This is a genomic window from Actinoplanes campanulatus, from assembly GCF_014647795.1.
Classification (GTDB): Bacteria; Actinomycetota; Actinomycetes; order Mycobacteriales; family Micromonosporaceae; genus Actinoplanes; species Actinoplanes campanulatus.
This window is the reverse complement of sequence record NZ_BMPW01000010.1, coordinates 169,016-282,489: the sequence shown is the minus strand read 5'-3', so window position 1 is coordinate 282,489 and position 113,474 is coordinate 169,016. Positions and strand designations below refer to the sequence as shown.

The 113,474-nt window shown below is 70.3% G+C and carries 102 protein-coding genes and 2 tRNA genes (2 of these 104 running past the window's edge); 45 read left to right on the top strand and 59 right to left on the bottom strand.

Going from position 1 to position 113,474, the window contains the following annotated elements; translation table 11 throughout:
* Nucleotides 1–85: the 5' end (the start) of an ArsR/SmtB family transcription factor gene (locus IEZ13_RS21205; RefSeq protein WP_183225728.1), read on the bottom strand. Its footprint begins 437 nt before the window's first position; 85 of the gene's 522 nt are visible here — the first part of the coding sequence; it begins with the start codon at nucleotides 83–85; its stop codon lies beyond the left edge, outside the window.
* 131 nt (nucleotides 86–216) lie between these two features.
* On the opposite strand from IEZ13_RS21205, the gene IEZ13_RS21200 reads away from it, so the two are divergent.
* Nucleotides 217–666 (top strand): SCP2 sterol-binding domain-containing protein, encoded by a 450-nt coding sequence (locus IEZ13_RS21200; protein WP_183225729.1) that lies wholly within the window; start codon nucleotides 217–219, stop codon nucleotides 664–666.
* A gap of 3 nt (nucleotides 667–669) precedes the next feature.
* Here IEZ13_RS21200 and IEZ13_RS21195 read toward each other — a convergent pair whose 3' ends face one another.
* Nucleotides 670–1,317, bottom strand: a complete 648-nt coding sequence (locus tag IEZ13_RS21195; RefSeq protein WP_183225730.1) for a response regulator — start codon at nucleotides 1,315–1,317, stop codon at nucleotides 670–672.
* A complete protein-coding gene (locus IEZ13_RS21190) occupies nucleotides 1,314–2,465 on the bottom strand; it encodes a sensor histidine kinase (RefSeq protein ID WP_183225731.1) in 1,152 nt (383 codons plus the stop codon). Before IEZ13_RS21190 ends, IEZ13_RS21195 begins: the two co-directional genes overlap by 4 nt.
* 172 nt (nucleotides 2,466–2,637) lie before the next feature.
* Between IEZ13_RS21190 and IEZ13_RS21185 the strand changes: the two genes are divergently transcribed.
* Complete coding sequence (locus IEZ13_RS21185) at nucleotides 2,638–3,219, top strand: hypothetical protein (RefSeq protein WP_183225732.1); 582 nt, start codon at nucleotides 2,638–2,640, stop codon at nucleotides 3,217–3,219.
* Here IEZ13_RS21185 and purD read toward each other — a convergent pair.
* The gene (gene purD / locus IEZ13_RS21180) at nucleotides 3,209–4,450 is read right to left on the bottom strand and encodes a phosphoribosylamine--glycine ligase (protein ID WP_183225733.1); all 1,242 of its coding nucleotides are present in this window, start codon (nucleotides 4,448–4,450) and stop codon (nucleotides 3,209–3,211) included. The genes IEZ13_RS21185 and purD overlap by 11 nt on opposite strands.
* Nucleotides 4,451–4,541: 91 nt before the next feature.
* Between purD and IEZ13_RS21175 the strand changes: the two genes are divergently transcribed.
* The 6 genes from IEZ13_RS21175 (at nucleotide 4,542) to IEZ13_RS21150 (ending at nucleotide 11,834) form a co-directional block, all read left to right on the top strand.
* Nucleotides 4,542–5,834, top strand: coding sequence for an adenylosuccinate synthase (locus IEZ13_RS21175; RefSeq protein ID WP_183225734.1), 1,293 nt, complete (start codon nucleotides 4,542–4,544; stop codon nucleotides 5,832–5,834).
* A gap of 2 nt (nucleotides 5,835–5,836) precedes the next feature.
* On the top strand, nucleotides 5,837–6,784 hold the full coding sequence (locus tag IEZ13_RS21170; protein WP_183225735.1) for a diacylglycerol kinase family protein: 948 nt from the start codon (nucleotides 5,837–5,839) through the stop codon (nucleotides 6,782–6,784).
* A gap of 193 nt (nucleotides 6,785–6,977) precedes the next feature.
* Nucleotides 6,978–8,294 (top strand): ABC transporter substrate-binding protein, encoded by a 1,317-nt coding sequence (locus IEZ13_RS21165; protein ID WP_229794830.1) that lies wholly within the window; start codon nucleotides 6,978–6,980, stop codon nucleotides 8,292–8,294.
* A gap of 14 nt (nucleotides 8,295–8,308) precedes the next feature.
* Complete coding sequence (locus IEZ13_RS21160; protein WP_183225736.1) at nucleotides 8,309–9,187, top strand: carbohydrate ABC transporter permease; 879 nt, start codon at nucleotides 8,309–8,311, stop codon at nucleotides 9,185–9,187.
* Entirely contained in the window at nucleotides 9,184–10,017 is an 834-nt protein-coding gene (locus IEZ13_RS21155) for a carbohydrate ABC transporter permease (protein WP_229794828.1), read from the top strand. The genes IEZ13_RS21160 and IEZ13_RS21155 overlap by 4 nt, the downstream gene beginning before the upstream one ends.
* Entirely contained in the window at nucleotides 10,014–11,834 is a 1,821-nt protein-coding gene (locus tag IEZ13_RS21150) for a glycoside hydrolase family 127 protein (RefSeq protein ID WP_183225737.1), read from the top strand. The genes IEZ13_RS21155 and IEZ13_RS21150 overlap by 4 nt, the downstream gene beginning before the upstream one ends.
* On the opposite strand, the gene IEZ13_RS21145 is transcribed toward IEZ13_RS21150, so the two are convergent.
* The gene (locus IEZ13_RS21145) at nucleotides 11,835–12,878 is read right to left on the bottom strand and encodes a LacI family DNA-binding transcriptional regulator (RefSeq protein WP_183225738.1); all 1,044 of its coding nucleotides are present in this window, start codon (nucleotides 12,876–12,878) and stop codon (nucleotides 11,835–11,837) included.
* 152 nt (nucleotides 12,879–13,030) lie between these two features.
* Between IEZ13_RS21145 and IEZ13_RS21140 the strand changes: the two genes are divergently transcribed.
* Entirely contained in the window at nucleotides 13,031–14,713 is a 1,683-nt protein-coding gene (locus IEZ13_RS21140; protein ID WP_183225739.1) for a ParA family protein, read from the top strand.
* 46 nt (nucleotides 14,714–14,759) lie between these two features.
* On the opposite strand, the gene IEZ13_RS21135 is transcribed toward IEZ13_RS21140, so the two are convergent.
* Together IEZ13_RS21135 and IEZ13_RS21130 are read right to left on the bottom strand one after the other, a co-directional pair.
* Complete coding sequence (locus IEZ13_RS21135; protein WP_183225740.1) at nucleotides 14,760–15,182, bottom strand: DUF3151 domain-containing protein; 423 nt, start codon at nucleotides 15,180–15,182, stop codon at nucleotides 14,760–14,762.
* 72 nt (nucleotides 15,183–15,254) lie between these two features.
* Nucleotides 15,255–16,247, bottom strand: coding sequence for an ADP-ribosylglycohydrolase family protein (locus IEZ13_RS21130; protein ID WP_183225741.1), 993 nt, complete (start codon nucleotides 16,245–16,247; stop codon nucleotides 15,255–15,257).
* 57 nt (nucleotides 16,248–16,304) lie between these two features.
* Here IEZ13_RS21130 and IEZ13_RS21125 point away from each other — a divergent pair, with 57 nt between their 5' ends.
* Both IEZ13_RS21125 and IEZ13_RS21120 read left to right on the top strand, forming a co-directional pair.
* Nucleotides 16,305–17,507: a hypothetical protein gene (locus IEZ13_RS21125; protein ID WP_183225742.1), complete on the top strand. Its 1,203-nt coding sequence runs from the start codon at nucleotides 16,305–16,307 to the stop codon at nucleotides 17,505–17,507.
* 23 nt (nucleotides 17,508–17,530) lie between these two features.
* Complete coding sequence (locus IEZ13_RS21120; RefSeq protein ID WP_183225743.1) at nucleotides 17,531–17,845, top strand: hypothetical protein; 315 nt, start codon at nucleotides 17,531–17,533, stop codon at nucleotides 17,843–17,845.
* Between the two features lie 4 nt (nucleotides 17,846–17,849).
* Here the strand turns inward: IEZ13_RS21120 and IEZ13_RS21115 are convergent, their stop codons facing one another.
* Together IEZ13_RS21115 and fbaA are read right to left on the bottom strand one after the other, a co-directional pair.
* Nucleotides 17,850–18,239, bottom strand: a complete 390-nt coding sequence (locus tag IEZ13_RS21115) for a hypothetical protein (protein ID WP_229794826.1) — start codon at nucleotides 18,237–18,239, stop codon at nucleotides 17,850–17,852.
* Between the two features lie 235 nt (nucleotides 18,240–18,474).
* Nucleotides 18,475–19,500 carry a class II fructose-bisphosphate aldolase gene (fbaA, locus tag IEZ13_RS21110; protein ID WP_183225745.1) on the bottom strand — a complete coding sequence of 342 codons (1,026 nt, stop codon included), beginning with the start codon at nucleotides 19,498–19,500 and terminating at the stop codon, nucleotides 18,475–18,477.
* 360 nt (nucleotides 19,501–19,860) lie between these two features.
* Here fbaA and IEZ13_RS21105 point away from each other — a divergent pair, with 360 nt between their 5' ends.
* The 4 genes from IEZ13_RS21105 (at nucleotide 19,861) to IEZ13_RS21090 (ending at nucleotide 24,982) form a co-directional block, all read left to right on the top strand.
* Nucleotides 19,861–20,046, top strand: coding sequence for a hypothetical protein (locus tag IEZ13_RS21105; RefSeq protein ID WP_183225746.1), 186 nt, complete (start codon nucleotides 19,861–19,863; stop codon nucleotides 20,044–20,046).
* A 53-nt stretch (nucleotides 20,047–20,099) separates the two neighbouring features.
* The gene (locus IEZ13_RS21100; protein ID WP_183225747.1) at nucleotides 20,100–21,461 is read left to right on the top strand and encodes a 3' terminal RNA ribose 2'-O-methyltransferase Hen1; all 1,362 of its coding nucleotides are present in this window, start codon (nucleotides 20,100–20,102) and stop codon (nucleotides 21,459–21,461) included.
* Complete coding sequence (locus tag IEZ13_RS21095; RefSeq protein WP_183225748.1) at nucleotides 21,458–23,953, top strand: polynucleotide kinase-phosphatase; 2,496 nt, start codon at nucleotides 21,458–21,460, stop codon at nucleotides 23,951–23,953. Before IEZ13_RS21100 ends, IEZ13_RS21095 begins: the two co-directional genes overlap by 4 nt.
* 75 nt (nucleotides 23,954–24,028) lie before the next feature.
* Nucleotides 24,029–24,982, top strand: a complete 954-nt coding sequence (locus IEZ13_RS21090) for a DedA family protein (protein WP_229794825.1) — start codon at nucleotides 24,029–24,031, stop codon at nucleotides 24,980–24,982.
* Nucleotides 24,983–25,039: 57 nt separating this feature from the next.
* Here the strand turns inward: IEZ13_RS21090 and IEZ13_RS21085 are convergent, their stop codons facing one another.
* The 6 genes from IEZ13_RS21085 to clpB all read right to left on the bottom strand — a co-directional run bounded on the left by IEZ13_RS21085 (nucleotide 25,040) and on the right by clpB (nucleotide 31,993).
* A complete protein-coding gene (locus IEZ13_RS21085; protein ID WP_183225749.1) occupies nucleotides 25,040–25,714 on the bottom strand; it encodes a class II aldolase/adducin family protein in 675 nt (224 codons plus the stop codon).
* A 101-nt stretch (nucleotides 25,715–25,815) separates the two neighbouring features.
* Nucleotides 25,816–26,193, bottom strand: a complete 378-nt coding sequence (locus IEZ13_RS21080; protein WP_014440216.1) for an ArsR/SmtB family transcription factor — start codon at nucleotides 26,191–26,193, stop codon at nucleotides 25,816–25,818.
* 50 nt (nucleotides 26,194–26,243) lie between these two features.
* Nucleotides 26,244–26,618: a hypothetical protein gene (locus IEZ13_RS21075; protein WP_183225750.1), complete on the bottom strand. Its 375-nt coding sequence runs from the start codon at nucleotides 26,616–26,618 to the stop codon at nucleotides 26,244–26,246.
* Nucleotides 26,619–26,995: 377 nt separating this feature from the next.
* Nucleotides 26,996–27,730, bottom strand: coding sequence for a hypothetical protein (locus IEZ13_RS21070; protein ID WP_183225751.1), 735 nt, complete (start codon nucleotides 27,728–27,730; stop codon nucleotides 26,996–26,998).
* Nucleotides 27,731–27,831: 101 nt separating this feature from the next.
* Nucleotides 27,832–28,791 (bottom strand): hypothetical protein, encoded by a 960-nt coding sequence (locus tag IEZ13_RS21065; RefSeq protein ID WP_183225752.1) that lies wholly within the window; start codon nucleotides 28,789–28,791, stop codon nucleotides 27,832–27,834.
* Nucleotides 28,792–29,404: 613 nt separating this feature from the next.
* Nucleotides 29,405–31,993: an ATP-dependent chaperone ClpB gene (gene clpB / locus IEZ13_RS21060; protein ID WP_183225753.1), complete on the bottom strand. Its 2,589-nt coding sequence runs from the start codon at nucleotides 31,991–31,993 to the stop codon at nucleotides 29,405–29,407.
* A gap of 81 nt (nucleotides 31,994–32,074) precedes the next feature.
* Here clpB and IEZ13_RS21055 point away from each other — a divergent pair, with 81 nt between their 5' ends.
* The 4 genes from IEZ13_RS21055 (at nucleotide 32,075) to IEZ13_RS21040 (ending at nucleotide 35,655) form a co-directional block, all read left to right on the top strand.
* Entirely contained in the window at nucleotides 32,075–33,298 is a 1,224-nt protein-coding gene (locus IEZ13_RS21055) for a sugar efflux transporter (RefSeq protein WP_229794824.1), read from the top strand.
* Between the two features lie 10 nt (nucleotides 33,299–33,308).
* Nucleotides 33,309–33,806, top strand: a complete 498-nt coding sequence (locus IEZ13_RS21050; RefSeq protein ID WP_183225754.1) for a cation:proton antiporter regulatory subunit — start codon at nucleotides 33,309–33,311, stop codon at nucleotides 33,804–33,806.
* Nucleotides 33,807–33,872: 66 nt separating this feature from the next.
* Nucleotides 33,873–35,024: a cation:proton antiporter gene (locus tag IEZ13_RS21045; RefSeq protein WP_221246107.1), complete on the top strand. Its 1,152-nt coding sequence runs from the start codon at nucleotides 33,873–33,875 to the stop codon at nucleotides 35,022–35,024.
* A 184-nt stretch (nucleotides 35,025–35,208) separates the two neighbouring features.
* Entirely contained in the window at nucleotides 35,209–35,655 is a 447-nt protein-coding gene (locus IEZ13_RS21040) for a hypothetical protein (RefSeq protein WP_183225756.1), read from the top strand.
* A gap of 65 nt (nucleotides 35,656–35,720) precedes the next feature.
* Here IEZ13_RS21040 and IEZ13_RS21035 read toward each other — a convergent pair whose 3' ends face one another.
* The 4 genes from IEZ13_RS21035 to dnaK all read right to left on the bottom strand — a co-directional run bounded on the left by IEZ13_RS21035 (nucleotide 35,721) and on the right by dnaK (nucleotide 39,911).
* Nucleotides 35,721–36,164 carry a heat shock protein transcriptional repressor HspR gene (locus IEZ13_RS21035; RefSeq protein ID WP_183225757.1) on the bottom strand — a complete coding sequence of 148 codons (444 nt, stop codon included), beginning with the start codon at nucleotides 36,162–36,164 and terminating at the stop codon, nucleotides 35,721–35,723.
* A 37-nt stretch (nucleotides 36,165–36,201) separates the two neighbouring features.
* Nucleotides 36,202–37,386, bottom strand: coding sequence for a molecular chaperone DnaJ (gene dnaJ / locus IEZ13_RS21030; RefSeq protein ID WP_183225758.1), 1,185 nt, complete (start codon nucleotides 37,384–37,386; stop codon nucleotides 36,202–36,204).
* 72 nt (nucleotides 37,387–37,458) lie between these two features.
* Nucleotides 37,459–38,073, bottom strand: coding sequence for a nucleotide exchange factor GrpE (gene grpE / locus IEZ13_RS21025; protein WP_183225759.1), 615 nt, complete (start codon nucleotides 38,071–38,073; stop codon nucleotides 37,459–37,461).
* Nucleotides 38,070–39,911 (bottom strand): molecular chaperone DnaK, encoded by a 1,842-nt coding sequence (dnaK, locus tag IEZ13_RS21020; protein WP_183225760.1) that lies wholly within the window; start codon nucleotides 39,909–39,911, stop codon nucleotides 38,070–38,072. Before dnaK ends, grpE begins: the two co-directional genes overlap by 4 nt.
* 200 nt (nucleotides 39,912–40,111) lie before the next feature.
* Here dnaK and IEZ13_RS21015 point away from each other — a divergent pair, with 200 nt between their 5' ends.
* From IEZ13_RS21015 to IEZ13_RS21005, 3 genes are read left to right on the top strand one after another with little or no spacing between them, the layout of a single operon-like run.
* Complete coding sequence (locus tag IEZ13_RS21015) at nucleotides 40,112–41,974, top strand: ABC transporter (protein WP_372441940.1); 1,863 nt, start codon at nucleotides 40,112–40,114, stop codon at nucleotides 41,972–41,974.
* Nucleotides 41,971–43,632, top strand: coding sequence for a GTPase (locus tag IEZ13_RS21010; protein WP_183225761.1), 1,662 nt, complete (start codon nucleotides 41,971–41,973; stop codon nucleotides 43,630–43,632). Before IEZ13_RS21015 ends, IEZ13_RS21010 begins: the two co-directional genes overlap by 4 nt.
* A gap of 32 nt (nucleotides 43,633–43,664) precedes the next feature.
* Complete coding sequence (locus tag IEZ13_RS21005) at nucleotides 43,665–44,867, top strand: hypothetical protein (RefSeq protein ID WP_183225762.1); 1,203 nt, start codon at nucleotides 43,665–43,667, stop codon at nucleotides 44,865–44,867.
* 10 nt (nucleotides 44,868–44,877) lie between these two features.
* On the opposite strand, the gene IEZ13_RS21000 is transcribed toward IEZ13_RS21005, so the two are convergent.
* The gene (locus IEZ13_RS21000; RefSeq protein WP_183225763.1) at nucleotides 44,878–45,132 is read right to left on the bottom strand and encodes a hypothetical protein; all 255 of its coding nucleotides are present in this window, start codon (nucleotides 45,130–45,132) and stop codon (nucleotides 44,878–44,880) included.
* 1,376 nt (nucleotides 45,133–46,508) lie between these two features.
* Here IEZ13_RS21000 and pdhA point away from each other — a divergent pair.
* The 6 genes from pdhA (at nucleotide 46,509) to IEZ13_RS20970 (ending at nucleotide 56,968) form a co-directional block, all read left to right on the top strand.
* Nucleotides 46,509–47,648 (top strand): pyruvate dehydrogenase (acetyl-transferring) E1 component subunit alpha, encoded by a 1,140-nt coding sequence (pdhA, locus tag IEZ13_RS20995; RefSeq protein ID WP_183225764.1) that lies wholly within the window; start codon nucleotides 46,509–46,511, stop codon nucleotides 47,646–47,648.
* Nucleotides 47,648–48,625 (top strand): alpha-ketoacid dehydrogenase subunit beta, encoded by a 978-nt coding sequence (locus tag IEZ13_RS20990; protein WP_183225765.1) that lies wholly within the window; start codon nucleotides 47,648–47,650, stop codon nucleotides 48,623–48,625. The genes pdhA and IEZ13_RS20990 overlap by 1 nt, the downstream gene beginning before the upstream one ends.
* 5 nt (nucleotides 48,626–48,630) lie before the next feature.
* The gene (locus IEZ13_RS20985) at nucleotides 48,631–50,094 is read left to right on the top strand and encodes a dihydrolipoamide acetyltransferase family protein (protein ID WP_183225766.1); all 1,464 of its coding nucleotides are present in this window, start codon (nucleotides 48,631–48,633) and stop codon (nucleotides 50,092–50,094) included.
* Between the two features lie 199 nt (nucleotides 50,095–50,293).
* The gene (locus IEZ13_RS20980) at nucleotides 50,294–50,434 is read left to right on the top strand and encodes a hypothetical protein (RefSeq protein ID WP_183225767.1); all 141 of its coding nucleotides are present in this window, start codon (nucleotides 50,294–50,296) and stop codon (nucleotides 50,432–50,434) included.
* A 332-nt stretch (nucleotides 50,435–50,766) separates the two neighbouring features.
* Nucleotides 50,767–54,519 carry an LppU/SCO3897 family protein gene (locus IEZ13_RS20975; RefSeq protein WP_183225768.1) on the top strand — a complete coding sequence of 1,251 codons (3,753 nt, stop codon included), beginning with the start codon at nucleotides 50,767–50,769 and terminating at the stop codon, nucleotides 54,517–54,519.
* 655 nt (nucleotides 54,520–55,174) lie between these two features.
* Nucleotides 55,175–56,968, top strand: coding sequence for an NHL domain-containing thioredoxin family protein (locus tag IEZ13_RS20970; protein WP_183225769.1), 1,794 nt, complete (start codon nucleotides 55,175–55,177; stop codon nucleotides 56,966–56,968).
* 3 nt (nucleotides 56,969–56,971) lie between these two features.
* On the opposite strand, the gene IEZ13_RS20965 is transcribed toward IEZ13_RS20970, so the two are convergent.
* The 3 genes from IEZ13_RS20965 to IEZ13_RS20955 are packed head-to-tail and all read right to left on the bottom strand — an operon-like array spanning nucleotide 56,972 to nucleotide 59,170.
* The gene (locus IEZ13_RS20965; protein ID WP_183225849.1) at nucleotides 56,972–57,733 is read right to left on the bottom strand and encodes a LamB/YcsF family protein; all 762 of its coding nucleotides are present in this window, start codon (nucleotides 57,731–57,733) and stop codon (nucleotides 56,972–56,974) included.
* Nucleotides 57,729–58,568 carry a 5-oxoprolinase subunit C family protein gene (locus IEZ13_RS20960; protein WP_183225770.1) on the bottom strand — a complete coding sequence of 280 codons (840 nt, stop codon included), beginning with the start codon at nucleotides 58,566–58,568 and terminating at the stop codon, nucleotides 57,729–57,731. The genes IEZ13_RS20965 and IEZ13_RS20960 overlap by 5 nt, the downstream gene beginning before the upstream one ends.
* The gene (locus tag IEZ13_RS20955) at nucleotides 58,565–59,170 is read right to left on the bottom strand and encodes a 5-oxoprolinase subunit B family protein (RefSeq protein ID WP_183225771.1); all 606 of its coding nucleotides are present in this window, start codon (nucleotides 59,168–59,170) and stop codon (nucleotides 58,565–58,567) included. The genes IEZ13_RS20960 and IEZ13_RS20955 overlap by 4 nt, the downstream gene beginning before the upstream one ends.
* A 78-nt stretch (nucleotides 59,171–59,248) precedes the next feature.
* On the opposite strand from IEZ13_RS20955, the gene trhA reads away from it, so the two are divergent.
* Nucleotides 59,249–59,926, top strand: a complete 678-nt coding sequence (gene trhA / locus IEZ13_RS20950; RefSeq protein ID WP_183225772.1) for a PAQR family membrane homeostasis protein TrhA — start codon at nucleotides 59,249–59,251, stop codon at nucleotides 59,924–59,926.
* 39 nt (nucleotides 59,927–59,965) lie between these two features.
* On the opposite strand, the gene IEZ13_RS20945 is transcribed toward trhA, so the two are convergent.
* Complete coding sequence (locus tag IEZ13_RS20945; protein ID WP_183225773.1) at nucleotides 59,966–60,241, bottom strand: DUF6458 family protein; 276 nt, start codon at nucleotides 60,239–60,241, stop codon at nucleotides 59,966–59,968.
* 114 nt (nucleotides 60,242–60,355) lie between these two features.
* On the opposite strand from IEZ13_RS20945, the gene IEZ13_RS20940 reads away from it, so the two are divergent.
* Entirely contained in the window at nucleotides 60,356–60,874 is a 519-nt protein-coding gene (locus tag IEZ13_RS20940; protein WP_183225774.1) for a SixA phosphatase family protein, read from the top strand.
* Nucleotides 60,875–60,877: 3 nt separating this feature from the next.
* Here the strand turns inward: IEZ13_RS20940 and IEZ13_RS20935 are convergent, their stop codons facing one another.
* Nucleotides 60,878–63,118, bottom strand: a complete 2,241-nt coding sequence (locus IEZ13_RS20935) for a S8 family serine peptidase (protein ID WP_183225775.1) — start codon at nucleotides 63,116–63,118, stop codon at nucleotides 60,878–60,880.
* A gap of 154 nt (nucleotides 63,119–63,272) precedes the next feature.
* Nucleotides 63,273–65,129, bottom strand: coding sequence for an acyl-CoA dehydrogenase (locus IEZ13_RS20930; RefSeq protein WP_183225776.1), 1,857 nt, complete (start codon nucleotides 65,127–65,129; stop codon nucleotides 63,273–63,275).
* 267 nt (nucleotides 65,130–65,396) lie between these two features.
* On the opposite strand from IEZ13_RS20930, the gene IEZ13_RS20925 reads away from it, so the two are divergent.
* Nucleotides 65,397–65,552, top strand: coding sequence for a hypothetical protein (locus tag IEZ13_RS20925; protein ID WP_183225777.1), 156 nt, complete (start codon nucleotides 65,397–65,399; stop codon nucleotides 65,550–65,552).
* 1 nt (nucleotide 65,553) lies between these two features.
* On the opposite strand, the gene IEZ13_RS20920 is transcribed toward IEZ13_RS20925, so the two are convergent.
* Entirely contained in the window at nucleotides 65,554–66,687 is a 1,134-nt protein-coding gene (locus IEZ13_RS20920) for a PP2C family protein-serine/threonine phosphatase (RefSeq protein ID WP_183225778.1), read from the bottom strand.
* Nucleotides 66,688–66,810: 123 nt separating this feature from the next.
* On the opposite strand from IEZ13_RS20920, the gene IEZ13_RS20915 reads away from it, so the two are divergent.
* Nucleotides 66,811–67,353, top strand: a complete 543-nt coding sequence (locus tag IEZ13_RS20915; protein WP_183225779.1) for a phosphoribosyltransferase — start codon at nucleotides 66,811–66,813, stop codon at nucleotides 67,351–67,353.
* Between the two features lie 33 nt (nucleotides 67,354–67,386).
* On the opposite strand, the gene IEZ13_RS20910 is transcribed toward IEZ13_RS20915, so the two are convergent.
* Together IEZ13_RS20910 and dcd are read right to left on the bottom strand one after the other, a co-directional pair.
* Complete coding sequence (locus IEZ13_RS20910) at nucleotides 67,387–67,671, bottom strand: YciI family protein (protein ID WP_183225850.1); 285 nt, start codon at nucleotides 67,669–67,671, stop codon at nucleotides 67,387–67,389.
* A gap of 93 nt (nucleotides 67,672–67,764) precedes the next feature.
* Complete coding sequence (dcd, locus tag IEZ13_RS20905) at nucleotides 67,765–68,343, bottom strand: dCTP deaminase (RefSeq protein ID WP_183225780.1); 579 nt, start codon at nucleotides 68,341–68,343, stop codon at nucleotides 67,765–67,767.
* Nucleotides 68,344–68,418: 75 nt separating this feature from the next.
* On the opposite strand from dcd, the gene IEZ13_RS20900 reads away from it, so the two are divergent.
* Complete coding sequence (locus tag IEZ13_RS20900; RefSeq protein WP_183225781.1) at nucleotides 68,419–68,925, top strand: pyridoxamine 5'-phosphate oxidase family protein; 507 nt, start codon at nucleotides 68,419–68,421, stop codon at nucleotides 68,923–68,925.
* 53 nt (nucleotides 68,926–68,978) lie between these two features.
* A tRNA-Gly gene (locus IEZ13_RS20895) sits at nucleotides 68,979–69,052 on the top strand.
* Between the two features lie 76 nt (nucleotides 69,053–69,128).
* On the opposite strand, the gene IEZ13_RS20890 is transcribed toward IEZ13_RS20895, so the two are convergent.
* From IEZ13_RS20890 to IEZ13_RS20870, 5 genes are all read right to left on the bottom strand, one after another.
* The gene (locus IEZ13_RS20890) at nucleotides 69,129–70,007 is read right to left on the bottom strand and encodes a LamG-like jellyroll fold domain-containing protein (RefSeq protein ID WP_183225782.1); all 879 of its coding nucleotides are present in this window, start codon (nucleotides 70,005–70,007) and stop codon (nucleotides 69,129–69,131) included.
* 123 nt (nucleotides 70,008–70,130) lie between these two features.
* Nucleotides 70,131–71,171, bottom strand: a complete 1,041-nt coding sequence (locus IEZ13_RS20885; protein ID WP_183225783.1) for a hemolysin family protein — start codon at nucleotides 71,169–71,171, stop codon at nucleotides 70,131–70,133.
* Nucleotides 71,172–71,240: 69 nt separating this feature from the next.
* Entirely contained in the window at nucleotides 71,241–72,575 is a 1,335-nt protein-coding gene (locus IEZ13_RS20880; RefSeq protein WP_183225784.1) for a hemolysin family protein, read from the bottom strand.
* Between the two features lie 129 nt (nucleotides 72,576–72,704).
* Nucleotides 72,705–74,852 (bottom strand): (Fe-S)-binding protein, encoded by a 2,148-nt coding sequence (locus IEZ13_RS20875; RefSeq protein ID WP_183225785.1) that lies wholly within the window; start codon nucleotides 74,850–74,852, stop codon nucleotides 72,705–72,707.
* A gap of 174 nt (nucleotides 74,853–75,026) precedes the next feature.
* The gene (locus tag IEZ13_RS20870) at nucleotides 75,027–75,290 is read right to left on the bottom strand and encodes a cell division protein CrgA (RefSeq protein ID WP_183225786.1); all 264 of its coding nucleotides are present in this window, start codon (nucleotides 75,288–75,290) and stop codon (nucleotides 75,027–75,029) included.
* A gap of 198 nt (nucleotides 75,291–75,488) precedes the next feature.
* On the opposite strand from IEZ13_RS20870, the gene IEZ13_RS20865 reads away from it, so the two are divergent.
* Genes IEZ13_RS20865 through IEZ13_RS20850 form a run of 4 tightly spaced genes read left to right on the top strand, consistent with a single transcriptional unit; the run spans nucleotide 75,489 to nucleotide 78,695 of the window.
* Nucleotides 75,489–76,286, top strand: coding sequence for a DUF881 domain-containing protein (locus IEZ13_RS20865; RefSeq protein ID WP_183225787.1), 798 nt, complete (start codon nucleotides 75,489–75,491; stop codon nucleotides 76,284–76,286).
* Complete coding sequence (locus IEZ13_RS46655; RefSeq protein WP_203833960.1) at nucleotides 76,286–77,779, top strand: class E sortase; 1,494 nt, start codon at nucleotides 76,286–76,288, stop codon at nucleotides 77,777–77,779. The genes IEZ13_RS20865 and IEZ13_RS46655 overlap by 1 nt, the downstream gene beginning before the upstream one ends.
* Nucleotides 77,780–77,782: 3 nt before the next feature.
* Nucleotides 77,783–78,040 (top strand): hypothetical protein, encoded by a 258-nt coding sequence (locus tag IEZ13_RS20855; protein ID WP_183225788.1) that lies wholly within the window; start codon nucleotides 77,783–77,785, stop codon nucleotides 78,038–78,040.
* A gap of 4 nt (nucleotides 78,041–78,044) precedes the next feature.
* The gene (locus IEZ13_RS20850) at nucleotides 78,045–78,695 is read left to right on the top strand and encodes an aminodeoxychorismate/anthranilate synthase component II (RefSeq protein ID WP_183225789.1); all 651 of its coding nucleotides are present in this window, start codon (nucleotides 78,045–78,047) and stop codon (nucleotides 78,693–78,695) included.
* Nucleotides 78,696–78,749: 54 nt separating this feature from the next.
* On the opposite strand, the gene pknB is transcribed toward IEZ13_RS20850, so the two are convergent.
* From pknB to IEZ13_RS20815, 7 genes are all read right to left on the bottom strand, one after another.
* Nucleotides 78,750–80,516, bottom strand: a complete 1,767-nt coding sequence (gene pknB / locus IEZ13_RS20845) for a Stk1 family PASTA domain-containing Ser/Thr kinase (RefSeq protein WP_183225790.1) — start codon at nucleotides 80,514–80,516, stop codon at nucleotides 78,750–78,752.
* A complete protein-coding gene (locus tag IEZ13_RS20840) occupies nucleotides 80,513–81,850 on the bottom strand; it encodes a serine/threonine-protein kinase (RefSeq protein WP_183225791.1) in 1,338 nt (445 codons plus the stop codon). Before IEZ13_RS20840 ends, pknB begins: the two co-directional genes overlap by 4 nt.
* Nucleotide 81,851: 1 nt before the next feature.
* Complete coding sequence (locus IEZ13_RS20835; RefSeq protein ID WP_183225792.1) at nucleotides 81,852–83,354, bottom strand: peptidoglycan D,D-transpeptidase FtsI family protein; 1,503 nt, start codon at nucleotides 83,352–83,354, stop codon at nucleotides 81,852–81,854.
* Nucleotides 83,351–84,805 carry an FtsW/RodA/SpoVE family cell cycle protein gene (locus tag IEZ13_RS20830; RefSeq protein ID WP_183225793.1) on the bottom strand — a complete coding sequence of 485 codons (1,455 nt, stop codon included), beginning with the start codon at nucleotides 84,803–84,805 and terminating at the stop codon, nucleotides 83,351–83,353. The genes IEZ13_RS20835 and IEZ13_RS20830 overlap by 4 nt, the downstream gene beginning before the upstream one ends.
* 77 nt (nucleotides 84,806–84,882) lie before the next feature.
* On the bottom strand, nucleotides 84,883–86,238 hold the full coding sequence (locus IEZ13_RS20825) for a PP2C family protein-serine/threonine phosphatase (protein ID WP_183225794.1): 1,356 nt from the start codon (nucleotides 86,236–86,238) through the stop codon (nucleotides 84,883–84,885).
* Entirely contained in the window at nucleotides 86,235–86,717 is a 483-nt protein-coding gene (locus IEZ13_RS20820) for an FHA domain-containing protein FhaB/FipA (protein ID WP_183225795.1), read from the bottom strand. Before IEZ13_RS20820 ends, IEZ13_RS20825 begins: the two co-directional genes overlap by 4 nt.
* Nucleotides 86,718–86,722: 5 nt before the next feature.
* Nucleotides 86,723–87,508: an FhaA domain-containing protein gene (locus IEZ13_RS20815; protein WP_183225796.1), complete on the bottom strand. Its 786-nt coding sequence runs from the start codon at nucleotides 87,506–87,508 to the stop codon at nucleotides 86,723–86,725.
* A gap of 232 nt (nucleotides 87,509–87,740) precedes the next feature.
* Between IEZ13_RS20815 and IEZ13_RS20810 the strand changes: the two genes are divergently transcribed.
* From IEZ13_RS20810 to IEZ13_RS20800, 3 genes are all read left to right on the top strand, one after another.
* Nucleotides 87,741–87,823 (top strand) — tRNA-Leu (locus IEZ13_RS20810).
* A gap of 210 nt (nucleotides 87,824–88,033) precedes the next feature.
* On the top strand, nucleotides 88,034–88,858 hold the full coding sequence (locus tag IEZ13_RS20805; RefSeq protein ID WP_183225797.1) for a WecB/TagA/CpsF family glycosyltransferase: 825 nt from the start codon (nucleotides 88,034–88,036) through the stop codon (nucleotides 88,856–88,858).
* A 143-nt stretch (nucleotides 88,859–89,001) separates the two neighbouring features.
* The gene (locus IEZ13_RS20800) at nucleotides 89,002–89,625 is read left to right on the top strand and encodes a hypothetical protein (protein WP_183225798.1); all 624 of its coding nucleotides are present in this window, start codon (nucleotides 89,002–89,004) and stop codon (nucleotides 89,623–89,625) included.
* 3 nt (nucleotides 89,626–89,628) lie between these two features.
* Here IEZ13_RS20800 and IEZ13_RS20795 read toward each other — a convergent pair whose 3' ends face one another.
* The 3 genes from IEZ13_RS20795 to IEZ13_RS20785 form a co-directional block, all read right to left on the bottom strand.
* The gene (locus tag IEZ13_RS20795) at nucleotides 89,629–90,072 is read right to left on the bottom strand and encodes a hypothetical protein (RefSeq protein ID WP_183225799.1); all 444 of its coding nucleotides are present in this window, start codon (nucleotides 90,070–90,072) and stop codon (nucleotides 89,629–89,631) included.
* Between the two features lie 162 nt (nucleotides 90,073–90,234).
* Nucleotides 90,235–90,453 carry a DUF397 domain-containing protein gene (locus tag IEZ13_RS20790; RefSeq protein WP_372441892.1) on the bottom strand — a complete coding sequence of 73 codons (219 nt, stop codon included), beginning with the start codon at nucleotides 90,451–90,453 and terminating at the stop codon, nucleotides 90,235–90,237.
* Nucleotides 90,423–91,304, bottom strand: a complete 882-nt coding sequence (locus tag IEZ13_RS20785; RefSeq protein ID WP_183225801.1) for a helix-turn-helix domain-containing protein — start codon at nucleotides 91,302–91,304, stop codon at nucleotides 90,423–90,425. Before IEZ13_RS20785 ends, IEZ13_RS20790 begins: the two co-directional genes overlap by 31 nt.
* Nucleotides 91,305–91,687: 383 nt before the next feature.
* Here IEZ13_RS20785 and IEZ13_RS20780 point away from each other — a divergent pair, with 383 nt between their 5' ends.
* Entirely contained in the window at nucleotides 91,688–91,990 is a 303-nt protein-coding gene (locus tag IEZ13_RS20780; protein ID WP_183225802.1) for a hypothetical protein, read from the top strand.
* Between the two features lies 1 nt (nucleotide 91,991).
* Here IEZ13_RS20780 and IEZ13_RS20775 read toward each other — a convergent pair whose 3' ends face one another.
* A complete protein-coding gene (locus tag IEZ13_RS20775; protein ID WP_183225803.1) occupies nucleotides 91,992–92,663 on the bottom strand; it encodes a PASTA domain-containing protein in 672 nt (223 codons plus the stop codon).
* Nucleotides 92,664–92,821: 158 nt separating this feature from the next.
* Between IEZ13_RS20775 and IEZ13_RS20770 the strand changes: the two genes are divergently transcribed.
* On the top strand, nucleotides 92,822–94,006 hold the full coding sequence (locus tag IEZ13_RS20770) for a Hansenula MRAKII killer toxin-resistant protein 1 (protein WP_183225804.1): 1,185 nt from the start codon (nucleotides 92,822–92,824) through the stop codon (nucleotides 94,004–94,006).
* Between the two features lie 2 nt (nucleotides 94,007–94,008).
* Here IEZ13_RS20770 and IEZ13_RS20765 read toward each other — a convergent pair whose 3' ends face one another.
* Entirely contained in the window at nucleotides 94,009–95,481 is a 1,473-nt protein-coding gene (locus tag IEZ13_RS20765; RefSeq protein ID WP_183225805.1) for a glutamate-cysteine ligase family protein, read from the bottom strand.
* Nucleotides 95,482–95,647: 166 nt separating this feature from the next.
* The gene (locus tag IEZ13_RS20760; protein ID WP_183225806.1) at nucleotides 95,648–96,220 is read right to left on the bottom strand and encodes a YceI family protein; all 573 of its coding nucleotides are present in this window, start codon (nucleotides 96,218–96,220) and stop codon (nucleotides 95,648–95,650) included.
* Nucleotides 96,221–96,320: 100 nt separating this feature from the next.
* On the opposite strand from IEZ13_RS20760, the gene IEZ13_RS20755 reads away from it, so the two are divergent.
* Nucleotides 96,321–96,806: a MarR family winged helix-turn-helix transcriptional regulator gene (locus IEZ13_RS20755; RefSeq protein WP_183225807.1), complete on the top strand. Its 486-nt coding sequence runs from the start codon at nucleotides 96,321–96,323 to the stop codon at nucleotides 96,804–96,806.
* Between the two features lie 7 nt (nucleotides 96,807–96,813).
* Here IEZ13_RS20755 and IEZ13_RS20750 read toward each other — a convergent pair whose 3' ends face one another.
* From IEZ13_RS20750 to IEZ13_RS20695, 12 genes are all read right to left on the bottom strand, one after another.
* Nucleotides 96,814–97,971: an acyl-CoA dehydrogenase family protein gene (locus IEZ13_RS20750; RefSeq protein ID WP_183225808.1), complete on the bottom strand. Its 1,158-nt coding sequence runs from the start codon at nucleotides 97,969–97,971 to the stop codon at nucleotides 96,814–96,816.
* A 213-nt stretch (nucleotides 97,972–98,184) separates the two neighbouring features.
* Nucleotides 98,185–99,693: a chaplin gene (locus tag IEZ13_RS20745; RefSeq protein WP_183225809.1), complete on the bottom strand. Its 1,509-nt coding sequence runs from the start codon at nucleotides 99,691–99,693 to the stop codon at nucleotides 98,185–98,187.
* A 272-nt stretch (nucleotides 99,694–99,965) separates the two neighbouring features.
* The gene (locus tag IEZ13_RS20740; RefSeq protein WP_183225810.1) at nucleotides 99,966–100,895 is read right to left on the bottom strand and encodes a hypothetical protein; all 930 of its coding nucleotides are present in this window, start codon (nucleotides 100,893–100,895) and stop codon (nucleotides 99,966–99,968) included.
* Nucleotides 100,896–101,054: 159 nt separating this feature from the next.
* Complete coding sequence (locus tag IEZ13_RS20735; protein ID WP_183225811.1) at nucleotides 101,055–101,660, bottom strand: TetR/AcrR family transcriptional regulator; 606 nt, start codon at nucleotides 101,658–101,660, stop codon at nucleotides 101,055–101,057.
* A gap of 43 nt (nucleotides 101,661–101,703) precedes the next feature.
* Nucleotides 101,704–104,499 carry a tetratricopeptide repeat protein gene (locus IEZ13_RS20730; protein ID WP_183225812.1) on the bottom strand — a complete coding sequence of 932 codons (2,796 nt, stop codon included), beginning with the start codon at nucleotides 104,497–104,499 and terminating at the stop codon, nucleotides 101,704–101,706.
* Entirely contained in the window at nucleotides 104,496–106,250 is a 1,755-nt protein-coding gene (locus IEZ13_RS20725; RefSeq protein ID WP_183225813.1) for an HSP90 family protein, read from the bottom strand. Before IEZ13_RS20725 ends, IEZ13_RS20730 begins: the two co-directional genes overlap by 4 nt.
* A gap of 114 nt (nucleotides 106,251–106,364) precedes the next feature.
* Nucleotides 106,365–107,015: a hypothetical protein gene (locus IEZ13_RS20720; RefSeq protein ID WP_183225814.1), complete on the bottom strand. Its 651-nt coding sequence runs from the start codon at nucleotides 107,013–107,015 to the stop codon at nucleotides 106,365–106,367.
* Nucleotides 107,012–108,478 (bottom strand): hypothetical protein, encoded by a 1,467-nt coding sequence (locus IEZ13_RS20715; protein WP_183225815.1) that lies wholly within the window; start codon nucleotides 108,476–108,478, stop codon nucleotides 107,012–107,014. The genes IEZ13_RS20720 and IEZ13_RS20715 overlap by 4 nt, the downstream gene beginning before the upstream one ends.
* Nucleotides 108,475–109,335 (bottom strand): ABC transporter ATP-binding protein, encoded by an 861-nt coding sequence (locus IEZ13_RS20710; protein ID WP_183225816.1) that lies wholly within the window; start codon nucleotides 109,333–109,335, stop codon nucleotides 108,475–108,477. Before IEZ13_RS20710 ends, IEZ13_RS20715 begins: the two co-directional genes overlap by 4 nt.
* Nucleotides 109,332–110,165 (bottom strand): cupin domain-containing protein, encoded by an 834-nt coding sequence (locus IEZ13_RS20705; RefSeq protein ID WP_183225817.1) that lies wholly within the window; start codon nucleotides 110,163–110,165, stop codon nucleotides 109,332–109,334. Before IEZ13_RS20705 ends, IEZ13_RS20710 begins: the two co-directional genes overlap by 4 nt.
* Entirely contained in the window at nucleotides 110,162–110,713 is a 552-nt protein-coding gene (locus IEZ13_RS20700) for an RNA polymerase sigma factor (RefSeq protein ID WP_203833961.1), read from the bottom strand. Before IEZ13_RS20700 ends, IEZ13_RS20705 begins: the two co-directional genes overlap by 4 nt.
* A gap of 104 nt (nucleotides 110,714–110,817) precedes the next feature.
* Nucleotides 110,818–111,717 carry a sulfurtransferase gene (locus IEZ13_RS20695; RefSeq protein ID WP_183225819.1) on the bottom strand — a complete coding sequence of 300 codons (900 nt, stop codon included), beginning with the start codon at nucleotides 111,715–111,717 and terminating at the stop codon, nucleotides 110,818–110,820.
* 171 nt (nucleotides 111,718–111,888) lie between these two features.
* Here IEZ13_RS20695 and IEZ13_RS20690 point away from each other — a divergent pair, with 171 nt between their 5' ends.
* Nucleotides 111,889–113,474: the 5' portion of a proline--tRNA ligase gene (locus tag IEZ13_RS20690; RefSeq protein WP_183225820.1), read on the top strand. 148 nt of this gene lie beyond the right edge of the window; 1,586 of the gene's 1,734 nt are visible here — the first part of the coding sequence; the start codon lies at nucleotides 111,889–111,891; its stop codon lies off the right edge, out of view.

The window sequence follows — 113,474 nt, the reverse complement described above, 5'->3', positions numbered from 1 at the left end:
GCAGGGACATGATCTGTAGGCGAACCGGATGGGCCAGCGCTCGGAGCGCGGCCGTGCCGCCGGACTCGGCATCCCCCAAAGACATGTTGGGGAGTCTATGTATCCGGCGGGGCAACTGTCCAACAGTTGTTTGAGAGTGGCACACTGCACGGGCTACCGGCATCCTCGCTAGGGTTACCGGTGGGTAGCCTGGCCGATCACCCGAAAGGACTACTGATGACGGATTTCAGCCCCGAGTCGCTCGCCGCGATCGGCCCGAAGGAGTTCACTCAGCTGGTCAAGTCCACCCCGGACTCGAAGATCGCCGAGGTGATGGCGTCCGACACCCGCACCAAGATCCTGGACGAGGTGTTCAACCGGATGCCCACGCTCTTCCGCGCGGAGCGGGCCGGGGACACCGCCGCCGTCATGCACTGGATCATCACGGGCGGGCCGAACGGCCAGGACACCTACGAGACGGTGATCGAGAACAAGACCTGCACCGTCACCAGCGAGCCGGTCCGCCAGCCCAGGCTGGCCATGACCATGGACGCGCTGACGTTCCTGAAGACCATCACCGGCGCCGGGAACCCGATGATGCTGTTCATGACCGGCAAGATCAAGGCGAAGGGCGACCTGAGCCTGGCCACCAGCATCCCGAAACTCTTCGACATCCCGAAGGGCTGACCCTCACAGCAGGCCGTGGTCCCGGGCGTAGATCGCGGCCTGCGTCCGGTCCCGCAGGCCCAGCCTCGCGAGGATGTGCGAGACGTGGTTCTTGACCGTCCCCTCGCTCACGAAGAGCTTCGCGGCGATCTCCCGGTTCGTCGCGCCCCGGGCGATCAGCCGCAGCACCGCGTGCTCGCGCTCGGTCAGGTCGGTCCGCGGGGTCGCCACCGGTTCACCCCGGTCCAGGGCCGACACCAGCCGGCGCACCACGGCGCTGTCGTGCTGGTCGACACCCGAGTGAGCCAACCGAACGGCCCGGGCCAGGTCGCGTGGCGGCAGGTCCTTGAGCAGGTAGCCGCCGGTTCCGGCCCGTAGCGCGCGGAGCACGTACTCCTCGTCGTCGAAGGTCGTCAGCATCAGCACCCGGCAGGCCGGCAGCCTCTCGCGGAGCAGTTCGGCGGCTCGAAGACCATCCAAGACCGGCATGCGTACGTCCATGAGCACCACGTCCGGAACCGTGGCCAGGGCGAGTTCCACCGCGGCACGGCCGTCCGCCGCGGTGCCGACCACCTCGATACCCGGCTCGATGCCCAGCAGTGAGGCGATGCCCTCCCGGATCAGCGCCTGGTCGTCGGCGATGAGAACCCGCACCGGGGCGTCGGCGGTCACCGGGTCCCCGCCGGGACACTCGCCACGATCCGGGTGCCGTGTCCGGGCCTCGACTCCACCCGTACGCTGCCGCCGAGAACGGCCAGGCGCTCGCGCATCCCGCTGAGCCCACCACCGACCGCGGTGTCCGGGGTGAAACCCTGGCCGTTGTCCTCCACTTCCAGGACCGCGCCGTCGTCACCGCGCCGGACCGCCACCCGGACCAGGTCGGCCCCGGCGTGCCGGCGGGCGTTGGTGAGCGCCTCCTGGGCGACCCGGTAGAGCGCCTCCGACCCGGCCCGCCCCTGGTCGAGTTCCGCGTCGCCGACGTCGAGCACCACCCGGAAATCCGCCTCGTGCAACCCTTCGACCAGCGCGAACAGGGCGGCTGCCAGGGAGAACGGCTCGGCCCGAAGAGCGCCGACCGACTCCCGCACCTCGCGGAGCGCCCGTCCCGTGGCCCGGCGCGCGTCCGCGACCGCCCGGTCCGCCACCTCCGGATCGCGCTCCCGGAACGCCTCCGCCTTGGCCAGCTGGACGCTGACCGCGGTCAGATGGTGGCCGACGCTGTCGTGGATGTCCCGGGCCAGCCGGTTGCGCTCACTCGCGGCGCTCAACTCGGCCACCCGCTGCTGCGTCGCGGTCAGCTCGGTCACCAGCCGCTCGGCCTGCAACCGGCTCCGCCGCTGCTCGGCCGCGACGGCCGCGGTGGCCACCGTCAGGACCAGGCCGATGAAGAGCATGAACAGATCGGAGACCACCTCGGGATCGGTCCAGCCGCCGGTCACGGAGCCGGCCCGGGCCAGCGCGGCGAACAGGTAGAACACCGCCAGACCGATCCCGGCGGCCCGGCCCAGCCAGAGGTACGCGAAGAACGGCACCAGGACGAAGAGGGCCCGGGAGAAGCCGGCCTGATCGGCGGAGTTGACGGTCTCCAGCAGCACGATCCGGACCACCAGCAGAGCCACCGCCCAGCGCCGGGACCGGGGCCGCCGCCAGTCGAACTGCTCGACGGCCAGCAGGGCGAGCAGGCCCCCCACGAAGACCGCCAGCTCGGCGCCGGACCAGTCCGGCGCCAGACCGGCGACGACGTAGTAGAGCCCGGTCAGCATCACCGCCCCGTAGAGCAGCGAGGCCATCCAGCGCAGCGGCGGTGCGTCGAGAGCCATACCGTCACGCTAGGTGGCCGGGGCATCCACGCCCATGCCCGGCGCTCAGGTCTGGCCATTGGTCATGTGCCGTCCGGCGGGTGCCCGCCGCCCGGTCCTGGCCTCGCGGCACTGTCCCTGTTCCGGGCCCGGCGGGCACGGTATCGACGTCCGATACCGAAGGAGTCCGACAATGTCCGAACGGGATCTGTACCGTCTCGCCGCCCTGACCGGCCTGGCCGGCGGCGTCCTCACCCTGATCGCCGTCGCCCGCCGTGCCGGGCTTCTGCCGGAGAACGGGTTCACCCACGCCCTGGCCCCGCCGGCCACCGCGCTGCTGCTGCTCACCCTCACCGCGCTCTACCTGTGTCAGCGGCGGGAGTCGGGCCGGCTGGGCCTGGCCGGTTTCGCGCTGAACCACCTCGGCCTGAGCGGGCTGTTCGCGATCGAGTTCCTCACCCACGCGGTCCTGCAATACCAGGACGCCGCGACCCGGGAGGCGGTGCTCACCGGGCCGGGGCGGCCGTACTTCCTGGTGGCGGCGCTGACCTTCCTGGCCGGGGTGCTGCTCTTCGGCGCCGCGTCATGGCGGGCCGGAGTGCTGCCCCGGGGCGCCCTCGCGCTCTACATGGTGGGCCTGAGCGCCGCGGCCCTGCGAGCCGCGGCACCCGAGTGGCTCTACCTCTCCGGGCTTATCACCGGCAGCCTGGGCGTGCTGTGGCTGTCCGTGGCCCTGCTGCGGGACGCCGGACGGCCGGCGCTCGTCACAGCGTGATCCGGCCCTCGACGGCGCGCAGGGCGATGTCCGTGCGGTACTGCGCGCCGTCCAGCTTCACGCCCTCGACCAGGGCGTAGGCGGCCGCGCGGGCGGCGGGCAGGTCGGCGCCGGCCGCGGTGACGCTCAGCACCCGGCCGCCGGCCGAGACCAGCGCGCCGTCGGTGTTGCGGGCGGTGCCGGCGTGGATGACGCCCGGGCGCTCGGCCCCCTCGATGACGTCGCCGGTCCGCGGGACGCCGGGGTAGTTGTGACTCGCCACGACGATCGTGATCGCCGAGCCGTCCTTCCAGCGCAGCGGGCCGTGTTCGGCCAGGGTGCCGGTGGCGGCGGCGTTGAGCAGCCCGGCCAGCGGGGTGTCCAGCAGCTCCAGCACCACCTGGGTCTCCGGGTCGCCGAACCGGGCGTTGAACTCGATCACCTTCGGACCGTCCGGGGTGAGCGCGAGTCCGACGTAGAGCAGGCCGGCGAACGGGGTGCCGCGCTTGCGCATCTCGGCCAGGGTCGGCTCGACGGTCTCCCGCAGCACCCGCTCGGTGAGGTCGGCCGGCGCCCAGTCCAGCGGGGCGTAGGCGCCCATGCCACCGGTGTTGGGGCCCTCGTCGCCGTCGGCCAGCCGCTTGAAGTCCTGCGCCGGCATCAGCGGGGCGGCCGCCGTGCCGTCGGTGACCACGAAGAGCGAGACCTCGGGACCGGACAGGTACTCCTCGATGACGACCGTGCCGCACGCCTCGGCGTGGATCAGGGCCTCGTCGAGGTCGTCGGTCACCACGACGCCCTTGCCGGCGGCCAGGCCGTCGTTCTTCACCACGTAGGGAGCGCCCAGCTCGGTGAGGGCGGCGCGGACCGCCTCCATGTCCGAGCAGGCGAAGGAGCGCGCGGTCGGCACCCCGGCCGCGGTCATGACCTCCTTGGCGAACGTCTTCGAGCCCTCGAGCCGCGCGGCCGCGGCCGACGGACCGAAGCAGGCGATGCCCTTGGCCCGCACCGCGTCGGCCACACCGGCCACCAGCGGGGCCTCCGGGCCGACCACGACCAGGTCGGCGCTCAGCTCGACGGCGAGCGCCGCGACCGCGGCGGGATCGGTGACTTTGACCTCATGCAGCTCGGCGACCTGGGCGATGCCCGGGTTGCCCGGCGCGGCGGCCAGGAAGTCGACGGACGGGTCGGCGGAGAGCCCGACGGCAAGCGCGTGCTCGCGCCCACCGGAGCCGATCAGAAGTACGCGCACGACGGCCCATCCTACCTGCGTCACCGTCCAGTAAACTTCGGCAGTACCCGGGCTCCTCCAGGTACGACCTTGGGGAAAGGCAACACTCAAAGTGCCGGTGATCGTGTTGGTCGGCGCCCAGTGGGGCGACGAGGGCAAGGGCAAAGCCACGGACCTGCTGGGCGACCGGCTGGACTACGTGGTCAAGTTCAACGGTGGCAACAACGCGGGCCACACCGTCGTCATCGACGGCGAGAAGTACGCGCTCCACCTCCTTCCGAGCGGGATCCTCTCCCCGAACGTCGTACCGGTGATCGGCAACGGTGTCGTCGTCGACCTCAACGTGCTGTTCCAGGAGATCGACGGCCTGGAGGCCCGCGGCATCGACACCTCCCGGCTCCGGATCAGCGCGAACGCGCACGTCATCGCGTCGTACAACCGGACCCTCGACAAGGTCACCGAGCGGTTCCTCGGCTCGCGCCGGATCGGCACGACGGGCCGTGGCATCGGCCCCACCTACGCCGACAAGATGAACCGGATCGGCATCCGGGTGCAGGACCTCTTCGACGAGTCGATCCTGCGGCAGAAGGTCACGGCCGCGCTGGGCTTCAAGAACCAGGTGCTGTCGAAGATCTACAACCGCACCGGGGCGAAGGTCGACGACGTGGTCCGGGAGCTGCTCTCCTACGTCGACCGGCTGCGGCCCTATGTGGCCGACACCGCCCTGGAGCTGTCCCAGGCCATCGACAGCGGCAAGGTCGTGCTCTGCGAGGCCGGCCAGGCCACCCTGCTCGACGTGGACCACGGCACCTACCCGTTCGTGACCAGCTCGAACGCGACGTCCGGCGGCGCCTGCACCGGCTCGGGCATCCCGCCGACCCGGATCGACCGGGTGGTGGCCGTGCTCAAGGCGTTCACCTCCCGCGTCGGTGAGGGCCCGTTCCCGACCGAGCTGCACGACAAGTGGGGCGACTACCTGCGTGAGGTCGGTCACGAGTACGGCACCACCACCGGCCGCCCGCGCCGCATCGGCTGGCTGGACCTGGTGATCGGCCGCTACGCGCAGCGCATCAACGGGGTCACCGACTTCGCGATGACCAAGCTGGACAACTACGACGGGCTCGACGAGATCCCGGTCTGCGTGGCGTACGAGGTGAACGGCGTCCGGCACGACGAGATGCCGGTCAACCAGACCGACTTCCACCACGCGAAGCCGATCTTCGAGACGCTGCCCGGCTGGAAGCAGGACATCACCGGTTGCCGCAAGTTCGAGGACCTGCCCCAGGAGGCGCAGGACTTCGTCGAGTTCGTCGAGCAGCGGATCGGCGCGCGGATCTCGATCGTCGGCGTCGGCCCCGGCCGTGAGGCGGTCATCGAGCGGCACTCGGTGCTCGGCGGTAACTGACCGTGTACGACGTGGTGCTCCTCAGCCTGGCCGAGGGGTCGGGCGACGGCTGCGGTTCCGGGTGCGGCGGCTGTGCGTCCGCCTGCGCGACTCCGCGTACCCCCGTGCTGGCCTGCGCGGACGCGCTGCGTGAGGCCGGCGCCCGGGTGGAGACCGTGCTGGCCGGATCGGATCAGGAGATCGACGCGGTGCTGGCCCGTTTCGACGGGCCGGTCCGGCCGGACGGTCTCGCCTGGCCGGACCCGGACACCAAGCTGCGGCTGGTGGTGGCGAGCGCCACCGACGGCCAGTTGCGCGCCGTCGTGCGCCGGCTGGTTCGGCGGTACGCTCCGCCGCCCAGCAAGCGCCCCTCCGACCTGGCGGCCGGCCGCACCGTGCCGGATCTCCCGCCGCTCGCGATCCTGCCGCTCGACCCGGGCAACTCCGGCGATCTGGCCGCCCAGCTCGGCCTCCCCCGGACCCCGGCCGAGGTGGCCGCGGCCGTGATGAACGGGCCGGTCCGCCGCCTCGACCTGTTGCGCAACGACGGCGGTTCGGTGACGCTGGACGGCGCTCTGCTCGGCGGTTCCGACGACGAGGGCCGGGCGGTGCCGTGGCGTGGCCGGGTCGAGGTCGACGATGCCCTGCTCACCGACGGTGAGGAGCCGGTGCTGGCCTGCGTGGTCGGCAACGCGGCCGGTTACGCCGAGTTCGACGGCCTGCGGCTGCTCGCCGAGGGCGACCCCACCGACGGGCGGGTCGAGGTCGCGGTGGCGGTCCCGGTCGTGGTCAAACAGCGTTTCAAGGGCACGAGGGTCCGGGTGGAGGTGCGCCGGGCGCGCGGCCGTGCGGTGTCCGTGCTTCCTCGCGAGGGTGACCTGCAGTTCCTCGACGACGGGGTGGCGGGTTCCACCAGCCGCAAGCGTTCGTGGTGGACCGAGGCGGGAGCCTGGGCGGTGTTCACGGGCTAGCGCGATCCTTCTGGGCGGCCCCGGTTCCGATGCGGAACCGGGGCCGCGCTGTTTCTCCGGTTTCTCGTCTATGTCGGGTTCCACGAGTCGTGGCGGACTGAGCAAACGTATGTACGCAAACGTATGCGGTGCGCGGTACGGTCCCGGCAACCCGGCACTCGGGTCGGGGCTGACTCGACAGGAGGCACGTGGGATGAGGACCCGTCAGCGGTTGTCCCTCCTGACCGTCGCGGCCATGATCGGGGTCACCGGCTGCTCCCAGGGGACTGAGCCGACCGAATCCACGGCCGAGCAGAACGTGGCCGCCACGACCAGCTGCGCCGGCAAGGGCGAACTCACCATGTGGGAGCGCTCGGGTGGCAACAAGGACATGGTGGACATGCTGGTCGCGGCGTGGAACACGAAGAATCCCGACTGCAAGATCGCACTGACCTACATTCCGCACACCGAGATGGTCGGCAAGATCGCCCAGGGCATCGCCTCCGGGCAGGTGCCCGACCTGATGGGCATGGATCTGATCTACGCGCCCCAGTTCGAGAAGGCCGGCCAGCTCGTCGACCTCACCGACCGGATCCGCGCCTGGCCCGAGCTCGCGACCGCCAGCAGCGGGCACATGACGGTCGCGACGTACGACCAGCGGCTCTACGGCGTCCCGCTCTACGCCGACGTCTCGGCGCTCTTCTACAACAAGGACCTCTTCAAGCGAGCGGGCCTCGACCCGGCCGAGCCACCGACCAGCCTGTCCGAGCTGCGGTCCTATGCCGACAAGATCACCGCGCTGGGCGGGGACGTGAAGGGCTACTACCTGCCGGGCAACTGCGCGGGCTGCAACATCTTCACGGTCGGGCCGCTGATGTGGGCCTCGGGCGCCAAGATCGAGGCGGCCGGCCCGGGTGACGAGCCGCTCGTCGGCGACGGCGTGAAGCAGGTGCTCCAGTTCGAGCGGGACATGGTCCGGGCCGGCAACGTCCACGACGGCGACCGAACCGAGAACGGCGAGACGTTCCACCTCCAGTTCGGCTCCGGCAAGGTCGGCATGATGGGCACCGGCAACTTCAACATCACGCTCGCCCGCCAGCAGAACCCCGGGATGGACTTCGGCATCGCCCTGCTGCCCGGCGTGGCGCCGAACTCCAGCGCCTCGTTCATCGGCGGCGACCTCGTCGTGGTGCCCAAGGGCAGCAAGCGGGTCAACGACGCGGTCAACTTCATGAAGTTCCTGCTCTCCGACGACGTCCAGGTCGAGGTGTACGCGAAGGCGCTGAACCTGACCACGCGCAGCGACATGGTCGACAACAAGTACTTCCAGGCCGAGCCGCTGGTCCAGGACGTGGCGAAGGCGCTGACCGTCGGGCGCACGCCGTACACGCTGACCTTCTTCGAGCAGATCAACTCGCCGCAGGGCCCCTGGCTCAAGATGCTCCAGCGCGCCTACTACTCCGACGACGACCTCGACGCGGTCATCGCCGACGCCAAGAAGGAAATGAAGGAGATCGCCGCGAAGTCCTGACGGAGGGGAAAACCATGCAGGGTACGCGGCGGAACAGATGGACCGGCCTGGCGTACGTGGCCCCGGCACTGGTGTTCGTGCTGGTGTTCACGGTCTACCCGCTGGGCCGGATGATCTGGATGTCACTGCACGAGTGGTCGCTGATCGCCGAGCCGCACTTCATCGGCCTGGACAACTTCCGGCGGGCGTTCGGCGACGAGCAGTTCTGGACGTCGTTCCGGTTCACTCTGGAGTACACGGTCCTGATCACCCCCGTCCTCATCGTGGGCGGCTACCTGCTGGCCCTCCTGACCGCGCCTTCGTCCACAGTGCGCGCTGTCACCCGTACCGTGATATTCGTCCCTGTTGTTATTGGTTTAGGGGTTTCCAGCCTGCTCTGGTATTGGCTGTTCAGCACGGATTTCGGGGTGATCAACCGAATCCTGCTGGACCTCGGCCTCATCGATCAGCCGGTGCTCTGGCTCGGGGTGGACGCCGGCACGTCGAACTTCGCGATCAGCACGTCGGTGGTCTGGAAGGTGATCGGCTTCGGGATGATCCTGTTCGTCGGCGCCATCCAGGCCATCCCGACCGACATCACCGAGGCGAGCCTGGTCGACGGCGCCGGTTATCTACAGCGGGTCACCCGCGTCGTCCTGCCGCTCACCATGCGCACGATCCTGCTGGTCACCCTGCTCAGCGTGATCGGCTCGCTGCTGGCGTTCGACCAGTTCTACATCATGACCGCCGGCCAGCCGCAGAACGAGACGGCGACCTCGGTCTTCTTCGTCTATCTGAATTCGTTCCCGTATCTGAAGCTGGGGTACGGCGCCGCGCTGTCGCTGATCCTCGCGGTGACCATCCTGGCGTTCACGATCGTGCAGCTCGTGCTCACCCGCCGGAGCGAGTCGTGACCGGGCGGACCGGCTATCTCGTGGGGGCCGTCTGCGTCGCGATCAGCACGGTCATGCTGCTGCCGCTGGTCTACTCGATGCTGGCGTCGATCAAGCCGACCGCCGAGGCGGCCGCCACCCCGCCGACCTACCTGCCGCACGGGGTGAGCCTGGACAGTTACCGGCGGCTCTGGGACTACCAGGAGGGTCTGCTCACCTACCTGGGCAACAGCTTCGGCACGGCGGTGCTGACGATCGTCTTCACGCTGCTGCTCACGGTGCCCGCGGGGTACGGGCTGTCGCGCTTCCCGATCCCCGGCCGCGAGGTGATCTTCGTGGTGCTCCTGCTCGCGCTGATCATTCCGTACCAGGCTCTGCTGACCCCGATGTTCCTGATGTTCGCCAAGATCGGCCTGACCAACTCGCTGGTCGGGCTGGCCGTCCTGCACACCAGCATCCAACTGCCGTTCAGCCTCTACATCCTGCGCAACACGTTCGCCGCGGTGCCACGGGAGATCGAGGAGGCGGCCGTCATGGACGGGGCTGGCTCGCTACAGATCCTGCTGCGGGTCTTCCTCCCGCCGACAGTGCCGGCCGTCGTCACCGTCACCCTGTTCGCCTTCATCACGTCCTGGAACGAGTTCCTCGGCGCGCTGGTGATGATGAGTTCGAGCGCGAAGTTCACGCTGCCGGTGATCCTGGCGACCGCCCGGACCGAGACCAGTCTCGGCGGCACCGACTGGGGCATGCTCCAGGCCGGCGTCACCATCTCGATCATCCCCTGCGTGCTCGTCTACCTGTTGCTCCAGCGGTACTACATGGCCGGTCTGATGAGCGGAGCCGTGAAATGAGCGTGTCAGTGGTGCAGCCGTCCCGGACCGCCTGGTCCCGGCTCCGTCCGTTCGGCGCCGGGCAGGTCGATCTGCGCACCGGCTTCTGGGCCGACCGGGTCCGGATCAACCGGGAACGCACCATCCCGCACGGTCTCGACCAGCTCCGCCGTGCCGGGACGCTGGACAATCTGCGGCTCGCGGACGGGTACCGTGCCGCCGCCGACTCGACCGGGGCCACCCTGCCGTTCCTCGACTCCGATGTGTACAAGTGGCTCGAGGCGGTCGGGTGGGAGCTCGCCCGCGGACCCGACCCGGGCCTGGCCGCGTCCGCCGACGAGGTGATCGCCCTGGTCACCGCCACCCAGCGGGCCGACGGCTATCTGAACAGCTACGTCCAGGCCGGCGACGGCGAGCCGTACCGTGACCTGTCCTGGGGCCACGAGCTCTACTGCCTCGGGCACCTGATCCAGGCCGCGGTGGCCTGGCATCGCGCGCTCGGCGACGACCGGCTGCTCGACGTCGCGATCCGGGCCGCCGATCACCTGCCCGGCCCGCTCGTCGACGGCCATCCCAACATCGAGATGGCGCTGGTGGAGCTCGCGCGGGTGACCGGGGACCGGCGCCGTCTGACGACGGCCGCCCGGATGCTCGAACTGCGTGGTCACGGCACGCTGCCCGGCGCGCGGTTCGGCGCCGGTTACTGGCAGGACCATGAGCCGGTACGCGACGCGGCCACCGTCGCCGGTCATGCCGTCCGGCAGCTCTACCTGGACTGCGGCGCCGTCGACGTGGCCGTCGAACTGGGCGACGACCGGCTGCTCGGCGCGGTCCGGCGACGCTGGGACGACATGATCCGGACCCGTACCTACCTCACCGGGGGGCTCGGCAGCCGGCACCGCGACGAGGCCTTCGGCGATCCGTACGAGCTGCCACCGGACCGGGCGTACGCCGAGACCTGCGCGGCCATCGCCAGCGTGATGCTCGCCTGGCGCCTGCTGCTGGCCACCGGCGAGGCCGGGTACGCCGACTCGATCGAGCGGACCATGTACAACGGTGTCCTGCCCGGCATCTCGCTAACCGGAACCCGGTTCTTCTACACCAACCCGCTGCAACGCCGGACCCACCGCGTGCTCGACGGCGCCGGGCCACGGCTGCCCTGGTATCCGTGCGCCTGCTGCCCGCCCAACCTGATGCGCCTGCTCAGCTCGTGGCAGCAGTACCTGGCGACCTGCGACGACAGCGGCATCCAGGTGCACCAGTACGCCGCGGCCGAGGTGCGGACCGAACTGCCGTCCGGCCCGGCCCGGCTGCGGATCGACACCGGCTACCCCTGGGACGGCCGCATCATCCTGTCCCTGCTGGAGACCCCGGCGGAGCCGTGGACCCTGTCCCTGCGGGTGCCCCGATGGTGCCGGACGGCAACCCTGACCGGACCGGACGGCACCCTCGCGGTCGGCGCCGGGATGGTCAAGCGGCACCGGCGGTGGCAGCCCGGTGACGTCGTCGAACTGAGCCTCGACCTGCCGGCCCGGATCACCGAGCCGGATCCGCGGATCGACGCGGTACGCGGGTGCGTGGCGGTGGAGCGGGGCCCGCTCGTCTACTGCATCGAGACCGCGGACGCGCCCGGGCGTACCGAGATCGAGGAGTTGATCTGGGATCCGAGCCGGGAGCCGGCCGTACGGCCGCGGCCCGACGTCGCCGAGGCGATGGTCGGCGTCACCGTCCCGGTGCTCCGCCGCCGGTCCGGTGCACCGGCGACGGCCGGAGCCATCCCCTACTTCGCGTGGGGCAACCGCGAACCGGGCGCCATGCGGGTCTGGATCCCCCGATGATCAGGGCCGCTCCGGCGGCGCGGTGGAGTCCCGCACGACCAGCGGCAACTGGAAGACGGTCACGTCCGGCTCGCGGCCACCGGACGGATCCCGGGCCAGCGACACCGCCCGGGCCACGCCGAAACCGACGATCTCCGCGATCGGCATCCGCAGCGTGGTGAGCGCGGGCACGGTGTGCGAGGCGATGAGGATGTCGTCGAAACCGACCACCGACAGCCGGCCGGGCACCGGGATGCCGAGACCGTGCGCGGCATGCAGCGCGCCCACGCCGACCAGGTCGGTGGAGGCGGCCACCGCGGTCGGCGGCTCCGGCAGGCTCATCAGGTCGGTCAGCGCCGCCTCGCCGCCGTCCAGGGTGCCGGGGCAGCGCCGCAGATAGCCGGAGGGGACACCGCCGAACCGCTCCCGCATGAAATCGACGTACGCCTCCTCGCGGATGCGGTACTCGTTGGGCAGTTCCGCGCTGAGGAACCCGATCCGCCGGTGCCCCAGCGACGCGAGATGCTCCAGCCCCGCCTGCACACCCGCCCGGTCGTCCGGGTTGACGGCCGGGAACTCGAGCGGGCTCACGCCCTGCCACAGCCCCACCACCGGCACCGACGATCCGCGCAGGTCGTCGAGGAGCTCCGGGTACGCCTGCATGTCACCGAGCAGGATGATCGCGTCCGTGTGCCGGGTCTCCAGCACGGTGGTGAGCGGGGTTCCGGCGTCCAGCCGCCCGTGGACGTGGCCGAGCACCACGTGGTAACCGTGCGCCATCGACTCGACGACGAGCGCCTCGATGACCCCGGCGTAGAAGACGTCACTGAAGTCCCGGACGACCGCACCGATCAGGTTGGTCGACGCGCCGCGCAGCCCCCGGGCCAGCGGATTGGGCCGGTAACCCAGCTCGCGTGCCGCCCGGATCACCCGCTCCCGGGTCTCCGGGGCGATCGGCACCCGGGTGGGCGCGTTGTTGAGCACCCGTGACACGGTGCTCTGCGAAACCCCGGAGGCGGCCGCGATGTCCCGCATCGTGACCACGGGACGCGGGGACGGTGGCATCGCAGCGAGCGTAACACCGGCCGCCCGGCATGCACGCATACGATTTCATGCGGCCGGGCCGCTGCCGCCCGCGACCGCAGGAGACAAGAATCCGAGGTCCGTGCAACTCTGGACGGGCACTTCAGCCGATCGTGATACCGGAGGTCTCATCCGTGGCGGACGAGAACGCCGACCGTGTCCATGCCCCGGGGGCCGAGTCCGCTCCGCCGGCCCGGGACGTGGAGCCGTTCTGGGCCGACGAGCCCGAGACGCCGGTGCACGGCCGTGCCGTGCCACTGACCGATCGGACGCCACCGGTCGGGATGACGCAGGTCGAGCCGGGCGTCTACCGGCCGTCCGGGGACGCGTCCCTGCCACCCGGGGTACACCTGCCCAGCCAGCGGCCGCCGGCCGAGTCGGCGCCGTGGCCCGGTCCGGAGCCGGTCGTGGCCGACTCCCCGTGGGCCCAGCCGCCGCACCGTCCGGTGGAGAGCGCCCCGGTGCCGCCGGCCACCCAGCCGGTCCCGGTGCAGCCGGTCCCCACCCAACCTGCCTGGCCCGGGCCCGTCGAGCCGGTCTCCGTCCAGCCGATCGCACCGGCGGGCGGCGCCTCCGCCGTACCCCCGCCGTTTGAACAGCCGACGCCTCCGCAAGCCGCCGTCGGGACGCCGAGCCCCGGGGAGAGCGCGCCGTGGCCGCCGGAGCAGGCCGCCGTCGCGATGCCGAGCCCCGCCGAGGCCGCGCCGTGGCCGCCGGAGCAGGCCGCCGTTGGAATGCCGCCCATCCCGGACGGCTTCCCGCCACATGCGGTCGGTGGGGCGCCCATCCCTCCGCCGGTGCACACGACGCCGCTGTCGCCGCCTCAGCAGCAGGGAACGCCGCCCGGCGCCGCCGAGATCGACCCGTTCCAGGACCTGCTCGACGCGACGCCGACGGCGGAGGAGTTCGCCCGGCGGCGGCTCGCCCGGCCGTCCCAGCAGAGCGCCACGATGGGTGCCCGCGCGATGCTCCGGAAGAGCACGTTCGGGCTGCTCAACATGGCTCCGGGCCAGCATGAGCTCGAGTACAAGCAGGACGTCGAGATGGTCCGCCGCAACTTCGGCGGGCTGCGCCAGGTCACCGTGGTCAACCCGAAGGGCGGCGCCGGGAAGACGGTGGCCGTGCTGCTGCTGGCGATGACGTTCGGGCAGAAGCGCGGCGGCTACGTGCTGGCCTGGGACAACAACGAGACGCAGGGCACGCTGGGCATGCGGGCGCAGCAGGACTTCCACGCCCGCACGGTCCGGGACATGATGCGTGACCTGCATCTCTTCCAGGGCGCGCAGGGCCGGGTCGGCGATCTGTCACAGTATGTCCGGGCCCAGGGCGAGGGCATGTTCGACGTGCTCGCCTCGGACGAGTCGGCGACCGCCGGCGAGATGCTGACCGCGGACTCGTTCGCCGAGATCCGTGACGTGGTGAGCCGGTTCTACAAGCTGATCTTCGTGGACACCGGCAACAACGTCCGGGCGGAGAACTGGCAGGCCGCCATGGACGCCACCGACCAGCTGGTGATCACCATGTCGGCCCGTAACGACTCGGCCGAGACCGCGGCCCGGGCGCTCGACCACCTGGAGCAGAGCGGTCGCCGGCGACTGGTCCGCCAGGCGGTGACCATCGTCACCATGCCGCCGACCCGCAAGGACATCGACCTGCCGTGGATCCAGCAGCACTTCGCGGCTCGGACCAGGGCCGTGCTGCTGGCCCCCTACGAGCGGCTGATCGACTCCGGCGAGCCGATCCGGTACGGCGAACTGTCCAGCAGCACCAAGGACGCCTGGCTCAAGATCGCCGCCGCGGTCGCTGAGGGGCTCTGACGAAGTTGGACGGCGAGCGCCGAAAACGCTCGCCGTCCGAAACGGATCAGGTCAGGGCGTCGGCCGCCGCCGGGTCGCTGTCCCGCAGGAACTGGGCACAGCGGGCCGCCTCGTCCGCCTCACCGATCACGGCGGCGGCCTGCGACAGGACGTGCAGGCAGCGCAGGAAGCCCTGGTTCGGCTCGTGCCCCCAGGGCACCGGGCCGTGGCCCTTCCAGCCGTTGCGGCGCAGCGCGTCCAGGCCGCGGTGGTATCCGGTGCGGGCGTACGCGTACGCGGTGACCGGCTCATCGGCGGCCAGCGCCGCGGCGGCCAGGGGCGCCCAGGCGGCGCTGTACGCGGGGTACTTGGCGGCGACCGCCTTGAAGGCCTCGTCGGTGCCCGCGGCGGAGGCCTCGGCGAGAGCCTTGTCGGCCTCGGCGTCGGCGGGCAGGCGGGTGGCCGGCGGCTCGGGAAGGAGGTTCTGCATGACCCCATTCAACCCGTCCGGGCGGGCCGCATTCCCGTCAAGACGGCGTTTCGCCGGATGAACAGCCGATGATCAGTCCCAGGCCCGGCCGAGACGGAACAGCCGGCCGGCGTACTCGATCTGGGTCTGCCACTCGTCCGGCCACGCGGAGAGGCCGAGCGACGCGCCCGCGAAGGCCCCCGCCAGGCAGGCGATGGAGTCGGAGTCGCCGGACGAGGCCGCGCCACGGCCGACGACGGTGACCGGCTCGTGCGGGGAGATCAGGTAGCAGTAGAGGGCGGTGGCCAGCGCCTCCTCAGCGATCCAGCCGGCTCCGGTGGCCAGGCACGGGTCGCCGGCGTGGTCGCCCTTCGCGAGCGCGGCCTCGACCCGGTCCAGCGCGGCGGCGCACTCGTCCCAGCCGCGGGCGATGAAGTCCTCCGGCGAGGTCACCGTCGGGCGTTGCCACAGCTCCCCGAGCCAGTCGCCCCGGTAGACCTTCCGCTGCGCGGCGCAGCGATCCCGGAGGGCGGCGAGCAGATCGGCCGGCGCGAGGCCGTTCCGGAGCCAAAGGCAGGCGTACGCGGTGAGCTCGCTCGCCGCCAGCCCGGTCGGATGGCCGTGCGTGAGGGCCGCCTGGAACTGTGCCACCCCGGCCCGCTGGTCGTCGGTGAGGCCGGGAACCAGGCCCACCGGGGTGACCCGCATGTTGGCGCCGCAGCCCTTCGAGTCGGCCTGGGTGGCCCGGGTCCACGGCCGGCCGTCGGCGAGCAGCTCGATGGCCCGCAGACAGGTCATGCCGGGCGCCCGGTCGTTCTCCGGGCTGGCCGCCCAGGCCAGGAAGCGGCGGCGCAGCACCGGCTCGAGAGCGGCCGGGGTGACGTCGGCGCCGACCTCGAGCAGCGCCTCACCGACCGCCAGGGCCATCTGCGTGTCGTCGGTCACCAGGGCCGGCTCGCCGACCAGCTGCCGTGGACCGCCGGGACCGTACCGGGCGACGATCGACGCGTACTCCTGGAACTCGGTCGGCTTCCCGAGCGAATCCCCGTACGCCAATCCGAACAGTGACCCCGACGCAGCACGCATGCCGACAACTCTAGGTAGTGCGTCAACGAACTGCTCGGTGCGAGCAAGATGGACGGTATGCCCGATCCCCTGCAACCAGTGCTCGGCGGCGACACGCCCTTCGACGCGACCGCCGACGAGATCGAGACCCGAGCCGAACTGAACGTGCACCTGGCCAGAAACACCCTGGCCGGCCTGTGTGTCCTGGGCCTGCGCCTGGACCAGGATCCGCCCGACCTGAGCGGCACCGACGTCCGCGACACCGTCTTCGTCGGCTGCCATCTGGCCGGGCTGGAGGTGGAGGCCGACCTGATCCGGCGCGGGGCGCACGTGGTCCCGCCCTTCGACGGCCGGCCCTACCCGACGCATCCGGCGCTGCTCTACACGGCGGAGGACCTGTCCGCCGGGTTCGCCGAGCACGGCTTCGCCGGCATGTACGACACCACGGTCTACGACCATTTCGTGGCGCACGGCGGCGCTGTTCCGGACATCCGGGAGGCGCTCGCCCAGCGGCTGCACGACGCCGGGATCGACAACGCGCTGGGCAAGGCGCTCAACGCGTGGGCGAGGATGTCCGGGCCGGGCGGGGCGATCGGGATCATGGGCGGGCATGCCGCGCCACGGGGCTCGGGGCCGTACCGGATGGTCGCGGCCCTGGCCCGCCGCCTGGCCGCCGCCGGGCGCCTGATCGTGACCGGCGGTGGCCCGGGCGTGATGGAGGCCGCCAACCTGGGCGCCTACTTCTCCTCGTTTCCGGAGGCCGACCTCACCGTCGCGATCGACCGGCTCGCGGTCGCGCCGCAGTTCCTGGACCACGTGCCGTACACCGCGGCCGCGCTGGCGGTGCGTGCCACCTGGCCGCTGCCGCCGCTCGACGTGGCCGGCCGGCTCCAGCACGGCGGCCTGGCCCTGCCCACCTGGCTGTACGGGCACGAGCCGGCCAACCTGTTCGCCGGCCAGATCGGCAAGTACTTCTCCAACGCGGTCCGCGAGGACTCGATCCTGCGGCTGTCCCGGGGCGGGATCGTGTTCGCGCCGGGCTGGGCCGGGACCGTGCAGGAGATCTTCCAGGCGGCGACCAAGACGTTCTACGCCACCGACGGGCCGTCCGGGGCGTACGTGTTCCTCGGTGTGGAGCACTGGGCCGCGCTGCCCGTGGCGGATCTCCTCGGGCCGTTGCTGGCCCGTTCCCCGCGCGGCGACCAGTCCGGTCTGATCGTCGTCACCGACTCACTGGACGAGGCCATGTCGGCCCTCTCACCTGCGTCTCCGGCGAAGTAGCGGGGGTGTCGCACACTGCACCCATGGATCTGACCGTGTTCTTCATCGTCGTCATCGCGCTGTTGGCGGTCTTGCTCATTTTCAAGATCATCAGGGGTGGCACCCGGCGCGCCGGCCGGTCCCGCTCCCACGGTGGCTGGGTGGCGACCCCGCACGGCCACCACCACGACGGTGGCTCCTCGGACGACCACTCGTGGAGCGACAGCGGCTCGTCGTCGAGTGACAGCGGCGGCGGCTGGAGCGGCTCCGACAGCGGCGGTGGCGGCGGCTGGGGCGGTGGAGACAGCGGTGGCGGCTGGAGCGGCGGCGGGGACAGTGGCGGTGGCGGCAGCTACTGACCCGTCAGGCGACGTGCACGCGCCGCCAGTGCGCGGCGGGCAGTTCAGCCTCGGGGACGTCGGTGATGCCGTTCTCGTCCATGGCGTTGTAGATCGCGAGGCGCGCGCCGTCGAAGAGGAATTCGACGGCGTGCAGCACGCGGGGCCGCCAGTCGGCCGAGGTGGTCCGCTCGATGATGTTGACGGCTCGAAGCGGGCGGTCACGGGCCTGGCGCAGTGCGGCGTTCGGGTCGGACCGCCAGTCGAAGTGTTCGTACCAGTCGATCGGGACGCTCATGTCGATCTGGTCCCAGGTGATCGCGCACTCATCGAATTTACGGTGAGTGATCTCTACGCGACTCGATCCGAAGTCGAGGATCACCGGACCGTCGGCGAACCAACCACGCTGAGCCACATCCCACATGAGATGGCTTGATCGCAGTTTCCGGCCGATGAGCCGCACGAACATGTGTCGATGGGCGGCAGCGAGGGCTTCGGCATCGTGATGCCACTCGGGTTTCCAGCCCTCGATTCCGAGCACGACCACCGTCCCGCCGATCTTGATCGGTCGATGGTACCCGTGCCTCTGCGTGACCCCACAAGACAACGACGGCCGGTCCCCACGAAGGGGACCGGCCGTCGTCGCGGAATTACTTGGCGAACGTGGTTCCGGTCGAGCGGAGGTGCTCGCAGGCCTCGAGGACCCGCTTGGCGAGACCGTTCTCGGCCAGCTTGCCCCAGGCGCGCGGGTCGTAGGCCTTCTTGTTGCCGACCTCGCCGTCCACCTTGAGCACACCGTCGTAGTTGCGGAAGAAGTGGTCCGCGACCGGGCGGGAGAACGCGTACTGGGTGTCGGTGTCGATGTTCATCTTGACGACACCGAAGTCCAGAGCGCCGTGGATCTCCGACAGCAGCGAGCCCGAGCCGCCGTGGAAGACCAGGTCGAGCGGCTTCTCCTTGCCGTACTTGGCGCCGATCGCGTCCTGGATCTCCTTGAGGATCTCCGGGCGCAGCTTGACGTTGCCCGGCTTGTAGACGCCGTGCACGTTGCCGAAGGTGAGGGCGGTCAGGTAGCGGCCCTTCTCACCCAGGCCCAGGGCGGCGGCGGTGGCCAGGCCGTCCTCGACGGTCGAGTAGAGCTTGTCGTCGATCGCGGCGGTGACGCCGTCCTCCTCGCCACCGACGACGCCGACCTCGATCTCGAGGATGATCTTGGCGGCCGCGGTCTTGGCCAGCAGCTCCTCGGCGATCTGGAGGTTCTCGTCCAGCGGCACGGCCGAGCCGTCCCACATGTGCGACTGGAACAGCGGGTTCTGGCCCTTGGCGACGCGCTCGGCGGAGATGTCGATCAGCGGCCGGACGAACCCGTCGAGGTGGTTCTTCGGGCAGTGGTCGGTGTGCAGCGCGATGTTGACCGGGTAGTGCTTCGCGACGTGGTGCGCGAACTCGGCCAGCGCCACGGCGCCGGTGACCTTGTCCTTGATGGTCGGGCCCGAGACGTACTCGGCACCACCCGTGGAGATCTGGATGATGCCGTCGCTGCCGGCCTCCGCGAAGCCCTGGAGGGCCGCGTTGAGGGTCTGCGAGGACGTCACGTTGATCGCCGGGTAGGCGAACGCGCCGGCCTTGGCGCGATCGATCATTTCGGCGTAGACCTCGGGAGAAGCGATAGGCATCGGTGCGCTCCTTGCTCTTTGGTACGGGCAGCAGAGGGCAGGACCGCGCTGTCCTCCAGCAGGCAGTATTCCGCAGTCGCGTTGCGTAGCGGAAATCGCCCCGAAATCCGGACCGTGAGCCCCGCGATTGGTATATAAGGGGCGATCTCCCGGCCGGTTCGCGGCGACTGTGGCCCTTGTTCCCCTTGCGCTCCGTGATCGGGCCGCTCGTGCCACTGCCAGAAGAAGCGGCACCTGCCCGTTTGTGCGGCATCGCGGCCGGGCAACGCGCACCATGAGACGAGGACCACACGCCCCGAGCACCAGAGAGACCGGACCACCCCGGAGCCGATAGCCGCCGAGAACGGAAGGAAGCCGAGGATGACGCAGCCGATGGAGATCGACCTGGAGACACCCGAGGTCGACGCGGCCGAGCAGGCGATGATCGCGGTCCCCAGCATGCAGGACGACGACTCGGACGACGCGCCGCCCCACACCGGCGACGTCAGCGAGTGGGACGCCCAGGAACAGGGCCGCGTGGTCGAATTCGACGACGACTACCGCTGACCGGCGGGCACAAATCAATCGCCGGAGTCGCGGGCTGCTGACACGATCGACGCGTGCTGCTCACCCTGACGACCACCCACCGGCCCGCCACCGACCTGGGTTACCTGCTGGTCAAGCACCCCGGCAAGGTGCACTCCTTCGACGTGCCCACCGGCACGGCGCACGTCCTCTACCCCGAGGCGGAGGAGGACCGGTGCACCGCGGCCCTGCTGCTGGACATCGACCCACAGCGGCTGCGGGCGCAGCGGGACGCGTTCGAGCTGAGCCAGTACGTGAACGATCGGCCGTACGCGGCCTCCAGCCTGTTGGCGAGCGCCCTGGCCAGGGTGTTCCGCAGCGCCCTGCGCGGCGCCTCGCGGGACCGGCCCGAACTGGCCGCCACCAGCATCCCGCTGGAGATCCACGTGCCGGTGCTGCGCGGCACTCCGGAGCTGGTGAGCCGCCTGTTCACCCCGCTCGGCTGGCAGGTCACGGCCACCCCGATCCCGTTCGAGGCCGAGCTCGGCGGCGACAGCCGTTATGTCGACGTGCACCTGTCCGGCGAGCTGCGGGTCGCCGACGCGCTGAACCATCTGTACGTGCTGCTGCCGGTGCTGGACGACGGGAAGCACTACTGGGTCGCTCCGGACGAGATCGAGAAGCTGCTGCGCTCCGGTGAGGGCTGGCTCGCCGCCCACCCGGAGAAGGTGCTGATCGCCCGGCGCTACCTGGCGCACCGCCGGTCGCTGGCGACCACCGCCCTCCAGCTGCTGGAGGCGGATCAGCCGGCCACCGAGGAGGAGGCCGAGCTGCCGGTGACCCGCCGCGCCCCGCTGGCCGAGCAGCGCCGGGAGGCCGTGCTGGCCGCTCTCACCGAGGTGGGCGCGTCCCGCGTCCTGGACCTGGGCTGCGGTGGCGGCGCGCTGCTGACCGCCCTGGTCAAGGACCGGGGTCTCACCGAGATCGTCGGTGCCGACGTGTCCACCCGCTCGCTGGAGCAGGCGGCCCGGCGGCTCCGGCTGGACCGGTTGCCCGAGCGGCAGAAGGATCGGATCCGGTTGATCCAGACCGCGCTGACCTACCGCGACGACCGGCTCCGCGGTTTCGACGCGGCGGTGCTGATGGAGGTCATCGAGCACATCGACCTGCCCCGGCTGCCCGCTCTGGAGGCCGCCGTCTTCGGTCACGCGCGGCCCGGCGCCGTGATCGTGACCACGCCGAACGTGGAGTACAACGTGCACTACGACGGGCTGACCGGGATGCGCCACTCGGACCACCGCTTCGAGTGGACCCGGGCCGAGTTCGCCGCGTGGGCGGAGTCGGTCGCCGCGGCACACGGCTACACGGTGACGATCCGTGGGGTCGGCGAGGCGGACGAGGTCACCGGCGCACCCACCCAGCTCGCTCTCTTCAAGATCTCGGAGGTGACCGCATGATCCTCGACGTTCCCGAGCTGTCGCTCGTGGCCCTGGTCGGCATCTCCGGTTCCGGCAAGTCGACCTTCGCGGCCCGGCACTGGGCGCCCACCCAGGTCCTCTCCTCGGACTTCTTCCGTGGCCTGGTGGCCGACGACGAGAACGACCAGTCCGCCTCGTCCGACGCGTTCGACGTGTTGCACTACGTGGCCGGCAAGCGACTGGCCGCCGGACGGCTGACCGTGGTGGACGCGACGAACCTCCAGTCGCACGCCCGGGCCGGCCTGGTCAAGGTGGCCCGCGAGCACGACGTGCTGCCGGTGGCGGTCGTGCTGGACGTGCCGGAGTCACTGGCCTGGGAGCGCACGCAGGCCCGTACGGACCGGACCTTCGGTCGCCAGGTGATCACCCGGATGCACCGTGACCTGCGGCGTTCTCTCGGGCAGCTCGCCAAGGAGGGCTTCCGCAAGATCCACGTGCTGCGCGGGGTGGACGAGATCGCCGCTGCCGAGATCCGCTACGAGAAGCTCTTCAACGACCTGAAGGGCGAGCACGGGCCGTTCGACATCATCGGGGACGTGCACGGCTGCCGGGCCGAGCTGGAGGCCCTGCTCGGCAAGCTGGGCTGGCACCTGGTCCGCGACGAGCGCGACCGGCCGGTCGACGCCACGCACCCGGAGGGCCGCAAGGCGGTCTTCGTCGGTGACCTGGTCGACCGTGGCCCGGATTCGCCGGGAGTCCTGCGGCTGGTCATGGGCATGGTGGCGGCTGGGCACGCGATCTGTGTGCCGGGCAACCACGAGCAGAAGCTGGCTCGCAAGCTGAACGGGCGCAACGTCCAGCTCACCCACGGCCTGCCGGAGACCCTGGAGCAGCTCGAGGCGGAGGACCCGGCGTTCGTCGCCGAGGTGCGGGTCTTCATCGACGGCCTGGTCAGCCACTACGTGCTCGACGACGGCAACCTGGTGGTGGCGCACGCCGGCCTCAAGGAGGCCTACCACGGACGGGCCTCGGGCCGGGTGCGCAGCTTCGCGCTCTACGGCGAGACCACCGGCGAGACCGACGAGTACGGTCTGCCGGTCCGCTACCCCTGGGCCCGGGAGTACCGCGGCTCGGCCGCCGTCGTCTACGGCCACGTGCCCACCCCGGTTCCGGAGTGGATCAACAACACCATCTGCCTGGACACCGGTTGCGTCTTCGGCGGCGCGCTCACCGCGCTCCGCTGGCCGTCGCGCGAGCTGGTCGCGGTCCCGGCCGCGAAGGAGTACTACGCACCGGTCCGGCCGCTGCTCACCACTGCGGCCAAACCCGATCAGGGCCTGGACATCGCGGACGTGACGGGTCGTCGGCACATCGATTACGGGTACGGACAGACCACCGTCCCCGCCGAGAACGCGGCCGCGGCCCTGGAGGTCATGGGGCGGTTCTCGGTCGACCCGGAGACCCTGGTCTGGCTACCGCCCACGATGGCGCCGTGCACCAGCTCAACCGTGGAGGGCTACCTGGAGCACCCGTCCTCGGCCTTCGCGGACCTGCGTGCCGCCGGGGTGGAGCGGGTGGTGTGCGAGGAGAAGCACATGGGCTCCCGTGCCGTGGTGCGGGTCTCCGTCTCCGGCACGGGCGACGCCATCTGGACCCGGACCGGCCGCCCGTTCTTCGGCCCGGAGCTGGACGAGCCGCTGCTGGCCCGCATCCGGGCCGCGGCCGCCCCGCTCTTCGCCGAGCTGGAGACCGGCTGGCTGCTCCTGGACACCGAGTTGCTGCCCTGGTCGGCGAAGGCGGGCAGCCTCATCCGGGACCAGTACGCCGGGGTCGGCGCGGCCGGCCGGGCCGCGCTGCCGGCCGCGCTCACGGTGCTGGATCGGGTGGCCGGGCGCGGGCTCGACGTCGGCGGGCTGCGGGACCGGCTGGAGTTGCGGGCCACCGAGATCGAGGGATTCTCGGCGGCCTACCGGGCCTATGTGAAACCGACCGACGGCCTCACCGGGGTCACCGTCGCACCGTTCGCCGTGCTGGCGGGCGCCGGGGTCTCGTACGCGAAAAGGGACCACGACTGGCACCTGGCGCTGGCGGACCGCCTGGTCGCGGCAGACCCGGAGCTCTTCACGCCCACCCGGCGGATGATCGTCGATCTGGACGATCCGGCGGCGGAGGCCGCCGCCACCGAGTGGTGGCTGACCCTGACGGCGGCTGGCGGCGAGGGCATGGTGGTCAAGCCGTGGGCCGGGCTCGCCCGAACCGACGCGAAGGGCCGTCTCGTCCAGCCCGGCGTGAAGTGCCGTGGCCGTGAGTACCTGCGGATCATCTACGGTCCGGAGTACACCCGGCCGGAACAGCTGGACCAGCTCCGCCGGCGGAACCTGGGCCGTAAACGGTCGCTGGCTCTGCGTGAGCACGGCCTCGGCCTGGCGGCGCTGGACCGGCTGGCCGAGGGCGCTCCGGCCTGGCGGGTGCACGAGGTGGTCTTCGCGATCCTGGCAGCCGAGTCGGAACCGGTGGATCCTCGTTTGTGACCGGTCGGTCACTTTCTGAACAGCACAGCATTCATACAGGTACCGGCCGCACATCGGCCGGTACCCTGGCTCCTCGTGGACATCCATGCGCTCACGGAGCAGCTCGCGCTGAACCCGATGGACCCGAAGGACCTTCTCAGTGCCTTCGGGTTGCCGGGTGTCTTGGCCATCCTCTTCGCGGAGACCGGCCTGCTGGTCGGCTTCTTCTTCCCCGGTGACTCCCTGCTGTTCCTGGCGGGCGTGGCGGCCTCGTCGGTGGCCGACTCGATCTTCGGCCCGGGCGCCAAGCTGTCCATCGTCGGTCTGCTGATCGGCGCCCCGATCTGTGCCGTCATCGGCGCCCAGTTCGGGCACTGGCTGGGCGCGAAGTACGGGCGCCGGATGTTCGACAAGCCGGACTCGAAACTCTTCAAGAAGGAGTACGTCGAGAAGGCGGAGTACTACTTCGAGAAGTTCGGCCCGGCCAAGGCCGTGGTGCTGGCGCGCTTCATCCCGATCGTCCGCACGTTCCTCAACCCGGTCGCCGGCACGCTCGGCATGCCGGCCCGCCAGTTCCTGCTGTGGAACATCGTGGGCGCCGTCCTCTGGACCGACGGCATCATCCTGATCGGTTACCTGCTGGCGCAGCAGATCTACGACGCCATCGGCGACAAGATCGACCACTACATCCTGCCGGTGGTCGTGCTGATCGTCCTGATCTCGGTGCTGCCGATCGGTATCGAGATCCTGCGTGAGCGGAAGGCCAAGAAGCAGGGCCTGCACAAGGGCCCGGAGCCGGCGGCCGCCATCGGTGTCGTCGCCGCGGCCAGCGTCGCGGGCATGGCCGACGCCGCCCGCCACGAGTTCCAGGAGTTCCAGGAGCACCACCACCAGACCCCGCAGGCTCAGCCGCAGGCCTACCCCCACCAGCAGACGTACGGGCAGCCCGCCTACCCGCAGCAGTACCCACCCCAGCAGCAGTACCCGCCCCAGCAGTACGGGCAGCAGCAGCCCTACGGGGACCAGCAGCAGTGGCCGCCACGCAACTGACGGCGGACAGACGGAAGGCCGGCCCCGGTATCGGGAGCCGGCCTTTTCCGTTCCTGCCTACACCGTTACGGCGGTGGGCCCGGAGAGCCGCTCCAGGAACTCCTCCGGGCACTCCCGAAGGTTCTCCAGCCGGCCCGCGGTGAGCGCCCGGTACGTGAGCGACGCCGCCTCCTCCAGATTGCGCGCCCGTTTGTGCGCGAGTTCCACGGAGTCGCCCATCACCACGCACCCGTGCTGGCTGAGCACCAGACAGTCGGTGCCGTCGGCGGCCATCGCCGCGGTCAGCGCGGCCAGTTCGGTGCTGCCCGGCAGCCGGAACGGCACGGTCGACACCCGCCGCAGGTAGTACGCGTGATCGGTGGTCACGATCCGGATGTGCTCGCCCAGGGCGTCCAGTAGCAGAGCCGTCTGCGGGTGGAGATGAACCACCGCGTTGATGTCCGGCCGTGCCCGGTAGAGCGCGAGGTGCAGAGCCAGCTCGCTGGTCGGCTCGATCCGTGCCGGCGGTATGGCGCCGACGACGGCGGGCGCCCCGTCGGAGATCCGCACCGGCGCGAAGGTGCTCCGGCTCAACCGGTCCAGCCAGGATCCGCTCGCGGTGACCCAGATGGCGTCCTCGTCGGGAATGCGGGCGGACAGATTGCCGCCCGATCCACACACGAGGCCCGCCTGCACCACGTCGTAACCCACGTGCGCGAGTTGGTCACGCAGGTCACCGGGGACGTAGTTCACCCGTTCCTCCTCAGGTCCGCCGGCCCAGTCCGTTGAGCCGGGGTCCTCGGCCTGGCGCCACGCCCCCCATAGATCAGTGACGCCAGGTCGCTACCGACAGCTCAGCGGGCCTTCTTGGTGGCCCGCTTCCGCGGCGGGGTCAGCAGGTCCGCGATGGTGGCGATGGCGGTCGGCACCAGCCGGTAGTACGCCCACACACCACGCTTCTCACGCTCCAGCAGACCCGCCTCCGTCAGGATCCGCAGGTGGTGACTCACGGTCGGCTGCGAAAGGCCCAGGGGGGCCGTCAGGTCGCAGACGCACGCCTCGCCATCTGTGGCGGACTGGATAAGGCTCAACAGCCGTAGCCGAGCCGGGTCGGCGAGCGCCTTGAGCACTCCCGCCAGGCGCTCAGCGTCAGCGCGTTCAATAGGCTCGCCGGCAAGCGGCGAGATCTGAGGCATCGTCATTTCCGCCAACGCAGTTCCCACGATCTCCATCCTTCCACCAACTGCATCGATTCTCCTGCATGTGAGCAGGAACGAACCGGCTAACTTTCGGGCCGTAAGGCCGACATCGATCGCCGAGTCGGCCGACCGGACACCCTCACCCAGTCCACCTTTCGTGCGATGACGACTTCGGTCTCTGCCTCCTGCAACGCCTCAGTCGCCTTCTGGTCGCTACCCATCCGTGTCGAGGTCTCGATCCCCGCCTCGGGAGTGAGGCGGACCACATTGTCATTTCGCCGATTCTTTCGGTCTACCGATCCTCGGCGATGACTCAACACGGAACGCGCCGAGACCATCACGCCACCCTGCGCGATCATCAGTTCGCCACTCACCCCACGACCCGATGAAAGCACGACACCACGCTGCGCGACGGACAATTCAGTGATGAATTTACCCAGGTCGTGCCTTGCTTCCATGACATCGAGCGTACTGGCTGTTCGGAAACCGGAAACTTTCCCCCCGGCAGGACGGAACGGAACTATTGACGCACGGCTTTGGGTCACTTTGTAAAGAAGGTTTACAGATCTGCCAACTGATCTCGGCCCTTCCCCGGAGCATAGATGCTGCTCAAAGCACCTAACGTCTGCACGGTACCCGCGCCAGCCTCAGGATCACCTGATGGTCGGGCTGTGAAGAGCCTGTGAACCCGCGAAATCACGTTTGTCCGTACGGGCGAAAACACCCACCGTCCGGCCGATCTCGATCTATCCGGACAGCCGATCGAGTGACAGCGACAGAAACAGACCGTACCCGTTCGAGTGACCCACAGTCGTCGATACGGAACCGCGCACTCCTACGGTCGTGACCAGTACTCGTCTTCCGGGTTCGGTTCCGACTTCGGCGGCGCCGGTTGATCCGAGAACTGATCGGGTTCGGACCCGCCGGTAACAAAAGGCTGCGATTGTGGGGCCGCCCACCCGGTGGACGGCGCGACGATTTGGCTGGGCGGCACAAAACCCGGCAGGGCGGTCCCGGCGGGGGCGGTCCGGCCGAAGAACTCGCCGGGCGCGGCGAGCAGCAGAACACCCACGACGAGGTAGCCGATCACCTGCGCGACGGCCACCGCGATGTTGAGCACGATCCACCCTTCGGGGTACGCCTCGCTCAGCGCCTCACCCACCGAACCGGGCAGCGCCTCCCCCGACCGCTCCGCGGCGAGCACGGCGAGCGTCCCGCAGCCGCCCAGGATGCCGAGGCCGCACACGCCCAGGGTCACCGCGCGGGCCAGCCGGCTGCCGCGCCGCAGCGCGATCCCGAGCACCGCGAACAGGGCCACCACGAGCAGGGCCAGCACGAGGGCGAGCGCGGAGATCAGCCAGACCACGGAGATGAAGTTCTCGGCGGCCTCCGAACCGGCGGCGTCACGGAACCGGCCGACCACCCCGGGCGTGACCGCCACCATGCCGACCGCATAGGTGAGACCGGCCACGGCCATGGCCCAGAGCAGGGCCACCGCCAGGGTGACGGTGGCCGGCCGGGGTGCGGCCGGGGGCTCGGCGGCGGGCGGCGGCTGGGCGGCGTACGACATCGATGGCTCCCGCAGGGTTCGGCTGGCAAGAACCTATCGCGTAGCGGGCCCGGAAGTGGCCGGACCGGTCCATCCGGATGGATGGACCGGTCCGATAGAGATCAGCCGGCGGGCCGCTGGGGCGGCTCCTCCTCAGGTGCTTCCCCGTCCGCCGGGGGCTCCGGCGCCGGCGGAGCCGAGGACGGCGGCGAGAGCGCGGGCGGAGCCGAGGACGGCGGAGAGGACGCGGGCGGAGCCGAGGACGGGGGCGGGGGTGCCCACGGATCGCTGGACGGCTCCAGTGCCGGCGGCGGCACGCTGCCCGGCTGGCCGGGGTAGGGCGGCAGGCCGGGAGCCGGTTCACCCGGCCGTCCGTACTGCTCGGGCGAACCGAAGTGGCTGGGTGGTGGCGGCGGATACGTCGGCGCACCCGGGTACGTCGGCTGCACCGGGAAGGCCGGCGGCTGAGCCGGCGGGTAGGGCGGCTGCGGGTAGAACCCGGGCTGCGGATGCGCCGGATATCCCGCCTGGTGCGGGTATCCGGGTTGGACCGGGAAACCGGGCTGTCCGGGCAGGCTCGGGTACGGCCCGTAGGGCATCGCCGGGTTCCACGGCACCGGGCGGCGGAAGAACGCGTTGGACGGCGGCAGCGCGAGCAGGATGATCGCGCCGAGCAGCGCCAGCACGGTGATCACCGAGGTGAGAAGGCTGATCGCGTCGTACCAGCCCGGCATGGCGGCCGCCACGTCCGCCTCGATCTGGGCCTGTTCGGTGGACGGCACGCTCCCGCCGACCGCGGTGCCGGCCACCGTTCCGCCCAGGCCGAGCGAGTTGCAGCACAGGCCGAGGCCCGCGATCACCCAGGTGGTGATGCGCGCTCCGTTCTTGCCGCGGTTGTTGAAGATCGCCAGGACGACGAGGCCGACCGCGATCAGCAGATAGACGCCCGCCGTGACGACCAGCACGATGCCGATGAAGGTGCTGATCTCAGCGGGGAAGTCCTCAGCGTCCATGGCGTCCTGGTACGCCTCGGTGACCGTACCGATCATCGAGACCACCAGGCCGGCGCTCAGCAACTGCATGGCCACCACGAGATAAAGAAGTATCGATGAAGCGGTCACCGTGACCGGTCGTGCCGGTTGTGGATGATGGCCCGGATATGTCGGTACGGACACACTGCCCTCCTATAGATCAATTCACGGTATCCGCCGGAGACCGGACAAGGCGACCGAGCCCGAATGACCATAAAACGTCGCTCGATCGGGGGGCGGCAAGCCTGGACGGCGCCACCTAAACTTCGATGCCATGGCGGCCGACTGGAAGCAAGCAGCTCCAGCGATCCGCCGTGCCCGCACGAGTCGCCCGCCCCGCACACATCTCCCCGGGGCCGAGGCAGACCGGCTGACGGCGCCCTTCCGATCACGCCGGCCGCGTGACCACACCGCGGCCGCCCCAGACCTGTTAAGGACCGGTGAGTCCCATGCCCCACGCCGACACCCTCGACGTCGTTCACCATGACGACACCCGGACACGTTTCACCGACGTCCGGTACCAATTACACCGAGACGGCATACGGATCTGGTCCGCGGACGGCGAACACGCCATCACGGACGTACTGATGACACAGGCCTACCGGCAGCGGGAGGCGAACAGGTGAGGAAGGGCCCCGGGAGTCTCCCCCGGGGCCCTTCACCGTCAGAGGCCGCGCCGGACCGACAGGCCGTCCTTGCCCTCGCTCAGGTCGACCACCACGGTGTCCCCGTCCCGGATCTCGCCGGACAGCAGCGCCTTGGCCAGCAGATCGCCGATCGAGGACTGGACCAGCCGGCGCAGCGGCCGGGCGCCGTAGATCGGGTCGTACCCGTGCTCGCCCAGCCAATCCACCGCGCCGGGGGCGACCACGAGCTCGAGACGCCGCTCGGCCAGCCGGGCCCGCAGCCGGGCCAGCTGGATGTCGACGATCGCGGTCAGGTCGTCCTTGGTGAGGGCGTGGAAGACCACGATGTCGTCCAGCCGGTTCAGGAACTCGGGCTTGAAGTGCGCCCGGACCGCGGCCAGCACCTCGTCGTGGCGCTCCTCGTCGCTCATCGTGAAGTCGGCGGTCGCCGAGCCGAGGTTCGACGTCAGCACCAGGATGGCGTTGCGGAAGTCGACCGTCCGCCCCTGGCCGTCGGTGAGCCGGCCGTCGTCGAGCACCTGGAGCAGCACGTCGAAGACGTCGGGATGGGCCTTCTCCACCTCGTCCAGCAGGACCACGCTGTACGGTCGGCGCCGCACCGCCTCGGTGAGCTGGCCACCCTCCTCATAGCCCACGTAGCCGGGCGGGGCGCCGACCAGCCGGGCCACCGAATGCTTCTCGCCATACTCGCTCATGTCGATGCGAACCATGGCCCGCTCGTCGTCGAAGAGGAACCCGGCCAGGGCCTTCGCCAGCTCGGTCTTGCCGACACCGGTGGGACCGAGGAAGAGGAAGCTGCCGGTCGGCCGGTCCGGGTCGGCGATCCCGGCCCGAGCTCGCCGCACGGCGCCGGACACCGCCGCGATCGCCTCACGCTGGCCGATCACCTTGGCGGCGAGCGACTCGTCCATGCGCAGCAGCTTGGCGGTCTCACCCTCCATCATCCGGCCGGCCGGGATGCCGGTCCACGAGGAGACGACCTCGGCGATGTCGTCGGCGCCGACCTCGTCCTTGACCATCGGCGGTTCGGAGCTCTCCTCCTCGGAGTCGGCCGCCGCCTGGATCTCCTTCTCCAGAGTGGGGATCACCTCGTAGAGCAGCCGGGACGCCGCGAGCAACTCGCCGTCACGCTGGGCCCGCTCCTGCGCGGCCCGGGCCTCGTCGAGCTGCTTCTTCAGCTCACCCACCCGGTTCAGCCCGCCGCGCTCCCGCTCCCACCGGGCGTTGAGGGCGGTCAGGTCCTCCTCGCGGTCGGCCAGGTCGGCGATCAGGCGCTCCAACCGGGCCTTCGACGCCGGGTCGGTCTCCTTCTCCAGGGCGAGCCGCTCCACCCGCATCCGGTCGACCTGCCGCTGGAGCTGGTCCAGCTCGACGGGACGGGAGTCGATCTCCATCCGCAACCGGGAGGCGGCCTCGTCGATCAGGTCGATCGCCTTGTCCGGCAGGAACCGGTCGCTGATGTAGCGGTCGGAGAGGCTGGCCGCCGCGACCAGGGCGGCGTCGGTGATCTGCACGCGGTGGTGCGCCTCGTAACGGCCCTTGAGCCCGCGCAGGATGCCGATGGTGTCCTCAACGGTGGGCTCACCGACGACCACCGGCTGGAACCGGCGCTCCAGGGCCGGGTCCTTCTCGATGTGTTCCCGGTACTCGTCCAGCGTGGTGGCGCCGACCATGCGCAGCTCACCGCGGGCCAGCATCGGCTTGAGCATGTTGCCGGCGTCCATCGAGCCCTCGCCCTTGCCGGCGCCGACGACCGTGTGCAGCTCGTCGAGGAACGTGACGACCTGCCCGTTGGAGCTGCGGATCTCCTCGAGCACGCTCTTCAGGCGCTCCTCGAACTGGCCGCGGTACTGAGCGCCGGCGACCATGGCGCCGAGGTCGAGCGAGACAAGCTTCTTGTCGCGCAGCGTCTCCGGCACGTCGCCGGCCACGATGCGCTGGGCCAGGCCCTCGACGATCGCGGTCTTGCCGACGCCCGGCTCGCCGATCAGCACCGGATTGTTCTTGGTCCGGCGGGACAGCACCTGGACGACCCGGCGGATCTCGGCGTCCCGGCCGATCACCGGGTCGATCTTCCCCTCCCGGGCCAGCGCGGTGAGGTCGACGCTGTACTTCTCCAGGGACTTGTAGGTCTGCTCCGGGTCGGCCGTGGTGACCCGGCGATCCCCGCCACGCACCTGCGGGAACGCGGCGACCAGCGCCTCCTCGGTGGCGCCGGCCGCCTTGAGCACCTGCGACACCGCGCCACCGACCCGGGCCAGGCCGGCCAGCAGGTGCTCGGTCGACACATACTCATCGCCGAGGGGCTTGGCGATGAGCTCGGCCGAGCCGATGGCGTTGACGAACTCACGGGCCAGACCGGGCTCGACGGTGCTCGCGCCGCGCGCGGACGGCAGCTGCTCGATCGCGCGCACCGCGGCCCGGCGGATGTCGGCCGGGTTGGCGCCGACGGCCCGCAACAGCGCGGTGGCGGTGGAGCCACCGGTGTCGAGCAGCGCCTGCAGCATGTGCCAGGGCTCGACCGTGGCGTGCCCGCGGCGACCGGCGTCAGCGACCGCGGAGGTGATCACTTCGCGACTCTTCGTGGTCAAGCGTTCGGTGTTCATGAGCTCCCCTGCAGCCGACAAACTTGAGCGTAGCGCGCTCAACTTTAGCGCGCCGGTTCGAGGAGCCGTAACGTGCCGGACGTGAAGGTTTCCTTCCGGTTGTCCCGTCGTCTCCTCCCGCTCGGCATGGTCTTCCTGACCTCGGGCATCGCCACCGCGGTGGTCGGGCCGTTCCTCGGCCTCTTCCTCAGCACCGAGGTGCACGCCGGACCGGTCCAGACCGCCACGTTCCTGATCGTCGCCTCGCTGTCCGGGGTGGCGGTGTCGTCGGCCATCGGGCGCGTCTCGGACCGCTTCCCGATCCGCCGCGCGCTGCTCATCGCGGCCGCGCTGGCCGGCTTCGCCGCCAGCGGCCTGACCGCCTTCATCCGGGACTACTGGATTCTGCTCGCGGTCACCGCGACGGTCACGGCCGCGTCCGGGGCGCTCTATCCACAATCCTTCGCGTACGCCCGTCAAGTGCTGCAACGGGATGATCCGAACCGGACCGCCCTCGGGATCAGCACACTGCGTACCGTCTTCTCGTTCGCCTGGGTGGGCGGCCCGTCCTTGGCCGCCCTGCTGCTCGACACCGGCGACTTCCGCCACGTCTACGGCGCGGCCGCCCTGCTCTATCTGCTCGCCGCCCTGATCGCGGTCCGCTTCCTGCCCGGCGTGGAGGCCCCGTCCGCACCGCGGGAGAGAAAGGCCGAGCCGCCCGCCCGCGCGCCCCGGGTGCTGTGGCCGATCCTGTGCGGATTCACCCTGCTCCAGACCACCATGGTGCTGAGCGGTCAGGTCATGCCACTGTTCCTGAGCACCGAACTGAACGGCTCGGTCCGCGACGCCGGCCTGCTCTTCGGCCTCTGCGCCGCCCTGGAGATCCCGCTCATGCTGGGCTTCGGGGTCCTGTCCACCCGCGTCCCGCTGCGCCGGATCATCCTCGGCGGGACGGCGTGCGCGGTCGCGTACCAGCTCGTCGTGGTCACCTCGTCGTCGGTCGGGACACTGGTCGCGGCCCAGATCCCGAACGCGCTCTTCATCGCCGCGACGTCCGGGCTCGGCATCACCTACGTACAGGATCTGATGTCGGAGCAGCCGGGACGGGCCACCACGCTGTTCACCAACAGCTTCCCGATCGGGCAGATCCTGGCGGCGCCGCTCTTCGGCCTGTCCCAGCAGTACGGTTTCCGCCTGGCCTTCGGGATCAACCTGGCGCTCAGCGCGATCGGCCTCGTCCTGCTGTTTCTGGCCCGGTCACGCCGGCGGCCGATGGAGCCGCCGGTTCGTCCGGTCACCGACGCGGCGCGCCCGGCTGAGGGCTAACGTAGAGATCGTGCGCGTACGGGTGGAACAGACTCCGCTGCCGGGAATCGGCGTCCGCCATGACCTGGTGACCTCGTCGGGCCGGACGGTCGGGGTGGTCTCCCATCGCAACGGCCGCCGTGACCTGGTGCTGTACGACGTGGACGATCCCGACTCCAGCCTGGCGTCGATCCCGCTCACCGACGACGAGGCCGAAGCCCTCGCCGACGTGCTCGGCGCCTCGCTGATGCTGGGCCAGTTGGCCGGCCTGCGACAGCAGGCGGCCGGTCTGCTCACCGAGCAGATCGCGCTGCCAGCCGGCTCCCCGTTCGTCGGGCGGAAACTGGGCGACACCCGCGCCCGTAGCCGGACCAGCGCTTCGATAGTGGCCGTGCTGCGCGATCGCGAGGTGATCGCCTCGCCCGGCCCGTCGTTCCGGTTCGAGGCGAACGACATGGTGGTCGCGGTCGGGACACGGCACGGGCTGGACGGCGTCACCGCCATCCTGGCCGGCGACGACGGCGGCTGACCGGCCGTGCAGCACCACACGACGATCCTGCTCATCGAGATCGGCGCGCTCCTCTTCGGCCTCGGGATGCTCGGTCGGCTGGGCCGCCGGGTCGGCATGTCCCCGATTCCGCTCTATCTGCTGGCCGGCGTGGCGTTCGGTCAGGGCGGGCTGATACCGCTCTCGGCGAGCGAGGAGTTCATCGCGGTCGGCGCCCAGATCGGGGTGATCCTGCTCCTGGTCATGCTCGGCCTGGAGTACTCGGCCGACGAGCTGGTGGGCAACCTGCGGACGGCGGCGCCGGCCGGTCTCATCGACATGCTGCTGAACGCCCTGCCCGGAGCGGCGTTCGCGCTGCTGCTCGGCTGGGGCTGGGAGGCGGCGCTGGTGCTGGCCGGCATCACCTGGGTGTCCTCGTCCGGGGTGATCGCGAAGGTGCTGAGCGATCTCGGCCGGGTCGGTAACCGGGAGACCCCGACGATCCTGTCGGTGCTGGTCATCGAGGACCTGGCGATGGCCTTCTACCTGCCGGTGGTGACCGCCGTGCTGGCCGGCCTGAGCCTGGCCAACGGCCTGAGCACGCTCGGGGTCGCGGTGGTCACGGTGGTCGCGGTCCTGGTCGTGGCGATCCGGTACGGCGGTGAGATCAGCCGGTTCATGTCGGTGAAGGATCCGGAAGCCCTGCTGCTCAGCGTTCTCGGCCTGACACTCTTCATCGCCGGGGTGGCCGGCGAGCTGAAGGTCTCCGAGGCGGTCGGCGCGTTCCTGGTCGGCATCGCCATCTCCGGGCCGGTGGCGCACAACGCCACCCAGATCCTGTCCCCGCTGCGCGACCTGTTCGCCGCGGTGTTCTTCGTCTTCTTCGGGCTCTCCACGGACCCGGCCGACATGCCACCGGTGCTGCTTCCGGCGCTCGGGCTGGCCGTGCTGACGATGCTGACCAAGGTGCTGACCGGATATCTGGCGGCCGGTCGGGTGGGCATCGCGCTGCCGGGCCGGATCCGGGCCGGGCTGGCGCTGATGCCCCGTGGTGAGTTCTCGGTGGTGATCGCCGGCCTCGCGGTCGCGTACGGCGTCGATCCCCGGCTCGCGCCGCTCGCCACGGCTTATGTACTGATCACGGTGGTGTCCGGGCCGTTGTTGGCACGTCTGCCCGATTACGCCTGGTTCAAGGAGTGGGTGCGCAAGCGGATGGCGGCTCAGCGGGCCGCCCAGAAACCACTGCCATCCCCGGAGTGACCTGCATCTCCGTAGAAAAAGCCCAAAGTTACTGTCCAGTATCTGAATGTGAGCCCTTGACACTTCCCTAGCGGGACTCCACACGCTAACGTTGCGCGGCGACGACTCTGAGTATTGGGACGTTCGCCACTATGGTCGGCGAGTGACGTCGACCGCGTTGCGAACGGTTGAGTGAGGCGGCGGCGTGAGCGTGCGTGAGGCTACATTCCTCGGTTTCGGCAATCCGGTCGACCCCCGACCCGACGAGCTGCAGACCTGGGCATACAACCCTGAGTCGGTCCCGCTGAGCAGCATGCCGAAGGACTGGGATCTCCTGATCTCCGGCGACGTGCTCGGCCCGACGCTGTTCGAGCTCGCCATGGACCGGCAGTGCCCGGCCCGGCGATTCGCGCAGCATTGCATGTACATCTACGCCGCGGACGGGGCGCGGCAGAACGCGAGCGGGCAGCGGAAGCGCCGGCTCAAGAAGTTCATCGAGCGCGCGGAGGAGGTCGGCGACGAGCCGATGCAGATCTGGGCGCACAACTGCCGGGTTCTGATGACCCGGCCCGAGCTCTTCGACCATCACGACTGGATGGAGGGCGGCCTGGTGCGCTACCCGCGCCGACTGGGTCTGTTCAATCGCCGCTGACTACGTCCAGTAGCAACGCGGTCACTACATGCTGTAGCGGCGGCCCGGATTCCGGGCCGCCGCTGTCATTTGTCAGAGGAACGGCGCGGGCGCCACACCACCAGGGCAGTCGAGTGGGTCTCCTGGCGCACCAGATCGCGGCCCGAGTACGGGCTGCTCATCGCCTCCATCTGAGCGATCCGGGAGTACGCCGCCTCCAGCTGCTGCTCGAGCTCGGCCACCCGGTGCTGGAGGTCGCCGACCAGATGCTCCAGGCCGATGATGCGCTTGACGCCGGCCAGGTTGACGCCGTCCTCCTGGCTGAGTCTCTGCACCTCACGCAGTAGTGCGACGTCGCGTTCGCTGTACCGCCGACCACCACCGCCGGCCCGGCCGGGCTGAACCAGGCCGAGCCTGTCGTACTGCCGGAGGGTCTGCGGGTGCATCCCGGCGAGCCGTGCGGCAACCGAGATGATCAAAACCTTCGCGTCGGAGGCCTGTTCTATCGAGATGTCGATCTCTTCGTACATTTACACCTCCCGAGACGGGGTTTCCTTCAGACGCGGTCTAGTCGGCCCGGCGCAGGCGGGCTTCGAGCCGCTCCCGCGCCGGCGGTGGGGTGAGCTTTCCGAACTTCTCCAGCACGTCCCGGGCCTCGCCGGTGACGGTCGCCGGGATCTGCACGTCGACGGTGACGATCAGATCGCCGGCCTGGCCCTCCTTGCGGGCCACGCCCTTGCCTCGGGCCCGCAGCTTGCGGCCGCTCGGTGTGCCCGGCGGCACGCGCAACGTGACCGGGCCGTCCAGCGTCGGCACCTTCAGGTCGGTGCCCAGGACGGCTTCGACGATCGTGATCGGCACGGTCAGCGTCAGGTCGTCGCCACTGCGCCCGAACAGGTCGTCGGGCCGGACCTTGACCTGCACGTACAGGTCGCCGGCCGGACCGCCCCGGTCGCCCGGCTCGCCCCGGCCGCTGAGCCGGATCCGCTGGCCGTCGGCGACGCCCGCCGGGAACCGCACGTTGATCGAGCGGGTCTTGGTGACCCCGCCGGTGCCCCGGCACTCCGGGCACTTCTCGTCCACGACGCTGCCCGAGCCCTGACAGTCACGGCACGGTTCGGAGAAGCTGAACGAGCCCTGGTTGCTGGAGATCAGGCCGGTGCCGTGACACTTCGGACAGGCACGCGGGGTGGTCCCCGGTTTCGCACCGTTGCCCCGGCAGGTGTCGCAGGCGCCGGGGGTCCGCAGTGTCAGTGGCAGCGTGGTGCCGCGAACCGCCTGCACGAAGTCCAGGGTGACCTCGGTCTCGACATCCCGCCCGCGCTGGGGCCCCCGCCGCGCGGTCGAGCCGGGAGGCTGGCCGCCGGAGAAGATCGAGCTGAAGATGTCGGAGAAGCCGGAGCCACCGAACCGGCGGTCAGCGCCCGGAGCAGCGCCGCCGGAGAAGCCGCCGAACAGGTCGGACGGATCGAACTGCGTGCCACCGCCCCGTGCCCCGCGCCGGAACGCGCCCGAGCCGAACAGCGAGCGCATGTCGTCGTACTCTTTGCGCTTCTTGTCGTCGGCCAGCACGTCGTACGCCTCGGAAGCGGCCTTGAACTTCTCCTCCGCCTCCTTGTTTCCCGGGTTCCGGTCGGGGTGCAGATCGCGGGCGAGCTTGCGGTACGCCTTCTTGATCTCGTCCGGGGAGGCGGACCTGTTCACGCCGAGCACGGCGTAGAAGTCCTTCTCGAGCCAGTCCTTCGAGCTCATGTCAATCCACCTCCTCGAGTTGGCGACGTCCCGCCCGCCGGCGCACCGGCGGACGGGACATGATCATCGATCTCACTCCGGGTCGGCGACCGCGACCATCGCGGGGCGGAGCAGACGCTCGCCCAGCGAATAGCCACGACGCATCACCTCGACGCAGGTCGGCTCGGAGACGTCAGCGGACGTCTGGTGCGCGACCGCCTCGTGGCGGTTCGGGTCGAAGGGGTCGCCCTTCTCCCCGAAGGCCACCAGGCCCAGCTTGCCGGTCACCGCGGTGAGCTGCTCGGCCACCGAGGCGAACGGACCGACCAGATCGCCGTGCTCACGGGCCCGGTCGATGTCGTCCAGCACCGGGAGCAGGTCGGTGAGGACCTTGCCGGTGGTCTGCTCGGCGGCCGCGCCGCGGTCACGGTCGACCCGCTTGCGGTAGTTGGCGTACTCGGCCGTCACCCGCTGGAGGTCGTGGGTCCGCTCGTCGAGCTCGCCCCGTAGCGCCTCCAGCTCGGCACCGAGACCGGGCTTGACGTTGTCGGCCGCCGGGGCCGGCTCCTCCTCGGGGGCGCGGTGCGCGCCGACCGGCTTCTGCACCGGCTCCTCGGCGGGAGTCTCCTCGGCCGTCTCCTCGATCTCGCCCTGGATGACTTCCCGCTCGGCCGCCGGACCGTCGTTCTCGTCGTCCCTGGCAGTCACTTCTTGTCGTCCTCCACGATCTCGGCGTCGACCACGTCGTCGCCACCGGCAGCCGGGCCGGTCGCGTCACCCGGCGCACCGCCCGCGGCGGCCTGCGGGGCCTCGCCCTGCGAGTAGAGCAGCGAACCGGCCTCCTGGGAGACCTGAGACAGCCGCTCGTGGGCCGACTTGATCTTCTCGATGTCGGTGCCGCCGAGTGCGCCACGCAGCTCGCCGAGCGCCTCGTTGATCTTGCTCTTGCTCTCCTCGGGGAGCTTGTCGCCGCTCTCCGCCAGGAACTTCTCGGTCTGCCACTGGAGCTGCTCGGCCAGGTTGCGGGCCTCGGCGTCCTCGCGGCGCTTCTTGTCGTCGTCCGCGTGGTCCTGAGCGTCGCGCATCATGCGCTCGATGTCTTCCTTCGGCAGCGCGGAGCCACCGGTGATCGTCATCTTCTGCTCCTTGCCCGTGCCCAGGTCCTTGGCGGACACGTGCACGATGCCGTTCGCGTCGATGTCGAACGAGACCTCGATCTGCGGGACGCCGCGCGGGGCCGGGGCGATGCCGCTCAGCTCGAAGGTGCCGAGCTTCTTGTTGTTCGACGCCATCTCGCGCTCACCCTGGTAGACCTGGATCAGCACGGAGGGCTGGTTGTCGTCGGCCGTGGTGTAGACCTCGGAGCGGTGCGCCGGGATGGTGGTGTTGCGCTCCACCAGCTTGTGCATGATGCCGCCCTTGGTCTCGATGCCGAGGGACAGCGGGGTCACGTCGAGGAGCAGGACGTCCTTGACCTCACCCTTGAGCACACCGGCCTGGAGCGCGGCGCCGACGGCGACGACCTCGTCCGGGTTGACGCCCTTGTTCGGCTCGCGGCCGATCAGGCTCTGCACCAGCTCGGTGACCGCCGGCATCCGCGTCGAGCCGCCGACCAGGATGACGTGGTCGATGTCGGAGAGCTTGACATCGGCGTCCTTGATGGCCGCCTCGAACGGGCCCTTGCAGCGGTCCAGCAGGTCCTGCGTCATCCGCTGGAACTCGGCGCGGCTCAGCGACGTGTCCAGGTGCAGCGGGCCGTTCGCCCCCGCGGTGATGTAGGGCAGGTTGATACTGGTGGTGCTGGCGGCGGACAGCTCGATCTTCGCCTTCTCGGCCGCCTCACGCAGACGCTGCAGAGCCATCTTGTCCTGGGAGAGGTCGATGCCGTGCTCGCCGCGGAAGGTCTTGACCAGGTGGTCGATGACCCGCTGGTCCCAGTCGTCGCCGCCCAGGTGGTTGTCACCGGAGGTGGACTTCACCTCGATGACGCCGTCGCCGAGCTCGAGCAGCGAGACGTCGAAGGTGCCGCCGCCGAGGTCGAAGACCAGGACGGTCTGCTCCTTGGAGCCCTTGTCCAGCCCGTACGCCAGAGCGGCGGCGGTGGGCTCGTTGACGATCCGCAGGACGTTGAGCCCCGCGATCTCGCCGGCCTCCTTGGTGGCCTGACGCTGGGCGTCGTTGAAATACGCCGGAACGGTGATGACCGCGTCGGTGATGGTCTCACCGAGGTAGGCCTCGGCGTCCCGCTTGAGCTTCATCAGCACACGGGCCGAGATCTCCTGCGGGGTGTACTGCTTGCCGTCGATGTCGATCGACCAGTTCGTGCCGATCTCCCGCTTGACCGAGCGAATCGTCCGGTCGGGGTTCGTCACCGCCTGGCGCTTGGCGACCTCACCGACGAGCACCTCGCCGTTGCGGGCGAAGGCGACGATCGACGGAGTCGTCCGGGAGCCCTCCGCGTTGGCGATGACGGTGGGCTCGCCTCCTTCCAGAACGCTGACGCAGGAGTTCGTGGTGCCGAGGTCGATGCCGACCGCACGTGCCATGGTGTTCCTCGCTTTGCTACCCGACAGGGCCTAGCTACCGACAGGGTTGAGTGGAATCGACTCAATGATGCCACGGGTCTGCACACCGTCAAATCGAAGTTGAGTCCGAGGGGCGCAAGTCAACGCGTGCGACATACCTGTCAGGTCACGGCATACCGGGACCCGTTGTCCTGGATGCATAGATCGTGCACGCTTTACCCGTGACGACGCACGGAGACGCGGTCGGTCGGTCGGCCCTTTCCGCCGTCCCCGCCGCATCGAATGAGAAACAGCAGGTCAAAGCGGCCATAGAACCACTCGATCGTACGAGGGGTGGCCAGGTCCGGCAGCCGAACCTGCAAAACGTGCCGCCCGCGGTGGGACGGCTCGCGACCGCGCTCACTCGATTGCGGGCAGCACTCGGCTCGGTCTCGTACCCCCTGGCGCTGCCCTCCGCGGACGAGGCCCGGCGGGTCGGCTCGGCCCTGATCGCCCAGCTCGACGACTACCTGCTGCCCCGGCTGGCCCGGCTCGACGCACCCCTGCTGGTGGTCGTCGGCGGCTCGACCGGCGCGGGTAAGTCGACCCTGGTGAACAGCCTGGTCCAGGCGCCCGTGAGCACGGCCGGGGTGCTGCGGCCGACCACCCGCTCACCGGTTCTGGTGTGCCATCCGGACGATGTGAACTGGTTCGGCCATGGTGAGCTGCTGCCGGGCCTGACGCGGACCGCCGCGTCGAGCACGGCATCCGACGCCCTGCAGGTGGTGGCCACCCCGACGATCGGGCCCGGCCTGGCCCTGCTCGACGCGCCGGACATCGACTCGGTGGTCGACCACAACCGCCAGCTCGCCGCCCAACTGCTGGCCGCCGCCGACCTGTGGCTCTTCGTCACCACCGCCGCCCGGTACGCCGACGCCGTCCCGTGGGAGCTGCTCACCACCGCCCGCCTCCGCGGCACGGTGATCGCCCTGGTCCTGGACCGGGTGCCGGGCGGTGCGGCCGCCGAGATCGCCGCCCACCTGGGCGAGATGCTCACCGCCAACGACCTGGGCTCCGCGCCGCTGTTCGTGCTGCCGGAGACCGAGCTGGACGAGCGCGGCCTGCTGCCGGACTCGGCGATCGGCCCGATGCGCGTCTGGTTCGCCCAGCTGGCGGGAGACGCCAACGCCCGTGCCACGGTGGTCCGGCAGACCCTCGACGGCGCGCTCGGCGCCCTGGCCCCGGCGCTCGGCGGGCTCGGTGAGGCGGCCGACGACCAGGCCCGCGCGTCGTACGCGCTGGACGAACGGGTGGAGTCCGCCTACCGCAACGCGCTGCGCGCCGCCGAGGAGGGGCTGCGCGACGGCCGGATGCTCCGCGGCGAGGTGCTGGCCCGCTGGCAGGAGTTCGTCGGCACCGGCGACTTCCTGCGCAGCCTCGAGTCACGGGTCGGGCACCTGCGCGACCGGATCGCCGCGGCCCTCAGCGGACGGCCGGCACCCGGGCGCAACCTGCGGGTGGCCATGGAGTCCCAACTGGTGACCCTGCTGCGCGGGGTGGCCGCCGACGCCGCCGAGCAGACGTACGCCGCCTGGCACGCGCACCCGGCCGGCGCCGCCCTGCTCGCGCCCGAGCTGCAGAGACCCTCGGACGACCTGCCGCTGCGCGCGGACCGCATGATCCGGGACTGGCAGCAGTGGGTCCTCGATCTGGTCCGCCGGGAGGCGTCGGACAAGCGGGCGGTGGCCCGCGGCGCGGCGTACGCGGTGAACGGCGCCGGGCTGGCTGTCATGATCGCGGTGTTCACGTCGACCGCCTTCATCCCGACCGGGCTGGAGGTGGCGGCCGGCGCCGGCAGCGCGGTCGCCGGGCAGAAGGTGCTCGAGGCGGTCTTCGGCGACCAGGCCATCCGTACGCTCGCGACACGCGCCCGTACCGAGTTGATGACCCGGTTCGAGGAGCTGCTCACCGTCGAGGCCGTCCGGTTCACCGAGCGGACCGCGGCGGCACGCCACGAGACGTCGAACGGCGCCGTGCTGCGCCAGCTCGCCGTCGAGGTGGAGAACGCCAGGAAGGAACTTTCGTTGTCCGGGTCCGGGTCATGAACGTGGCACAGAGGGTGCCCGGCAAGCGGGTCGACGGCGACGAGCTGGCCCGCCGGCTGGAGGCGCTGTCCCGGTTCCTGCGGGTGGTCGACCCGCACCTTCCGGACAGCGACCTGGTCACCGCGCACACGCTGGTGGAACGGGCCGGCAACCGGCTCTCGCTCTCGCTCGACCACACCGTGGTGGCGCTCGCCGGCAGCACCGGCAGCGGCAAGTCGAGCCTGTTCAACGCGCTGGCCCGGTTCAAGCTCTCCCAGGTCGGGGTGCGGCGGCCGACCACCGGCACGGCACACGCCTGCGTGTGGGGGCCGCTGGAGGCGGCGAACCGTCTGCTCGACTGGGTCGGTGTGCTGCCCCGGCAGCGGTTCGTCCGGGAGAGCGCGCTGGACGGCGACGACGAGGCGGCGCTGCACGGGCTGGTCCTGCTCGACCTGCCCGACTTCGACTCGGTCGAGCGCAGCCACCAGCTCGAGGTGGACCGCCTGCTCGGCCTGGTCGACCAGATCGTCTGGGTGGTCGACCCGCAGAAGTACGGCGACCGGGTCCTGCACCGGGCCTACCTGTCCCAGTTCAGCGCGCACGCCGGCGTCACCATCGTGGTGCTCAACCAGGCCGACCGGCTCAGCCCCGGCGACACCGAGGTGGTGCTCGGCGACCTGACCCGGCTCCTGGAGGAGGACGGGCTCACCGGCACGCCGGTGATCGCCTCCTCGGCCAAGCAGCCCGGGATGCTCCGGGAGTTGCGGTCCGCACTGGAGAGCACGGTCGCCAACCGGCAGGCCGCGCTGCGCCGGCTGGACGCCGACCTGGACGCGGTCGCCGAGGAGCTGGGCGGCATGATCGGGCCGCCGGCCGCCGAGGACGAGGTGGACCGGGCGACCGTCCGGCAACTGTGCGACGCGCTCGCCGAGTCGGCCGGAGTGCCGGGGGTGGCGGACGCGACCGCCGGCGCCTACCGGCACCGGGCCGCGGTGGCGACCGGCTGGCCGCTGGTCCGGGGGCTGCGCCGGCTACGGCCCGACCCGCTGCGCCGGCTGCATCTGGAGCCGGTCAAGACCGATGCGGTGTCCACGGATGTCGTTCCGCGTACCTCGGTGCCGGAGGCCGATGCCGCGCAGAAGTCGGCGGTCGGCCTCTCGGTCCGGGCCGTCGCGGCCCGGGCCGCCGCACCGCTGCCCGAGGTGTGGGCGCCCGCGCTGAACACCGCGGCCCGCTCCCGGGCGGCAGATCTGCCGGACGCGCTGGACCGGGCCGTCGCGCAGACCGACCTCGGCATGGAACGGTCGCCGGTCTGGTGGCGGGTCACCGGGATCCTGCAGTGGGCGCTGCTGGCCACCGCGACCGCCGGGCTCGGCTGGCTCGTCCTCGGTTACATCCTGACCGCCCTCGGGCTGCCGGAGCTCGACAATCCCGAGGTCGGCGTGGTTCCGCTGCCCACCCTCCTGCTGCTCGGCGGGATCCTCGGCGGTCTGCTGCTCTGGCTGCTGCTGCGCCCCGTCATCGAGGCCGGCGCACGCCGGGCGCGGCGCCGGGCCGAGCAGCGGCTGCGGGCGGCGGTCACCGACATCGGCCGGGGGTACGTGGTGGCGCCGGTCCGCGAGGTGCTGAATGCGTACGCCCAGGCGAGGGAAGCGCTCGGAGTCGTGCGCGCGGAGTAGTTCGGGCCGGGGCGCGGGCGTAGGCTCGCGGCATGCCCGCACCCCGGACCGCGTACGACGCCGTGTTGCACGCGGCCCGCGACGTCACGAAACTGGGCTGCGCGCTCGATGCCGAGATGCTCGGTGCCGCGCTGCTCGGCAGTGTCTACGCGATGGCCGCGGAGGATCGCGCCGAGGCCGTGCGCGACTTCGTGGGCCGGTTCCTGACCGCCACGGTCCATTCCGGCACACCCGCCGCGGTGACCATCCGCGACGTCTTCGCCACCCTGGTCCCGGAGGCCGACGGTGCCGGCCGAGTCGGCCACGACCGGCGATCACCGTCGTGGGCCGGCCAGCTCGGCCGGGTCCGGGCCACCGGTTGCTGGGCCTATGGCGATGTGTATGGGGACCAGACGTCCTACCTGGTCACCTTCGCGTACGAGGACGCCGCCGCCGGTGGGCCCGAGCACGCCGTGGTGGCCCTCGTCGACCACAACATCGGCATCACCAAGGACGTCTTCGTGTCCACCTCGGCGGAGACACTGCTCGACCAGGTCCGGCAGATCTGCGAGGCCGACGAGCTGACCTGGTTCCGCAGCGAGGACCCGGGCCGGCTGCGCGACGAGGTGAGCCGGCACCTGGAGGTCACCGACGGTCTGGGCGACCTGCCGTCGGACGGGTCGCTCGCCACCGACCGCACGCTGGCCGGGGCCCGGCTCGCCCTGCTGCCGGCAGTGACCACGCCGCCGCTCAGCGAGCCGTCCGGACCGGACGACACCGGCCTGATCCGGGACTTCCTGACCTCTCCGGAGGCGGCCCGGTTCGACCTGCCCACCGGCCCGGCCGCGACACCGGAGAGCGCGTCGCTGGAGTTCTGTCTCAGCCTCCTGCTGGACCACGGCGCCACCCTGCCCGGTGCCGACCCGCTGCGCTGGAGCCCGGCGGTGGCCGGGCTGTTCCTGCTCGACTGGGTGCACCGGCGGGCCGTGCTGGACCTGGACGACGCGGCCATGCTGCCCCGGGTGGTCCGGGCCTGGTCGGCGTTCGCGATGCGCCGCCGGGGGCTGCCCGCGGCCGCCGCCGAGCAGGCCGAGGCGGCGCTGGAGGAGCTGATCCCGGAGTTCGCCCGCCTCTACACGACAGGCGAACGACGCAGCCCCGCCACGGCGGCGGTGGCCCAGCTCATCGCCGAGGGCGTCGACCCGAACGACACCGCCGCCATAGACGCCTGGCTGGAAGCCAACCGCGAGGAATGACCGGCTGGCGTCAGCGGCGATTGATGTAGTGGTCGGGGGCCCGGTCGGCGTGATGGCGGCCTACGCGGGAGCTGCGGTCGCTCCTGCGCTCCTCCGGGTAGTTGGTGTGCTCGGCCCGGTGCTGACCCCGGTAAGGGCGGTTGGCGAGGCGGTTCTCCTCGGAGTTGGAGTCGCTGAGCCGGCGGCGGACCGCGCTGGCGTTCCCACCCGAGTAGCTCTGCTCGAGGATCCGGGACGAGCGGATGTTGTGGTTGTGATCGGTCATCGCTGACCTCCGACGGTGTCGGGGCCGGTCCGGCGACCGGCTGCCATGGACGGTGAAGCGGGGAGTGACCCGTGGTCGGGGCAGGGCGATTCGTCGTGGTCCGAGGAACCCCGGTCGGGTTCGTCGGGCACGGCATGTGGGCCTGGTGTGGCCCGTCGGCCCCGGTTCGGTTTGTCGGGCACGACCGGTAGGTCTCCCGCGGAGTGTTGATTCCGGGACGGCCGATCCGGTACGGGTGGCAGGCCGGGAACGGACGGGAAAAGGGACGAGCGGGACGACTTCGGGACTTCGTCCTCTGCTGGAACAGCCGGCAGTTCCGGAACGGTGGGGATACCGCCGGGTGCGGAACGGGCCATCCGCTGAGGTTGGACCCGCTTCGGCCGGGCCGGTCGGGCCGGGACCGCCGGCCGCGACGGCACGACGCCGACCGGAGGTGAGGACGGCGCTGTCGGCGACACCGCCGGCGGCGAGGTTCGCGCCGGCTTCCGATCCGGGGACCGCGGAGACGTCCGTCCCTGGACGGGGGACGGGGGGAACACCCGGGCCGGGGACGGGATGTCCGCGTTCGGGGAGATGGACGACGAGGACGAGGACGGGTGACGGGACGCGGCGGGACGGGACGGTGTGCCGGATTTCCCGGGGCGGGTGCTCTGGCCGTACCCCTGATCGGTTTGTGGTCTGTCCGGAGCCCCGACCGAGGGTGGCGGGAAAGGCCGCACCGGGCCGTTCGACGGAGGCGGCAGGAATGGCACGTCCATCGCGCCGGGCCGATCCGTGCCGGTGATCTCGCTGCTGCCGGCCGTGAGGACGGCGAGGGTCGGCACCGAGGCCAGCCCGACCAGGAGCGCGACCATCAGCACGTAGCGCCGGGTCGGGCCGGAGAAGCCGAGATCTTCGCGGTACACCCCGTTAAGGCGCTTGCGCAGCACCTTGAGTGGCGGCTCGTAGCCGTCGTCGTCGGGCAGGCGTGGCACGCGAAGATCCCCCCAGCAGAAAAGATCGACTCGGATCAGTTCCGGTCACTGGGGATGAACGACGGTCGGCGAATTCCGCTGCGGCGTAGTAGGGCCATTCGTACCAAAGTGAGGGTACAAAAGTTACTAAAGCGGGCAAAAACTGCCGACGATACGTCGACAGGATCTCTTTTCGTGATCTACGCAGCCTGTAATGCGGCTCACTCTCTCTGTCAGGATGGGGGCGACGGCATCGCCGCTGTCGCCTTCCGCCGACCAAGCGGGGTTACAGCGTGCCGTCCCGGCGACCTGCCGGAGATAGCCGCGCGCCAACCCCACCCGGGCCAGGCGCGGCCCCCAGTGGTCAGCCGCGCGGCCGGGAGACACCCGCCGCGGGCTTAGTTGAGGAAACAGGAGACACGGATGGCGAAAGGCGAGAGCGTGGCCGGCAGCGACATTCCAGCCGGCGGCTTCGTCCAACTGCTGACCCCCGACGGGGAACGCATCGACACCGTCACCACGGCTGACGGCACGACGTACTCCGTCGACTTCACCGACGAGGAGTACCGCGGTCTCTACCGGGACCTGGTCACGGTCCGGCGTCTCGACAGCGAGGCGGTCGCCCTGCAGCGGCAGGGTGAGCTGGGCATCTGGGCCAGTCTGCTCGGGCAGGAGGCGGCACAGGTCGGCTCCGGGCGGGCGCTGCGCCCCCAGGACATGGCCTTTCCGACCTACCGCGAGCACGGTGTCCTCTACTGCCGCGGCATCGACCCGATCATGCCGTTCGGCCTGTTCCGGGGCGTGGACCAGGGCGGTTGGGATCCGAACGAGTTCAAGTTCAACACCTACACGATCGTGATCGGCTCGCAGACGCTGCACGCGACCGGCTACGCCATGGGCGTCACCATGGACGGCAAGACCGGATCGGCCGACGGCGAAGCGGTGATCGCCTACTTCGGCGACGGCGCGACCAGCCAGGGCGAGGTCAACGAGTCGTTCGTGTGGTCCGGCGTCTTCAACGCGCCGATCGTCTTCTTCTGCCAGAACAACCAGTACGCGATCTCCGAGCCCCTGGAGCGCCAGACCCGGGTCCCGCTGTACCAGCGGGCCGGCGGTTACGGCTTCCCCGGCATCCGGGTGGACGGCAACGACGTGCTCGCCACCTACGCGGTGACCCGGGCCGCGCTGGACAACGCGCGCAACGGCCAGGGCCCGACGCTGATCGAGGCGTACACGTACCGGATGGGGGCGCACACCAGCTCCGACGACCCGACCCGCTACCGGAACGGCAGCGAGGTCGAGGCCTGGAAGGCGAAGGACCCGATCAGCCGGCTCAAGGCCTTCCTGTCCAAGCAGAAGATCGCCAAGAAGGACTTCTTCGCCGAGGTCGACGCCTCCGCTCAGGCTCAGGCGCTCCACCTGCGGGAACGCGTCCTGGAGATGCCCGATCCACAACCCGTGACGCTCTTCGACAACGTCTATCCGAACGGCTCGCCGGAGATCGACGCCCAGCGGGCCGCCTTCGCCGAGTACCAGGCCTCGTTCGAGGGGAGCGCGCACTGATGATCACCCTGGGTAAAGCGCTCAACCACGGACTCCGCCGCGCGCTCGAGGACGACCCCAAGGTCGTCATCATGGGCGAGGACGTCGGCAAGCTCGGCGGCGTCTTCCGGATCACCGACGCCCTCCAGAAGGACTTCGGCGAGGACCGGGTCATCGACACCCCGCTGGCCGAGGCCGGCATCATCGGGACCGCGGTCGGCCTGGCCATCCGTGGCTACCGGCCGGTCTGCGAGATCCAGTTCGACGGGTTCGTGTTCCCGGCGTACAACCAGATCGTCGCCCAGGTGGCGAAGATGCACTACCGCTCCAAGGGCAAGGTGCGGCTGCCGCTCGTCATCCGGATCCCGTTCGGCGGTGGCATCGGCGCGGTCGAGCACCACTCCGAGTCGCCCGAGGCGTACTTCGCGCACACCCCCGGCCTCAAGGTCGTGACCTGCGCCAACCCGGCGGACGCGTACACGATGATCCAGCAGGCGATCGCCACCGACGACCCGGTGATCTTCTTCGAGCCGAAGCGGCGCTACTGGGAGAAGGGTGAGGTCGACCTCGACGCGCCGCTGACCGGGGCGTTCCCGCTGCACTCGGCACGGGTGGCCCGGCCCGGCTCGGACGCGACCGTGCTCGCGTACGGCCCGATGGTCCGGGTGGCGCTCGACGCCGCCACGGCCGCCGCCGAGGACGGGCGGGAGCTGGAGGTCATCGACCTGCGCTCGCTCTCCCCGATCGACTACCCGGCGATCTTCGAGTCGGTCCGGCGGACCGGCCGGGCGGTCGTCGTCCACGAGGCGCCCGGCAACGTGGGTCTCGGCGCCGAGATCGCGGCCCGGATCACCGAGGAGTGCTTCTACTCCCTGGAGGCGCCGGTGCTGCGGGTGACCGGTTACGACACGCCGTACCCGGCGGCCCGCATCGAGGAGGAGTATCTCCCCGACCTGGACCGGGTGCTGGACGCCGTCGACCGTTCCTTCGGCTGGTGACGCCGATGTCGCGGATCAAGGAGTTCAACCTGCCCGACCTCGGCGAGGGACTGACCGAGGGCGAGATCCTGGCCTGGCTGGTCAAGGTCGGCGACACGATCGAGCTGAACCAGCCGATCGTCGAGGTCGAGACCGCCAAGGCGGCCGTCGAGATCCCCGCGAAGTGGGGCGGCGTGGTCACCCGGATCTTCCACGAGGCCGGGACGGTCGTGGAGGTCGGTAAGCCGATCATCGCCATCGACACCCAGCCCGGCTCTTCGGAAGAGCCTCCGGCTCCGGCTTCCTCTCCGGCGCCGGCTTCGGCTCCGGCTCCCTCTCCGGCGCCGGCTTCGGCTTCCTCGCCGGCCGCGGACGAGGCCGAGGCCGGCCTCATCGGCGGACCGGCACCTGGCGGGCGCACGGCTGTGCTCGTCGGTTACGGCCCGCGAACCACCAGCGCCACAAGACGACCCCGCATCGGTACGCCCGTCGCGTCCACGACCGCGACCACGCCTACCCCGCCTCCGGCGGCTGCCGAGGTCCGTCCGGCCGCACCCGTAGGCCCGGCACAGGAGACCGTGGCCCCGGTCGTCCGCACCGGTCCCGTGCTGGCCAAGCCGCCGGTGCGGAAGCTGGCCCGGGACCTCGGCGTCGACCTGACCACGGTCAACGGCACGGGCCCGCTGGGTTCGGTGACGCGGGACGACGTACATCTGGCGGTTTCTTCTCCGGCGCGGGAGCCGGCGCCGACGGCGGCGAGCCCGGCCACCGCGGTTTTCGACGCCTCCCGGGAGCAGCGCATCCCGATCAAGGGCGTACGCAAGCTGACCGCGGAGAACATGGTCGCGTCCGCATTCACCGCGCCGCACGTCACGGAGTTCCTGACGGTCGACGTGACCCGCTCGATGAAGGCGCTGGAGAAGCTGCGGAAGCGTCCCGAGTTCGAGGGCGCCCGGATCTCGCCGCTGCTGCTGGTGGCGAAGGCCGTGCTGCTCGCGGTCAAACGGCACCCGATGGTCAACTCGTCCTGGTCCGGGGCGACCGGCGAGATCGTGGTCAAGGACTACGTGAACCTCGGCATCGCCGCGGCGACCGAGCGCGGGCTGATCGTCCCGAACGTCAAGGACGCCGGCCGGCTCACCCTGCGGGAACTCGCCGAGGCGCTGAACGAGCTGGTCCGGACCGCGAAGTCGGGGAAGACACCCCCGGCCGACATGTCCGGCGGCACCCTCTCGATCACCAACGTGGGGGTGTTCGGCATCGACACCGGGACGCCGATCCTGCCGCCCGGCGAGTCGGCGATCCTGGCGTTCGGCGCGATCCGGCCGACGCCGTGGGTGCACAAGGGCAAGATCCGGATCCGCGAGGTGACCACGCTGGGGCTCTCCTTCGACCACCGGATCATCGACGGCGAGCTGGGTTCCCGGTTCCTGCGCGACATCGGCGCCTTCCTCGAGGACCCGGAGGCGACACTGCTCAGTTGGACCTAGGGTCTTTCGGCCTGTTAGGCGGTTGACTTTCGATCCTTAGGTTCATGACCCGGATCACCCCCTGAATCGATGGCCACGTCCCCGGTGTAGGCGCATAATGGAGTCAACACCGGGACGTGCGCCGGGGGGTCCGCCACAAGCGGGCAGGCGGCGGCGTCAGATCCGACAGCCGGCCACCGCCGGGGAAGTGAGCACCGCCATGGACAACATGATCGACCGTTTCCGCCAGCGCCGCAGGATCAGCCGCGAGAACCGCGCCATCGACCGCGCTCTCCAGTCGGCGCCCACGCAGGCGATGCGTGACGAACTCGCGATCCTCGCCCAGCGCCGCCCTTACTGATCTCCCCGATCAGGGCAGCTACCACGTCGAACGGCCCGTCCGGATCACCCGGGCGGGCCGTTTCGTGTCGCATCCCACTTTCTGAAGATCGGGCACTCGTCACCTCCGGGCGTACACCGGGATTCCTCCCGCCGCGCACGCCCGGTACCGTGGGCACGGTCCCCAACCCGGCACGGCCGGTCGGTGCGGAGACCGGGGCCACCGGCGGTTAACCCTCCGCGACGGACCCAGCACGGCCAGGCCGGAAAGCTGGCACGGCCCTTTGGCGGAAGCTCGCCGGTGGGGCCGCGTCCGTGCAAAGCTGGCACGGCCGCATCGATGAGGAGGCGCGTATGACGTCCGAGGGGCAGAACGCCGGTCAGCCGGCCGAGGCCACGTCGGGCGGACCCACGTCGGGCGGGTTCCCGCACGATTCCGACGGTCAGCGGATCGCCGGCCGGGCCTCGGCGGCCCAGTCGCCCGCTGAGGGCTTCCCCAATTCGTACGGTCCGCCGCCGGCCAGCACCCCCGGTGGGGGCTCGCCGTTCGTCGTGCCGGCCGTGTCCACCTTCGGCGCCGGCGCCGGCCAGGGCGGCACCTCCTACGGTTCGGCCCGCGTGCCGCAGCCCGACGGTGACGAGCCGCCACAGCGTGGGAGCGCCTCGCCGTACGGGTCGGTGTCGCCCGAATCGCCGTACGGTCCCGCCTCCGGCACCTACGGGGCCCGGCCTGACGGTTCGCCTTGGGCGCCGTCCGGTGCCGAGCCCGCGGCGCCCGGTTCACCGGCTTCCTTCGGTTCCGCGGCTACCTCACCGGCTTCCTTCGGTTCCGCGGCCGATTCGCCGGCCTCCTTCGGTTCCGCGGCCGCGTTCCCGCCCGCCAGCCGGCCCGCGCAAGCCTCCGCGTCGGTGCCGCCGCCGCCCGCCGCGCCCACCACCGACAATCCGGTCGGTGGCTCCCCGCTGAAGCTCAGCTCCAGTGGGCTGCCCACCCGGACGCCCGGTGCGACCGCGCCCGAGGACGGCGGCCTCGGCCACACCCCGTTCTCCGCCTTCGGCGACCAGCCGGTCCGCGTACCCGGCGCCAACCTCGGCGATCTTCCCGCCGGTTCCAGGTCCGGCTCGGCGGGTTCCGCCGCTGGCCAGGCTGGCTCCGCGCTCGGATCTGCGGGCTCCCCGCTCGGTTCAGCGGGTTCCCCGCTCGGTTCGGCGGGTTCCGCGCCCGGTTCGGCGGGTTCCGCGCCCGGTTCGGCGGGTTTCACGGCCGGACCGGCGCAGAACAGCTGGATGCAGAGCACCCGGCCCGCAGAGACCCCGACCGATTCGTCCTCGGCCCGCCCGGCCTCCGACACCTTCCCGTCCCGGCGTGGCGACGGCGGCGGCTTCCCGCTGCGCGCCCCGGCCGGTCCGCAGGTGGAGGCCGACAACGGCTCCGCGCCCGGCCTCGACCTGCCGATCCGCAGCCAGCAGCCGTTCGGCGGCGCCCAGCCCGAGACTCCCGCCGGCGACCCGGCCGGCGGTTCCGGCTTCCCGCAGCGCGTTCCCGGCGCGGCGCTCGCCTCCGGCGGCACCGTTCCGGCGGCCGGCATGCACAGCGCCCCGTCCGTGGCGGACCCGCTCAACTCGCTCGCCGGGCCGGACCAGCGCGGTTCGTTCCCCGGATCCGGTCCGGACTCGCGTGCTCCGTTCCCGGAGCCCGAGGGACCCAACTCGCTTCCGCCCTTTCCCGGGTCCGGCCTTCACAGCTCGCAGGGCGCCGACCCGCGCGGTTCTTTCCCGGGGCCCGACTCGCGTGGCGCGCTTACCGGCAGCGACTCGCGCGATCCCTTCCCGGGCGCCGACTCGCGTGCCGCGTTCCCCGGTACCGACGCCTCCTACCCGGGGACCGACTCCCGTGCCGCGTTCCCCGGTAGCGACGCCTCCTACCCGGGAGACGATCGGAGCGGTTCTGTAGCGGGTGCCGACGCGGAGCCGAACGCCTCGCTGTCGCAGGGGGATTCGCAGAGCGCCTCGTCCGCGGTGCCGCAGCCGCGCGACCCGGGTCTGAAGCCCGCGGTCGGGTCGGCCCGGCCGGTCACGGCCAGCGCTTCGGTGCCCGGTGTCCGGGTCACCCCGCCGGAGGCCGGCGAGCTTCCGCCGCCCAGCCCGGCCCCGCAGGCCCGGGTCTACGGTCGCCCTGCCCCGGCTCCGGCGGACCAGCCGGAATCCGGTTCGGACGAGGCGCAGTCCGGCGGTTACGGCGCGGCTCCGTTCTCGACGGCCGCGGCTTCGCCGTATGGCAGTGACGGCCCGGAAGGCTCTTTCGGCGGCTTCGCTTCGGGTCAGCAGCCGGAGAGCCCGTACGGCGCGGCCAAACCGCAGAGCGACTTCGGGCTGCCCCAGCAGGACGAAAGCCCGTCCGGCGGCTTCCCCCTGAACCGGCCGCAGACCGATAACGGCTACGGTCTGCCCCCGCAGGACGAAAGCCCTTCGGGCGGTTACGGCCTGCCACCACAGAGCGACGGCCCCTCCGGTGGCTTCGGCCGCCCCCAGCCCGGCGACGGCCCCTCCGGCGGTTACGGCCTGGCCCAGCCGGGCGACAGCTCGTCCGACGGTTTCGGCCGGTCCCAGCAGGGCGACGGCCCCTCCGGCGGCTACGGCCTGGCCCAACCTGGCGACAGCTCGTCCGACGGTTTCGGGCGGCCCCAGCAGGGCGACGGCCCTTCGGGTGGCTACACGCCGCAGAACGACGGCGGCTTCGGCCAGCCCCAGCCGGGCGACAGCCCCTCGGGTGGCTACACACCACAGACTGACGGCGGCTTCGGCCAGCCCCAGTCAGGCGACAGCCCCTCGGGTGGCTACACACCACAGAACGACGGCGGCTTCGGGCTGCCGCAGCGTGGTGCCGACGATCGTGGCCCGAGTGGGCGCGCTTCGATCCCGCCGCTGTCCCGTCCGGACGGCGAAGCCCCGTCGGATGGATTCCCCCCGAGCGGCCGTGACGGTATCGGTGGTCCGGCCGGTGACGGCTTCGGTGGCTTCCCGCCACCGTCCGGCGACGGCCCCGGCGCTCCCGGTGTCGCTCCGCAGTCCCCGGCTCGGGCGACCGCCCGGGCAACGGCCAGCGCGCGGGTCTCGCCGCCGGAGGCTATGGGCAGCGCTTCGCCGTACTCGATGCCGGGCTCCCCACAGTTTCCCGGACCGGGCGGTTCTGGGATGCCGGGCTCCCCGCAATTCCCCGGACCGGGCGGCCCCGCGATGCCCGGGTCGTCGCAGGGTCCCGGACAGAACGACTCGACCATGCCGGGTTCGCCGTTCCCCGGAGCGGGCGACTCGACCATGCCGGGCTCTCCGTTCCCCGGAGCCGGCGCACCCGGGTCGCCGCAATTCCCGGGACAGGGCGACACCACCATGCCCGGGTCTCCCTACCCGGGGGCAGGTGAGCCCACCATGCCGGGCTCCTCGCAGTTCCCGGGCGCGAACAGTCCCGGGATGCCCGGGTCGTCGGCGTTCGGTGCGCCGTACAGCGACCTCACCACCGACATCGCCGGCCGGGGCAACGCTCCGAGCGGCCTGCCGGACCAGTACAACGAGCACACCACGGACGTGTCCGGCCGAGGCAACTCGCCGTACGTTCCGGCGCCCGCGCTGCCGCCACTCCCCGGTGAGCAGCCCGGCGGCGGGGCCTACCCGAACACCCCGGCAGCCCGCGCCACGGTGACGCCGCCCGGCCCGGAGGACACCACCAGCTGGCCCGGACCCGCCGAAGAGCAGGGCCGATTCGACCAATTCAAGGCCACCGAGGCCGCACCCCCGCCCGCCAAGCCGAACGTCAAGACCGTGCCGGTGGCCCTCGCCGTCGTACTCGGCGCCGCGGTCCTACTCGCGGTGGTGTTCGGCCTGGTCTACCTGATCTCGGGCATGGGCGACGAGGAGTTCAAGGTCGCCCAGGGCGAATGCGTCAAGCGCGAGGGCAGCAGCCCCGTGGTGGCCCCCTGCTCGGAGGCGGGCACGTTCGAGGTCGTCTCGATCGTCAACGCCAAGGGCCAGTGCGCCGACGCCACCCAGCCCTACATCGTCGTCCCCAAGGACAACGGCGACCAGGTCCTCTGCCTAAAAGCTAACTGAGCCTGATTGCTGTGCTTGATTGCTCCGCTTCGCTCCGCGGCAAAACGCCTTGTAACCGGTGTCGAGGCAGGTGATTTCCCGCCGCAGCACACCCCGCTGCGTCGGCAAATCAGCTGCCTCGACACCGGCGGCGTTTTGCGGGGGACGTCGAGTGCACCGCCGTCCTGCTCAACGTAAATGTTCCGTGGCCGGGACGGGTGCGTGATGTCTACGGCCGGCTCACAACGCTCTCTCGAGGCCCGTGAGACAGCTCCCACGGCCGCTGGATCTTTACGGCTGGCTGCGGGAGCCGGCCGTCCAACTTGTCCGAAACATCGATGTAGATCTTGCGCGATCGCGGCCATGCGGATGCGTCCGATCACCCAAGGTCCCCCAGGGGAGGCGGAGCATGGGCGATGATCTACCGCCGCCCTGAGAACCAGCTGCGAAGATCCACGACCAAAGCACTCGTCCTAGCCACGGAGCGATCACGCATGAGCGGGACGGCGGTGCACTCGACGTCCCCCGCAAAACGCCGCCGGTGTCGAGGCAAGTGATTTGCCGACGCCAGCGGGGTTTGCTGGTGACGGGAAATCACCTGCCTCGACACCGGTTACAAGGCGTTTTGCCGCGGAGCGAAGCGAAGCAATCCAGCACAGTAAGGCACGATGGGCTGATGGAATTTCGCGTGCGTGCACCCGAACTCAAGGGTCGCGGTTGGCTCAATACCGGCGGAAAGGCCCTCACCCTGGCCGATTTGCGGGGAAAAATCCTGGTGTTGGATTTCTGGACGTTCTGTTGCATCAACTGCCTGCATGTCCTGGATGAGCTGCGGCCGCTGGAGGAGAAGTACGGCGACGCGCTCGTCGTGATCGGCGTGCACTCGCCGAAGTTCGAGCACGAGCGTGACCCGGTGGCGCTGGCCGCCGCCGTGGAGCGGTACGGCGTGCATCACCCGGTCGTCGACGACGGCGACATGCACATCTGGCAGCAGTACGCCGCGAAGGCCTGGCCGACGCTGTCCGTGGTCGATCCGGCCGGCTACCTGGTCGCCTCGATGGCCGGCGAGGGGCACGCCGAGGGCCTGTCCCGGCTGATCGACGAGCTGATCGTGAAGCACGAGGCGGACGGCACCCTGCACCGCGGTGACGGCCCGTACGTCCCTCCGCCCGCCCCGGAGAGCCTGCTTCGTTTCCCGGGCAAGGCGATCGAGCTGCCGAACGGCAATCTGCTGGTATCCGACTCGGCCCGGCACTCGCTTGCCGAACTGTCCGCGGACGGCGAGACGCTGGTCCGCCGGTTCGGCAGCGAGGTCCGGGGTGAGCCGTTCAGCGAGCCGCAGGGCCTGGTTCTGCTGCCCGAGGCGGTGGCCGGAACCGCGGGCTACGACGTGGTGGTCGCCGACACGGTCAACCACCAGCTGCGCGGCCTGAACCTGACATCGGGGGAGATCACGCTGGTGGCCGGTTCCGGTCGTCCGTGGCGGTCGGCGGTCGACGATCACGCCCACGACTCCCTCGCCGCCGACCTGTCGTCGCCGTGGGACCTGGCCTGGTACGAAGACCGCGTGATCATCGCAATGGCCGGCATCCACCAGCTGTGGTGGTTCGATCCGATCAAGCGCACGGTCGGCGTCTACGCGGGCACCACGGTCGAGGCACTGCGGGACGGCCCGTTGCCGGACGTGTGGATGGCCCAGCCGAGCGGCCTGTCGGTCAGCGCGGACGGAAGGCGGCTGTGGATCGCCGACAGTGAGACGTCGGCGCTGCGGTATGTCGAGGACGGCGTGATGCACACCGCGGTCGGCCAGGGACTGTTCGATTTCGGTCACGTGGACGGCCCGGCGGGCGAGGCACTGTTCCAGCATCCGCTCGGTGTGGCGGCGCTGGCCGACGGTTCGGTGCTGGTGGCGGACACCTACAACGGCGCGGTGCGGCGTTTCGACCCGGCGAAGGCCGAGGTCTCCACCGTGGACGCGAATGTCGCCGAGCCCAGCGACGTCCTCGTGACGCGGGACGGGCAGGTCATCGTGGTGGAGTCGGCCGCACACCGGCTGTCCCGCCTGGCTCCGGGTGCGGTGAAAATTATCAGCGGGGAGCGGCACCGGACCGAGCGCCCGCCGTCGCACCTGGCCCCGGGCGAGGTCACCCTCGACGTGATCTTCACGCCCGCGCCGGGCCAGAAGCTGGACTTCCAGTTCGGGTCGCCGCTGCGGCTGGTGGTGTCGGCGTCCCCGGCCGAGCTGCTGCTGGACGGTGAGGGCACCACCACCGACCTGTCGCGAAAGATCGTGCTGAACCCGGACGTGCCGAAGGGTGTGCTCCAGGTCGTCGCCCAGGCCGCGACGTGCGATGTGGACGCCGAGTTCGGCGCCTGCCACCTGACCCGTCAGGACTGGGGCGTGCCGATCGTGATCGACCCGAACGGTCCCGACCGGCTGCCGCTGATCCTGCGCGGCATGGACGCGTGAGCCTCAGGCCAGGGCGACGGCGAAGGGCCTGACCTCCAGCCCGGCAGCACGGAGCCCATCCCGTACGACCCGTGCCAGCTCGACCGCACCGGGTGTGTCGCCGTGCAGGCAGATCGACCGGACCGGGCAGGGCACCGCGGAGCCGTCGACGGCCGTCACCGAGCCGTCGGCGGCCATCCGCACCGCCCGCTGAACCACCTGATCGGGCTCGTGGACCAGCGCGTCCGGCCGGGAGCGCGGCACGAGACGCCCGTCCGGCAGGTAGCCGCGATCCGCGAAACCCTCACCGACGACGGTCAGGCCACGGTGCAGGGCCTGACCCGCCAACTCCGAGCCGGGCTGGCAGAGCACGGGAAGCGCGGGGTCATAGGCCAGCACCGCGTCCACCACTGCCGACGCCTGCCCGGGATCGACCGCCGCGGTGTTGTAGAGGGCGCCGTGCGGCTTCACATAGCGGACCCGATCCCCCGCGGCCCGGCAGAACGCCTCCAGCGCCCCGATCTGATACAGGATGTCGTCCCGCAACTCGTCGTGGTCGTAGTCGATTCGCCGCCGCCCGAATCCGGCCAGGTCCCGGTAGCCGACCTGGGCGCCGATCGCGACGCCCTTCGCGACGGCCGTCCGGCACACCCGGTGCATCGTGGACGGATCACCGGCGTGGAATCCGCAGGCCACGTTCGCCGAGGTCACCACGTCCAGCAGGGCGTCGTCGTCGCCCAGCCGCCAGGCGCCGAAGCCCTCGCCGAGGTCCGCGTTCAGATCAATCCAGCTCACGGAACCTCACGGTAGTCCCCGTCTGCGCCTGGGCCAGCGGCGCGACGTCGTCGATCACCCCGACCACCGGATATCCGCCGGTGGTCGGATGGTCGGCCAGAAAGATGATCGGCTGCCCGTCCGCCGGGACCTGCACGGCGCCCAGCACCACGCCCTCGGAGGGCAATTCGCCGGCCCGGGTGCGGGTCAGGGCGGTGCCGGCCAGCCGGCTTCCGACCCGGTTGCTCAACGGGCTGATTCGGTACGGGGACCCGAACAGCCCTTTCGTGTCGAACCAGTCGTCGCGCGGCCCGAGGTGGATCCCGAGAACCAGTTCCCCGCCCGGCCGTGCCGGCTCCCCGACCAGCATGGGCGCCGCCGTGGGGACGCCGACCGGGAGCGTGTCCCCGTCCGCCAGCCGGGCCGGGCCCAGTCCGGAGAGCGTGTCCGTCGAGCGGCTGCCCAGCACCGGTTCGACCGCGATCCCACCGGCCACCGCGATGTAGGAACGCACTCCCCGGGTGGCCCGCTTCACGTCGACCACCCCACCGGCCGGCACTTCGAAGAGCTGGCAGCCACGGAGCCGCTCGACCGGCCGGGAGTCGACGTCGATGTCGGCGACCGCACCGGTGACGGCGACCAGTGCGGGCCGCTCGAAACGCAGGGCGCAGCCGAGCATCGTGGTCTCCAGTCCGGCGGCGTCGTCAGGATTGCCGACGAAACGGTTGGCGAGACGCAGGGCGGGCGCGTCGAGGGCACCCGAGCGGGGTACGCCCAGGTGCGCCCACCCCGGCCGGCCCTGATCCTGCACCGTGGTGAGCGGCCCGGCCCGCAGCACGGTGATCACACCGCCACCAGTCGTACCCGGGTGCCGGGAGTGAGCAGGGCCGGGTGCTCACGTCGTACGTCGAAAAGGTTTTGATCCGTCCGGCCGACCAGCCGCCACCCGCCCGGAGAGGCCGTGGGGTAGATGCCCGCGTAACCACCCGCGAGGGCGACCGATCCGGCTGGCACGCGAGGCCGCGGAGCGGCGAGCCGGGGGACCGCCCACTCGTCGGCAAGCCCGCGCAGATAGGCGAAACCGGGCGCGAAGCCGGAGAAGGCGACGGTCAGCGGCGTCTCGACCAGGCGGCGGACGGCCGTGTCCACGGTGACCCTCCACAGGTCGGCGACCGATTCCAGGTCCTCGCCGTCGAAGACCGTGTGGATCTCCACGAGGGGTCCTTCGGCCTGAATTCCGCCGGGCGCCGGCTCCCATCCGGGCAGGGCCTCCGCGGTCCCGGGAGCCGCGCCGTCGAGCAGCACGGTACGGGCGCCGGGCACGATCTCCACCACCCGCAGCTCACCGGCGGCACGACGTTTCCACAGCTCAGCCCGCCAATCCTCGACCCGTTGCGCGTCCGGGCACTCGATCAGCAGGCCGGCGGTTCCCACCCGTCGTATCTTCATGGGGAAATCATCCGGCAGCGTCAACCGTATCCGGCGTCACTACCCATTAGTAACCTACGGTGCCGTAACCTAGGGGACGTGACGACCTCAGCCCCGTTCCGGATGTCGCCGACCGACCTCGGCAAGCCGCGACTACGCGGCCGGTTGCATCAGTACGCATTCTTCGTCGCCGCGGTCTGCGGCATCGTGCTCAGTTCGATCGCGCTGAGCCGCCCCGGCATCGCCCCGTTCGTGAGCTGCCTGCTCTACAGCGTGACGGTGTGCGGGCTCTTCGGGACCAGCGCGCTCTACCACCGACGGGTCTGGAGCGAGCGCGGCTACCAGATCATGCGGCGCGCCGACCATTCGATGATCTTCATATTCATCGCCGGCAGCTACACGCCGTTCTGCGTCCTGCTCCTGGAGGGCACGCAGCAGATCGTCCTGCTCAGCCTGGTCTGGGGCGGCGCCATCGGCGGTGTCGCGCTGAAGATGGTCTGGCCGCATCTGCCCCGCTGGGCGGGTGCCCCGCTCTACGTGGCACTCGGCTGGGTGGCCGTCGCGATCATCCCGGAGGTGCTGCACGTCGGCGGGGTGACCTGCCTGGTCCTGCTCATCGTGGGCGGCGCGATCTACACGGTCGGCGCCGTCTTCTACGCGCTGCGCCGGCCCAACCCCTGGCCCACCGTCTTCGGCCACCACGAGTTCTTCCACGCGTGCACCCTGGTGGCCGCCATCTGCCACCACATCGCGGTCTACTTCGCCCTGTACGCGTAAAGCGAAGGCCCAGGCATCAGCCTGGGCCTTCGCACAACTTCAGGAGTACGCCGGGGGAGGCGGCGGCGGGACGTCGTCCCGTCGGACCTCGCGATACTCGGTGTAACCGGCTTCGGCGACCGGCTGCCGCGTACGAGTCACCACGGTACGGCGGCGGTTGCTCCAGAACGCCAGCGTGATGACCAGGCCGGCCAGCCCGGCCAGCATCAGGATCCAGCCGATCACGCCGATGTCGAGACCGCTGATGTCCGCCTCCACGGCGAACGCCAGGATCGCCCCCAGAGCCAGCAGGAAAATGCTTGCGCCGATACCCATCGGACCCTCCTCGATTGGTGTCCGCCCGGCCGGGCGACGCCGCTCGACCGTGGTGAATGCGTCGATCGAGCGTTTACCCGCCCGCATGACATTCCAATCAGGCAAGCTGTACCGATGACCACGCGGACGCTCATCCTGCTGCGCCATTCCAAGGCCGAGACCCCCGGCGACTTCGACGATTACGACCGCGCCCTGGCGCCTCGCGGAGTGGCCGACGCGGAGGCGGCCGGCGTCTGGCTGGCCGACGAGCGCCTGCACCCCGACCTGGTGATCTGCTCCCCCGCCAAGCGCACCCGGCAGACCTGGCAGAACGCGGCCATCGCGCTGAGCAGCGGCCCCGACCCCCGGCCGGCACCCGAGGTGCATTACGAGGAGTCGCTCTATCTGGGTCGCGGCGGCGAGGTCTTCGACTTGCTCCGGGCCGTTTCAGACACCATTCGTACGGTCCTCGTCGTCGGCCACAATCCCACCATGTCCGAAGTGTCCGCCCTACTGGTGCCGGACGAGCAGTACACCGGCACGGTCGTCGAGATGCGCACCTCCGGACTGGCCGTCCACAGCGGCGACCAGCCCTGGTCACAGGCCGAACCGGGGGCGATGCGCCTGACCCGCTCGCACACCGCCCGCGGCTGAGCCCTACTTCCGGTACCAGGTCCGGGTACTCGTGTACTTCACGTTGCCGAGCTTGTCGTACGCCCGGACCTGCACCTTCATCGTCTTCTTCTGCTTACTGGCGTTGAAGCCGAGCAGGTAGCCCGCGGTGTAGTCCCGGGCCACGACCTTCCCGTTCACGATCAGCTCGACCCGGGAGATCCCACTGGCGTCGGAGGCTTTCATGTACACCTTGGTCGCGCCCTTGATCTTCGCCTTGTTCTTCGGCGCCCTACTGATCACCAGAGCCGGTCCGGCGTTGTCCGCGACGACCGTCCGCGTGTAGGTCCGGGTATTGCCGAACCGGTCCGTGAGCCGCCAGGTGAGGACGACGGAACCGTTGGCGGCACCGGAATTCACCGCCATCGAGTACGGCGCGACGTTGTCGCTTCCGACATACCTCCCGTTCGCCCACAGCTCCGCCCTGGCGACACCGATCACGTCCTGGACACCCTGCAACGTGCTGGTGAAGGTGCCTCGCACCCGGGTGTTCGCGGCCGGGGTCAAGCCGGTGATCGCCGGGCCCTCGTCGTCGACGGTGACCGGCCGGCTCTCCCGGGTCACGTTGTCAGCGGCGTCGATGACCATCATCTCGACCGAGGAGGCCGCGGGGACCTCACCGATCCAACGGTCGGTTCCCGGCACCTGCGTCAGGGTGACGCCATTGGCGGTGATCCGCTGCGGCGCGGTCTCCGGCGTGCGGATCTCGACGGTGATCGACCCGTGGACCACGTCGAAATAGAACGGGCTGACCACGGTCATCTTCGGGGCGATGGTGTCGACCGGCACCACCCTGCTCATGCGGCCGACCCGTCCGGCGAGATCGATCGCCTCGACCGTGACCGTCACCTCACCCTCGGAACCGGTCGGCGGCTTCCAGGTCATCGGGGCCGCTTGCAGGGTGGCGGCCGTCGCGCCGACCTCGGCGCCGTCGACAAGCAACCGGTAACCGGCCACCGCGTGATCGTCAGCGGCCTTGGGCCGCACCGTGATCCCATCGACGGACACGGGGCGGGGCACGGTGAAACCGATGTCGGTCACCGTGGGCGTCTGTTCGTCGGCCCTCGTGAAGGCGTAGATCACCCGCGCGGCGTCTACCAGGGGCGCCGAATGAGCGGGCTGCGTGCTCGGACGGAATCCGGAGCTCGTGATGGCGGCTCTGACCTCGGCGGCCGTGACATCGGATCCGGTGGAGAACGCGAGAGCCGCGATCCCGGAGACGATGCTGGACGCCACCGAGGTTCCGTTCGGGAAGGTGACCTGGCTGCCGCTGCCGACGCCGAGCATGTCGTCGGCGGCCGCGTCGATCCACTGGTCGGTCACGCTGTTCTGGTTGGTCGGCTCATGCGGGCGGCCGGTGTTGGTGACGGCACCGACCGCCACCACCGGCTCGAAGGCCGCGGGGTAGGCACGCGCCGTACCGCCGTCGTTGCCGGCAGCGGCCACCACCAAGGCACCGAGTTGGGTGGCCCGGTCGACCGCATCCCGCAACGTCTCGCTCTCGACCGGCGTGCTGAACGAGACGTTGACAACCTGCGCGCCCTGTTCGGCGGCCCAGACGATCCCTGCGGCGGCGTCGGCGGCCGCGCCCGCCGCGGGGCCTTCGGCCTGCTGCTCCAGAACCCGGACCGGAAGGATCCGGCACGACATGCAGACACCCGCGTTGCCGTAGTAGTTGTTCGCCTCGGCCGCGATGAGCGTCGCCATCGCCGTCCCGTGCCCGTCCGCGTCGGCCGGGGAGGTGTCACTGTCGACGAAGTCGTAGCCGGTCAGCACACGTCCGTCGTCCAGATCCCGGTTCCGGGTCACACCGGAGTCCACCACGGCCACGGTGACGGCCGTGCTGCCGGTGGTCCAGGTCCATGCGTCAGGGACGCGGTTCACCGCCAGGTGGAACAGTTCGTTGAAGGTCTGCGGATCGTTGACCGTCACCGCGTCGGCGTGGACCTGCCCGTCCGGTTCGGCGTACCGGACACCGCTGTGATCCCTCAACGTCGCGATCACGGAGTCGCGGTCGGGCTCGGCCACCTCGACGGTGATCGCGTCCAGACCGTGCACCCGCTTCACCGCACCGGCCCGGTCACCGAGTCCAGCCAGGACGGCCGCCGGATCAGCACCCGCGACCAGGCCGACATTGAGGCGTACCGGCTCCTCCGCGGCGGCGGCCGGGGTGGCTACCAGGCCTACCAGCAGGAGTGAGGCGAGACAGGGTGAAGCGATGCGCACCGATGGTCCCCGCGTTCAACGACCCACAAGAGAATGACGATCATCGTAGCGGACGTCGATACGATTGCGTAGCGCTGGACCGAAAAACGAGGGCCCGGTGGACGTCGTTGTCCGCCGGGCCCTCGTTTTTTTCAGGAGAGTGGGAAAAGCTTGATCAGAACGCGTCCTCGTCCAGGTCCATCAGGTCGAGGGTGGTGTTCTCGATGATCCGGCGGTCGGCGCCGATCCGCGGCAGGATCTCCCGTACGAAGAACCGGGCCGCGGCCACCTTGCCGGTGTAGAACTTCTTGTCCGCCTCGGAGACCTCGCCGTTCAGGGCGGTCAGGGCCACCTCGGCCTGGCGCAGCAGCAGCCACGCGAGGACCACATCGCCGAGGGCGAGCAGGATCCGGCGGGAGCTCAGGCCGATCTTGTAGAGCTCGCGGGCCTCGCCGTTGCCGACCGCCTGCAGCCAGCCCAGCGTGATGCCGAGGATGTTCTGCATCTCGGCGAGCGCCTTGCCGAGGCCGAGCCGCTCGTCCTTGAGCTGACCGTTGCCGGCCTCGCTCTCGACGAAGCCCTGGATCTCGGCGGCCACCGCGCCGAGCGCCTGACCGTTGTCCTTGACGATCTTGCGGAAGATCAGGTCGAGGCTCTGGATCGCGGTCGTGCCCTCGTACAGGGTGTCGATCTTCGCGTCCCGGACGTACTGCTCCAGCGGGTAGTCCTGGAGGAAGCCGGAGCCACCGAAGGTCTGCAGCGACTCGGCGCCGAGCAGCTCGTACGCCCGCTCGGAGCCCACACCCTTGACCAGCGGCAGCAGGAAGTCGTTGATCTTGGCGGCCTGCTTGGCGGCCTTCTCGTCGCCGGCGACCTCCGCGATGGCGACCTTGTCCTGCCAGGTCGCCGTGTAGATGACCAGGGCACGCAGCGCCTCGGCGTAGGCCTTCTGGGTCATCAGCGACCGGCGTACGTCCGGGTGGTTGGTGATGGTGACGCGCGGGGCGTCCTTGTCACCGCTCTGCAGCAGGTCGGCGCCCTGGACACGGTTCTTCGCGTACTCGAGCGCGTTCAGGTAACCCGTCGAGAGGGTGGCGATCGCCTTGGTGCCGACCATCATCCGGGCGTTCTCGATGATCAGGAACATCTGCCGGATGCCCTGGTGCACCTCGCCGAGCAGCCAGCCCTTGGCCGGGGTGCCGTGCTCACCGAAGGTCATCTCGCACGTGTTGGAGACCTTGAGGCCCATCTTGTGCTCGACGTTGGTGGCGTAGACGCCGTTGCGCTCACCGAGCTCACCGGTGGCCGGGTCGAAGTGGTACTTCGGCACGATGAAGAGCGAGAGGCCCTTGGTGCCGGGTCCGCCGACGCCCTCGACGCCCACCGGGCGGGCCAGGACGTAGTGGATGATGTTGTCGGTCAGGTCGTGCTCACCCGAGGTGATGAAGCGCTTGACGCCCTCGATGTGCCACGAGCCGTCCGGCTGCGCGATGGCGCGGGCACGGCCGGCGCCGACGTCCGAGCCGGCGTCCGGCTCGGTGAGGACCATGGTCGAGCCCCACTGCTTCTCGACGAAGAGCTTGGCCCACTCCCGCTGCTCCTCGGTGCCCTCGTGCCAGATGACGTTGGCGAAGGAGGGACCCGACGAGTACATCCAGATCGGGGCGTTGGCGCCCAGGATCTGCTCGGCGACGGCCCAGACGAGGCTCCGCGGCGCCGGGGTGCCACCCAGTCCGGACGGCAGGTCGAGCCGCCAGAACTCGGATGCCATGAACGTCTCGAAGGACTTCTTGAACGACTCCGGCAGCGGCGCGGTGTTCGTCGCCGGGTCGAAGACCGGTGGGTTGCGGTCGGCATCGGTGTAGCTGGCGGCGAGATCCTCGCGGGCCAGCCGGTCGACCTCGGCGAGCACGTCGCGAGCGCTCTCCAGGTCGAACTCGTCGAACGGCGCCTGGCCGAGCGACTTCTCCGCTCCGAAGACCTCGAACAGGTTGAACTGGAGGTCACGAAGGTTGCTCTTGTAGTGCGTCATGGTGCTTGGCCCCGCTCTCCGGACGCGAGTTACCCGTCAGTAACCACACTGTATTACTCATCGGTAGCTTGCGACAAGCCGGGAGCGTTCTTCGTGTGTGCCGACCGGTAAGAGCCGGTTGTCCGTCGGTTCGCGGGTCAAACGTCTCCGATCAGGTGGAAAGCAGGACAGCCGTTCGGCCATTTGCCTACTTCGACGCTCGGATCACGTATCGGGGACCCGAATGGTTCGTTTCACCGGATAGACAGCCACGAACAGGGGGACGCCATGTTCGCCACGATCAAGAGCCTGATTCCGGAGCCGCGCCAAGCGAGCCAACCGCGCAACTACATCGGCCGGCATCGTCAGCCCGACCAGCTTCCGCCTGCCCCGGCCCCGACCTCACCGGCCGCGCCGGCCGAACCCGAGGAAGACGCGGCCTGAGTCAGCTGCCCGCGGCTCCGACTTCCCAGCTCGGCACCGAGACGGCAGCGCCGCCGTCCGGACCGGCGTACTCCAGCAGAACCAGGGCGATGTCGTCCTCGAGACGGCCGTAGACCCAGTCGACCAGTGCGGTCTCGAGCGATGCCAGCCCGTCGCCGACCGTGCCGTGGCCGAGCAGGCGCCACGCACGGTCGGCGGTCGGGAAGAACTCACCCTCCCGGCGCGCCTCGCCGAGACCGTCGGTGAACAGCAGCAGCCGGTCACCCGGCTCCAGCCGCTCCACCCGGGGCTTGACCTCGGGCATGAAGCCGAGCGGCGGGGCCGGCGCCGGCGGCTCCAACGGAATGACCTGGCCCCGGCGCAGCAGCAGCGGCGCGGGATGTCCACAGTTGACGATGGTCAGGGTGCCGCCGCGCTCCTCGACCAGCGCGGCGGTCACGAAGTCCTCGTCGCCGACACTGCGGGCCACCGCGCGGTCCAGGTCCTCCACGATCAGCTTCAGATCGGCACGCTCGTACGCCACATGCCGGTACGACCCCAGCACGATGCTCGCCAGCCGGACCGCGTCCAGGCCCTTGCCGCGCACGTCACCGATGATGATCCGGACCCCGTACGGCGTGTTGAGGGCCTCGTAGAGGTCTCCACCGATGTCCGCCGCCGCGGTCGCCGAGATGTACCGGCCGGCCACCGCCAGGGCGCCCACCTGCGGCCCGATCGGCCGCAGCACCGCCTGCTGGGCCACCGCGGCGAGCCGTAGCAGCTCGGTGATCTGCTCGGACTGCCGCTGCCGGATGGTGGCCCCGGCGGCCGCCACACCGGTCGCCAGCATGATGCCCATCAGATTGACCAGGCCGGCCATCCCGACCTGCCCGCCGCCCACGCCCACGAACACCGCGCCGACCACGGTGGCCAGCAGACCGGCGCCGAGCACCACCTGCCAGACGGCGAAGAGCGCGGCCACGAACGGGACCGCCGCCAGCAGCCCGACGAAGTGCACCTCTTCCGGGCCGTCGGCCAGTTCCACGGCGGACACGACGGCGAGCAGCACGAGGGCCGCGCCGAGTCCGGCGCGGTTCCCTGGGCTCAGCGGGCGTCGGCCCGGCAGAAAAGTATGCATGGTTCCGCGGAACAGCATGCCCGATCGACCACACGTCGGGCATCAACTTGACCCGTAGGCTGAACAGGTTCTGGCCCACCGTCGGGTTCGGCGTCATTCGGTCGGTCCAAGAAGGGCGACAGCCGGTGACAGGATGTCCGCGTGACCGATGATCTCCGTGATCTCCTGCGCTCCACGTTCCGCTGGACCGACCTCGGCCCCGGCACCGACTACATGGTCAGCGATCGCTCCGGCTGGTGGCGTGACCCGCGGATCCTGAACGGGCTCGGACCGGCTCTCGCCGGCCTCTTCCAGGCGGAGCGCCCCACGGTGGTGGTGTCACCCGAGGTCACCGGATTCATGGTCGGCCCGCTGGTGGCACGGGCGCTGGGGGTGGGTTTCGTCGAGGCGTACCGGGCCGGCGCGCGCCGGGCCATCGCCGAGCCGATGATCTGGGCCGACGTTCCGGCCGACCATCGCGGCGAGACACAGCGCCTGGGCATCCGGCGGAACCTGGTCGGCGACTCCGACCGCGCGCTGGTCGTCGACGACTGGGCGGCCACCGGCGCCCAGGCCCGTGGCGTGCGGGACCTGCTCGGCGCGGCCTACGTGGGCACCGCGGTGATCGTCGACGAGTGCCCGCCCGAGATCAGCGCCGAGCTGGCCATCCGGAGCCTCCTGACCGGAACGGATCTCGACCCGTAGGCCGCCCACCACGATGGACCGGCGCCCGGCCGGTCAGCTCTTGCGCACGCGCTGGTAGCCGGCGAGGGCGCCACGGGCCGGGTGCCAGCCGATCGCGGCGTAGGAGGCCAGGCCCCGCTGTACGTACGGGTCCTTGGCGAGCAGCTCGTGCGCCTCGGCCTCGGTGTCCACGTCCAGCAGGATGATGCCACCGGTCGGCGGGTCGATCCGGCCGGCGGTGACCGAGTAGCCGCCCTCCTCCAGCTCGGTGACGAAGGCCAGGTGATCGGCGCGGGCCTCGTCGACCTCGGCGAGCGGCTTCAGGTACGTCGAAATCATGAGATACACGCCGCCATCGTAGATCCAGCCAAGGCCCGGTGCTGAGCGTCGCCTCGGCCGGTGGCCTACGGGTACACCGCCGCTGATTTCCCTCTAACGGGTGGGCCAGGTCCGGAAATTCTGGGCGGACCGGCTCGCGGTGGGCCCCCGCTGCCCCTGGTAGCGGGAGCCGTAGACGTCCGACCCGTACGGGTGCTCGGCGGGGCTGGACAGCCGGAAGATGCAGAGCTGGCCGATCTTCATGCCCGGCCAGAGCTTGATCGGCAGGTTCGCCACATTGGAGAGCTCCAGCGTGACGTGGCCGGAGAATCCCGGGTCGATGAAGCCGGCGGTGGAGTGGGTGAGCAGGCCGAGACGGCCCAGGCTGCTCTTGCCCTCGAGCCGGGCGGCCAGGTCGTGTCCGAGGGTGACCACCTCGAGCGTCGATGCCAGGACGAACTCACCCGGGTGCAGCACGAACGGCTGGCCGTCCTCCACCTCGACCGCGGCGGTGAGCTCGTCCTGCTGCTCGGCCGGGTCGATGTGCGTGTACAGGTGGTTGTTGAAAACCCGGAAGAAGCGGTCCAGCCGGACGTCGATGCTGGACGGCTGCATGAGCGTCGGCTCGAACGGCTCCAGCGAGAGGCCACCGGTCTTGATCTCGGCGACCAGGTCACGGTCGGAAAGGAGCATTGCGCCACCATACCGACCTGCCCGAATCGGCGTGTTCGGTGGCTGTCTCGAACACATGTTCGATAGAATGCCCGCATGGCTAACTGGTCCGCTTTCGCCGCCGCCGAGCCGGCGCTCGCCGACGGCATCCGCGCGCTGCTCGAGCAGTACGGTCCCGGCATGGGCTACCTGGCGACCATCCGCCCCGACGGCGGCCCTCGCCTGCACCCGGTCTCGCCGGTCTTCACCGACGAGGGGCTGTTCTGCTTCATCGTCGACTCACCGAAACGCCGCGACCTCGAGCGCGACGGCCGCTACGCCCTCCACGCCTATCCACCGGAGGACAACGACGACGAGGCCTGCCTGACCGGCCGTGCCGTCCCGGTGCGTGACCCGCTCACGGTCGGCCGCCTGGCCGGCGCCCTGCACGCGTCGCCCGACGTCGACTGGCGGCTCTTCGAGCTGACCGTTGACACCGCCATGCTGCGGCGCCACGGCCCGGCCGGCGCGCTCCCGCTGGCCGCCACCCCGTTCATGCCCGCTTACGCCCAGACCTGGCGGGCGCCACGCGGCTTCCGGCGCCCGCTCGCTGTCGCCAGCTGATCGCGGGGCGGTGCCGCCACCGAGTTGGATAATCAGGTACAGTGGGGCAGCTTGCGGGTGTAGTTCAATGGCAGAACATCAGCTTCCCAAGCTGACAGTGCGGGTTCGATTCCCGTCACCCGCTCCACAAACGAAAGCCCTGGCCAGGACCACACGGTCCGCCAGGGCTTTCGTGTTCTCCGGGTGTCCCTCCGGAGCGGTGCTCAACCGCCGATGTGGACGAAGACGTCGTCGATCTCGCCGGCGAACTGATCGTTGCCCTGGCCCGGGCCCTTGCCGCCGATGCGCAACGGCTCGGCGTTGGCGATCGACACCTGCGGCGGGACTGGGACGGAGGCTCGGGGCGCGCCGTCGACGAACATGACGAGGCGGTCGACGGTGCGGCGGCATTCGAGGTCGTGCCAGGCGCCGTCGGCCACGTCGATCCACGGTTCGGCGCGGTAGATCCGGGCCCGCTGGCCGGCGATGACGCAACTGGGGTGACCCTGACGGTGGTCGACCTGGAGCTTGTACTGGCTGACGCCGCCGACCGAGTAGCCCTTCTGGAGGACGTTGGCGCCGTCGGCGAGGTCGGCGTGGGTCATCAGGATGGACGCGCCGTAGCGCAGGAGACGCTGCCCGGGATTGAAGCTGTCGTCGCGGGTCCCCTCCAGGATCGCCCGGGGGCAATCGCGTTCCCTCAGCAGGGTGCACCGGTCCGGGTAGGCGACGGCAAGACCGGCCCCCTGGGGTACGAGGCGGAGCACCCCGCCGTTCTGACCCAGCGGCCGTAGCTCATGACTACCGGTGGCGTCGGCGATCGGGTGGCCGACGCCGTCGTCGAAGTCGTAGTGGACGATGAACGGCCCACCGGCGGTACGGATCCGGCCGGGCGCCACGGGCATCGAGAAGGCACCGGCGTTGTCGAGGAAGCCCGGCGCCGGCCGGATGATGGTCGAAGCGGCCGGGCCCGAGGGTGTCGGTGTCGTATCGGCCACGCCGGCTTCCGAGGGCGTGTACTGCGAGAGGGAAAGTACCCAGGCCAGGACGAGGGCCGCGGAGAGGGTGCCGATCGGCAGGGCACGCCGACAGGAGTGACGCATGAAGGCTATTGTCCGGATTGCCGCTTGCTTCGCTAACCGAAACTCCGTGACGCAAGCGGTTCCCCGGAAATTCCCTCGAACGTGGTCAACCGAACCGCCGACACCGATTTGGGGTGACGCGGGTCATCGCGCCCGGGCCGCCGGGTGTGCGGCGCCGGCCGGCTCACCGATCACGGCGTGCAGCACGTCGTCCAGAGTGATCACGCCGAGCGGCCGCCGCCCGTCACTGACCAGGACGATGTGCAGCCGGTCCCGGCGCATGGTGAGCAGCAGGTCGGCCAGGCCCCGGTCCGGCGGCACCACGGCCAGCGGGCGGATCACCTCGGGCGGGATGGGCAGCCGGCGTTGCGTCGCGGCGTACCCGAGAACGTCCTTGACGTGAACGAAGCCCAGCACCCGCCGGGTCTCGCGCTGGACCACCGGAAAGCGCGACCGGCCGCTGCGGGTGGCCACCGCCTCCAGGGTGGCCGGTGACACGTCGTCCGCCACCGTGGTGACCCGGGACCAGGGCAGCAGCGTGTCGCCGGCGGTGCGGTTGTTGAGGCCGAGGGCGGCGTGGATGCGGGCGTACTGCTCCGAGCCGAGCAGGCCCTCGCTGCGCGCCTGGGTGACCATGCCGGCCAGCTCCTCGGCGGTGAAGACCGTCTTCACCGCCTCGCTGGTCTCGATCTTCCAGATCCGGAGGATCACCTTGGCAGCCCAGCGCATCGCGTTGAGCAGCGGCTTGGTGGCGGTGCAGAAGGCGAGCATGAACGGGCCCAGGATGAGCGCCGAGCGCTCCGGGCCGGCCAGCGTGATGTTCTTCGGCACCATCTCGCCGACCACCGTGTGCAGGAACGTCACGATCATCAGCGCCAGCACGAAGGCGATCGGGTGCACCGCGTTGTCCGGCAGCCCGATACGCGAGAACGGGCCCTCCAGCAGATGTGCCACCGTGGGCTCGGCGATCGCACCGAGGACCAGCGTGCAGATCGTGATGCCGAGCTGCGCGCCGGCGATCATCAGCGGGATCTGGTTCATCGCCGACAGCGCCCACCGGGCGGCCTTGGACGTCTCGGCGAGCGGTTCCAGCGCGGTACGCCGGGAGGCGATCAGCGCGAACTCACCGCCCACGAACAGCCCGTTGCCGACCAGCAGAACCGCCACGAACAGAAGCTCAGTCATGCCGCCGCCTCCGCTGCGCTCCAGCGTCGGCATGACTTGGAAACTGCGCCTATTGATTCGTTCGCAAGCTCACTCATCGGTGCTCTCCGCCGGCGCGACCACCCGGACCTGCTCGATCCGGTGCCGGTCGACCTGCATCACGGTGAACTCCCACCCGTCTTCCTCCAGCGATTCCCCGGCGACCGGGATGTGGCCGAGACGGGCGAGCAGGAAGCCGGCAAGCGTCTCGTACGGGCCCTCGGGCAGCCGGAAGCCGGTCTGCTCATGTGCCTCGTCCTCCCGCAGGAGGCCGTCGACCAGGAACGTCTTCTCCCCACCCGGGGCGGTCAGCTCCTGTGTGCCGGTCTCGGCGAGGTCGGTGTCGTACTCGTCGGCGATCTCCCCGACCAGTTCCTCGACCAGGTCCTCGGTGGTGACCACGCCGTCGGTGCCGCCGTACTCGTCGACCACGATGGCCAGATCGGCGCCCGCCGCCCGCAGCGCCTCCAGCACCTTGTCGAGACTCAGACTCTCCGGTACGTAGACCGGCTCCCTGGCCAGCGTGGAGACGCGAGTGGCGGCCCGGCGCTCGGGTGGCACGCCGAGGGCCTCGTTCACACCGACCACCCCGGTCACGACGTCGAGCGTGTTCTCGTACACCGGAAATCGGGTATGGCCGGTCTCCCGCGCCACCGTGATCAGATCCGCGGCGCTCGCGGTGGTCTTGAGGCCGACCACGTCGACGCGTGGCGTCATCGCCTTGGCCGCCCGTTTCTCGCCGAACCGGATGGTCCGGCGCATCAGGGTGGCGGTCTCGGCCGGCAGCGCGCCGGCCGAGGCGCTGATCGCGGCGAGCAGGCCGAGCTCCTCCGGCGAGCGGGCGCTGGCCAGCTCCTCCTGCGGTTCGATGCCGAGCCGGCGGACCAGCCAGTTGGCGGTGCCGTTGAGCGCGGCGATCAGCCACTTGAAGAGGGTCGAGAAGCCGCGCAGCGGGGTGGTGGTGCGCAGCGCGATCCCCATCGGACGGGCCAGCGCCGCGTTCTTCGGCACCAGCTCGCCGAAGAGCATCGAGATCAGGGTGGCCACGACCAGGGCGATCACGTGGGTGACGGTCCCGGTCGATGCGCCGGCCAACGGTTCCACCACGGGAGTGAGGATCTCGGAGAGCGCCGGCTCGGCCAGGTAGCCGGTGAGCAGCGCGGTCACCGTGATGCCCAGCTGCGCGCCGGAGAGCTGGAAGGAGAGTTCCTGCAGGGCGGTACGGACTTTGGCGGCGCGCCGGTCCCCGGCCTGGGCACGCGCGTCGATCTCAGCACGATCGACGGTCACCAGCCCGAACTCGGCTGCCACGAAGAACGCGTTGCCACCCGTCAGTAGCGCGAACGCGACCAGCGGGAGCACCGCGGTCAGGAGCAGGCCGTCCATGATCGCTTCACCTCGGCACTCATTGTGCCGGACCGGGACGTCCCGCACTAACCGTGCCGGGTGTGACATCCCGCCCGGGACAGGCCGATGGCCGGCCGCCTACGGCGACCGGCCATCAGTGGAGATCTCTCAGGCGTCCTTCTTGAGCGAGCGGAGCAGGACGGTGGCCACGTCGACCACCTCGACCTCTTCCTGCTTGCCCTTGCCGGTGACCCCGTCGCCGATCATCGTGTAGCAGAACGGGCAGCCCACGGCGATCGTCTTCGCGCCGGTGGCCAGGGCCTCCTCGGTGCGCTCGACGTTGATCCGCTTGCCGATCCGCTCCTCCATCCACATTCGGGCGCCGCCGGCGCCGCAGCAGAAGGAGCGTTCCTGGTTACGCGGCATCTCGACCAGGTTGGCCGTCTCGCCGAGCACCTCACGCGGGGCGTCGAAGACCCGGTTGTGCCGGCCCAGGTAGCAGGGGTCGTGGTAGGTGACGTCGCCCTCGATCGGCTGAACCGGGGTGAGCTTGCCCTCCTTGACCAGGTGCGCCAGGAGCTGGGTGTGGTGGACCACCTCGACCTTGAGACCGAGCTGCTCGTACTCGTTGCCGAGGGTGTTGAAGCAGTGCGGGCAGGTCGCGACGATCTTCTTGGTGGTGTTCTCGCCGAGCGCCTCGTTCAGCACCTCGACGTTCTGCTGGGCGAGCATCTGGAAGATGAACTCGTTGCCGATCCGGCGGGCCGGGTCGCCGGTGCAGGTCTCGCCCTCGCCGAGGATGGCGTACTTGACGCCGGCCTCGTTGAGCAGCGTGGCCACCGCGCGGGTGGTCTTCTTGGCCCGGTCCTCGAAGGCGCCGGCGCAGCCGACCCAGAACAGGTAGTCGAAGTCCTCGACCTCGCCGACCCGCGGCACCTCGAAGTCGAGGCCCTTGGTCCAGTCCTCGCGGGTGTTCTGCGGGGCGCCCCACGGGTTGCCCTTGTTCTCCAGGTTGCGCAGCATGACGCCGGCCTCGGAGGGGAAGCTCGACTCGATCAGCACCTGGTAGCGGCGCATGTCGACGATGTGGTCGATGTGCTCGATGTCGACCGGGCACTGCTCGACGCAGGCGCCGCAGGTGGTGCAGGACCAGAGCACGTCCGGGTCGATGACGCCCTGCTCCTCGGCGGTGCCGATCAGCGGGCGGTTGCCCTCGGCGAGCGCGAGGACGTCCATGTGCGCGAGCTGCGCCTCGGTGGCCTTCTCCTCGCCCATCAGGTCCTTGCCACCGCCGGCGAGCAGGTAGGGCGCCTTGGCGTAGGCGTGGTCACGCAGCGAGAGCACGAGCAGCTTCGGCGACAGCGGCTTGGCCGTGTTCCACGCCGGGCACTGCGACTGGCAGCGGCCGCACTCGGTGCAGGTGGAGAAGTCCAGCAGGCCCTTCCAGGTGAACTGCTCGACCTGGCTGACGCCGAAGAGGTCCTTCTCCGGGTCGGCCTCCTCGAAGTCGAGCGGCTTGCCCTCGCTCATCATCGGCTTCAGGGCGCCCAGGCCGGAACCGGCCGGCTTCTCCGGGCTGCGCTTGAAGTAGATGTTGAAGAACGCCAGGAAGCGGTGCCAGGCGACACCCATCGTCGGGTTCAGCGAGATGGTGATCAGCCAGGTCATCGAGATGAGGATCTTGACGAGCGCGGCCCAGGTGGCGCCGTCCTCCCAGGCCGGGAGCACCGAGCCGATGGCGTGGCTCAGCGGAGTGGCCCACAGCGGGTACTCGAAGTGCTCGGTGGCGACCTTGAAGCCCCGGATCAGGAAGCCGAAGATCAGCACGCCGACGATGACGGCCTCGACGAAGTACGCCTGCCACATGGTCGAGCCCAGGAACCGGCTTCGCTTCACGGCGCCCGGCTTCTGGCGCTGGCGGACGAACACCAGGTAGAGGATGCCGACCGTGCCGAGAATGCCGATCCACTCGGTGACCAGGCCGAAGACGACCCAGTGCCCGATGATCGGCAGGCCCAGGTCCGGGTCGACGACCTCGAAGTAGGCCTCGAGGACCAGCGACGACAGGATGACGAACGAGACCATCACGAACCAGTGGGCCGCGCCGATGGCGGACCACTTCAGCATCCTGGTGTGACCGACGGTCTCCACCAGCATGGTCTTCGTCCGGACCTTCGGCTCGGCGAATCGGGCCGGATCGGGCTGGCCCTGCCGGATCACCGCGGTGATGGTCAGGACGGCACGAACCGCCAGATAGACGGCCACCACCGTGATTGCCCCTGCTAAGACGGTGGCGATTATCTGCGCGATGCCCATCTGGTGCCTCCTCGGTCGGCGGTGCGCCAGCCTATGTTACCCACGAGTAATAGACGGGCGCGCGCCGCAGGTCAAGGCGAGGCACCCCCACGCCGAAAGCGCACCCCACGACAAGCGGGGGTGCGCTTACTTCTGCAGTTTTTCACGTGACCGCGCTATGGCGGGGTGTGAGATTCAGCGCCAGCGCGAGAGCAGGCCCAGTGAGGCCACCATGCAGCCGAAGCCCACCGCGAGGTTCCAGTACTGCCAGCTCTCCACCGGCCACTGCTGGGAGGACAGGTAGTAGACGACGAGCCACGCGATGCCGATGACGATCAGGGCGACCGCGGTGGCCGGAACCCACACCGGACTCGGCTTGTTGGACGCACCCTTGACGGCCGGGCTGATGTCCGACGGCGGGGTGTAGACCTTCTTCTTGCGAACCTGTGACTTGGGCACGGTGCTCTCCTGAGGGCAACAAGTGGTGAACAACCCACCGCTGAGCGGCTCCGGGAGTCCCGAATGCTGCCCGTGGCGAATACTGTTCGACAGCTAGCGTAGTCAAGGCGTTGTGCAGAGAGGCACCCGCCGGGGCAGGAAAATACCTCGGCGTCTGTTCTTTGAGGGGGCGGGGTGGGTTTTCGAGTGGGAGGCGACGTGGACGACGGCGCTGCCGGGGCCTCCTGGAAACTCGTTCTCCGGCGCGTCGCCCGCGGCCTCCGGCCACGGCGCGACCAGCACCGTTCCCTCTGGTCGGTGGGGGTTCCGCTGATCGCGCTGGCGGCGGGTCTGCTCTTCACCACCTCAGCGAACACCGCCGACGGTACGGCACTGCGCGACGACCGCCGCCCGAAGCTCACCCAACTGATCGCCGAGAAGCGGGACCGTCTGGCGGCCGGCGAGAAACGCGCGGCCGAGCTGCGGAAGTCGGTGGACGCCGAGACCGCCCGGCTGGCCGAACTGGGCCGCCCGGCCCTCGATCAGGCCGGCGCCCTACGTCAGTCGGCCGGCTTCTCGAAGATGCGCGGCCCGGGTCTGAGCATCACCCTCGACGACTCCCCCCGGCGTGATTCCGACTTCGGCGACAACGCTCCGGACAACGACGCTCTGGTCGTCCACCAGGGCGATGTCCAGGCCGTCGTGAACGCTCTCTGGGCTGGTGGGGCCGAGGCCATGACGATCATGGATGTCCGGGTGATCTCCACGAGCGCGGTACGCTGTGTCGGCAACACGCTGCTCCTTCACGGCCAGGTCTTCTCACCACCCTTCAAGATCACAGCGATCGGCGAACCCACAGCGCTGAGTCGCGCGTTGGAGTCGTCAGAGGGAGTCAGGCAGTTCCGGGAGGCCGTCGCCGACTTCGGGCTCGGTTACCAGGAAAAGGTGGAGAAGAACGTGACTTTGCAGGCGTACGACGGTTCGACCGATCTCCGATCGGCGCAGGCTGCCCGGTGATGGTTCCCCCGGAGTACCCGGCACGCCCGTCCGGGTCGGGCCGCCATCGCGCACCGGACAGCGACGCGCAGACCGCCTACATCCCCCGGATCACCGATGCGGCGCCCGACGGGGTGCCCGGCGGGCCACTCGCGCCGCCGATCGGGCCGGGCGGCAACGTCGACCCGCGTCCCGAGCCCACCGCGTCGCGGACCAGCGGGATCACTTTCCCCGCGAAGGCCCCCGCAAACGATCTGGGCGGCCCGACAGTGCCGATCCCCAACCGGACCCCCACTCCGGCGGTCCCACCGCCCAGCGAGCCGCTGAGCCCGCCCGCGGACCCGGCGGCGGTCACCGCCGGGGCGCCCACCGCCGGGCGGCAGCCCAGTGACCGCTGGTCGCGCACCGAGCCGGCCTGGCCCCCGCCGGAGGTGCCCGGCTCCCCCAGCGGGACCACCGCCTGGCTGCCCACGGCGGGCACACCGGCGCAGCCCTGGACGGCCGGCCCGACACGGGACCCGAGCGTCACCACGGTCATCCGTACGGTGGACGCTCCGACCGGCATTCTCCCGACGATCCCGGAGAAACCCGCGAAGAGCGCGGCGGATGCCGCCCGGGAGGCGGCCGGGCCGGACGCCGCGCTCGGAGCCGCACCGGTGACCACCACTGCCGGAGCAGGCTCCGGTGGCGGCCCGACCGGCGCCGGCGCACCGGACCCGGACACCGCGGAGCCCGCCAAGGCGAAGCGGGGCGAGCGGGTGGTCCAGCTGCGGCCGGAGCAGACCGGCGAGGGCTACAAGAGCGTCTATTCGGAGCTGACCCGCCCCACCATCGGCACCCGGATCCGGACCGCCGTCCGCACCTCCGGCGAAATCATGATCACTTTCGGTCTGGTGGTGCTGCTCTTCGCCGGCTATCAGGTCTTCGGAAACTCCGCGGCGGTGCAGGCCGAGCAGGACAACCTCGGCGAGGAACTGGACCAGGCCTGGGCCGACCCGACCGTGGCGCCGACCGCGAGCACGGCGGTCAAGGGCCCCAAGGCGCCCGGCGCCAACCTGGTCGGCCGCCTCTACATCCCGAAGTTCGACAAGAAGTGGGTGGTCGTCGACGGCGTGCAGCCCGACGACATCCGGTACGCGCCGGGCCACTACCCGGAGACCGCGAAACCCGGGAAGGTCGGCAACTTCTCGGTCGCCGGCCACCGGATCAAGAAGATCTTCTGGCGCCTCGACGAACTCCAGCCCGGCGACGTGATCGGCGTCGAGACCCGGGAGAGCTGGTTCGTCTACCGCGTCTACGACCAGGAGATCGTGAAGCCGAACCAGGTCGAGGTGGTCGCCGCGGTCCCCGGCAGGCCCAAGGCGAAACCCACCAAGGCGCTGCTCACGCTGACCACCTGCAACCCGAAGTTCAACAACTACCAGCGCCTGGTCGTCCACGCCGAACTGGTCCAGACCGTCCCCCGGGATCAGGCCCTGCCCGACGCCGGCATGCCGGCCGAGATGAAGGCATAACGGATGTACGCATGGATCTGGCGCAAGCTGCCGGGCGGCGGCTGGAGCAAGCTGACCATGTCACTGGCACTGGTCTCGGTGGTCGGGCTGCTGCTCTGGTACGTGGTGTTCCCGTGGGCCACCCCGCTGCTGCCGTTCGACGACGTCCAGGTGGAGGCCGGCACCGGGGAGGACGCCGGTGGCACGACCGTCGTCCCGGGTGACGACGAGCTTCCCTACAGCACGACCTCCAATCAACCGCAGCCCAGCCCCAGCAGGTGATGACGTGCGCATTCTGGTGATCGACAACTACGACTCGTTCGTTTTCAACCTGGTGCAGTACCTTGGCCAGCTCGGCGCCGACTGCGAGGTGCGGCGCAACGACGAGATCTCGGTGGCCGAGGTGGGCGGCTTCGGCGCGGCCGGCATCCTGCTGTCGCCCGGCCCCGGCGAGCCGACCCGCGCCGGGATCATGATGGACGTCATCCGGGAGTACGCCGGGAAGATCCCGATGTTCGGTGTCTGCCTGGGCCATCAGGCGATCGGCGCCGCGTTCGGGGCGACCGTGGCCCGCGCCCCCGAACTGCTGCACGGCAAGACGTCCGACGTGCGCCACAGCGGCGTGGGTGTGCTCGCCGGGCTGCCCGACCCGTTCACCGCGACCCGCTACCACTCGCTCGCCGTCGTGCCGGAGACCCTGCCCGCGGAGATCGAGGTGACCGGCACGACCGAGTCCGGCGTGGTGATGGCGATGCGGCACCGCGAGCTGCCGATCGAGGGCGTGCAGTTCCACCCGGAGTCGGTGCTGACCGAAGGCGGTCACACCATGCTGGCGAACTGGCTGGCCGCGTGCGGCCTGCCGTCCGCCCTGGAGAAGGCCCCGGCGCTGGCCGCCGAGGTGGAGACCCGCCGCCGCGCCGCCTTCGCCACCGCCTGACCTGGGAATACGAAAAGGCCGGGGGATTCCCCCGGCCTTTCGTGGTCGTACGTCTCAGTCGAATTCCACGCCCGCGCCCGTGCCGGTCGTATCGGGCGACGGGGAACCGCTGGGGTTCGGCTCTGCCTCGGCGATCACCTGAAGCTTGACCTGCGTATTCTTCTTCACCTTCTTGCCGGGCTTCGGGTCCTGGCTGATCACAGTGCCCGGCTCGCCGTCGGCCTGGACGAAGACCACGTCGAAGGTCAGGAAGTTCGCCTCCAGCAGGGCCTCGGCGGCCTCCTGGGAGCGGTTCAGCACCTCCGGCACGACCACCAGGTTGTTGTTGGACACCTTGACCGTGATCGTGGTGCCGGGCGCGACCTTCTCGCCCTCGCTCTCGACCTCGAGAACCTGGCCCTTCTCGGCCACGCTGTCGATACTGCGGAAGTCCACCTCGAGACCGAGGCCCTCCAGGGTCTTCTTGGCCGAGGCGCTGGTGCCACCCACCAGGCCCTCCGGCACGGGCACCTCGTCCGGCTTGCTGCACACCTGGTAGGTCACCTGCTGGGTGAGCTCCGTGGTGGTACCGGCGTCCGGGAACTGCTTGGCGATCTTGCCGTCACAGTCCTCACCGGTCGTCGGCTTCTGCGGGGCAATGTTGGTCAACTTCACCCGGGCCAGCTCCGCGTTCGCCTGGTCCACGGTGAGCCCCACCAGCGTCGGCATGGGGACCGCTTGCGGCTCGTTGTTGGTGGGCGTCTTGTCGCGATCCATCGCCAGGGCCACACCGAGAACCACCACGACCAGTACGGCCACGCCGGCCACCGCGGCCATCACCCACGACGACCGGCTCTCCGGCTTCTGGGGCGCGCCCATCCCCGGCGAGACCGGCCGCTGCATGGTGGTGGCGGCCTGCGGCTGCCACTGCTGGCGCGGGCCGCCGGTCATCGCCACGGTCTCGGCCTGGCTCATCACCGGGGTGGCCATCACCGGGCGGCCGGAGACGGCACGCAACGCGTCGGCGCGCATCTCCTGGGCGCTCTGGTAACGGTTGAGCGGGTTCTTGGCCAGCGCTTTCAGCACGATCGCGTCGATGTCCGGCGGGATGTCGCGGTTGATCGAGCTGGGCGTCCGCGGGTCCTCCCGGACGTGCTGGTAGGCCACGCTCACCGGGCTGTCACCGACGAACGGCGGGTGGCCGATGACCAGCTCGAAGAGGACGCAACCGGCGGCGTACACATCGGACCGGGCGTCGACCGACTCGCCGCGCGCCTGCTCCGGGGAAAGGTACTGCGCCGTGCCGATGACCGCGCTGGTCTGCGTCATCGTGGTGGCGCCGCTGGCCAGCGCCCGGGCGATGCCGAAGTCCATCACCTTGACCTGGCCGTTCTGCGTGATCATCACGTTGCCGGGCTTGATGTCCCGGTGGATGATCCCGTGCCGGTGGCTGAACTCCAGGGCGGCGTCGATGTCGGCGATGATCTCGAGGGCCCGGCGTGGCTGGAGGCGCTGCTCCTGGGCGAGCACCTCCTTGAGGGTCCGTCCGTTGACGAACTCCATCACGATGAACGGGAGCTTCTCGCCGGTGGCCGACACCTCTTCACCGGTGTCGTAGACAGCGACGATGGCGGGGTGGTTCAGCGCCGCGGAGTTCTGCGCCTCACGGCGGAACCGCTCCTGGAACGTGGCGTCGCGAGCCAGGTCGGTACGCAGCATCTTGATCGCGACGTCGCGCCCGAGCCGGAGGTCACGGCCACGGTGCACCTCAGCCATGCCGCCGTAGCCGAGCAGCTCGCCGACCTGGTACCTGCCGCCGAGCAGGCGGGCCTGCGCCGTCATAACGTCTGTCGTCCTTCGTTCGGTCGGATCCAGCCGAGCTGGGCATCGGCTTTCGTAAGACGGTACGACGCCACCGACACAGGGTCAGCGACCACGCCCGAGCGGAGGATAGCCGGGGAGCTGCTGTGATAGCCCAGCGTGTTGCTCCCGACGGTGGTGCCGTTGCCATGTCGTAACAGGAAAGAGATGACCCCGGCGCAGAGCAGCACCAGGAGCGCCAGTACGACGGCGAGGACAACCAGCACCTGGCGTCCGAAGGAGCTCTCCGGCTTGGCGGCCGGAGGATGGTAGGCGTTGACCGGCGGAGCCGACTGCTGCCGGTAGGGGGCCGGCGACATCGGTGGCGCCACCGGCGGTGGGACCGGCACCGACGCCGCTCCCCGGGCACCGGAGACCGGCCGGGGCACCGCGGCCCGGGCCGCCCCCGCGGTGGGGCCGCCGGACTGCGGACGGTTCATCGGCGGCGCCGGGCTGACCGGCGGGGCCGGCTGAACGACCGGCTGCTGCACGTTCGTGGTCAGCGAGGACGCCGCCTGCCGGGCCACCGCGGCCATCGCCGAGGCGCTGGGCCAGCGGGCCGCCGGGTCCTTGGCCATGGCGCGTTCCACGATGGCGCGGACCGCGGGCGGGATGTCGCCGGGCAGCGGCCGCGGGGTCTCCCGGACGTGCTTCATGGCGATCTCGATCGGGGTCGCGCCGTCGAACGGGCGGTGGCCGGAGAGGCACTGGTAGGCGACGACACCGAGGGCGTACACATCGGAGGCCGGGGTGGCGACGTCGCCGGCGGCCTGCTCCGGGGAGATGTACGACGCCGTGCCCAGCACCGCGCCGGCCACGGTGAGCTGGCCCACGAGTGCCGAGCGGGCGATGCCGAAGTCGGTCAGGACCAGGGTGCCGTTCGGGCGTACCAGAAGGTTTCCGGGTTTGACGTCGCGATGCACGATGCCGTTGCCGTGTGCGGCCTGGAGCGCGTCGGCGGCCTGCGCGACAAGCGCCATGGTCCGTGCCGGCGTCAGCCGGCCCACCCGGCTCAGCGTCCGGGAGAGGGCGTCACCCTCGATGTACTCCATGACCAGGAACGCGATCTGCTGGTCGCTGCCGTAGTCGTAGACGTCCACGACGCCCGGGTGGTTGATGGTCGCCATGGTCCGGGCCTCACCGCGGAACCGCTCGGCGAAGCCCGGCTCGTCGAGCAGGGCGGGCAGCAGGATCTTGACCGCGACGGTACGGCCCAGCACGTCATCCGTGCCGCGCCAGACGTCGCCCATGCCGCCCCCGGCGATCCGCTCTTCCAAGCGGTATCGCCCCCCGAGCGTGACCCCCGGGCGGATCATGTCAGTTCCCTCCCTGGCCCGCGGCGGCCTTCATGATGAGCCCGGCGATCCGGGCAGCCTCGGCACTCGCGTGCCCGCCGGGCACGTTCTCCAGCATGACGCACACCGCGGAGACCGGTTTGCCGTCCTCATCAAGGGCGTAGCCGACGAACCACCCGTGCGGGTCGGCGCCCGCGACGTTCTGTGCGGTACCGGTCTTGCCTCCGACGGTGAGCCCGGAGATCCGCGCGTTCTTGCCGGTGCCCTCCTCGACGACGCTCTGCATCATCTCCTGGAGGTCCTTCGCGACCGAGGAGTCGATCGGCTGGCGCAGTTCCTTCGGCTTGGCCGTGTAGATCGTCCGGCGGTCCGAGTCGAGCTGCTGTTGCACCAGGTAGGGCTGCATCTGGCTGCCGTTGTTGGCGACCGTCGCGGCGATCAGGGCGCCCTGTAGCGGGGTCATCCGGACGTCGCGCTGGCCGAGCGAGGACTGGGCCAGCGCGGCCTTGTCCACGGAGCCGTCCTCGTTCGCGATGGCGCCGGTCCGGCTGGCCGCCACCGACAGGCCCTTCTTGCTCTCCAGGTCGCCGACGATGAGGCCCTCGTCCTCGAAGCCCCACTTCTTCGCTGTGTCGATCACCACATCGCGGCCGAGCTTCACGCCGAGCCGCGAGAACGCGGTGTTACAGCTCGTGGTCAGGGCTTCCTTGAGCGTGATCGTGCTGCCGGGGCAGACCTCGTCCTCGGAGTTGCGGATCGTCGCGCCGCCCTCCTGGTAGACGCTGCCCGCCTGAAGCTCGCTGCCGATGTTGTAGTTGTGCTCCAGCGCGGCCGCCGAGACGATCACCTTGAACACCGAGCCGGGTGGCAGGGTGTTCGCCACCGCACGGTTCAGCAGCGGCTTGTCCTTGTCGGCCTCGAGCTTGTCGTAGGCCTGCCGGGCCGCCGCCGTGTCGTGGCTGACCAGCGGGTTCGGGTTGTAGCTCGGCATCGACACCATGGCCTGCACGGCGCCGGTGGCCGGATCGATCGCGACCGCCGCGCCCTTGGTGACACCGCGCTCGTTGTCGGTCATCTGCTTCCAGGCGACCTCCTGCGCACGCGGGTTGATCGACAGGACGATGTTGCCGCCGCTGGTGCTGTCACCGGTGAACATGTCGCTGAGCCGGTCCGCGAAGAGCTTGTCGCTGGCGCCGGAGAGGATGTCGTTCTCGGCCGCCTCGATGCCGACCGCGGCGCCGTCCACCGGCTTGTAGCCGAGGATCGGCGCGTAGATCTCCTTCTTCGGGTAGACCCGCTGGTACTTCAGCTCGCCCTCGGTCTCGGTGTTCTGGGCGAGGGCGACACCGCCGGCCGCCTCGATCGAACCGCGGGGGCGTTCGTACTCCGCGACCTGGACCCGCTGGTTGCGCGGATCGGTGCGGTATTCGTCGGCCTTGTACGCCTGGATCCAGTTGAGATTGGCGAAGATCAGGCCGAACAGGACGAGGATGACGACGCCGGAGCGTCGGAGGGGGGCGTTCACGGCTTGATCACCTCCGTCATGGCGCCGTGCAACTGGGTGGGTGCCTTCTTCGGGCCGCTGGTCCGCTCGGCGATGCTGTTCGCCGGCCGGCGCGCGGCATCGGAGATCCGCAACAGCATGGCGATGAGCAACCAGTTCGCCATCAGCGACGAGCCGCCGGCGGAGAGGAACGGGGTGGTCTGGCCGGTCAGCGGGATGAGGCCGGTGATGCCGCCGAGGATGACGAAGACCTGCAGGCCGAGGGTGAAGGCCAGACCGCCGGCGACCAGCTTGCCGAACGAGTCGCGGACCGCCAGCGCGGCGTGCAGGCCACGCTCCACGATCAGCAGGTAGATGACCAGCAGCGCGGCGAGCCCGAACAGGCCGATCTCCTCACCGAGGCCGGCGAAGATGAAGTCGGTCCGGACCTCGGGCACCTTGCCCGGCGAGCCGGCGCCCGGCCCGGTGCCGAAGAGGCCGCCGGTGCCGAGCCCGAGCAGACCCTGGACCAGCTGGTAGCTGTTGCCGCTCTCGCGCGTGTAGTTCTCCTGGGAGAACGGGTCGAGCCACAGCTCGGCGCGGTCGTAGAAGTTCGCGAACGGGCCGCCGATCGCGGCGCCCAGCAGGTACGCCACGTAGACGCCGCCGAAGAACAGGACCAGGCCGATGATCAGCCAGCTGGACCGCTCGGTGGCGACGTAGAGCGTGACGACGAAGAGCCCGAAGTACAGCAGGGCGGTGCCGAGGTCCTTCTCGAAGACGAGGACGAGGAGGCTGAACAGCCACACCGTGAGGACCGGGCCCAGGTCCCGGCCACGCGGGAAGTCGATGCCGAGGAAGCGGTGGCTCGCCAGCGACAGGACCTCGCGCTTGCGCACCAGGTAGTACGCGAAGAAGGAGACCAGGGCGAGCTTGGCGAACTCACCCGGCTGGATCGAGACCGACCCCAACCGGATCCACAGCTTCGCGCCGTTGACCTCGGAGATGCTGCTGGGCAGCACCGCCGGGATCATCATCAGCACGATGCCGACAAGGCCCAGGGTGTACGCGTACCGCGAGATCACCTTGTGGTCGCGCAGCAGCAGGAGCAGCACCGCCGCCAGGATCAGCGACAGCAGCGTCCAGGCCAGCTGACGGCCGCCGGTCTCGGCGAAGAACCCCGGCACGGGCTCGTCGTTGGCGATCGCCCGGGCGATGTCGAGGCGGCGCAGGAACGCCACCCCGATGCCGTTGATCAGCGCCACCGCCGGCAGCAGCACCGGGTCGGCGAACGGCGCGGTGAACCGGACGACCACGTGCAGGCCGAGGAACAGGATGCCGATCAGCGCGGCCGGCACCCAGAAGTTCGGCCGGATCTCGTCGAACTGGTTCGCCTCCACCGTCGCGCCGAACGCGGCGACGAGGAGCATGGCGAAGGCGAGCAGTCCGAGCTCGGCGTTGCGGCGCGTCTTCCATTGCCGGATACGCGACATCTCGCCCGTGGAGGCGGGTGTCGGAGCCGGTACGGCGGGCGCGGTCAAGAATTTCCCCAGACGTGTAGGCCGTGTGTTCAGTCGACGGTCCGGCACCCGACCGGGTCGACGCTCGGCGGAGCACTTTCCGAGGCGGCGGCGGACGGGGCCGGCGTGGTCTTCGCCGGCGTTGCCGAGGCGGAGGCCGACGGTGCGACACCGGCGGCGTTGCAGATCGGCTTGAGGTTCGGGTTCGACGGCTCCTCGCTGGTCAGGCCGGCCAGCGTGGAACGGGCGGCGGCCTGGTTGTCGGCGTGGATGCCCTGCTTGACGCGCTCCTGGGCGACCGGCGTGAGGTCTTCCAGGCTGACCTGGCTGGTCTCACTCACGGTCGACAGGTCGACCCCGGCGATCTGGCCCGGCACGCCCTGGAAGATGGCGAGCTGACCCGCGTCGGTAGCGCCGACGTAGTACTGGTCCTGGGTGTACTTCCAGCCCAGCCACAGGCCGCCGCCGAGCACTCCGAGCAGCACCAGCACCATGAGCGCGGTCCGGACCGGGTGGCCGGAGGGCTCCGGGTCCCGGTCGTAGCCGTTGGTGGCCGGTTCCGGTTGGGCCGGGCGGGGCTGCGGCTTGAGCGCCGCGGCCCGGGCCGCCGAGGTGGAGCTGTCGGCCACCGTGGTGTTGCCCCGGTCGAGGGAGGCCGCGCCGCCCACGATCGGCGCCTGCTCGACGATGCCGTCGATGGCGTCGGCGATGATCACGGTGATGTTGTCCGGCCCGCCACCGCGGAGGGCCAGTTGCACCAGCCGCTCCACGCACGCCTTCGGGTCGGTGAGCTCACGCATGGTCTGCGCGATCGTCTCCCCGCTGACCACGCCGGAGAGCCCGTCGCTGCAGATCAGGTAGCGGTCGCCCTTGAGCACCTGGCGCACTGAGTACTCGGGGTCGATGTCCCGGCCGTCCAGCGCCCGGGTGAGCAGCGACCGCTGTGGGTGGCTGCTCGCCTCCTCGGGGCTGACCCGGCCCTCGTCGACCAGCATCTGGACGTACGTGTCGTCCTTGGTGATCTGCGAGAACTCACCCTTGCGCAGCAGGTACGCACGGGAGTCCCCGATGTGCACCATGCCGAACTTGCTGCCGGAGAAGAGGACCGCGGTGAGCGTGGTCCCCATCCCCTCCAGCTGAGGGTTGGCGTCGACGGTGTCCCGCAACTGTTGGTTGGCGGTCCCGACGGCGTGCCGGAGCGCGTCGACCATGGCATCCCCGGGGACGTCTTCGTCGAGTGGCGCCATGGCGGCGATAACGATGTTGGACGCGACGTCACCGGCGGCCATGCCGCCCATGCCGTCCGCGACAGCGAGAAGTCGCGGCCCGGCGTAGACGGAGTCCTGGTTCAGGTCTCGGATCAGACCGCGGTCGCTCTGAGCGGCATAGCGCAGGGTCAGGGTCATGGCCGTAACTCGAGAGAAGTGCGCCCGATCCGGATCGGAACGCCAAGGGGGACTGGAGTGGGTCCGGAGACCTTACCGCGATCAAGGTACGTGCCGTTGGTCGAGCCGAGGTCCTCCACGAACCACTGGCCTTCACGGGGCACCAACCGGGCGTGCCGGGCCGACGCGAAGTCATCCGTGATGACGAGCGTCGAGTCCTCGGCGCGGCCGATCGCGATCGGGGCTTCACCGAGCGTGATGCGGGTGCCGGCCAGTTGACCGGCGGTCACGACGAGTTGCCGCGCCGCCTTACCGCGTTTCGCCTTCGCCGGCCGGCCCTGGAGCACCGCGCCACCCACCCCCCGAGGGCTGGCGACGATGCTCTTGGACCGGCCACCGGCGAAGAGATCCCGCCGGATGACCCCGACCACCGTGAACACGAAGATCCACAGAAGGATGAGGAAACCGAACCGGGCGACGGTGAGGACGAATTCGGGCAAGGTCGCTAGCCGTCCACTCGGAAGGTGAGCGTGGTGGTGCCGAGCTGGATCATGTCGCCCGGGTTGAGCGCGACGGCGGACACCCGCTGGCCGTTGACCATGGTGCCGTTCGTCGAGCCCAGATCGGTCAGCACGACCTGGTTGCCGTCGTAGTCCAGCCGGGCGTGGCGCCGCGAGATGCCGACGTCGGGCAGGCGAAGGTTCGCCTGGTCGCCACGTCCGATCACGGTCGAGCCCATCTGCAGCGGGTAGGTCCGGCCATCGCCGGAGACCAGGCCGACGCTGCGCGGGCCACCGTGGTGCTGCTGGTAGCCACCCTGCTGGTGCTGGTCGTAGGGCGAGTACTGCGGGCCGGCGTCGTACGCGGGCTGCTGCACCGGGGCGACCTCACCGCCGGTGTACACCTCCGCGGTGACCCGGAACATGCCCGTGTCCAGTCCGTCGCCACGCTCGATCTCGACGATCACGTCGCCGTAGACCGTCCAGGCCTGCTCACCGATGAACTCGGCCTGGGACTGCGCCAGCTCCTGGGCCAGCGCGGCGGCATAGGGCGCCAGCCGACTGTGGTCGTATGGCGACAGGTCGATCACATAGCGGTTGGGCACGAGGGTGCGGCCACCGGCGAGGATGGCCTTGTGCGCCTCCGCCTCCCGCTGCATGGCATTCAGAATCTCCACAGGGTGCACGACACCCTTGAACACCTTCGCGAAGGCCCCTTCGACCAGGCCTTCCAATCGCTTCTCAAAGCGCTGCAGCACGCTCACCGGCTCCTCCTCGGGTTCCGAGGACATGATGGTATCCGGCGGCCGCTTGCGCATCCTTAGCCCAAGAGCTGCCGGCACTTCTGACCCTCGTATGACCGCCTCTGACGCCGTGCTAGTGTTTCCAGCGTCGCGAGGCGGTATCTACTCGCTTGGTGACGTGCGACAGCGTAGTCTGTCGCAGCCAGTAACAACGAAGCAGGTTCGACCAGCCCGCTTCGGCCGAGAAGGTCGGATGTATGATCTTCGAGGCAAGTCACATGGGGATGTGGCGGAATGGCAGACGCGCACGGTTCAGGTCCGTGTGTCCGAAAGGACGTGGGGGTTCAACTCCCCCCATCCCCACGAGTCGCTGAAGCGCTCTCGGCCCGCTTTGCGGACGAGAGCGCTTCGTCGTTTCCGGGGCTCCAGCGATTCAGTCGCGCTTTCGGGTGGCTACAAGATCAACCCCATTGGGGTACGGGTGAGCGCCGGAATTTCACGTCAACTTTCGGGTGAAGGTGCACGGGACGCTATGCTCGCCGCCTCATCGGTTCTCAGGGTGGAGTGACGGTCGTGACAGCGACTAGTGCGGGTGTCGGACAGGGCAAGCGCAACGTTCTCGGTGTGCTCGTGGATGCGACCGACTATGCGACCGCGACCGCCCAGATCATCGAGGCCGCCAAGGAGCGGCGCGGGTTCGCCGTGACGGCGCTCGCGGTGCACGGCGTGATGACCGGTGTCGAGGACCCCGCCCACAACGCCCGGCTGAACTCGTTCGATCTGGTCACACCGGACGGCCAGCCGGTCCGCTGGGCACTGAACGTGCTGCACAAGGCCGGCCTGACCGACCGGGTGTACGGGCCCGAGCTGACTCTCCGGGTCGTCGAGCAGGCGGCCGCCGAGGGCCTGCCCATCTACCTGTACGGGTCGACCGAGCCCACCCTGGAGCGGCTGGTCCCGGCCCTGATGGGGATGTTCCCGTCACTCCGGATCGCCGGTGTCGAGGCGTCCAAGTTCCGGAAGTCCGAGCCCGGTGAGGCGGAGTCGATCGCCGAGCGGATCAAGGCGTCCGGCGCCCGCGTGGTGCTGGTCGGCCTGGGCTGCCCCCGGCAGGAGATCTTCACCTACGCCATGCGCCCGCTGCTGGACATGCCGCTGCTGGCCGTCGGCGCCGCCTTCGACTACCACGCCGGCCTGCTGAAGAACCCGCCCGCGTGGATGCAGCGGTACGCCCTGGAGTGGCTGTGGCGCCTGGGCCTGGAGCCGAAGCGGCTGTGGAAGCGGTATGTGCTGCTCAACCCGGCGTACCTGAGCCGCCTCGCCGTCCAGCGGCTGGGCCTGTGGAAGGCGACTCCGCCGGCGCCCGCCACCGAGCGGGTCCACGAGTTCGCCGTCTGACCGACCGGATCTTGTTTCGGACAGTGCGTCAAAGATCACTGTCCGTTCTCGACGGAGCGTTCTAGTACGCCTACGCACAGTGCCGTGGAACCCCTACGGGTGCCCGGTCCGGGCATATCCCGGTTTCGGTGCGGACGCAAGCGGTGAACGCTGTCGATGTGAACACCGTCGTGGACGTCTTCCTGATCGGCACCCTCGCCGCCGTCTGGCTCTCCGCCGGGCTCCTGGTCGACGGGATGCCCGCCGCCGTGACCGCGCGTCAGCTGCGCCGCCGCGCCGGGCTGCTCTCCGCGCTGGTCGGCGCGGGCGTCGCGGTGTTCGCCGCGATCCCTCTGGTCGTCGCCCTGGTGCCGGGCGTCTCGGCGGCGCCGGCCGCCGCCCTGCTGCCGGGCGTACCGGCACTGGTCGTGCTGACCGCGACCCTGCGCCGGCTCGGCTGGGTGCGCCGCGGCGCGGGGGCGTTCGCCGCCGCGCCGCTGACGCCGGTTCCGCCGGCCCTGCGGGCGGCGGCCGCCCACCCGCTGCTGTCCGCGCCGTTGCAGATCACCGGGGTCGCCGCGCTAGTGGGCCTACCGATCGCGGCCGGCCTGGTGGACGTGCCGGGCGGCGCGGCGACCGGCATGCTGGGCATCGCCGTCACGGTGATCATGGTGACCGTCGCCGGCATCGGGATCCGGGCGGCGCTGCGCCACAGCCGCCTGGCCCCGCTGGTGCTGGCCCCGATCGGACGGCGGGACCGGGAGCGGGCGCCGGCCGGCGCCCGCTGATCGTCAGCGCTGCTTGGCTTCCTGGACGTAGAGCAGTTCCAGGATCGAGCGGGTCGCCTCGAACCAGCGGTCCAGCCAGTCCGACGGCGGCAGCGTGCCCCGAGCCGGCAGCTCCAGCAGCAGTCCGCGGAGCAGCGGGTGGTCGGCCATCGACTGGTTCGACGAGTCGGACCAGGTTCCGGACGGGAAGACCGGCTCGTTCAGGTTCTGCAGATCCAGGGAGGGCAGTCTCGCGGCCCGGTCCAGCGGGCTGGTCGGCTCGATGCTGTGGGAGCGTCCGGGCGACCGGGTCGGCAGGCCGGAGCTGGTACGGGACACCAGCTCACCGTCGCTGTGATCGCCCGTGAGGGCTTCCCGCCGGCCCTGCCGGTACGCGCTCACGCCCCCGCTGAAGCGGTCCTGCGCCGTCGACGAACCGCTGCTGAGGTTCTCGGAACCAATCGTCATCTCTACTGCCTTGCCTCGTCGGTGGTGTGTCCCGGCCCGTCAGCGCGGTCCGGTCCGCGCCTGGAGCTTTCAACGAGGCGAGTCGCGCACAGCGACGCGAATCGGGCAAATAGCAACGTACGGCCCGGCAATCGGATCGCCGGGCCGGCCGCTCAGGCATCCTCAGAGGTCGAACTCGCCGTCCTTGGCCCCACCCACGAACGCGTCCCACTCCGCGGTCGTGAAGATCAGTGCCGGTCCCGACGGGTTCTTCGAGTCGCGCACCGCGATAGCCTCGCCGACGAATGCGACCTCGACACAGTTGTCGCAGTTCGGCCCGCTCCGCGTGCTCTTGAACCAGCGTGCCTGGTTCAGATCGACTCGGAGGCCCTTCGCCTCGATTTCCACAATGGCTCCTCTGCCAACTTTTCGATCATCCCGATGGACGCCTCCGGATCCAGGGCGGCAGCCCGGATGGTGCCGAACACCTCGCGGAACTTGCGGAGTTCGTCGTCCTTCTCCAGAAAGAGCCCACCGGCCGCGTTCTCGGCGAACACCAGGGCGGGGTCACCGTCCGAGGGGAAGTCGAGGATCGCGAACGCGCCGTCCATGGCGGCGTGCGCGCCGACCGCGAACGGCAGGATCTGGAGTGTCACGTTCGGCAGGCCGGCGGTCTCGACCAGATGTCGCAACTGATCGCGCATGACCGCGTCGCCACCGACCGGGCGACTCACCACCGCTTCATCGAGCACCACCCAGAGATCGATTGGATCGTCCTGAATCAGTAACGACTGCCGTTCCATACGGACGCGGACCCGTTGCGCGATTTCCTGATCGGTGTCATCCCATCGGGCGGATCGAATGAGAGCCATTGCGTACTGCTCGCTCTGCAGAAGGCCCGGAATGACCTGCTGCTCGTACGCCTGGATTGATCTAGCTTCGGCCTCGAAGCCGACATAAGTGCTGTTCAGGACGGTGGAGAAGGGGTGCCACCAACCTTTCTTTCGGGCGTCTCGCGAAATTTCAACTAACTCTCCTGAAATGTCCGGATCGACCCCATAAATGGCCAACATGGCGCTCACGTCAGGCGGACTGGCGGTGGTATGCCCGGTTTCGATCCGGGATATCTTGGATGGCGAGCAGCCCAGCCGCTCGGCCACCACATCAATCGTCACGCCGGCCGCCTCGCGGTACCTGCGCAGTTCCACCCCGAGGCGGCGTCGACGGACGGTGGGACTGCGACGTCGATTCACCCGACCAGTCTCCCGAGCCGCTCATGATCGTTCAAGCACATTGGATGATCACGGAGAATCACGGAAGCGTGACATGCAACTTGCATCGACGAGACTAGTGGTGCAATCTTTCCGTATGGCTTGCATCACTTAACGTTCTTGAGAGACGCGAGCAAGTCCGACAAATAGCAGCAAGACGACGTCCGATACGGGGCGCCGAGCCACTTCCGGTCCACGATGGACCTCAGCCCGAAGCCGGGTAGACGTGATCGGCGATAGTGACGTTCCGCAACCTCCTTCGATGGTCAAACCCGTCGGAGGCTTGCAAGGGCGTATCAAACCGGCAAACTGGTGCGCCTGGGTCACCAAAGTCCATCTACACGGGTCTCAGGGCAGGAGATGACGTGGTTCTACCTCGGTCCGGTGATGTCATTCACGTGACGAGAGCGGCGAGTGTCCAATTCGCATCACCGATGCTCTTCCGGGTCATCCGGGTCCACGACTGGCCGACCTACGAGGGTTGGGTCTGGCTGGACGGCTACGAACTGAACTCGGCCGGTGACGCGGTCGAACGCCGCTCGATCTTCGTACAGGTCAATGGTCTGCGCCCGGCCGGGAAGGCGCCCGATCCGCGCCTGCGCAACAGCCGTCAGCCGGCCAGCCGTCCCGGGGTGGCCCCCGCGCGGACGGTCCGCACCCCGCGCTGAATCAACCTCCGATGGAGGGCGCCGGTGTCGTCGGAGACGGGTCGCCCGTCCGCGCGGTGGCCACGATGAGGGTCACCCGGGTGTCCGACGGCACCTGCTGACCCTCCCCGGGGTCGCAATTGATCACCGTTCCCGGCTCGGCGTCGCTCTCCCGGCGAATCACCCGGTAGCCCAGGTTGGAGCGGGTCAGTGCCGCCTGTGCGTCGGCCAGCGGCATCCCGCGCAGCGCGGGCACGGTCACCTCGCGATCCGCCGCGTCGGTCGTCGGCGGTGTGGTGATCGTCTCGGTGACCGTGGGCGGGGTGGTCACATCGGGGGCGGCCGGCTCGGTCGTCGTCGCGCGCACGGCGGGTGTAGCCGGAGTCTCCACCGCGCCGTCCGAATCCCGCACGATCACCGCGATGGCGAAGCCCAGCAGCCCGAGCAGGACCAGAGAGACGGTGCCGATGGCGATCGGCGCCCACCAGCGGCCGGGTGGTTCGGCGGGCCGGCCGTCGGCCCAGTCCCCGTCCTCGTCGAACTCGTCACGGCGATAGGCCCCGTACGGCCGGACACCGGCCCGGCCGGTCCACACGTCCGTGCCACGGTCCTCCGGTCGCGGGGACGGCTCCTCGTTCACTGACGACAACGGGCGGGTCTCGTCATCCCGCTCGGGTTCGCGCTCCTCGGGCATCACCGCGCCCCTTCCGCTCCGTACATCCGCGCTAGTCGCAGCGTCAAGGTATCGAATCTTGCGGCCTGGTTGTGGTTTCCACCAGCCGTAAAGCGGCCGAGTGCCGACGATCGGTGACCATTTCCCAGACATCGGCGGAGACCAGTACAGTGCCCGGCATGGCCGAGAATGGCTGGACAACACAGGCTGCCACCGCGGCCGGCATCGCGGCCGGGACCGGGGCCGCTCAACTGGGTCTGGGCTACGGCCTGGGTGTCATCACCTGGCCGGTCACCCTCTCCGACGCCGACAGCGTCTGGCTGGGCAGCCTCGGCTGGGCGACCTGGATCACGGCGAGCGCCACGGTGCTCGGCGCGGTCATCGCCGGCCGGCTGCGAGCCGAACGGCCCGGCCGGTGGCGGGCGCTCTGGCGGTTCGCGCTGGCGGCGGCCTCGGCGGTCGGCGCGCTGGTGTCGGTCGTGCTGGTCGCGCTACCGGCCCGGTCCGCGGTCCGCGCCGACACCCTCTCCCCCCAACTGGTCGCCAGTGGGTATGCACTCGCCGGTCTGCTGGCCGGCCTCGTGGTCGCGTTCTGGGCGGTGTCGTCCACCCCGGTCGCGGCCAACCTGATCGGCACCGCGCTGTGGCTGTGGACACTGGCCATCACCGGCGTGGTGGCCGAGCTCGTCACCGGGCGGGACTTCGCCACCTACCTGACCAGCTGGCAGTTCGCCGAGTCGGTGAGTCCCGTCCGCTACGGCGGGATCTACTGGCCGAGTGCCCTGCTGACCCTGGTCGCGGCATTCGTCATCGGCCTGGTCGCGGCCGGCCCGGCGGCGCTGAGGGGCGAACTGGGGCTGGGTACCGCGATCTCCGGCGCGGTCGGGCCGCTGCTGGTCGCCTTCTCGTTCCTCACCCTGGCGCCACTGTTGACCGAGGCGATGGGGCCGCTGCAGTCGGCGTACCTCATCGCTCCGTACGCCGTCCTCGCCGGCCTGGCCGGATCCGCGCTCACCGTGGCCCTGGTGACAGGCCGGCGCGGTCGTCTCACTCCCGTCCCCGTCCCGAAGACGGAAAGCGCCCCGGCGAAGCCGGCCAAGGCGACCGGCCGGGTGACCGCACCCGCGCCGGCGAAGGCGGCGCCTTCCGCCAAGACCGACGCCAAGCCGGACGCCAAGCCGGACGCCAAGCCGGCCCCGGCCGACCCGGAGATCGCCGAGGCGTCCCGCCCGAGCGGCCGCACCCCGGCCAAGCGCCGCAACGGCAACGGCGACACCGCCCCGCGGTCCACGATCACCCCGCCGCCGGCCAGCCCGACGGTGGCCCGGATCAACCCGGACGACCCCAAGAAGCCCGGCAAATAGCCTCAGATCGGCCAGGTGTGCACCGGCTCGTTGGTGCGCTGGAATTCGAGGTACCGCTGCGTCATCTCGCGCAGCGCCACCGCGCGGTCCAGGCCGCGCTCCTGGACGGTACGGACCGTCTCGCACTGCCAGGCGGCGCCGTTGCGCCGGGTCCGGCAGCGGTCCTCGATGATGCCGAGGAACCGGTCACGATGCGCCGGGTGCACCCCGTACCGGTCCAGACCGGAATGGGCGCGGGGAAGCAGCACGTCGCGCACCAGATCGGTCACCGGCACCTCGCCGAAGCCAGGCCAGAACAGCCGGGCCTCGATCCCGTCCCGTGCTCCGGTCCGGAAGCCGGCCTCGGCCGCCGCGAAGTCCAGGCACGTCCAGAGCGGCGGATCCTCCTCGGCGAGCTGCCGGACGAGTCCGAAGTAGAACGCCGCGTTGGCCAGCATGTCCGCCACGGTGGGGCCGGACGGCAGGACCCGGTTCTCCACCCGCAGGTGCGGACGGCCGCCGGTGACGTCGTAGACCGGCCGATTCCAGCGGTAGACGGTGCCGTTGTGCAGGCGCAACTCGGGCAGTTCGGGGATGCCGCCGGCGGCCAGGACGGCGACCGGGTCCTCCTCACCGAGTTCCGGCAGCAGCGGTGGGAAGTAGCGGACGTTCTCCTCGTACAGATCGAGGATCGAATCGATCCACCGGTCACCGAACCAGACCCGCGGTCGTACGCCCTGGGCCGCGAACTCGTCCGGGCGCGGATCGGTGGCCTGCTCGAAGAACGGGATCCGGGTCTCCGCCCAGAGCCGCCGCCGGTAGAGGAACGGGGCGTTGGCGCCGAGCGCCAGCTGAACTCCGGCGATCGCCTGGGACGCGTTCCAGTACCGGGCGAAGTCGGCCGGGGCGACCCGCAGGTGGAACTGCGCGCTCGTGCAGGCACCCTCCGGGGCGATGGTGTCGCTGCTGGTCCGCAGTCGCTCCGGGCCCTGAATGTCGATCCGGAAGGCGTCACCGCGGGCGCCCGCGATCTCGGCGTCCAGCGCGCGGAACCGCTCGTGGTCGGAGATGTCGCCGAGCACCAGCTGGCCGGCGGTGAGGGTGGGCAGCATCCCGATCAGGATGAGCCGGGTCTCCCGTTTGCGGGCGGAGTCGCCGGCCGCACGCAGGGCTTGCAGGATCTCCCGCTCGTAGTCGCCGAGCCCGTCGCCGGCCAGCGACCGGGGTGGCACGTTCAGCTCGAGGTTGAACCGGCCCAGCTCCAACTGGAAGCGGGGATCGGCCAGGTCGGCCAGGACCTCGGCGTTGCGCATGGCGGGGGCGGCCTCCGCGTCGACCAGGTTGATCTCGATCTCCAGGCCGGTGGTCCGGTCGCCGGCCTCGATCCGGCCTTCCTCGAGCATCCCGGTCAGCGCGTCGAGGCCACGGCGGACCCTCCGCCGGAACAGCACCCGATCATGCGGCGAGAAGACGGCGGTCACCAGTTCCTTGCCCATGTGCTGCCCTCCCGGGACGGCCGGGGACGAAACGGATATCGATCACCGCTCTGTGAACGAACGACTGCGTTCGGTTCACCCTGCCATCCCTCGCGGACGACCGCCAGACATCCGGATACACGGAGAACGCCGCCCGGAACCGGACGGCGCTCTCCGATGAGGACGGTCAGCCCTGCTGCAGGATGGCCTCACCCTCGATCTCGATCTTGACCTTCTTGCCGATCATCACGCCACCGGTCTCCAGGGCCATGTTGTAGGTCAGACCCCAGTCCTCCCGGTCGATCTCGGTGTGCGCGCTGAACCCGAAGAGATGCTGCCCGTACGGGCTGGTGGTGGCGCCCTCGAACTCGACGACCAGCTCGACCGGCCGGGTGATGCCCTTGATGGTGAGCTCGCCGTCGAGGACGAACTCGGCGCCCGCGTGCGACTTCACGCCGGTGCTGCGGTACTCCATCGTCGGGTACTTCTCGGCCTCGAAGAAGTCACCGGTACGCAGGTGGTTGTCCCGGTCGACCTGGCCGGTCTCGACGCTGCCGGTCTTGATGGAGGCGACGACCGAGGACTCCAGCGGGTTCTCCGCCACTGTGACGGTGGCGGTCGCCTCGGCGAACTGGCCGCGGACCTTGCTCACCATGAGGTGCTTCACCACGAAGCCGACCCGCTTGTGCGCCGCGTCCAGCTCGTAGGTGCCGGCGGCGGGAATCTGGAGACCTTCGAACTCACGGGTGCTGACGGTCATGACACTGCCTTCTCTCGAAGCTCGGTCCGGATGCTTGTCTGACGGAGCAACTATATGCGCCGCAATATTCCTCCTGTCAAGTGCCTGCTAGAGTCGAAGCGTGAACACGGACCTGGACGACCCACGCCTCACCGCAGTCGGGCTGCTCGCGGAGGCCTATACGGGCCTGATGAACCGGCTGGCCGCGCAGTTCGAGGAGCACCGCCTCTCCCCGGTGGAGTTCGAGGTGCTGATGAGGCTGGCCCGGTCCCCCGGCAATCACCTGCGGATGACCGATCTGGCCGGGCAGACCACCCTCTCCACCAGCGGTGTCACCCGGGTCGTCGACCGGATGGAGCGCAGCGGGCTGGTCCGCCGTGAGGCGTGCCCGAGCGACCGGCGCAGCTCCTACGCGGTCATCACCGACGAGGGCATGCAGCGGCTCACCGAGGTCCTGCCGGGTCATCTGGAGCTGGTTCAGCGGTGGTATGTCGGGTTGCTTCCCGAGGAGCAGCTGACCCAACTGCTGGATTCGCTGCGCACGGTCCGGGACGCGGTCAACCCGTGCGCGACGGCGGGCAGCACGGAGTCCGCGCTGCCCGCCTGATCGGTCACTACAGTCCGAGGCCCCGCGCGATGAGCATGCGCTGCACCTCGGAGGTGCCCTCGCCGACTTCGAGGATCTTGGCGTCGCGGTAGAACCGGCCGACCGCGGACTCGTTCATGAATCCGTAGCCGCCGTGCACCTGGGTGGCGTACCGGCTGTTCTCCATGGCGGCGTTGCTGGCGTTCAGCTTGGCGATCGCGGCGTACCGCTTGAACTCCTCGCCGGCGAGCATCCGGGCGGCGGCGTCGTAGTAGCCGAGCCGGGCCACGTGGGCGCGCATGTCCATGTCCGCGATCAGGAACTGGACGGCCTGGTTGGCGCCGATCGGCCGGCCAAAGGCGGTGCGGTTCCCGGCGTACGTCACCGACTCGTCGACGCAGCCCTGGGCCAGGCCGACCGAGAGCGCGGCGATCGCGATCCGGCCCTCGTCGAGGATGCGCAGGAACTGGGCCAGGCCACGGCCACGTTCGCCGAGCAGGTTGGCGGCCGGCACCCGGACCTCGTCGAAGGACAGCTCATGGGTGTCCGACGCGCACCAGCCGACCTTCGAGTAGCCCGGCGCCACCGTGAACCCGGGGGTGCCGGACGGGACGATGATGGTCGACAGCTCCTTGCTGCCGTCCGGGTTGGTGCCGGTCACCGCCATCACCGTGACCAGGCAGGTGATATCGGTGCCGGAGTTCGTGATGAACGCCTTGGTCCCGTTGATCACCCATTCGCCGGTGCTCTCGTCGAGCACCGCCCGGGTGGTGGTGCCGGCCGCGTCCGACCCGGTGCCCGGCTCGGTCAGGCCGAAGGCGGCGAGCGCCTCACCACTGGTCAGCCGGGGGAGCCACTGCTTCTTCTGCTCGTCGGTGCCGTACCGGAAGATCGGCATGGCGCCCAGCGAGACGGCGGCCTCCAGGGTGACGGCGACCGAGCTGTCGACCCTGGCCAGTTCCTCCAGAGCCAGGCAGAGCGCGAAGTAGTCGCCGCCCATCCCGCCGTGCTCCTCCGGGAAGGGCAGACCGAAAAGGCCCATCTTTCCCATCTGGCGCACGATCTCGTACGGGAAGGTCTTGTTCTCGTAGTGCTCGGCGATCACCGGCGCGATCTGCTCCCGCGCGAACTGCCGCACACTGTCGCGCAACTCCGCATACTCATCACCGAGCCGGAAGTCGACCATTGCCCCATCCTTAACGCTCGTTAGGCTTAACGGACGTTAGGTTATCTCACCGTTCGGGGGGCGGCAACGACGAACGGGAGTCCCCGGGTTGCGGAGACTCCCGTCCGTTTCACTGCTACCGGCGCTGTGGAGTAGCGCCGGCGGTCATCGGCGTCACTTGCCGATGCGGGTCGCGCCCGGGACCGGCGCAACCCAGCCTCCCACCGCGTGCGGTCAGCGCAGGGTGTCGAGCAGGTCGAGGCCGCCGAAGTTGCCCGAGCCGACGCCGCCCAGGTCCTTGGTCAGCGCGGAGACCGGGGAGTTCTCGTTCTCCCGGCCACCGTTGCCCTTGCCGTACTTGTCCGGGCTGACGTCGTTGTCGTCGGCCGGGTTCTCGAAGTCGTCCTTCGTGTCGGCCGGGAAGTCGTCGCCGCGGTTGCCGCCCTTGTCGTACCCGGCGTTGGCCTTGCCGCCCTTGACACCCTTGGGGCCCTTGACGCCCTGGTCACCGCGGATGTCGTCGCCCGGCGCCCACTGGTTGCCGTCGCCCTTGACGATGCCGTTGCCCCGGAACCGCGGCTCCCGGTCGCCGGGGTAGTAGTCCCGCGGGCCGTCCGGGCCGAGGTCGCCCAGGAACTCGTCGCAGTCGTCGAGGATGTAGTCCGGAACCGGGTAGTACGGCACGTAGTTGTGCACCGGCAGGATCCCGTAGTCCGGGCCCTCGTCGAGGTCACCGGGGTAGAAGCCGCCCGGGTAGTCGTCGCCGGGGAGAACGCCGCCGGGGAGGACGCCGCCGCCACCGGGAAGAACACCGCCGCCGGGGAAGCCGCCGCCCGGGAAGCCGCCACCGGGGTTCTGGCCGCCGCCCGGGTGACCGTTGCCCCGGTCGAAGCTGATCGGCTGGCCACCGCCGATCGAGTTGGCGCAGATGCCGTTCGCGCTCGCGAAGCCGAGAACGCCGATCGCGTTGCCGCACGCGTTGATCGGGATGTTGATCGGCACGGACACCTGGTTGCCGTTCAGGAGACCGTAGTTACCGGTGGTGACCTGGTCGCCGGAGCCGCCCCCGGCAGCGGTGGCGCTCTCGGTGCGCTTGCCGGCCTTCTTGCTCTCCTGCGGGTGGGCCATGCGGTAGGTCGGGCCGATCTGGTTCGCGCAGATACCGTTCGCGGTCGCGCTACCGATCAGCGCGAGGGCGTTGCCGCACGCGTTGATCGGGATGTTGATCGGCACGGACACCTGGTTGCCGTTCAGGGCGCCGTAGTTGTTGTAGCTCAACTGGTCCGGGCTGCTGCCGCCGCCGGGACCGCCGCCCCAGATGTTCTCGGGGGTCCGGGCGGACTCCACCTGGTTGGCGCTGACGCCCTTGGCGGTCGCATGGCCGGCCACGGCGGCGGCGTTGCCGGTCACGTTGACCGGCACGTTGACCGGCACGGCCACCTGCGTGCCGTTCAGAGCGCCGTAGTTGTTGAACGAGCGCTGCTTGGTCCGGCCACCGGCGTTCTCGACCTTGTTGGCGCCGGCCCCGACCGCCTGCGCCGAGCCGAGGGCGCCCACCGAGTTGCCGACCAGGTTGACCGGCACGGTGATCGGCATGGCGACCTGGGTGCCGTTGGCCGCGCCGAAGTTGTTGAAGGTTGCCTGGTCGACGTCGGCCTGGGCGACCGCGGCCGGGGCCAGCAGGAGGGCACCGGCGGCCAGGACGCCGACACTCAGAGTCTTACGAACCCAAGTCTTCTTCATCAGAAAAGATTTGCCTTTCGCAAATGGTCAGCATTGTTTCCGCGTATTCATTTGTCTGGTCCGGAACCACGGTTTTTGGGCGCAGCGGTGCCCTGGCACTATTTCCAAGCCCTGACTCCGCCTGTCGACACGCGCCCTGAGGTGACGCTTCGATAGCGGTGAAGGTGATGCCCTCAAGTCCTTGACGATTCGCCGCTTGTGCGCAAACGGTTCAGGAATCGCTGTCCGGACGCCCTACGAAGCGCCGGTGGAGGGTTGGCGGAACGCCGTCACTAGTCAGGCGAGACGGTCGGTGCCTCGGCGTCGTTCCGCCGGGCCTCGACATCGGCCACTACCGGCAGCTGGTGGTTCGCCACCGCGCCGTTCGCGAGCCGGGCCGGAAGGACGGCTACCGAGCCGGCCTCCGGAGACGATCCCGAGCCGCTGGCCGGGATGCCGCTGACTGCCCCGAGGTTCATGCCCCGCGGCGTGGGCCCGTCATCGGGCACCTCGTCACGGGCGGTCTCCGGCGCCGGCCGGGCGGCCGGGATGCGCCGTTGAACGTGGGACTTGAACTGTGCCCTGGCCTTACCGGCCGCGGCTTTGGCCTGTTTCGGCTTCGCCTTTCCGGTACGCACGACGACCGGTTTCTCCGGCCGTTTCGTATCCGGCACGGCGGCTGTGACGTCGACGACGGTCACCGGGGCCGCAGCGGCCACCGGCGGTTCCGGCGGAGACCCCACCGGAACCGGTTCGTTCTGCGCCCGGTCGTCCACCGTTCCACCGCTGGCACGCGGGGAAGCGGCCGCCGTTCGCAGCGACGCGCCGACGGGCTCGCCGTCGATCGCGGTCACCTCGTCCACGATCTCGTCGATCGCCTCCACCGGCATGGACGTCTCCAGCGGCCGGACGGCCGCTTCAAGGAGTTCGCCGACCGTGGGTTCGTTCCCGGCCACCGTCGCTACCTCGGACAACGCGGACCCGAGCAGGTCATCGTGGTCCGCGGCGTGTGCGGCGGATCCGGTGAGCAGCCAGGCCGCTCCGGCCAGGCCTCCGACGACGAATGCACGCAGGATCCACCGGGATCCGGTGCGGCCCGCGCGGCGCTCCGTCCGCCGCTCCGCCCCCTGGCTGTGGGACGGCATGAGCGGGGAGCCGCCAAGGGTGCCCGGCAGAGACCGGCTCGTCGCGCGCTCGTCGCGCTCGACCCCCCAGCCCGCCATGGCTTCACCCCTCGTCGTCACGGTGACCGATTAGCCCTGTTCACTAGAAACAGGCGGTATTGGCCACTCGGTATTGGTAACGACGGGAGCGAGCCGGAAGTCACGCGGACAAATCGGAAAAATGATCGCAAGAAAAAGCAACGAAAATCACACTTGTCCTTAGTGTCCGGTCAGTGCGTGGATCGTCGCGTCACGCAGCAAAGCGGCGCGGCGCACCCGGTCCACCTCGCCGCCGAGGAACGGTGTGGAGTTCATCAGACCGAACGCCGCGTGAGCCAGCACCCGGGCCTCGGGCGCGGGGAGTTCGGGGCGGACCCGGGACAGCACGGCCACCCACTCCTCCACATAGAGCCGTTGCAGCTTGCGGATCTGCCGGCGCGGATCCTCCGGCAGCCGGTCCAGCTCGTGCAGATGCAGAGCGATCACCGCGGGGTTGGCCAGAGCGAAGTCGACGTGGAAGTCGATCAGATCGGCGAGGGCGGCCTCCGCGTCGTCCGGATGCCGGGCGACGCGCTCCTGGCCGCCCTGCAACAGGCTTTCACTGACCGGGATCAGGGCGGCGACCAGCATCGCCTCCTTGCCCGCGAAGTGGTGGTACAGAGCCGGGCCGGTGACGCCGGCAGCGGAACCGATGTCGTCCATCGACACGCCGTGATAGCCACGAGAGGCGAACAGGCCCACCGCGATTTCCAGAATCTCGTCGCGGCGCGACCGCCGCCGAGGCGCCGGTGGGGTGGTCCGGTGCCGCTGATCTACCGTCGTCACCTCGCAACTGTAACCCGATGTCAAGTCCGCACTGAACGGTCGTTCAGCCCTGGACGGCCGCCCGCGCCTCGGCGTACAGGTCGGTGGCCAGCTCCCGGGTGGGCGATTCCGGACTCATCCGCTTCAACAGCTCATCAAGCACCCGCTCGGCCTCCCCGGGTGACCCGGAACGCAGCAGCGCCTCGGCCAGCATGCCCTCCAGCCGGTCGGCGTCGTCCACCGCGCCGATACCGCGCAACGGCTCGACCGCGCCCCGCAGGTGGGGCAGCGCCTCGGCATAGCGGCCCCGGCGCATCAGCAGGTTGCCCACCTCGAAGGCGAAGGTGGACCGGCCCCAGACCACACCCGGCTGCGCGGCCAGCTCGGCGGGCAGCTCCGCGTACCGTCGCTCGGCGAACCGGATGACCTCCTCGGCCTCCGGCACCTCGTCGGCGTAGTTGAGCGCCATCAGCCGGCGGCGCAGCACCCGCAGCTCGGCGACCAGGTCGCCGGCCTCGTGCAGCGCAACGGCCGCGGCCCGGAAGGTCAGCGCGGCCTCGCTGTCGCGGTCCAGGTCGTACAGCAGCTGACCGGCCTGCTCACCGACCTGGCCCCGGCCCGCCGGATTGCCCTCCAACCGCTCGATCAGGTCGCGGTAAAGCTGGAGCGCCCGGCTGCTGTCGTCGAGGTCGCGGTAGATCGCTGCCAGCAGGAACCGGGTGTCGAGGGCCGGCTCCTCGGCGCCCAGCCGGTCGAAACCGAGCAGCGCCTCCTCGGCCACCTCGGCCGCCTCCGCCGGACGGCCGGCCTGCTTGTACGCCTGCGCCAGCTCGTGCCGGACGAAGACGCCACCGCCGTCGCCGTCGCCGCCGGCCGCGACCAGCGCGACCACCTCGACGTAGTCGTCGATCGCCTCGTCCGGGCGGTCCAGGTTCATCAGGGCGCGCGCCCGGTGCAGGCGGGACGGCAGCTCGGCGCCGGGCACACCGACCGCGAGCGCCTCGCTGAGCACGGCCACCGTCTCCTCCGGTGACTCGCTGAGCTGACCGACGAGCACGGCCGCCTCTGCGGCGGCCCGGGCCGGACCGTGCGCCCGGTAGAACTCCCACGCCAGCCGGGCGGCCGTGCCGGCCTCCTCGCTCCGGTCGGCCAGCGCACGGTTCTGCGCCCGGATCATCGCGTGGTACGCCACCCGCCTCGGGTCACCGATCTCCTCGGCGAAGCGGTCCGATCGGTCACCGGCCTCGTTCGCCTCGTCCATCCGCTGCAAGAGTCGGTACATTTGGGACAGACGAACCCAGGCGCTCGCCCGGCTGCGCGCGTCGCCGTGGGCGTCGTGGTGGGCGGCATTCGCCTCCACCACAGCCAGCAACTCGTCGGTCGGCTCGTCGGTCCAGGCCTTCTGCACGGCCAGCCGGGCCCGCGTCATACCGGCCTCGCCCGTGTCCCCGGCCTCGGTGAACAGCTCGGCGGCCCGCTCCCAGGCGGACCTGGTCGCCGCGCCGTCGTCGTCCGGTGCCGCGAAACCGCGCAGCAGCCACAGGCGGGCGGCCAGCGCCGGATCGGCGGGCACCTCGAACCGGGCGCCGAAGGCCGCCAGCACGGTCCGGAGCGCGTCCTCGCGGTCCTCCTGCCAGTGCTTCTCGGCCAGGTCGATCAGCTCCGCGGGCGTCGCCGTCTCCGGCACCTCCACCGGGGGCGTCACGACTCGCGGGGGCTCCGGTGCCACGATCTCCGTCTCCGGCGACACCGGGCGGCGCGCGGTCGGGGAGAGCGGAACGTTGACACCGTACGGTTTCGACTCCATCACCTCGACCATCAGGCCGCTCTGGTGCCGGGTGCCGTTGCGGGCGTCGAACCGGGCCGCCGTCTCGAGGGTGAACGTCTCCAGTTCACCGGCCAGTGCCGAAGCGGTGACATCCGCCCGGCCGGCCCGGCGGATCAGCGTGTCACCGTGGCCGAGCTCGACGAGCCGGCGCAGCAGCAGAACCGCGGACGCCGCGAAGTTCATGGCGGCGGCCGGTGACGGCGCCTGATCCAGCCAGTCGACATGCCGTTGGAGGATCTCCAGGCCACGGTGCTCGTTACCGGTGCGCGCGCAGAACCGGATGTGGTCGCCGACACCCCACAGGTCGGCCAGGTTGTTCCGCTCGATCATGTACGACCGGCGGTGCGCGTCGGCGGCCTCCCGCAGCCGGCCGGTCCGCAGGTAGACCGGCATCAGCTCGCTGAGGATGCTCTGCGGCTGCTCGGAACAGGACAGGTCACCGGCGAGCACCGGGCCGGCCAGTTCGGCAGCCTCCTCGTACCTCTCCTGGTCGGCCAGGTGGTTGACCAGGGTGGTCGGGTCGCAGCCGGCACAGTCGGAGAGTGTGTCGCGGGGCGCGGCCTGCCACTTCTCGAACCACTCCGCCACCTCGCCGGTCCGCCCGACATGCTGCGCCACCAGGTACCGGTGCTTGTAGACCGCCTGCATGCCGTGGCCGGATTCCCGGTATCGCCGCTCCATGTCGTCGAGCACCGCGTAGGTGCGCTCCAGCGGCACCTCCGGGAACTTGGTCAGGGAGTTGACCATGTTCTTGAACAGCCACAGCAGGTTGTGCATCCAGCGCTGGTGGTGCGGCCCCGGGTTGCGATCGAAATCCGCCACACACCAGGAGAAGGTCGGGAACGCCTTCACCGGCTCGCCGCCGTAGATGTACGCGGTGGTCGCGAAAAGCCGCGCATAGAACCGCAGCGCCGGGTCGTCGGTCGTGTCGACGTGCCGGAGAACCTGCTCCACCAAGGCGATCTGCGCGGCACCATACGGCAGGTGCTGTGCCTCGTCGAGCAGCTCCCACAGCTCCTGGGCGGTCTTCATCGGGTCTCCTCCCCGGGGACGGCCCGGTCCAGCAGGCCGAGGAACGACGTGGTGAGCAGTGCGGCGTCGGCCGGGCGGATCGGGTGGTGGCCGAGCAGGAGCGCCTGCCCATACAACGACTCGACGGCCAGGCCGGCGAGTTCGGCGTCACCCAGTGCGGCGATCCGGCGGATCAGCGGGTTGCGGTGGTTGAGGACCAACTGCGGCCGGTCGGCCGGCACGGTACGGGAGAGCGCGTCCAGCACCCCGCCCCACAGGTCGTCGGCCTGATCCCGGCCCGCGGTGAACTCGTCGTGGAAGGCCGCGGCACGGCTCACCAGGTACAGCGCGGGCATGGTGACCGGGTCGAAGGCGCGCACCACGACCTCGCAGCCGAGCCGGTCGAGCCGGCGCTGGGCGGCCGCCAGGAACGGTCGCAGCAACAGCTCGGTCTCCGCGTCCAGGCCGGTGAAGCGGGTGGTCAGATCGGTCGGGTCGAGCCGCTCGGCACGGACCTCCGGATCGGTGGCGGCGAGGCGCTGGATCAGCTCGGCGTCGTACACATACCCGCCGTTGATCAGGCCCACCTCCTGGGCCGCGGCGACACCCGCGAGCTGCCGGAACTCGTCGGCGGTGGCGGCGTACCGCAGGACACCGTGCCGGGCCCGGAACTCGGCGAGGGTGACCTCACCCATGTTGGTCTGCATCGGGTACCACTGCTCGACCAGGCGCAGCATCTCGTCGTCGTGCAGGGCCAGTGCCTTCACGCCGAGGTGGTGAATGCTCAGGAACTCGGCGAGACGTCGCGGATCGGTCGCCGACAACCGCACCAGCCAGCCGCGGAGCTGGTCGGCGATCGCCTCCCGGGTCTCGGCGAGCATGCCGTCGTCGTAGAGCGCCTCCCGGCTCGCGGTCGGCCGCAGCTCGGTGCTGTCGACCACGCAGCGGGCGAAGAAGGCCCACTCGGGCAGCAGGCCCTCGATGCTCTCGGAGAGCAGCATCCGCTTCAGGTAGACCCGGTGACCGCCGCGGCTTGCCGGGTTGACCGGGGTGGGCAGCACGAACGCGGCGCCGGTGAGCCCGGCGGACGGCACGTTCAGCTCGATCACGTCGAACGGGCGGAACCCGAGAGTGCGCTGCGCGTACGCCAGACGCGACTCGGGCGGCAGCTCCCAGGGCACGGTGCCGGTGGTGACCGCGCGGCCGTCGACCGACACGGCGACCGGGAGCAGGGAGCCGTAGGTGGTGGCGAGGTCGGCCACCGTCGAACCGGTCAGGAAGTGCTCGGCACCGCGGCGGGGCAGCAGGGTGACCGTGGTGCCCGGCTCGCGGTCGTCACCGGCACGAACCGCGTAACGGCCGTCCGAGTAGCCGGTCCAGAGCACCGGGGCAGCGCCCTCCCTGCGGGTGTGCACCCGGATCTCGTCGGCGACCAGGAAGCAGGAGAGCAGGCCGATGCCGAACTGGCCGAGGAACTCGTGCCGGGCGAAGCCCAGCTCGTCGCGCTTCGAGCTGCGGCCGATGGTGGCGAGCAACTCGTGGACCTGCGCCTCGGTGAGGCCGATGCCGTTGTCGTCGATCCGCAGGGTGCCGTCGCCGGTGGTGTCCGAGGAGGCGATCGTCACCACCCCGTCGTGCCCGGGGCCGATCGCCGTGATCGCGTCCACGGCGTTCTGCAGCAGCTCCCGAACATACACGCGGGGGCTCGCGTAGAGGTGATGACTGAGCAGATCGACGATGCCCCGCAGGTCGACCTGGAACGTGTTGCTCACGGTGCGGCACGGTACCGGTTACCTACGACAAAATCAGACCGATATCGCTCGGTGAGTCGCGCTGATCGCGACGGCCCCCGTTGGACCGGGCTCCGGCACGATCCACCGTCGCGATCAGCGCTTCGCACCCGCCCGCCGAGCCGTCAGGTAAGGCGTCGCCGGCGTCTCCCGGTTGGCGACCAGGAGCGTGACCACGACCAGCGCCAGGGCAATCGGCCAGCAGCGCTGGGCCGTCGTCCACACCCCGTCCATCGGGAGCGACCAGGGCGAGCCGCGATCGGTGAAGAACAGGCTCACCACCAGGACGACCCCCTGCACGATGGGCCCGAGGAGCGCACCGGCCGCGTCGTCCCGGTAGCGGGCACCGACCGCGGCGGCCGCTACCGGCAACAGCCCGCACACCGCCGCCTGGAGGATCACGAACCCGTGCGACCAGGTCACGGCCGGGCCGGCCGCATTCCGGACGGCGAGGTAGAGCAGGCCCCAGACCAGGACGGACGGCACCAGCAGCAGGGCGATCCGCAACCACTGCCGCCGCCAGCGCGGCAGCGGACTGATCACTGTGGACGCCATCAGATCCGGCAACGCGAACCCCGCCGCGGCGCCGAGCACGGCCGCCGCGATCCGCAGGTCGATCACGATCATGGCGGGTGGCGGATCCTTCAGGAGCACCGGAAGCTGAGCCACGACGGCCAGCAGCACCGCCACGGCGAAGGGCCACCACGGCACAGCCCGGATCAGGTGCAGGGTCAGTGGCCGGGTCACGTGCAGACCCCACGGTCGTCCGGGGCCATCGTGCCGTCGGCCGGCGAGGCCGGCGGCTCGGTGGGGATCGGCGGCGGGTCAAGGGTCACGCCGAGCCCGGCCAGCGCGGTCGATGACGGGTCGAGGACCTCGGACCAGTGCTCGGCGAGGTAACTTGCCACCCTGTCCTGTGGCATGGCCAGCAGGCTCTCCGCGGCCTGGATCTCGGCCTGCCCGTACCGCGTCCGGGGCAACGTCCATCCTTCGCCCGGTGCGGCCCGGTCCAGCATCCACAGGCCGACGACCGTCCGGTGCTGGCCCGACGCGTCGCAGGTGAGCCACGCCGTGGGCTCCCGGGTGAGGATCCCGATGCTGGTCGACACGTAGTCGCGGGTCATCCGGCGCCGTGAGTCCTCGGCCCAGCCTCCGATCCGCCCCCAGCTGTCCGAGATGATCATTTCGGGATAGCCGGGAGTCATCGGCTTCATGTCGTCCATGGTGGCGATCTGCCGGATGGAGGGGCGCCGGGCGCCCGGTGGGAGAAGGGACGCGACCGGCTCGACGGCGTCTCGCCAGTACTCGATCCACGGCGCATGTCCGGGCAGGGCGCAGTAACGCACCTCGGCATGAACCCGGCAGTCGAGCATTTCCGGAGCGGTCCGTTGCAGCGCCGCCTCCGTGTCGACGAAGTCGGGGGTGATCGCCGCCTCGTGCCGGACGGCGTACCCAGCGAACATCACGGATACGACCGCGATCACCGCCGACGCCCGGCGGGCGGCCGGCCAGGACGCCAGCGCGACGACCGACACCAGCAGGCCGGCGAGGTAGAGCAGATGCCATCCGTGTGGGTAGCGGTATCCGAAGTCCCACTCGACGAAGGTGACCGGCCAGAAGCTGAGGTCCGAGCTGCTCACGAAGACGAACGGCACCGAGAGGGCCAGGAAGATGGCGACCACGGCGAGCGGCCCGGTCACGGCGGCGGGTAGGAGCCGGCCGGCCACCAAACCGATCGCCGCCCCGATCGGTGGGATGACGGCCACCACGACGGCCGCCCAGGGCTCGAATCGCCCGACCGGCCAGGTCGGCAGTAGGAGCAGCAGGATCGCCGCATAGAGAACGAGCCCGGCAAGGGCCGCGATCGGCACCACCGCGAGCTGCCCGAGACTGCGTCGGCCGCGACCGGTGGGCATGGTGCGCATGGTCTCCACGGCCTGGGCCCGGTGGTCGCGGGCGACCGCCAACTGAGCGGCGATCAGCAATGCGGTGGCCAGCACCACGGCGGCCATGCCGCTGTTCTCGTGGAATGTCTCCCAGGTCGGCAGCCGGGTCCAGGACCAGGCCAGGCCCGAGACGATGGACAGCACCAGCCCGGTCCAGAGGAAGGGGCTGCGCCAGACCCGGCGAGCCTCGGCCCGGGCCAGCGCGATGGTCGCCACCCGCGGGGACGGGATCGGGTGCCCGGTCCGCTCGACGGTGATCGTCACCGGACCACCTCGGCGATCGCCGCTCGGCCCAGCAGCATGAGGTATCCGTCCTCGATGGACGGCCGGGTCGCCTCGGCGCCGTCCGGCTGCTGCCCGACGGTCCGGTAGAGCCCATCCGCATTGCGCCAATACGCCGTGTTTCCCTGCGGTGGCGACTCGGACAGCCACACCTGCCCGTCGGCGACGCCGGCCAGCTCGCGAGGGCTGCCCTCGAAGACCACCCGGCCACCGCTCATCACCACGACCCGCTCGCAGAGCGCCCCGACGTCCTCGGTCTGGTGCGTCGAGAGCAGCACGGTGCGGCACTCGCCGATGCGGGAGATCAGTGCGCGAAAGAGCATCCGCTGCTCGGGGTCGAGGCCGACCGTCGGCTCGTCCAGGATCAACAGCTCCGGGTCGCCGAGCAGCGCCTGGGCGAGGCCGAGCCGCTGCCGCATGCCGCCGGAGAGCTTGCGCACCTTCGTCTTCGCCCGGTCGGTGAGCTCGACCTCGTCGAGCACCCGCCGGACCTCGGCGCGGCGCTGCCGCGTGTCGGTGACCTCCTTCAGCACGGCGACGTAGTCGAGCAGGTCGTACGCCGTGAAGTTGGGATACAGACCCGGATTCTGCGGGAGATAACCGATCCGGCGCCGCACCTCGGTGCGCTGTGCGGGCACTGCCGGATCGAGCCCGCGCACCCGGATCGAACCGCTGTCCGGGCCGAGCGCGGTGGCCAGACAGCGCAGCAGGGTGCTCTTGCCCGCGCCGTTCGGCCCCAGCAGGCCGGTCACGCCGACCCCGATCTCCAGGTCGACGCCGTCGAGCGCGGTCAGCGATCCGTAGTGTTTGGACACTCCCTGCACGGTGACCGTGGTCATCGGCTCTCCCCCAGGTCGAAGTGGCGTCGCCGCCGAATCAGGACGGCCACGGCGGCGGCCGCCGCGGCGAGGTAGACGAACTGCGCGATCGGGCCGAACACCAACGGGATGAAGACCTCGGACCGGACGCCGAGCACCCAGGACACCCCGGTGAGCCAGAGGCCGCCGAGCGCGGCCGCCGCGGCCTGCAGCGACCAGGCCGTGGCCAGCGCGAGCGTGCCGGTGCAGAGCAGCAACGCGGGCAGCAGCCAGGCAGCCGCATACCACCCCGGACCGGGCAGCAGGAGCCCGGCGACGCCGGCCAGCGCCGTGGCGGCGCCGATCACCGAGATCGCCCGCCACAGCACCAGGGCCGGACCGGCCGACGGTGTGGTCCCGGTGATCTCGTGCATCGGGTCGATGCCCGAACCGTAGGCGCCGGAGACCGCGACCACCGGCAGGACCGGGGCGAGGACCAGGAACAACCGGCTCGCCCCGCCGGTCTCGCCGACCGCGGACAGCGAGGCCGCGATCACCGCGAGGACGACGACCGACAGCGTGGCGATCAGCCACGACCAGCGCAGCGCCGGGGTCGCGGTGAGCAGCCGAAACCGGTGCTCGGGCAGGCCCACCCGGGTCAGCAACCGCTGGACGGGACCGGCCTGCGGCGCGTGGATGTTGTCGAAGACGATCGACCAGTTGCCGGTCAGCCAGGTGATGTCGACCGGAACCCGGCCGCGGCACGTGGCGCAGGCCGACATGTGCGCCTCCACCGCCATGACCCGGCTCGGATTGAGAACGCCCTGCTCATACTGCTCGAAAAGCTCCGGGTCCAGATGCCACTCGCTCATGTCAGCAGCTCCCTCAATCTGCTCCGGGCCCGCATCAGCCGGGTCTTGGCGGTGCCCTCCGGAATGCCGAGCAGCTTCGCCGCCTCGCGGACGGTGAGCCCGTCCAGCGCGGTGGCCTCGATCAGGTGGCGCAGCTCGGGGGACAACCGGTCCAGAGCCGGGCCCAGGGCGCCGTGCTCGACACCGAGCAGCACCAGCTCCTCGGCCGAAGGTGTGGTGCCCACGTCGGGCAGCTCGCCGGACAGGCTGCTCAGCCAGCGGTGCGCCGGGCCACGTAGGGCCGAGACCAGCCGACGGACCGCAATGGTCCAGAGCCAGGCGGCCGCGTCGGCGCGCTCCTCCTCGTACCGTTGAGCGTCTTTCCAGACCGCGACGAAGGTGTCCTGGATCGCGGCATCGACCACGTCGGGGTCCGCGCAGCGCCGGCGCAGCCGGGCGCGCAGCCAGCCGGCATGCCGGTGGTGGAGCAGGCGCAGCGCCGCGGTCTGCCCGGCGGCGATGGCGCGCAGCAGGTCAGCGTCACTGCTCTGCTCGCTGACCGGGGGCACCGGCCGAAATCTTCTCCGTCGCACATCTGGACTATCGCCGATGGCCCCGGATTCGGTTCACGAGAAAACGGCGCCGCCATCGGGCAGCGCCGTTTCGGGATGGATCAGCTGAGGCCGCCGGGCTCCGGACCCTTGGCGATCGGCGCTCGGACCAGGTTTCCCCACTCGGTCCAGGAGCCGTCGTAGTTGCGCACCTGCGGGTAGCCCAGCAGGTGCCGCAGCACGAACCAGGTGTGGCTGGACCGCTCGCCGATCCGGCAGTAGGCGATGATGTCGTCCGCCGACTCCAGGCCCAGCTCGTCGCGATAGATCTTGATGAGGTCGTCGTGCGACTTGAACGTGCCGTCGTCGTTGGCCGCGGACTTCCACGGCTTGCTCACCGCGCCCGGGATGTGGCCGCCACGCAGAGCGCCCTCCTGGGGGTACGCCTCCATGTGGGTCAGCTCGCCGGTGTACTCCTGGGGGGAGCGCACGTCGACCAGCGGCCGCCCACTGGCGATGTGCCCCATCACCTGGTCACGGAAAGCGCGGATCTCGGAGTCGTTACGCACCGGAACCGGGTAGTCGGCGGCCGGGCGGACGGTCTTCTCGCGGGTCACCGGACGGCCCTCGGCCACCCACTTCTGCCGGCCGCCGTCGAGCAGCCGCACGTCGCGGTGGCCGAACAGGCCGAAGACCCACAGCGCGTACGCCGCCCACCAGTTGAAGTTGTCGCCGTAGAAGACGATCGTGTCGTCACGGCCGATGCCCTTGGCCGCACAGAGGGCCGCGAAGGCCGCCGGGTCCAGGTAGTCCCGGCTGACCTGGTCGTTCAGCTCCAGGTGCCAGTCGACCTTGACCGCGCCGGGGATGTGGCCGGTGTCGTAGAGCAGCACGTCCTCGTCCGACTCGACGACGACCAGGCCGGGGGTGTCCAGATTCGCGGCGAGCCACTCGGTGGTGACCAGTTTGTCGGGATGCGCGTAGGCCTGCAGCGCCTGCGCCGGATCGTTCGGTACGGACATGCCTGTCACGCTAGCGCCTGTTGCTGCCTGATCGTGCGGGCTTGGCGCGGCCGTGACGGCACGGTTGTCACCGCTCGCCACCGCCACGTGCGGGGGACCAACGCAACGTGATACCGGTGACAGCGAGATAACCGGATGTTTTCGTCGTACCCGGTCCCTAAGCTCGCCTGCATGCTGCTTCGGATGTCCACCTTGCTGCTCAAGACCCTGCGTGAGGAGCCGGCGGACGCGGAGGTGCCGAGTCACCGCCTCCTCGTGCGCGCCGGGTTCGTCCGTCGCGCCGCTCCGGGCGGCTACACCTGGCTGCCACTCGGCAAGCTCGTTCTGGACCGCGTCACCGCCGTGGTCCAGGAGGAGATGTTCGCGGCCGGCGGACAGGAGGTCTCGTTCCCCGCGCTGCTGCCCCGCGAGCCCTACGAGACCAGTGGCCGCTGGACGGAGTACGGCGACGACATCTTCACCCTCAAGGACCGGCGTGGGGCCGACCATCTGCTGGCGCCCACCCACGAGGAGATGGTCACCCTGCTGGTGCAGGAGATGACCGTGTCGTATCGGGACTTTCCACTGATCCTGTTCCAGCTCCAGACCAAGTTCCGGGACGAGGCCCGTCCCCGTGGTGGTCTGCTGCGCGGTCGCGAGTTCCTGATGAAGGACGCCTATTCGTTCGACCTCACCGACGCCGGGCTCGCGGAGGCGTACGAGCGGATGCGCGCCGCCTATCAGCGGATCTTCAACCGGCTCGGGTTGGAGCACACGGTCGTCGCGGCCACCTCCGGCGCGATGGGCGGCTCGGCGTCCGAGGAGTTCCTGGCCGCGGCCGAGGTCGGGGAGGACACCTACGTCGGCTGCACCGCGTGCGATTACGCGGCCAACACCGAGGCCGTGACCACTCCGGCGCCCACCGTGCGACAGCCGGCCGCCCCGGCCATGGCGGTGCACGACACCCCCGATACGCCGACGATCGCCTCGCTGGTCGATCTGGCCAACGAGCGGGCGCTCGGTGGGCGCACCGACTGGACGGCCGCCGACACGTTGAAGAACGTGGTGGTCACCGTCCAGCACCCGGGCCGCGAGCCGGAGCTGCTGGCGATCGGCCTGCCCGGCGACCGTGACGTCGATCTCAAGCGGCTCAACGCCGTCCTGGCGCCGGCCACCGCGACCCTCTTCGACGACTTCGCGTCACGGCCCGACCTGGTCAAGGGCTACATCGGCCCGCAGGGCATCAAGATCCGGTATCTGGCCGATCCCCGCGTCGCGATCGGCACGGCTTGGCTGACCGGCGCCAATCAGCCCGGCAAGCACGCGACCGATGTGGTGGCGGGCCGCGACTTCACGCCGGACGGCGTCATCGAGGCGGCCGAGGTGCGGCCCGGTGATCCCTGCCCGGCCTGCGACGACGGCAGGCTGACCATGCGCCGGGGCATCGAGATCGGCCACATCTTCCAGCTCGGCCGGCGCTACACCGACGCGTTCAAGGTCGACGTGCTGGGCGCCGACGGCAAACCGGTGCGGCCCACCATGGGCTGCTACGGCATCGGCCTGTCCCGGGCGGTGGCGGCGATCGCCGAGCAGCACCACGACGATCGGGGCCTGGTCTGGCCCGCCGCGATCGCCCCGGCCGACGTGCACATCGTCGCGGCCGGCAAGGACGGCCAGGTCGAAGCGGCCCTCATGCTCGGGGCCACGCTCTCCCGCGCCGGGCTGCGGGTGCTCGTCGACGACCGGCCCAACGTGTCGGCGGGCGTCAAATTCACCGA

Excerpts from the sequence above, each read along its gene's own strand:
- IEZ13_RS20885 (WP_183225783.1), bottom strand. The coding sequence starts at position 71,171 with ATGACTGAGCTTCTGTTCGTGGCGGTTCTGCTGGTCGGCAACGGGCTG.
- IEZ13_RS20740 (WP_183225810.1), bottom strand. The coding sequence starts at position 100,895 with ATGGCGGGCTGGGGGGTCGAGCGCGACGAGCGCGCGACGAGCCGGTCT.
- IEZ13_RS20910 (WP_183225850.1), bottom strand. The coding sequence starts at position 67,671 with ATGATTTCGACGTACCTGAAGCCGCTCGCCGAGGTCGACGAGGCCCGC.
- IEZ13_RS20695 (WP_183225819.1), bottom strand. The coding sequence starts at position 111,717 with ATGTCCGTACCGAACGATCCGGCGCAGGCGCTGCAGGCCTACGCGCAT.
- IEZ13_RS20760 (WP_183225806.1), bottom strand. The coding sequence starts at position 96,220 with ATGACCGTCAGCACCCGTGAGTTCGAAGGTCTCCAGATTCCCGCCGCC.
- IEZ13_RS20705 (WP_183225817.1), bottom strand. The coding sequence starts at position 110,165 with ATGAGCGAGTGGCATCTGGACCCGGAGCTTTTCGAGCAGTATGAGCAG.
- IEZ13_RS21070 (WP_183225751.1), bottom strand. The coding sequence starts at position 27,730 with ATGTCGTACGCCGCCCAGCCGCCGCCCGCCGCCGAGCCCCCGGCCGCA.
- IEZ13_RS20980 (WP_183225767.1), top strand. The coding sequence starts at position 50,294 with ATGGACAACATGATCGACCGTTTCCGCCAGCGCCGCAGGATCAGCCGC.
- IEZ13_RS20890 (WP_183225782.1), bottom strand. The coding sequence starts at position 70,007 with ATGCGTCACTCCTGTCGGCGTGCCCTGCCGATCGGCACCCTCTCCGCG.
- IEZ13_RS20775 (WP_183225803.1), bottom strand. The coding sequence starts at position 92,663 with ATGCCCGAGGAGCGCGAACCCGAGCGGGATGACGAGACCCGCCCGTTG.
- dnaK (WP_183225760.1), bottom strand. The coding sequence starts at position 39,911 with ATGGCACGTGCGGTCGGCATCGACCTCGGCACCACGAACTCCTGCGTC.
- dnaJ (WP_183225758.1), bottom strand. The coding sequence starts at position 37,386 with ATGAGCTCGAAGGACTGGCTCGAGAAGGACTTCTACGCCGTGCTCGGC.
- IEZ13_RS21190 (WP_183225731.1), bottom strand. The coding sequence starts at position 2,465 with ATGGCTCTCGACGCACCGCCGCTGCGCTGGATGGCCTCGCTGCTCTAC.
- IEZ13_RS21200 (WP_183225729.1), top strand. The coding sequence starts at position 217 with ATGACGGATTTCAGCCCCGAGTCGCTCGCCGCGATCGGCCCGAAGGAG.
- IEZ13_RS20955 (WP_183225771.1), bottom strand. The coding sequence starts at position 59,170 with ATGAAGATACGACGGGTGGGAACCGCCGGCCTGCTGATCGAGTGCCCG.
- IEZ13_RS20765 (WP_183225805.1), bottom strand. The coding sequence starts at position 95,481 with ATGGGCAAGGAACTGGTGACCGCCGTCTTCTCGCCGCATGATCGGGTG.
- IEZ13_RS20815 (WP_183225796.1), bottom strand. The coding sequence starts at position 87,508 with ATGTCCTCGGAACCCGAGGAGGAGCCGGTGAGCGTGCTGCAGCGCTTT.
- IEZ13_RS20945 (WP_183225773.1), bottom strand. The coding sequence starts at position 60,241 with ATGGGTATCGGCGCAAGCATTTTCCTGCTGGCTCTGGGGGCGATCCTG.
- IEZ13_RS20745 (WP_183225809.1), bottom strand. The coding sequence starts at position 99,693 with ATGAAGAAGACTTGGGTTCGTAAGACTCTGAGTGTCGGCGTCCTGGCC.
- fbaA (WP_183225745.1), bottom strand. The coding sequence starts at position 19,500 with ATGCCTATCGCTTCTCCCGAGGTCTACGCCGAAATGATCGATCGCGCC.
- IEZ13_RS20855 (WP_183225788.1), top strand. The coding sequence starts at position 77,783 with ATGTACGCATGGATCTGGCGCAAGCTGCCGGGCGGCGGCTGGAGCAAG.
- IEZ13_RS21105 (WP_183225746.1), top strand. The coding sequence starts at position 19,861 with ATGACGCAGCCGATGGAGATCGACCTGGAGACACCCGAGGTCGACGCG.
- IEZ13_RS21005 (WP_183225762.1), top strand. The coding sequence starts at position 43,665 with ATGCCCGCACCCCGGACCGCGTACGACGCCGTGTTGCACGCGGCCCGC.
- IEZ13_RS21095 (WP_183225748.1), top strand. The coding sequence starts at position 21,458 with ATGATCCTCGACGTTCCCGAGCTGTCGCTCGTGGCCCTGGTCGGCATC.
- IEZ13_RS20840 (WP_183225791.1), bottom strand. The coding sequence starts at position 81,850 with ATGATCCGCCCGGGGGTCACGCTCGGGGGGCGATACCGCTTGGAAGAG.
- IEZ13_RS20875 (WP_183225785.1), bottom strand. The coding sequence starts at position 74,852 with ATGGGCATCGCGCAGATAATCGCCACCGTCTTAGCAGGGGCAATCACG.
- pknB (WP_183225790.1), bottom strand. The coding sequence starts at position 80,516 with ATGACGGCGCAGGCCCGCCTGCTCGGCGGCAGGTACCAGGTCGGCGAG.
- IEZ13_RS21080 (WP_014440216.1), bottom strand. The coding sequence starts at position 26,193 with ATGGAGATCGTGGGAACTGCGTTGGCGGAAATGACGATGCCTCAGATC.
- IEZ13_RS20930 (WP_183225776.1), bottom strand. The coding sequence starts at position 65,129 with ATGACGCACTACAAGAGCAACCTTCGTGACCTCCAGTTCAACCTGTTC.
- IEZ13_RS21135 (WP_183225740.1), bottom strand. The coding sequence starts at position 15,182 with ATGCAGAACCTCCTTCCCGAGCCGCCGGCCACCCGCCTGCCCGCCGAC.
- IEZ13_RS20750 (WP_183225808.1), bottom strand. The coding sequence starts at position 97,971 with ATGGTCGACTTCCGGCTCGGTGATGAGTATGCGGAGTTGCGCGACAGT.
- pdhA (WP_183225764.1), top strand. The coding sequence starts at position 46,509 with ATGGCGAAAGGCGAGAGCGTGGCCGGCAGCGACATTCCAGCCGGCGGC.
- IEZ13_RS20985 (WP_183225766.1), top strand. The coding sequence starts at position 48,631 with ATGTCGCGGATCAAGGAGTTCAACCTGCCCGACCTCGGCGAGGGACTG.
- IEZ13_RS21065 (WP_183225752.1), bottom strand. The coding sequence starts at position 28,791 with ATGCAGTTGCTGAGCGCCGGCCTGGTGGTCTCGATGATCGGTACGGTC.
- IEZ13_RS21045 (WP_221246107.1), top strand. The coding sequence starts at position 33,873 with ATGCTCGGTCGGCTGGGCCGCCGGGTCGGCATGTCCCCGATTCCGCTC.
- IEZ13_RS20920 (WP_183225778.1), bottom strand. The coding sequence starts at position 66,687 with ATGCTGTTCCGCGGAACCATGCATACTTTTCTGCCGGGCCGACGCCCG.
- IEZ13_RS20940 (WP_183225774.1), top strand. The coding sequence starts at position 60,356 with ATGACCACGCGGACGCTCATCCTGCTGCGCCATTCCAAGGCCGAGACC.
- IEZ13_RS20825 (WP_183225794.1), bottom strand. The coding sequence starts at position 86,238 with ATGACCCTGACCCTGCGCTATGCCGCTCAGAGCGACCGCGGTCTGATC.
- IEZ13_RS20900 (WP_183225781.1), top strand. The coding sequence starts at position 68,419 with ATGGCTAACTGGTCCGCTTTCGCCGCCGCCGAGCCGGCGCTCGCCGAC.
- IEZ13_RS20830 (WP_183225793.1), bottom strand. The coding sequence starts at position 84,805 with ATGTCGCGTATCCGGCAATGGAAGACGCGCCGCAACGCCGAGCTCGGA.
- IEZ13_RS20925 (WP_183225777.1), top strand. The coding sequence starts at position 65,397 with ATGTTCGCCACGATCAAGAGCCTGATTCCGGAGCCGCGCCAAGCGAGC.
- IEZ13_RS20970 (WP_183225769.1), top strand. The coding sequence starts at position 55,175 with ATGGAATTTCGCGTGCGTGCACCCGAACTCAAGGGTCGCGGTTGGCTC.
- IEZ13_RS20770 (WP_183225804.1), top strand. The coding sequence starts at position 92,822 with ATGGCCGAGAATGGCTGGACAACACAGGCTGCCACCGCGGCCGGCATC.
- IEZ13_RS21000 (WP_183225763.1), bottom strand. The coding sequence starts at position 45,132 with ATGACCGATCACAACCACAACATCCGCTCGTCCCGGATCCTCGAGCAG.
- IEZ13_RS20975 (WP_183225768.1), top strand. The coding sequence starts at position 50,767 with ATGACGTCCGAGGGGCAGAACGCCGGTCAGCCGGCCGAGGCCACGTCG.
- IEZ13_RS20795 (WP_183225799.1), bottom strand. The coding sequence starts at position 90,072 with ATGACGATTGGTTCCGAGAACCTCAGCAGCGGTTCGTCGACGGCGCAG.
- IEZ13_RS21145 (WP_183225738.1), bottom strand. The coding sequence starts at position 12,878 with ATGCCACCGTCCCCGCGTCCCGTGGTCACGATGCGGGACATCGCGGCC.
- clpB (WP_183225753.1), bottom strand. The coding sequence starts at position 31,993 with ATGAACACCGAACGCTTGACCACGAAGAGTCGCGAAGTGATCACCTCC.
- IEZ13_RS21120 (WP_183225743.1), top strand. The coding sequence starts at position 17,531 with ATGGATCTGACCGTGTTCTTCATCGTCGTCATCGCGCTGTTGGCGGTC.
- IEZ13_RS21130 (WP_183225741.1), bottom strand. The coding sequence starts at position 16,247 with ATGCGTGCTGCGTCGGGGTCACTGTTCGGATTGGCGTACGGGGATTCG.
- IEZ13_RS46655 (WP_203833960.1), top strand. The coding sequence starts at position 76,286 with ATGGTTCCCCCGGAGTACCCGGCACGCCCGTCCGGGTCGGGCCGCCAT.
- IEZ13_RS21160 (WP_183225736.1), top strand. The coding sequence starts at position 8,309 with ATGCAGGGTACGCGGCGGAACAGATGGACCGGCCTGGCGTACGTGGCC.
- IEZ13_RS21125 (WP_183225742.1), top strand. The coding sequence starts at position 16,305 with ATGCCCGATCCCCTGCAACCAGTGCTCGGCGGCGACACGCCCTTCGAC.
- IEZ13_RS21165 (WP_229794830.1), top strand. The coding sequence starts at position 6,978 with ATGAGGACCCGTCAGCGGTTGTCCCTCCTGACCGTCGCGGCCATGATC.
- IEZ13_RS21010 (WP_183225761.1), top strand. The coding sequence starts at position 41,971 with ATGAACGTGGCACAGAGGGTGCCCGGCAAGCGGGTCGACGGCGACGAG.
- IEZ13_RS21035 (WP_183225757.1), bottom strand. The coding sequence starts at position 36,164 with ATGTACGAAGAGATCGACATCTCGATAGAACAGGCCTCCGACGCGAAG.
- IEZ13_RS20710 (WP_183225816.1), bottom strand. The coding sequence starts at position 109,335 with ATGACCACGGTCACCGTGCAGGGAGTGTCCAAACACTACGGATCGCTG.
- dcd (WP_183225780.1), bottom strand. The coding sequence starts at position 68,343 with ATGCTCCTTTCCGACCGTGACCTGGTCGCCGAGATCAAGACCGGTGGC.
- IEZ13_RS20880 (WP_183225784.1), bottom strand. The coding sequence starts at position 72,575 with ATGGACGGCCTGCTCCTGACCGCGGTGCTCCCGCTGGTCGCGTTCGCG.
- IEZ13_RS21075 (WP_183225750.1), bottom strand. The coding sequence starts at position 26,618 with ATGGAAGCAAGGCACGACCTGGGTAAATTCATCACTGAATTGTCCGTC.
- IEZ13_RS20730 (WP_183225812.1), bottom strand. The coding sequence starts at position 104,499 with ATGAAGACCGCCCAGGAGCTGTGGGAGCTGCTCGACGAGGCACAGCAC.
- IEZ13_RS21150 (WP_183225737.1), top strand. The coding sequence starts at position 10,014 with ATGAGCGTGTCAGTGGTGCAGCCGTCCCGGACCGCCTGGTCCCGGCTC.
- IEZ13_RS20990 (WP_183225765.1), top strand. The coding sequence starts at position 47,648 with ATGATCACCCTGGGTAAAGCGCTCAACCACGGACTCCGCCGCGCGCTC.
- IEZ13_RS21185 (WP_183225732.1), top strand. The coding sequence starts at position 2,638 with ATGTCCGAACGGGATCTGTACCGTCTCGCCGCCCTGACCGGCCTGGCC.